The sequence below is a fragment of the Pseudomonas sp. Leaf15 genome (assembly GCF_001421425.1).
GTDB classification, from domain to species: Bacteria; Pseudomonadota; Gammaproteobacteria; order Pseudomonadales; family Pseudomonadaceae; genus Aquipseudomonas; species Aquipseudomonas salomonii.
In genome coordinates this window covers 55911-171253 of the sequence record NZ_LMKI01000004.1, presented here as the reverse complement: position 1 = coordinate 171253, position 115343 = coordinate 55911, and the positions used below count along the sequence as shown (strand labels likewise).

Annotated in this window: 105 protein-coding genes (1 of these 105 only partly in view); 55 read left to right on the top strand and 50 right to left on the bottom strand. The window is 61.0% G+C overall.

Annotated features, from left to right (window positions below):
* A protein-coding gene (locus ASE80_RS05505) for a polyamine ABC transporter substrate-binding protein (RefSeq protein WP_056858012.1) crosses the window boundary here: on the top strand, positions 1 to 599 show its 3' portion. The gene continues 505 nt to the left of window position 1, outside the view; the window shows 599 of its 1104 coding nt (coding positions 506-1104); its start codon lies off the left edge, out of view; its stop codon occupies positions 597 to 599.
* Positions 600 to 645: 46 nt separating this feature from the next.
* Here the strand turns inward: ASE80_RS05505 and ASE80_RS05500 are convergent, their stop codons facing one another.
* Together ASE80_RS05500 and ASE80_RS05495 are read right to left on the bottom strand one after the other, a co-directional pair.
* Entirely contained in the window at positions 646 to 1257 is a 612-nt protein-coding gene (locus ASE80_RS05500) for a TetR/AcrR family transcriptional regulator (protein ID WP_056858011.1), read from the bottom strand.
* Between the two features lie 98 nt (positions 1258 to 1355).
* On the bottom strand, positions 1356 to 3110 hold the full coding sequence (locus ASE80_RS05495) for a sigma-54-dependent Fis family transcriptional regulator (protein ID WP_056858010.1): 1755 nt from the start codon (positions 3108 to 3110) through the stop codon (positions 1356 to 1358).
* Between the two features lie 271 nt (positions 3111 to 3381).
* On the opposite strand from ASE80_RS05495, the gene ASE80_RS05490 reads away from it, so the two are divergent.
* The 3 genes from ASE80_RS05490 (at position 3382) to ASE80_RS05480 (ending at position 6726) form a co-directional block, all read left to right on the top strand.
* A complete protein-coding gene (locus ASE80_RS05490; protein WP_056858009.1) occupies positions 3382 to 4857 on the top strand; it encodes a benzaldehyde dehydrogenase in 1476 nt (491 codons plus the stop codon).
* A 73-nt stretch (positions 4858 to 4930) separates the two neighbouring features.
* A complete protein-coding gene (locus tag ASE80_RS05485; RefSeq protein WP_056858008.1) occupies positions 4931 to 5698 on the top strand; it encodes a coniferyl-alcohol dehydrogenase in 768 nt (255 codons plus the stop codon).
* An 80-nt stretch (positions 5699 to 5778) separates the two neighbouring features.
* A complete protein-coding gene (locus ASE80_RS05480) occupies positions 5779 to 6726 on the top strand; it encodes a SphA family protein (RefSeq protein WP_056858007.1) in 948 nt (315 codons plus the stop codon).
* On the opposite strand, the gene mhpT is transcribed toward ASE80_RS05480, so the two are convergent.
* Complete coding sequence (gene mhpT / locus ASE80_RS05475; protein WP_056858006.1) at positions 6704 to 7912, bottom strand: 3-(3-hydroxy-phenyl)propionate transporter MhpT; 1209 nt, start codon at positions 7910 to 7912, stop codon at positions 6704 to 6706. The two genes, ASE80_RS05480 and mhpT, sit on opposite strands and share 23 nt — an antisense overlap.
* Positions 7913 to 8218: 306 nt before the next feature.
* Here mhpT and ASE80_RS05470 point away from each other — a divergent pair, with 306 nt between their 5' ends.
* The gene (locus ASE80_RS05470; protein WP_056858005.1) at positions 8219 to 9544 is read left to right on the top strand and encodes an OprD family porin; all 1326 of its coding nucleotides are present in this window, start codon (positions 8219 to 8221) and stop codon (positions 9542 to 9544) included.
* A gap of 5 nt (positions 9545 to 9549) precedes the next feature.
* Here the strand turns inward: ASE80_RS05470 and ASE80_RS05465 are convergent, their stop codons facing one another.
* Entirely contained in the window at positions 9550 to 10038 is a 489-nt protein-coding gene (locus tag ASE80_RS05465; protein ID WP_056858004.1) for a MarR family winged helix-turn-helix transcriptional regulator, read from the bottom strand.
* Between the two features lie 213 nt (positions 10039 to 10251).
* Here ASE80_RS05465 and ASE80_RS05460 point away from each other — a divergent pair, with 213 nt between their 5' ends.
* The 6 genes from ASE80_RS05460 to ASE80_RS05435 all read left to right on the top strand — a co-directional run bounded on the left by ASE80_RS05460 (position 10252) and on the right by ASE80_RS05435 (position 18323).
* Positions 10252 to 11082, top strand: a complete 831-nt coding sequence (locus tag ASE80_RS05460; protein ID WP_017139056.1) for a p-hydroxycinnamoyl CoA hydratase/lyase — start codon at positions 10252 to 10254, stop codon at positions 11080 to 11082.
* Between the two features lie 76 nt (positions 11083 to 11158).
* Positions 11159 to 12607, top strand: coding sequence for an aldehyde dehydrogenase (locus ASE80_RS05455; protein WP_056858003.1), 1449 nt, complete (start codon positions 11159 to 11161; stop codon positions 12605 to 12607).
* Positions 12608 to 12669: 62 nt separating this feature from the next.
* The gene (locus ASE80_RS05450) at positions 12670 to 14544 is read left to right on the top strand and encodes a feruloyl-CoA synthase (protein ID WP_056858002.1); all 1875 of its coding nucleotides are present in this window, start codon (positions 12670 to 12672) and stop codon (positions 14542 to 14544) included.
* The gene (locus tag ASE80_RS05445) at positions 14541 to 15776 is read left to right on the top strand and encodes a thiolase family protein (RefSeq protein ID WP_056858001.1); all 1236 of its coding nucleotides are present in this window, start codon (positions 14541 to 14543) and stop codon (positions 15774 to 15776) included. Before ASE80_RS05450 ends, ASE80_RS05445 begins: the two co-directional genes overlap by 4 nt.
* Positions 15777 to 15811: 35 nt before the next feature.
* Entirely contained in the window at positions 15812 to 17554 is a 1743-nt protein-coding gene (locus tag ASE80_RS05440; RefSeq protein ID WP_056858000.1) for an acyl-CoA dehydrogenase, read from the top strand.
* Positions 17555 to 17609: 55 nt separating this feature from the next.
* A complete protein-coding gene (locus ASE80_RS05435; protein ID WP_056857999.1) occupies positions 17610 to 18323 on the top strand; it encodes a GntR family transcriptional regulator in 714 nt (237 codons plus the stop codon).
* Between the two features lie 6 nt (positions 18324 to 18329).
* On the opposite strand, the gene ASE80_RS05430 is transcribed toward ASE80_RS05435, so the two are convergent.
* Both ASE80_RS05430 and ASE80_RS05425 read right to left on the bottom strand, forming a co-directional pair.
* Positions 18330 to 19280 carry a PDR/VanB family oxidoreductase gene (locus tag ASE80_RS05430; RefSeq protein ID WP_056857998.1) on the bottom strand — a complete coding sequence of 317 codons (951 nt, stop codon included), beginning with the start codon at positions 19278 to 19280 and terminating at the stop codon, positions 18330 to 18332.
* Positions 19281 to 19309: 29 nt separating this feature from the next.
* Positions 19310 to 20371, bottom strand: coding sequence for an aromatic ring-hydroxylating oxygenase subunit alpha (locus tag ASE80_RS05425; RefSeq protein WP_056857997.1), 1062 nt, complete (start codon positions 20369 to 20371; stop codon positions 19310 to 19312).
* 434 nt (positions 20372 to 20805) lie between these two features.
* Between ASE80_RS05425 and ASE80_RS05420 the strand changes: the two genes are divergently transcribed.
* The 5 genes from ASE80_RS05420 to ASE80_RS05400 all read left to right on the top strand — a co-directional run bounded on the left by ASE80_RS05420 (position 20806) and on the right by ASE80_RS05400 (position 25565).
* Positions 20806 to 21474 (top strand): GntR family transcriptional regulator, encoded by a 669-nt coding sequence (locus ASE80_RS05420; RefSeq protein WP_056857996.1) that lies wholly within the window; start codon positions 20806 to 20808, stop codon positions 21472 to 21474.
* A 76-nt stretch (positions 21475 to 21550) separates the two neighbouring features.
* A complete protein-coding gene (locus tag ASE80_RS05415; RefSeq protein ID WP_056857995.1) occupies positions 21551 to 22360 on the top strand; it encodes an ABC transporter substrate-binding protein in 810 nt (269 codons plus the stop codon).
* 12 nt (positions 22361 to 22372) lie between these two features.
* Positions 22373 to 23149, top strand: coding sequence for an amino acid ABC transporter permease (locus tag ASE80_RS05410; protein WP_056857994.1), 777 nt, complete (start codon positions 22373 to 22375; stop codon positions 23147 to 23149).
* Between the two features lie 2 nt (positions 23150 to 23151).
* Positions 23152 to 23931: an amino acid ABC transporter ATP-binding protein gene (locus ASE80_RS05405; RefSeq protein WP_056857993.1), complete on the top strand. Its 780-nt coding sequence runs from the start codon at positions 23152 to 23154 to the stop codon at positions 23929 to 23931.
* A 23-nt stretch (positions 23932 to 23954) separates the two neighbouring features.
* The gene (locus tag ASE80_RS05400; RefSeq protein ID WP_056857992.1) at positions 23955 to 25565 is read left to right on the top strand and encodes a gamma-glutamyltransferase family protein; all 1611 of its coding nucleotides are present in this window, start codon (positions 23955 to 23957) and stop codon (positions 25563 to 25565) included.
* Between the two features lie 112 nt (positions 25566 to 25677).
* Here the strand turns inward: ASE80_RS05400 and ASE80_RS05395 are convergent, their stop codons facing one another.
* On the bottom strand, positions 25678 to 26583 hold the full coding sequence (locus ASE80_RS05395) for a LysR family transcriptional regulator (protein ID WP_056857991.1): 906 nt from the start codon (positions 26581 to 26583) through the stop codon (positions 25678 to 25680).
* Positions 26584 to 26679: 96 nt separating this feature from the next.
* Here ASE80_RS05395 and ASE80_RS05390 point away from each other — a divergent pair, with 96 nt between their 5' ends.
* The 6 genes from ASE80_RS05390 (at position 26680) to ASE80_RS29815 (ending at position 37726) form a co-directional block, all read left to right on the top strand.
* Positions 26680 to 27471, top strand: a complete 792-nt coding sequence (locus ASE80_RS05390; RefSeq protein WP_056857990.1) for an SDR family NAD(P)-dependent oxidoreductase — start codon at positions 26680 to 26682, stop codon at positions 27469 to 27471.
* Positions 27472 to 27639: 168 nt separating this feature from the next.
* Complete coding sequence (locus tag ASE80_RS05385) at positions 27640 to 29037, top strand: aspartate aminotransferase family protein (RefSeq protein WP_056857989.1); 1398 nt, start codon at positions 27640 to 27642, stop codon at positions 29035 to 29037.
* A gap of 72 nt (positions 29038 to 29109) precedes the next feature.
* Positions 29110 to 30477 carry a glutamine synthetase family protein gene (locus ASE80_RS05380; RefSeq protein WP_056857988.1) on the top strand — a complete coding sequence of 456 codons (1368 nt, stop codon included), beginning with the start codon at positions 29110 to 29112 and terminating at the stop codon, positions 30475 to 30477.
* A gap of 195 nt (positions 30478 to 30672) precedes the next feature.
* Positions 30673 to 35868: a dermonecrotic toxin domain-containing protein gene (locus tag ASE80_RS05375; RefSeq protein ID WP_056857987.1), complete on the top strand. Its 5196-nt coding sequence runs from the start codon at positions 30673 to 30675 to the stop codon at positions 35866 to 35868.
* 244 nt (positions 35869 to 36112) lie between these two features.
* A complete protein-coding gene (gabP, locus tag ASE80_RS05370) occupies positions 36113 to 37525 on the top strand; it encodes a GABA permease (protein ID WP_371920510.1) in 1413 nt (470 codons plus the stop codon).
* 54 nt (positions 37526 to 37579) lie between these two features.
* Positions 37580 to 37726 (top strand): hypothetical protein, encoded by a 147-nt coding sequence (locus tag ASE80_RS29815; RefSeq protein WP_235593093.1) that lies wholly within the window; start codon positions 37580 to 37582, stop codon positions 37724 to 37726.
* An 85-nt stretch (positions 37727 to 37811) separates the two neighbouring features.
* Here ASE80_RS29815 and ASE80_RS05365 read toward each other — a convergent pair whose 3' ends face one another.
* The 6 genes from ASE80_RS05365 to ASE80_RS05340 form a co-directional block, all read right to left on the bottom strand.
* Positions 37812 to 38831 (bottom strand): alpha/beta hydrolase, encoded by a 1020-nt coding sequence (locus ASE80_RS05365; RefSeq protein ID WP_056857986.1) that lies wholly within the window; start codon positions 38829 to 38831, stop codon positions 37812 to 37814.
* A gap of 15 nt (positions 38832 to 38846) precedes the next feature.
* The gene (locus ASE80_RS05360; protein WP_056857985.1) at positions 38847 to 39302 is read right to left on the bottom strand and encodes a GNAT family N-acetyltransferase; all 456 of its coding nucleotides are present in this window, start codon (positions 39300 to 39302) and stop codon (positions 38847 to 38849) included.
* Between the two features lie 148 nt (positions 39303 to 39450).
* A complete protein-coding gene (locus ASE80_RS05355; RefSeq protein WP_056857984.1) occupies positions 39451 to 40227 on the bottom strand; it encodes a hypothetical protein in 777 nt (258 codons plus the stop codon).
* Positions 40228 to 40397: 170 nt separating this feature from the next.
* Positions 40398 to 42329 carry an FUSC family protein gene (locus ASE80_RS05350; protein WP_056857983.1) on the bottom strand — a complete coding sequence of 644 codons (1932 nt, stop codon included), beginning with the start codon at positions 42327 to 42329 and terminating at the stop codon, positions 40398 to 40400.
* Entirely contained in the window at positions 42329 to 43237 is a 909-nt protein-coding gene (locus ASE80_RS05345; RefSeq protein WP_056857982.1) for an efflux RND transporter periplasmic adaptor subunit, read from the bottom strand. Before ASE80_RS05345 ends, ASE80_RS05350 begins: the two co-directional genes overlap by 1 nt.
* Positions 43238 to 43247: 10 nt before the next feature.
* Positions 43248 to 43436, bottom strand: a complete 189-nt coding sequence (locus ASE80_RS05340) for a DUF1656 domain-containing protein (RefSeq protein ID WP_056857981.1) — start codon at positions 43434 to 43436, stop codon at positions 43248 to 43250.
* Between the two features lie 126 nt (positions 43437 to 43562).
* Here ASE80_RS05340 and ASE80_RS05335 point away from each other — a divergent pair, with 126 nt between their 5' ends.
* Positions 43563 to 44411, top strand: coding sequence for an AraC family transcriptional regulator (locus ASE80_RS05335; RefSeq protein WP_056857980.1), 849 nt, complete (start codon positions 43563 to 43565; stop codon positions 44409 to 44411).
* On the opposite strand, the gene ASE80_RS05330 is transcribed toward ASE80_RS05335, so the two are convergent.
* Positions 44365 to 44616, bottom strand: coding sequence for a hypothetical protein (locus ASE80_RS05330; protein WP_056857979.1), 252 nt, complete (start codon positions 44614 to 44616; stop codon positions 44365 to 44367). The genes ASE80_RS05335 and ASE80_RS05330 overlap by 47 nt on opposite strands.
* A gap of 96 nt (positions 44617 to 44712) precedes the next feature.
* Here ASE80_RS05330 and ASE80_RS05325 point away from each other — a divergent pair, with 96 nt between their 5' ends.
* Both ASE80_RS05325 and ASE80_RS05320 read left to right on the top strand, forming a co-directional pair.
* On the top strand, positions 44713 to 45498 hold the full coding sequence (locus tag ASE80_RS05325) for an AraC family transcriptional regulator (RefSeq protein ID WP_056857978.1): 786 nt from the start codon (positions 44713 to 44715) through the stop codon (positions 45496 to 45498).
* Positions 45499 to 45681: 183 nt separating this feature from the next.
* On the top strand, positions 45682 to 47046 hold the full coding sequence (locus ASE80_RS05320; protein ID WP_082463563.1) for an ArnT family glycosyltransferase: 1365 nt from the start codon (positions 45682 to 45684) through the stop codon (positions 47044 to 47046).
* Positions 47047 to 47186: 140 nt separating this feature from the next.
* Here the strand turns inward: ASE80_RS05320 and ASE80_RS05315 are convergent, their stop codons facing one another.
* Entirely contained in the window at positions 47187 to 47612 is a 426-nt protein-coding gene (locus tag ASE80_RS05315) for a helix-turn-helix domain-containing protein (protein ID WP_056857976.1), read from the bottom strand.
* Between the two features lie 81 nt (positions 47613 to 47693).
* Here ASE80_RS05315 and ASE80_RS05310 point away from each other — a divergent pair, with 81 nt between their 5' ends.
* From ASE80_RS05310 to ASE80_RS05300, 3 genes are all read left to right on the top strand, one after another.
* Entirely contained in the window at positions 47694 to 48185 is a 492-nt protein-coding gene (locus ASE80_RS05310) for a DUF2938 domain-containing protein (protein ID WP_056857975.1), read from the top strand.
* 175 nt (positions 48186 to 48360) lie between these two features.
* Positions 48361 to 49431, top strand: coding sequence for an NAD(P)/FAD-dependent oxidoreductase (locus ASE80_RS05305; RefSeq protein WP_056857974.1), 1071 nt, complete (start codon positions 48361 to 48363; stop codon positions 49429 to 49431).
* Positions 49432 to 49670: 239 nt separating this feature from the next.
* Positions 49671 to 49970 carry a putative quinol monooxygenase gene (locus ASE80_RS05300; RefSeq protein ID WP_056857973.1) on the top strand — a complete coding sequence of 100 codons (300 nt, stop codon included), beginning with the start codon at positions 49671 to 49673 and terminating at the stop codon, positions 49968 to 49970.
* A 208-nt stretch (positions 49971 to 50178) separates the two neighbouring features.
* On the opposite strand, the gene ASE80_RS05295 is transcribed toward ASE80_RS05300, so the two are convergent.
* Positions 50179 to 51075 carry a LysR family transcriptional regulator gene (locus tag ASE80_RS05295; protein ID WP_056857972.1) on the bottom strand — a complete coding sequence of 299 codons (897 nt, stop codon included), beginning with the start codon at positions 51073 to 51075 and terminating at the stop codon, positions 50179 to 50181.
* 308 nt (positions 51076 to 51383) lie between these two features.
* On the opposite strand from ASE80_RS05295, the gene ASE80_RS05290 reads away from it, so the two are divergent.
* From ASE80_RS05290 to ASE80_RS05255, 8 genes are all read left to right on the top strand, one after another.
* The gene (locus tag ASE80_RS05290; RefSeq protein ID WP_056857971.1) at positions 51384 to 52238 is read left to right on the top strand and encodes a DNA/RNA non-specific endonuclease; all 855 of its coding nucleotides are present in this window, start codon (positions 51384 to 51386) and stop codon (positions 52236 to 52238) included.
* 192 nt (positions 52239 to 52430) lie between these two features.
* Positions 52431 to 53366, top strand: a complete 936-nt coding sequence (locus ASE80_RS05285) for an amidohydrolase family protein (RefSeq protein ID WP_056857970.1) — start codon at positions 52431 to 52433, stop codon at positions 53364 to 53366.
* 47 nt (positions 53367 to 53413) lie between these two features.
* Positions 53414 to 54379 (top strand): alpha/beta hydrolase, encoded by a 966-nt coding sequence (locus ASE80_RS05280; RefSeq protein ID WP_235593096.1) that lies wholly within the window; start codon positions 53414 to 53416, stop codon positions 54377 to 54379.
* 129 nt (positions 54380 to 54508) lie between these two features.
* The gene (locus ASE80_RS05275) at positions 54509 to 55504 is read left to right on the top strand and encodes a GlxA family transcriptional regulator (RefSeq protein ID WP_056857968.1); all 996 of its coding nucleotides are present in this window, start codon (positions 54509 to 54511) and stop codon (positions 55502 to 55504) included.
* Positions 55505 to 55646: 142 nt separating this feature from the next.
* A complete protein-coding gene (locus tag ASE80_RS05270; RefSeq protein ID WP_056857967.1) occupies positions 55647 to 56336 on the top strand; it encodes an ABC transporter permease in 690 nt (229 codons plus the stop codon).
* Positions 56333 to 57331 (top strand): ABC transporter ATP-binding protein, encoded by a 999-nt coding sequence (locus ASE80_RS05265; protein WP_056857966.1) that lies wholly within the window; start codon positions 56333 to 56335, stop codon positions 57329 to 57331. Before ASE80_RS05270 ends, ASE80_RS05265 begins: the two co-directional genes overlap by 4 nt.
* 2 nt (positions 57332 to 57333) lie before the next feature.
* Positions 57334 to 58002 (top strand): ABC transporter permease, encoded by a 669-nt coding sequence (locus ASE80_RS05260; RefSeq protein ID WP_056857965.1) that lies wholly within the window; start codon positions 57334 to 57336, stop codon positions 58000 to 58002.
* A 33-nt stretch (positions 58003 to 58035) separates the two neighbouring features.
* Complete coding sequence (locus ASE80_RS05255) at positions 58036 to 58929, top strand: glycine betaine ABC transporter substrate-binding protein (protein WP_056857964.1); 894 nt, start codon at positions 58036 to 58038, stop codon at positions 58927 to 58929.
* On the opposite strand, the gene ASE80_RS05250 is transcribed toward ASE80_RS05255, so the two are convergent.
* The 11 genes from ASE80_RS05250 to flgG form a co-directional block, all read right to left on the bottom strand.
* Positions 58930 to 59235 carry a hypothetical protein gene (locus ASE80_RS05250; RefSeq protein ID WP_056857963.1) on the bottom strand — a complete coding sequence of 102 codons (306 nt, stop codon included), beginning with the start codon at positions 59233 to 59235 and terminating at the stop codon, positions 58930 to 58932.
* A gap of 220 nt (positions 59236 to 59455) precedes the next feature.
* The gene (locus tag ASE80_RS05245; protein ID WP_056857962.1) at positions 59456 to 60517 is read right to left on the bottom strand and encodes an ATP-binding protein; all 1062 of its coding nucleotides are present in this window, start codon (positions 60515 to 60517) and stop codon (positions 59456 to 59458) included.
* Positions 60514 to 61263, bottom strand: a complete 750-nt coding sequence (locus tag ASE80_RS05240) for a response regulator (protein ID WP_056858075.1) — start codon at positions 61261 to 61263, stop codon at positions 60514 to 60516. The genes ASE80_RS05245 and ASE80_RS05240 overlap by 4 nt, the downstream gene beginning before the upstream one ends.
* Positions 61264 to 61502: 239 nt before the next feature.
* Positions 61503 to 62738, bottom strand: a complete 1236-nt coding sequence (locus ASE80_RS05235) for a TIGR02270 family protein (protein WP_056857961.1) — start codon at positions 62736 to 62738, stop codon at positions 61503 to 61505.
* Between the two features lie 42 nt (positions 62739 to 62780).
* Positions 62781 to 63488, bottom strand: coding sequence for a hypothetical protein (locus ASE80_RS05230; protein ID WP_236708803.1), 708 nt, complete (start codon positions 63486 to 63488; stop codon positions 62781 to 62783).
* Positions 63489 to 63730: 242 nt separating this feature from the next.
* A complete protein-coding gene (locus tag ASE80_RS05225; protein WP_056857959.1) occupies positions 63731 to 64921 on the bottom strand; it encodes a PAAR-like domain-containing protein in 1191 nt (396 codons plus the stop codon).
* Positions 64921 to 65958: a 3-oxoacyl-ACP synthase gene (locus ASE80_RS05220; RefSeq protein WP_056857958.1), complete on the bottom strand. Its 1038-nt coding sequence runs from the start codon at positions 65956 to 65958 to the stop codon at positions 64921 to 64923. Before ASE80_RS05220 ends, ASE80_RS05225 begins: the two co-directional genes overlap by 1 nt.
* Positions 65955 to 67070 carry a DUF2169 family type VI secretion system accessory protein gene (locus tag ASE80_RS05215; protein WP_056857957.1) on the bottom strand — a complete coding sequence of 372 codons (1116 nt, stop codon included), beginning with the start codon at positions 67068 to 67070 and terminating at the stop codon, positions 65955 to 65957. The genes ASE80_RS05220 and ASE80_RS05215 overlap by 4 nt, the downstream gene beginning before the upstream one ends.
* 16 nt (positions 67071 to 67086) lie before the next feature.
* Complete coding sequence (locus tag ASE80_RS05210; protein WP_056857956.1) at positions 67087 to 67533, bottom strand: DUF6484 domain-containing protein; 447 nt, start codon at positions 67531 to 67533, stop codon at positions 67087 to 67089.
* Between the two features lie 18 nt (positions 67534 to 67551).
* Positions 67552 to 69729, bottom strand: coding sequence for a type VI secretion system Vgr family protein (locus ASE80_RS05205; protein WP_056857955.1), 2178 nt, complete (start codon positions 69727 to 69729; stop codon positions 67552 to 67554).
* A gap of 260 nt (positions 69730 to 69989) precedes the next feature.
* Positions 69990 to 70760: a flagellar basal-body rod protein FlgG gene (gene flgG, locus ASE80_RS05200; protein WP_082463566.1), complete on the bottom strand. Its 771-nt coding sequence runs from the start codon at positions 70758 to 70760 to the stop codon at positions 69990 to 69992.
* A gap of 309 nt (positions 70761 to 71069) precedes the next feature.
* Between flgG and ASE80_RS05195 the strand changes: the two genes are divergently transcribed.
* A complete protein-coding gene (locus tag ASE80_RS05195) occupies positions 71070 to 71864 on the top strand; it encodes an ABC transporter substrate-binding protein (RefSeq protein ID WP_056857954.1) in 795 nt (264 codons plus the stop codon).
* 170 nt (positions 71865 to 72034) lie between these two features.
* On the opposite strand, the gene ASE80_RS05190 is transcribed toward ASE80_RS05195, so the two are convergent.
* The 12 genes from ASE80_RS05190 to ASE80_RS05135 all read right to left on the bottom strand — a co-directional run bounded on the left by ASE80_RS05190 (position 72035) and on the right by ASE80_RS05135 (position 83260).
* Complete coding sequence (locus ASE80_RS05190) at positions 72035 to 72661, bottom strand: helix-turn-helix transcriptional regulator (protein ID WP_056857953.1); 627 nt, start codon at positions 72659 to 72661, stop codon at positions 72035 to 72037.
* Complete coding sequence (locus ASE80_RS05185; protein ID WP_056857952.1) at positions 72661 to 73794, bottom strand: NAD(P)/FAD-dependent oxidoreductase; 1134 nt, start codon at positions 73792 to 73794, stop codon at positions 72661 to 72663. Before ASE80_RS05185 ends, ASE80_RS05190 begins: the two co-directional genes overlap by 1 nt.
* Before the next feature lie 21 nt (positions 73795 to 73815).
* Positions 73816 to 74763, bottom strand: coding sequence for an ornithine cyclodeaminase family protein (locus tag ASE80_RS05180; RefSeq protein ID WP_056857951.1), 948 nt, complete (start codon positions 74761 to 74763; stop codon positions 73816 to 73818).
* Between the two features lie 83 nt (positions 74764 to 74846).
* Positions 74847 to 76193 carry an ATP-binding protein gene (locus ASE80_RS05175; RefSeq protein WP_056857950.1) on the bottom strand — a complete coding sequence of 449 codons (1347 nt, stop codon included), beginning with the start codon at positions 76191 to 76193 and terminating at the stop codon, positions 74847 to 74849.
* Positions 76169 to 76834: a response regulator transcription factor gene (locus ASE80_RS05170; protein ID WP_056857949.1), complete on the bottom strand. Its 666-nt coding sequence runs from the start codon at positions 76832 to 76834 to the stop codon at positions 76169 to 76171. The genes ASE80_RS05175 and ASE80_RS05170 overlap by 25 nt, the downstream gene beginning before the upstream one ends.
* 82 nt (positions 76835 to 76916) lie before the next feature.
* Positions 76917 to 77339, bottom strand: coding sequence for a hypothetical protein (locus tag ASE80_RS05165; RefSeq protein WP_056857948.1), 423 nt, complete (start codon positions 77337 to 77339; stop codon positions 76917 to 76919).
* Positions 77340 to 77362: 23 nt separating this feature from the next.
* The gene (locus ASE80_RS05160) at positions 77363 to 78127 is read right to left on the bottom strand and encodes a COG4705 family protein (RefSeq protein WP_056857947.1); all 765 of its coding nucleotides are present in this window, start codon (positions 78125 to 78127) and stop codon (positions 77363 to 77365) included.
* Positions 78128 to 78188: 61 nt separating this feature from the next.
* The gene (locus ASE80_RS05155; protein ID WP_056857946.1) at positions 78189 to 79256 is read right to left on the bottom strand and encodes an ABC transporter ATP-binding protein; all 1068 of its coding nucleotides are present in this window, start codon (positions 79254 to 79256) and stop codon (positions 78189 to 78191) included.
* Positions 79253 to 80818 carry an ABC transporter permease gene (locus ASE80_RS05150; protein WP_056858074.1) on the bottom strand — a complete coding sequence of 522 codons (1566 nt, stop codon included), beginning with the start codon at positions 80816 to 80818 and terminating at the stop codon, positions 79253 to 79255. Before ASE80_RS05150 ends, ASE80_RS05155 begins: the two co-directional genes overlap by 4 nt.
* A gap of 27 nt (positions 80819 to 80845) precedes the next feature.
* On the bottom strand, positions 80846 to 81859 hold the full coding sequence (locus ASE80_RS05145; RefSeq protein ID WP_056857945.1) for an iron ABC transporter substrate-binding protein: 1014 nt from the start codon (positions 81857 to 81859) through the stop codon (positions 80846 to 80848).
* Between the two features lie 296 nt (positions 81860 to 82155).
* Positions 82156 to 82458: a DUF6124 family protein gene (locus ASE80_RS05140; protein WP_056857944.1), complete on the bottom strand. Its 303-nt coding sequence runs from the start codon at positions 82456 to 82458 to the stop codon at positions 82156 to 82158.
* Between the two features lie 487 nt (positions 82459 to 82945).
* Positions 82946 to 83260: a DUF6124 family protein gene (locus ASE80_RS05135; protein WP_056857943.1), complete on the bottom strand. Its 315-nt coding sequence runs from the start codon at positions 83258 to 83260 to the stop codon at positions 82946 to 82948.
* 465 nt (positions 83261 to 83725) lie between these two features.
* Between ASE80_RS05135 and ASE80_RS05130 the strand changes: the two genes are divergently transcribed.
* Both ASE80_RS05130 and ASE80_RS05125 read left to right on the top strand, forming a co-directional pair.
* A complete protein-coding gene (locus tag ASE80_RS05130; protein ID WP_056857942.1) occupies positions 83726 to 84715 on the top strand; it encodes a hypothetical protein in 990 nt (329 codons plus the stop codon).
* A gap of 2 nt (positions 84716 to 84717) precedes the next feature.
* The gene (locus ASE80_RS05125) at positions 84718 to 85080 is read left to right on the top strand and encodes a hypothetical protein (RefSeq protein WP_056857941.1); all 363 of its coding nucleotides are present in this window, start codon (positions 84718 to 84720) and stop codon (positions 85078 to 85080) included.
* Between the two features lie 152 nt (positions 85081 to 85232).
* Here the strand turns inward: ASE80_RS05125 and ASE80_RS05120 are convergent, their stop codons facing one another.
* The 3 genes from ASE80_RS05120 to ASE80_RS05110 are packed head-to-tail and all read right to left on the bottom strand — an operon-like array spanning position 85233 to position 89282.
* Entirely contained in the window at positions 85233 to 86570 is a 1338-nt protein-coding gene (locus ASE80_RS05120) for a c-type cytochrome (RefSeq protein ID WP_056857940.1), read from the bottom strand.
* 16 nt (positions 86571 to 86586) lie between these two features.
* On the bottom strand, positions 86587 to 88824 hold the full coding sequence (locus ASE80_RS05115) for a xanthine dehydrogenase family protein molybdopterin-binding subunit (RefSeq protein WP_056857939.1): 2238 nt from the start codon (positions 88822 to 88824) through the stop codon (positions 86587 to 86589).
* Positions 88824 to 89282, bottom strand: a complete 459-nt coding sequence (locus ASE80_RS05110; protein WP_056857938.1) for a (2Fe-2S)-binding protein — start codon at positions 89280 to 89282, stop codon at positions 88824 to 88826. The genes ASE80_RS05115 and ASE80_RS05110 overlap by 1 nt, the downstream gene beginning before the upstream one ends.
* A gap of 959 nt (positions 89283 to 90241) precedes the next feature.
* Between ASE80_RS05110 and ASE80_RS05105 the strand changes: the two genes are divergently transcribed.
* Both ASE80_RS05105 and ASE80_RS05100 read left to right on the top strand, forming a co-directional pair.
* On the top strand, positions 90242 to 90982 hold the full coding sequence (locus ASE80_RS05105; RefSeq protein WP_056857937.1) for a hypothetical protein: 741 nt from the start codon (positions 90242 to 90244) through the stop codon (positions 90980 to 90982).
* Positions 90983 to 91099: 117 nt separating this feature from the next.
* Positions 91100 to 91399, top strand: coding sequence for a hypothetical protein (locus tag ASE80_RS05100; protein WP_056857936.1), 300 nt, complete (start codon positions 91100 to 91102; stop codon positions 91397 to 91399).
* Between the two features lie 240 nt (positions 91400 to 91639).
* On the opposite strand, the gene ASE80_RS31190 is transcribed toward ASE80_RS05100, so the two are convergent.
* The 3 genes from ASE80_RS31190 to ASE80_RS31095 form a co-directional block, all read right to left on the bottom strand.
* A complete protein-coding gene (locus ASE80_RS31190; protein WP_056857935.1) occupies positions 91640 to 92149 on the bottom strand; it encodes a hypothetical protein in 510 nt (169 codons plus the stop codon).
* A gap of 62 nt (positions 92150 to 92211) precedes the next feature.
* Positions 92212 to 92838 carry a helix-turn-helix domain-containing protein gene (locus ASE80_RS05090; RefSeq protein WP_056857934.1) on the bottom strand — a complete coding sequence of 209 codons (627 nt, stop codon included), beginning with the start codon at positions 92836 to 92838 and terminating at the stop codon, positions 92212 to 92214.
* Between the two features lie 5 nt (positions 92839 to 92843).
* Entirely contained in the window at positions 92844 to 93002 is a 159-nt protein-coding gene (locus tag ASE80_RS31095) for a hypothetical protein (protein ID WP_164488392.1), read from the bottom strand.
* Positions 93003 to 93243: 241 nt separating this feature from the next.
* On the opposite strand from ASE80_RS31095, the gene ASE80_RS05085 reads away from it, so the two are divergent.
* From ASE80_RS05085 to ASE80_RS05075, 3 genes are all read left to right on the top strand, one after another.
* Positions 93244 to 95358, top strand: a complete 2115-nt coding sequence (locus tag ASE80_RS05085) for a TonB-dependent receptor family protein (protein WP_056857933.1) — start codon at positions 93244 to 93246, stop codon at positions 95356 to 95358.
* Between the two features lie 251 nt (positions 95359 to 95609).
* Positions 95610 to 96152, top strand: a complete 543-nt coding sequence (locus ASE80_RS05080; RefSeq protein WP_056857932.1) for a sigma-70 family RNA polymerase sigma factor — start codon at positions 95610 to 95612, stop codon at positions 96150 to 96152.
* A complete protein-coding gene (locus ASE80_RS05075; protein ID WP_056857931.1) occupies positions 96149 to 97081 on the top strand; it encodes a FecR family protein in 933 nt (310 codons plus the stop codon). The genes ASE80_RS05080 and ASE80_RS05075 overlap by 4 nt, the downstream gene beginning before the upstream one ends.
* Before the next feature lies 1 nt (position 97082).
* On the opposite strand, the gene ASE80_RS05070 is transcribed toward ASE80_RS05075, so the two are convergent.
* Positions 97083 to 98900: a sigma-54-dependent Fis family transcriptional regulator gene (locus ASE80_RS05070; protein ID WP_056857930.1), complete on the bottom strand. Its 1818-nt coding sequence runs from the start codon at positions 98898 to 98900 to the stop codon at positions 97083 to 97085.
* A gap of 289 nt (positions 98901 to 99189) precedes the next feature.
* On the opposite strand from ASE80_RS05070, the gene ASE80_RS05065 reads away from it, so the two are divergent.
* The 6 genes from ASE80_RS05065 to ASE80_RS05040 are packed head-to-tail and all read left to right on the top strand — an operon-like array spanning position 99190 to position 105130.
* Positions 99190 to 100284 (top strand): ABC transporter ATP-binding protein, encoded by a 1095-nt coding sequence (locus tag ASE80_RS05065; protein WP_056857929.1) that lies wholly within the window; start codon positions 99190 to 99192, stop codon positions 100282 to 100284.
* On the top strand, positions 100284 to 101381 hold the full coding sequence (locus ASE80_RS05060; protein ID WP_056857928.1) for an ABC transporter ATP-binding protein: 1098 nt from the start codon (positions 100284 to 100286) through the stop codon (positions 101379 to 101381). The genes ASE80_RS05065 and ASE80_RS05060 overlap by 1 nt, the downstream gene beginning before the upstream one ends.
* Positions 101378 to 102244, top strand: coding sequence for a carbohydrate ABC transporter permease (locus tag ASE80_RS05055; RefSeq protein ID WP_017137728.1), 867 nt, complete (start codon positions 101378 to 101380; stop codon positions 102242 to 102244). Before ASE80_RS05060 ends, ASE80_RS05055 begins: the two co-directional genes overlap by 4 nt.
* A gap of 10 nt (positions 102245 to 102254) precedes the next feature.
* Positions 102255 to 103055: a carbohydrate ABC transporter permease gene (locus tag ASE80_RS05050; protein ID WP_003232361.1), complete on the top strand. Its 801-nt coding sequence runs from the start codon at positions 102255 to 102257 to the stop codon at positions 103053 to 103055.
* A gap of 11 nt (positions 103056 to 103066) precedes the next feature.
* Positions 103067 to 103339, top strand: a complete 273-nt coding sequence (locus tag ASE80_RS05045; protein WP_026013758.1) for a DUF2160 domain-containing protein — start codon at positions 103067 to 103069, stop codon at positions 103337 to 103339.
* Between the two features lie 48 nt (positions 103340 to 103387).
* Complete coding sequence (locus ASE80_RS05040) at positions 103388 to 105130, top strand: ABC transporter substrate-binding protein (protein ID WP_056857927.1); 1743 nt, start codon at positions 103388 to 103390, stop codon at positions 105128 to 105130.
* Between the two features lie 31 nt (positions 105131 to 105161).
* Here ASE80_RS05040 and ASE80_RS05035 read toward each other — a convergent pair whose 3' ends face one another.
* Positions 105162 to 108392 (bottom strand): DEAD/DEAH box helicase, encoded by a 3231-nt coding sequence (locus tag ASE80_RS05035; protein ID WP_056857926.1) that lies wholly within the window; start codon positions 108390 to 108392, stop codon positions 105162 to 105164.
* A 61-nt stretch (positions 108393 to 108453) separates the two neighbouring features.
* Positions 108454 to 108885 (bottom strand): hypothetical protein, encoded by a 432-nt coding sequence (locus tag ASE80_RS05030; protein ID WP_056857925.1) that lies wholly within the window; start codon positions 108883 to 108885, stop codon positions 108454 to 108456.
* 165 nt (positions 108886 to 109050) lie between these two features.
* Here ASE80_RS05030 and ASE80_RS05025 point away from each other — a divergent pair, with 165 nt between their 5' ends.
* On the top strand, positions 109051 to 110064 hold the full coding sequence (locus ASE80_RS05025; RefSeq protein WP_056857924.1) for an ABC transporter substrate-binding protein: 1014 nt from the start codon (positions 109051 to 109053) through the stop codon (positions 110062 to 110064).
* A gap of 776 nt (positions 110065 to 110840) precedes the next feature.
* Here ASE80_RS05025 and ASE80_RS05020 read toward each other — a convergent pair.
* Positions 110841 to 111629, bottom strand: a complete 789-nt coding sequence (locus ASE80_RS05020) for an AraC family transcriptional regulator (RefSeq protein WP_056857923.1) — start codon at positions 111627 to 111629, stop codon at positions 110841 to 110843.
* 85 nt (positions 111630 to 111714) lie between these two features.
* Here ASE80_RS05020 and ASE80_RS05015 point away from each other — a divergent pair, with 85 nt between their 5' ends.
* From ASE80_RS05015 to ASE80_RS05000, 4 genes are all read left to right on the top strand, one after another.
* Complete coding sequence (locus tag ASE80_RS05015; protein ID WP_056857922.1) at positions 111715 to 112713, top strand: bile acid:sodium symporter family protein; 999 nt, start codon at positions 111715 to 111717, stop codon at positions 112711 to 112713.
* Positions 112714 to 112799: 86 nt separating this feature from the next.
* Entirely contained in the window at positions 112800 to 113162 is a 363-nt protein-coding gene (locus ASE80_RS05010; RefSeq protein ID WP_056857921.1) for a hypothetical protein, read from the top strand.
* Positions 113163 to 113273: 111 nt separating this feature from the next.
* On the top strand, positions 113274 to 114458 hold the full coding sequence (locus tag ASE80_RS05005) for a sugar transporter (RefSeq protein ID WP_056858073.1): 1185 nt from the start codon (positions 113274 to 113276) through the stop codon (positions 114456 to 114458).
* Positions 114459 to 114471: 13 nt separating this feature from the next.
* The gene (locus ASE80_RS05000; protein WP_056857920.1) at positions 114472 to 114828 is read left to right on the top strand and encodes a lysozyme inhibitor LprI family protein; all 357 of its coding nucleotides are present in this window, start codon (positions 114472 to 114474) and stop codon (positions 114826 to 114828) included.
* A gap of 60 nt (positions 114829 to 114888) precedes the next feature.
* Here the strand turns inward: ASE80_RS05000 and ASE80_RS04995 are convergent, their stop codons facing one another.
* The gene (locus ASE80_RS04995) at positions 114889 to 115137 is read right to left on the bottom strand and encodes a hypothetical protein (protein WP_056858072.1); all 249 of its coding nucleotides are present in this window, start codon (positions 115135 to 115137) and stop codon (positions 114889 to 114891) included.
* Positions 115138 to 115343 lie beyond the last annotated feature (206 nt).

Here is a 115343-nt window from a genome sequence, read left to right as displayed (position 1 = left end):
AGCTCGCCAGTTGTGGCGTGGGTTTTCTCGACGCCGGCAACGAGATCCTGCCGATTGCCTTGCACTACAAGGGCCTCGACCCCAATAGCCAGAAGCGTGAGGACTATGTGCAAGCCCAGGCCGTGATGATGAAGATTCGCCCTTACGTCAGTTACTTCAATTCGTCGCGCTACGGCATGGACCTGGCCAACGGTGATATCTGTGTGGGCGTGGGCTGGTCCGGCGGTGTCGCCCTGGCCACACGACTGGCAGATGCCGCCGGCAAGGGCGTCAAGGTCCGGATGGCACTGCCCAGGGAAGGCGCGCCGATGTGGTCCGACGTGATGATGATCCCGGCCAAGGCCCCCGATCCGGCGGAGGCCCATGCGTTCATCAATTACATCCTGCGCCCGGACGTGATTGCGCGCATCAGCAACAAAATCGGCTACCCCAACCCGAACAAGGACGCCACCGCGCTGGTGGACGCCAGCATCCGCAACGACCCCAACATGTATGTGCCGGACGAGGCGCGCAAGACGCTGTTCGCCCTGGAGCCGATCCCGGCTGCCGCGGAGCGCATCCGTACCCGCACCTGGACCGCCATCAAGAGCAATCGCTGATCAGTGTGGCCCGGTGCGTGCGCGCCGGGCTCGACTCGGGAGGCAATCAGGCCTGCATGCCGTAAAACACCAGCTCGGTGATACGCCTGACCTGCAGGGAGTGCGCGTCGATATCCGGGTGTTCCTGGTTCACCAGCCTGAACAGTTGCAGGTGCGAATAGTCATTCAACAGGAACGCGGCCAATTCCACATCGAGTTGCGGGCGCAGCTTGCCGGCCCGTTGCAACTCGCGCAGCAGTTCGCTGATTTCGGCCCTGAGCGCATCGTTCATGGCCCGGTAGCCTTCGGGCAGTCCATTGCTGCCGCCGAACAGAATCAGCGGCAGCAGCTCACGCCACAGGCTGGGGTGCATGACTTCCAGGGCATAGCCCGTGAGCAGGCGTTCCAGGTGGCAGAGCGCTTCGACCGGGTCGTCTATTTGGTGGATCAGGCTGCGGGTGTCGCTGATCGCGCGTTGATCGGCGTGGTGCAGGATCTCCAGGATGATTTCCTGCTTGTTGCCGAAGTACTTGAACACCGTCGGCGGCGACACTCCGGCCTGGCTGGCGATCTGTTCGATGGTGGTGTTCTGGAAACCCTGGCGCTCAAACAGTTCGACCGCGGCTTTACTGATAGCTTGCCGGCGCTCGGCTTTCTGACGTTCACGCAGTCCACTCACAGGAGATCCTTGTCACGAATAAAAAGAGGGGCGCGTGTCGGCCCCATACCCCTGCAAAATACTTAATTGGGTAAAGCTTTTAAAGCACTAATTGCCACTCAAGGGGTTTGCCGCTGGTGCTTCTTCATACGGTAAGCAAATTGAGCACGGCTGAGCCCCACGAGCCTGGCGGCTGCGGCCAGGTTGCCGGCGCTGTGTTGCAACGCTTCAGTGATCAGGCGCGATTCAAGGCCTTGGATGGAAACCCCCTGGTCCAACGGGTCGAGGGTATCCAGTAGCGTGGAGCGCGGCGCCTGCGCGGTATTTGACAGGCCGCCCTGGTCGTCGAGGCCATAGGGCTCGGCGGGCATCGGTTCGTTGCGAAACAGATGCACCAGGTCAATGGCCTGGCCTTCATCGCTGGCGATCAGGCCGCGCTCGATGAGGTTTTGCAGCTCGCGCACATTGCCCGCGAAGTCGTAGCGCAGCAACGTCTTCAGGGCGCGCATGGTCAGGCCTGCCGGGGTCCGGGCGTAGTCCTGGCAAAAGCGCGTCAGGAACGCATTGATCAGCAGCGGGATGTCGTCCCGGCGTTCACGCAGCGGGGGCAGGGCGATGGGGTATACGTTCAGCCGGTAGAACAGGTCTTCGCGAAAACTTCCGTCTGCCACGGCTTTGCGCAGGTCGATATTGGTGGCGGCCACTACGCGCACATCCACCTTGATCCCGCGCACCCCGCCGACCCGTTCGATTTCCCGTTCCTGCAAGGCTCGCAGCAACTTGCTTTGCCCCGGCAGGCTGAGGCTGGTGATTTCATCCAGGAACAAGGTGCCACCCTGGGCCCGTTCGAACCGCCCGGGGCGCGAGTGCGTCGCGCCGGTATAGGCGCCGCGTTCGACACCGAAGAGTTCGGCCTCCACCAGGTTATCCGGGATGGCGGCGCAATTGAGTGCCACAAACGGGCTGTCATGGCGACGACTGAGCTGGTGCAACTGGCGCGCAAACATCTCCTTGCCCACGCCGGACTCACCGCTGATCAGCACCGTCGCGGGCGTCAGTGCCACTCTTTGCAGCGCTTGCATCGCCGCGTTGAACGCGGCACTGGCGCCCACCAACGGTTGCGGCTGGCGGGTTCCGCCACTGCTGGCTACGGGGCCTGCGAGCGCGGGGGTAGCAGGGCCAGTGACGGCCTGGGACACATTCAGGTAGCGCAGGTCCTGCTCGACATCACCCCATTGCTCGGCCGTCTTGCCAATCACGCGGCAACGGCGATGGCCCATGCCACGGCATTCCACTTCGCGGAAAATCACCATTTGCCCGAAGAGACCACTGACGAAGCCGATGGCGTAGCCGGTTTCGGTCCAGCACACCGGGTCCTGACCGATGCCGTAGGTCCCCACATGTTCATCGGCTTCGCACGAGTGGTGCCAGAGAAATTCCCCTTCATAGAACCCCGAGTCGGCATCGAACTTGAAGTGCAGCGGTTCGACCTTGGTCATGCCTTCCAGCGTGTGCAGGTGAGTCCCGGCGCGAAACACTGCGGCGGCATCGGCCTGTGGCCAGCGCTCGCGGATCAAGCGCGCATCCCGTGCGCCGGAGGCATAACCGGTGCGGGTGAACAGGCCTCGGGCCTGGTCCAGTCCCAGGCGCTCGATAACCTCGGCGCGCAGGGCGCCAAACGACGAACTGTGCAGCAACAACATGCGTTGATCGTTGAGCCAGATGCGCCCGTCTTCAGGGGAAAAGAACAGGCAGTCGGCCAGTTCCGCCGTGGTGGGCGAGCTGCTGTCACTGAGTTGGCGACTGTCGCCGCGCGAAGGGTTGGGCGCGGTGGCCACCCGGTCGTCGGGCAGCGCGCTGTGGGGATTAGTCATTGTTATGCCCCTGCAAAGCGAGTGATCGATATGAGCAACTGCTCAGATAGTTATAAAACATAACCTTATCAATTGAACAAGTGGCAGAGCCCGGGTTTTTTGCGGGTGAACACCCCCAGGCGTGTGAACCCTGCGTGGCAGGCCCCGACCCAGAGCCCTCGCCGGTTTATGTACGCGCCGTTGCGTGCAAGCGGCACAGCCTTTGCTCAAGGCTTGATGCGGCGTTTGCACCCTGTGCAGACGATGACAATTACAAGAACCGGAGTTGCCAATGCCAGTGTCTGAAACCACCCCCTTTCTACAGCGGGCCATCGCGTCCGAATGCCTGTTCAACGGCGACTGGATTCCCGTGTCGGGATCTGTGATTGACGTGATTGAACCCGCCACCGGCGAACCCCTGATGCGCTGCGCCATGGCCAACGCGGCCGACATCGCCATCGCCTGCCGCAGCGCGGCCCTGGCGCAGCCAGCCTGGGCGGCGTTGGGCCCACGGGAGCGCGCCGAGGTATTTCGCACAGCGGCGGACCTGGCCCAGCGGTCCTTCGCCGAGCTGGCGCTGTATGTCGCCCGGGAAACCGGGGGCGCGTTGTTCAAGGGCGAGCACGAAGTGCGTGAAGCGATTGTGCTGCTGCATCAGGCGGCGGGGCTGTTGTCCCAACCTCACGGGGTGGTGCTGCCCAGTGCAGCAGGCCGACTGTCCTATGCACGGCGCCAGCCCCACGGCGTGGTCGGGGTGATTTCACCGTTCAACTTCCCGCTGGTGCTGTCACTGCGTTCAGTGGCCCCGGCGCTGGCGGCGGGCAATGCAGTGGTGCTCAAACCCGACCCACAGACCCCGGTCAGCGGGGGCTTTCTCATTGCCCGGTTGTTCGAAGAGGCGGGCTTGCCCAAGGGCCTGCTGCAGGTGCTGCCCGGCGCGGCGCCGGCGGGGGAAGCGCTGTGCCGCGATCCGAATGTGCGGATGATTGCGTTCACCGGGTCCACGGCGGCTGGGCGCAAAGTCGCTGAAGTGGCCGGTCGACACCTGAAAAAGGTTGCACTGGAGCTGGGCGGGAAAAACCCGCTGATCATTCTCGAAGACGCTGACCTCGACCTGGCCGCGAGCAATGCAGCCTGGGGCGCCTGGCTGCATCAGGGGCAAATCTGCATGGCGACCGGGCTGATTCTCGTGCATCAATCCATCGCCGAAAGCCTCACCCGCAAGCTGGTGGACAAGGCCCGGGCGCTGACTGTGGGCAATGCTGCCCAGGGTGAAGCGGCGCTCGGCCCGTTGATCAACCAACGGCAACTGCAGCGCGTGCACGAGATCGTCAGTGACAGCCTGCAGGCCGGCGCACGGCTGGAGGCGGGCGGCGACTATGACCGGTTGTTCTACCAGCCCACCGTGCTCAGTGGCGTACGTCCGGGCATGCGCGCCTTTGAGGAAGAGCTGTTCGGCCCGGTGGCCACGGTGGTCAGTTTCTCCACCGACGAGGAAGCGATCGAACTGGCCAACCGCACGGAGTACGGCCTTTCGGCCGCCATCATCTCGCCGTCGGTGGGGCGCGCCATGGCCATCGGTGAGCGGCTGGACTGCGGCCTGCTGCACATCAACGACCAGACCGTGGCCGACGAATGCATCAACCCGTTCGGCGGACGCGGTGCCTCCGGCAACGGCGGCAGCGTCGGCGGGCCGGCCGACTGGGACGAGTACAGCCAGTGGCAGTGGGTCACGGTGAAAAATACGCCGCCTGTCTATCCATTCTGAGCCGTGGCCGTTCCGGGGCCTGGCGCATCGCTTTGATACACCCATGCCTATACAAAAATAAGAGGGCTTGAACATGAACCTGCACAACAAAACCCTGGTTGTCACTGGCGTCGCTTCCGGCATTGGCGCCGAACTGGCGCGGCTCGCGCGTTTCCAGGGTGCCACGGTGATCGGTGTGGATCGCCATGAACCGCAACTGACCCTGGATGGCTTCTTCCAGGCTGACCTGGGTGACCCTGCCAGCATTGATGCACTGGTGGCGCGCCTGCCCGCACGGGTCCACGGGCTGTGCAACATCGCCGGGGTGCCCGGTACGGCGCCCGTGCAAGCGGTGGCCACGGTCAATTACCTGGGGCTGCGGCACCTGACTCAATCGTTGCTGCCACGCATGCCGGCGGGCGGCAGCATCGTCAATGTCGCCTCGGTGCTTGGCGCGCAATGGCCGCAACGGCTGGAGCTGCACAAGGCGCTGGCCGCGACACACAGCTTCGAGGCCGGGCAGCAGTGGCTGGCGGCCAATCCGGTGGAGCAGGCCAGCTGTTATCAATACTTCAAGGAGGCGCTGATCGTGTGGAGCTTCCAACAATCCCAGGGCTGGTTTCGCGATCACTCGGTGCGTATCAACTGCGTGGCGCCAGGGCCGGTGTTTACCCCGATTCTCGGCGATTTCGTCAGCATGCTCGGGCCGCAGCGGGTGGCCGAGGACAGCCAGCGCATGACCCGTCCAGCCCTGGCCGATGAGGTGGCGGCGGTGATTGCCTTCCTCTGCTCGGATGCTGCGCGCTGGGTCAACGGGGTCAATCTGCCGGTGGATGGCGGTTTGGCCGCCACCTACGTGTAGGGCCTGCCACCGCGATAAATCCCGGTGCGGCCCCTCGTGCCGGGAGTCTTGAACAACAACAAAAATACAGGACATACAAGATGCTCAAGCCTATCTTGCGGACGGTTGCGGCCACGACATTTGTCGCACTGACATCGACTGCACATGCTTACGACCTGCCCGGACTCAACCTCGGCACCACCAGTTTCTACGACGGCTCGCCAGCACCGGCGGGGCCTGGCTGGTACCTGGAGGAATACCTGACGTACTCCCGAGCGAGCCGTTTCAACGATGCCCACGGCAACAAGCTGGCGTTGCCCAGGCAGGATGTGGAAGTGGTGGCGCCCACCACGCAGATCATCTACGTCGGCCAACCCCTGGCCAATGGCGCGATGCCCGGCTTCACCTTGATCAACACCTCCCTGGCCCATGTAAATGTCGACGATGGGTTGAACAATGCGGCGCTGAGCTCCCGTGCCGGCTTCGGTGACCTGACGGTGGGTGCCTTCCTGCAGCTGCCAACCCTGAACCGCGCCGATGGCAGCCCGCTGTTGACCCAGCGTGTGGAGGCTGATGTCTCGATCCCGGTAGGCGCCTATGACCGCAAGCGCTCGATCAACCCCGGCAGCAACTTCTGGTCATTCAACCCGTATTACGCGGCGACGTACTGGTTCAGCCCGAAATGGTCGGCGAGCGGGCGTTTCATGTACCTGTGGAATGGCAAGAATGATGATCCGCAGGCAGGTTTCGGGGATGTTTCCGATACCCAGGCCGGCCAGGCATTGCATGCCAACCTGACGCTGCAATATGCCTTGAGCCAGCAACTGAGCGTGGGGCTGAACGGCTATTGGTTGAAGCAGATCACCGACACCCAGGTCGATGGGCACACCGTGAGCGGGCGCCGGGAAAAGGTCTGGGCCATTGGCCCAGGCCTGGTCTATGCGTTCAGCAAGGAAGAGGTGCTATCGGTAAACGCCTACTTTGAACAGCAGGCGCAGAACCGCACCGAGGGCAACAAACTGGTGCTCAACTGGCTGCATAAGTTCTAGCAGGCGCGGTACGCACCATCACGCTGATGATGGTCAGTGCGGCAATCACCACCCCGGGGGACGTCGCCAGCAGTACCCCCGCGGTGCCGGCGCCGGCCGCGAGGAGTTGCCCGGCCGCCAGCGGCCCGGCCACCGAACCCAGGCGGCCAACGGCCACGGCAGCACCGACGCCGGTGGCACGCACCGAGGTGGGATAGGAGGGCGGTGCCGAGGCGTACAGCACCAATTGCGCAGCCATCACGAACAAGCCGGCGGCAAAACCGGCGATGGCCATGGGCACGATGCCCACCGATAACCCGACCCCGGCCAACGCCGCGAGCAATCCGGCATACACCGACAGCACCACTTTGACGGCATTACAGCGGTCCAGCAGCACGCCGCCGAGCAGTGAACCCAGAGCGCCGCCGATATTGAAGAGCATCTGCACCATGCCCGCCTGGGGTTTGCTGAAACCCTGTTCCAGCAACAGCGACGGCAGCCAGTTAAGCAGCATGTACATCACGGTCAGGGTGAAAAAGTAGCTGAGCCACAAGGCCAGCGTGGTACGTGCGCGACCGTCGCCGAACAGCGCCTGGCCGGTGGAAGGGCGAGCGCCGTGGGTGGTGTCGAACTGTTGGCGAAAGGCACTGGATTCAGGCAGCAGCAGGATCATCAACGGCACGGCCAGCAAGGGCGCCAGGCCGCCGATAATAAACGTGGTCTGCCAGTGCTCACTGGAAAACATCGCCACCAGCGCGGCCAATGCACCGCCCAGTGGCACCCCGCAGTACATCACGCTGATGGCCGTGCCACGGTTGCGTTCGCTCACCGCTTCGGCGCACAGCGCGATCAGGTTGGGCAACGCGGCGCCCAGGCCCAGGCCGGTGAGAAAACGCACCAGCAACAAGCTTGAGTAGCTCTCGACAAATGCGGTGCTCAGGGAAAACAACCCGAACAGCAGCACGGCGCTGACCAGGATTTTTTTGCGCCCGATCCGGTCGGCAACCCAGCCCCCGAAGAACGCCCCCGGCAGCAGGCCGATGATGCCGACGCTGAACACCCAGCCGAGCATCTTCGGATCCAGGGCGAAGGTCTGACGTAACCCGGCGGCGGCGGTGCCGGCGGCTTGCAGATCGAACCCTTCGATCAGCGCAACGATAAAGCACAACGCAATAGTCAGCGTCGAACGACGCGATGGACTGTCCATGGCAAACCTCATTGTTGTTTTTGTTGTGGTGGCGAGCTTGAGTGGCTGCTGAGGATTAAGATAACAAATATAACTAAAAAATGAATCGTGGAATAAGATCAGTAAAAAAACAGAATAAAGACATTAAATTCAATCGATTGAGATGCTTGTTTGTTCGTGTCTGAAAAATAGATAGCTTTATTAATGTTCGATTATCGGTCATTTGCGGTTGACGAGTACCGTCGGCTGTTTCCATTCTTGGCTCGCGAGGCTGACAGGGCCGCGCGTGTGCCAACCCAATAACAACAACAAAAATGGACATCGAACATGCCAGAACTCCCTATGGAGGACGCCGTTGCCGCGGCGTCCGTCGCCTGTGTGTCGAACACCACTCCACGCCGGCTGATGGCATTGCTGGCCTTGAGCGTGCTGCCCGGTTCGCTGTGGGCTGCTGGCTTTATCGACGACAGCCACGGCACCCTGACCTTGCGCAATTACTACCTGGACCGTGACTACAAGGACGACGGTGCGAAGACCGCCGCACGGGAATGGGCCCAGGCGTTTATCCTCAACCTGGAATCGGGTTACACCCCTGGCCTGGTGGGCTTTGGCCTGGATGTACGCGGGTTGATGGGGGTCAAGCTCGACTCTTCGCCGGACCGCAGCGGTACCGAGTTGTTGCCGGTGTCGGCCAGCGACAAGCGCGCCGCCGACGAGTACTCGCGGCTGGCCCCAACCGCCAAACTGCGGTTCGCCCAAACCACGGTCAAGGCCGGCGATGTGTCGATCTTCCTGCCGTTTGCCTTTGCCAGTCCGTCGCGGCTGCTGCCGCAAACCTTTCGCGGCACCACTTTGAGCTCCAAGGACATCGATGGCCTGACCCTCAACACGGGCTATATCGACCGCATCAACAAACGCGACTCCACCGACTACCAGGCCATGACCATCGCCTCGCCCAACCGGCGCTTCAACGCCACCGCCACCACCTCGCACCTGGCTTACGTCGGCGGTGATTACCAGGTCAACAAAGACCTCAGCCTGCGCGCCTATCACTCGCAGATCGCCGACCTCTACCAGCAGGACACCCTGGCGCTGCTGCACAACCTGCCGGTGGGCGAAGGCGTGCTCAGCAGCGACCTGCGCAGTTTTTTCAGCCGTGAGGATGGCAGTGCCAAGGCAGGCAAGGTGGATAACCGCAACCTCTCGGCGTTGTTTGGCTATCGCCTGGGCGGTCATCGCGTCAGCCTTGGCTACATGCACTCAAGCGGGGAGACGGCCACGCCCTATATCTCGGGAACGGAGTTGATGGGCATGAGCGAACTGACCATGAGCTCGGACTTTCTCAACGCCAAGGAGCGCACCTGGCAAGCCATCTACGACTATGACTTCGCAGCATCGGGTGTGCCGGGGCTGAAGACTCGGCTGCGCTATGTGCGTGGCGACCACATCGAACTGGCCGCGTTGAACGCCGAGGATCGCAAGGAGCGCGAGTTCCAGATGGAACTCGGGTATGTGATTCAGAGCGGTCCGCTGAAGAACGTCGGGTTCATGGCGCGCAAGTCGATCTACCGCAATGACTTCCCGAGCGGCGCGGCCTTTCGCGATGAAAACCAGACCCGTTTCCTGGTGCTCTACACCGTGGCGCTCTGGTAGGCCGATCAGTCCTGGTAGACCTTCTTCAGCAAGCGCAGCAGCTCTTCACGTTCCTGGCCGTCGAGGGCGGCCGTGGCGTCGAGGTCACTCTGGGCGGCGATCGCCTTGAGTTCCTTGAGCAGGGTTTCGCCGCTCTTGCTGAGGAAGATCCCGTAGGAGCGCTTGTCCGGTTTGCAGCGTACCCGCACGGCCAGAGCGCGGCTTTCCAGCTTGTTCAGCAACGGCACCACCTGGGGCGGTTCGATGGCCAGGGCGCGAGCCAGGTCGGCCTGCATCAGCCCGGGGTTCTGCTCGATGATCGCCAGGGCCGAGAACTGCGCCGGGCGCAAGTCGTGGTCCGACAACCGGCCGATCAGGTTCTGGAACAGCTTGAGCTGGGCGCGGCGCATGGCGTAACCGATCAGATCGTCCAGGGCTGAATCCAGCGGCGGCCGTACCTCGTCGTTGTCGGGCAGGGCCTGGCTGGCGGTGGCGATGTTGGAAGGCTTGGCCATTGGCAGTGCAATCCTCAAAAGGTGCAGGTTAATAAGGCTATCTAGTTTGCCGGTGTTGGCGCGCTATGGCTATGCCGGGTTTTCATAGCGCCTGCAACGCGTGGGTTTTAAGCAGGAAAAATATTGGTTATTCAGATTAATAGTTAATTGACATAACTATATTCGCGGTTTAATTTCGAATCATCTTCACACCCAGAACAAGAGCGTACCGCCATGAGCAATTACGAAGGCCGTTGGACCACAGTCAAGGTTGAGATCGAAGAAGGCATTGCCTGGGTCATTCTCAATCGTCCGGAAAAACGCAACGCCATGAGCCCGACCCTGAACCGGGAAATGATCGACGTCCTGGAAACCCTTGAGCAGGACCCTGCCGCCGGCGTGCTGGTCCTCACCGGAGCGGGCGAAGCCTGGACGGCGGGCATGGACCTCAAGGAGTACTTCCGTGAAGTGGATGCCGGCCCGGAAATCCTCCAGGAAAAAATCCGCCGCGAAGCCTCGCAATGGCAATGGAAACTGCTGCGCATGTACGCCAAGCCGACCATCGCCATGGTCAATGGCTGGTGCTTCGGCGGTGGCTTCAGCCCGCTGGTGGCGTGCGACCTGGCGATCTGCGCCGACGAAGCGACCTTCGGCCTCTCGGAAATCAACTGGGGCATCCCGCCGGGCAACCTGGTGAGCAAGGCCATGGCCGACACCGTGGGCCATCGTCAATCGCTGTACTACATCATGACCGGCAAGACCTTTGGCGGGCAGAAAGCTGCGCAAATGGGCCTGGTCAACGAAAGCGTGCCCCTGGCTCAACTGCGCGAAGTGACCATCGAACTGGCGCGCAACCTGCTGGAGAAAAACCCGGTGGTGCTGCGTGCCGCCAAGCATGGCTTCAAGCGCTGCCGCGAACTGACCTGGGAGCAGAACGAGGATTACCTCTACGCCAAGCTCGACCAGTCGCGCCTGCTCGACACCGAAGGCGGTCGCGAGCAGGGCATGAAACAGTTCCTTGACGACAAGAGCATCAAGCCTGGCTTGCAGGCCTATAAACGCTGAAGGGCGCGGCCGCCTGGCCGCGCCGTTGTACCCTGCTTGAACGTATTCCCGATAAAGACAATAAAGAGGAATCACCATGCTGGACGTGCCACTGTTGATCGGCGGCCAGTCGTGCCCCGCCCGTGACGGTCGAACCTTCGAACGTCGCAACCCGGTGACCGGTGAAGTGGTCTCGCGGGTGGCTGCGGCGACCCTGGAAGATGCCGACGCCGCGGTCGCCGCCGCCCACGCCGCGTTCCCCGCGTGGGCGGCGCTGGCGCCCAACGAACGCCGCACCCGCTTGCTCAACGCTGCCGAGCAATTGCAGGCGCGCAGCAGCGAATTCATCGCCGCCGCCGGCGAGACCGGCGCCATGGCCAACTGGTATGGCTTCAACGTGCGTCTGGCGGCCAATATGCTGCGCGAAGCGGCGTCGATGACCACCCAGATTACGGGGGAGGTGATCCCCTCCGATGTTCCCGGCAGTTTCGCCATGGCCTTGCGCCAGCCTTGCGGTGTGGTGCTGGGCATCGCGCCGTGGAACGCTCCGGTGATCCTCGCCACGCGCGCCATCGCCATGCCGCTGGCCTGCGGAAACACCGTGGTGCTCAAGGCCTCGGAGCTGAGCCCGGCAGTGCACCGCCTGATCGGCCAGGTATTGCAGGACGCCGGCCTGGGCGATGGCGTGGTCAACGTCATCAGCAATGCCCCGGCGGATGCCGCCGCGATTGTCGAGCGGTTGATCGCCAACCCGGCCGTGCGGCGGGTCAACTTCACCGGCTCGACCCATGTCGGGCGGATTGTCGGCGAGCTCTCGGCGCGTCACCTCAAGCCGGCGTTGCTGGAACTGGGTGGCAAGGCGCCGTTGCTGGTGCTCGACGATGCCGATCTTGACGCGGCTGTGGCGGCGGCGGCCTTTGGCGCCTATTTCAACCAGGGCCAGATTTGCATGTCCACCGAACGCCTGATTGTCGATGCCAGGGTCGCCGATGCGTTCACCGCCAAGCTGGCGGCCAAGGTCGCGACCCTGCGTGCGGGTGACCCCGTGGCGTCGGATTCGGTGCTCGGTTCCCTGGTGGACGCCAGCGCCGGCACACGCATCAAGGCCCTGATCGACGATGCCCTGGCCAAGGGCGCGCGGCTGGTGGTGGGCGGCCAACTGGAGGGCAGCATCCTGCAGCCGACCCTGATCGATGGCGTCACCGAACACATGCGCCTGTACCGCGAAGAGTCCTTCGGCCCGGTGGCCGTCCTGCTGCGTGGTGAGGGTGATGAAGCCTTGTTGCGCCTGGCCAACGATTCCGAGTTCGGCCTGTCGGCGGCGATCTTCAGTCGCGACACCGGGCGTGCATTGGCCCTGGCGCAAAGGGTCGAGTCGGGCATTTGCCATATCAACGGCCCGACCGTGCATGACGAGGCGCAGATGCCGTTTGGTGGGGTCAAGTCCAGTGGGTACGGCAGCTTTGGTGGCAAGGCGTCCATTGAGCACTTCACGCAATTGCGCTGGGTGACCTTGCAGAACGGGCCACGGCATTACCCGATCTGAGCAGTTGCCGCGACATAACAATAACAAGGCGGCTGTGATCCGCCTTGCTGGAGGACATCCTTGTGAGTTCCGAATTCCGACCGCAACCCCAGCCCGCACCGCGATACCGCGAGGTCTCCATCGGCCACGCACCGGTGGCGGTCACTGAAGAACACGGCGTGTTGCACATGCGCTCCCTGGAACCCCTGGCCGAGTTACCGGCGCGCTTGCTCGATCGCCTGGTGCACTGGGCTCGGGTGCGGCCCGAGCAGACGTTTATCGCGGCACGCCAGGCCGGTGGTGATTGGCGTCGTGTCAGCTACCGCGAAATGCTCGACAGCGTGCGCGCGATTGCCCAGAGCCTGATCAGCTACGGGCTGTCGGCGGACAAGCCGCTGGCCTTGCTGTCCGGCAACGACATCGAGCATTTGCAGGTTGCCCTCGGCGCCATGTACGCCGGTATTCCGTACTGCCCGGTCTCGCCGGCGTACGCGTTGTTGTCCCAGGATTTCGCCAAGCTGCGGCATGTCTGTGACTTGCTGCAACCCGGGCTGGTGTTCGTCAGCGATGCGGCGGCCTACCAGCGTGCGATCGAGGCCGTATTGCCGGCCGAAACCCCGTTGATCTGCGTGCGCGGCCAAGTGCCCGGGCGCAGCCAGATAAGCTTCGCCAGCCTGCTGCACACGCCGGGGGGCGCGGAGGCCGAGCAAGCCTTCAACGCTACCGGTCCCGACAGCATCGCCAAGTTTCTCTTCACCTCGGGCTCGACCAAATTGCCCAAGGCCGTGATCACCACCCAGCGCATGCTCTGCGCCAACCAGCAGATGCTGCTGCAGACGTTTCCGGTGTTCGGTGAGGAACCGCCGGTGCTGGTGGACTGGCTGCCGTGGAATCACACCTTTGGCGGCAGCCACAACGTCGGCATTGTGCTCTACAACGGTGGCACCTTTTATCTGGACGACGGCAAGCCCACGGTCCAGGGGGTTGCCCAGACCTTGCGTAACCTCAAGGAAATTTCGCCCACGGCTTACCTGACGGTCCCCAAGGGCTGGGAAGAGCTGGTCAACGCCCTGGAACAGGACGCCGAGTTGCGCGAGCGTTTTTTTGCGCGGATGAAACTGTTCTTCTTCGCCGCCGCCGGCCTGTCCCAAAGTATCTGGGATCGCCTCGATCGCGTAGCCGAACAGCACTGCGGTGAACGCATTCGCATGATGGCCGGGCTGGGCATGACCGAAGCCGCGCCGTCCTGCACCTTCACCACCGGGCCGCTGTCCATGGCCGGCTATATCGGTTTGCCCGCGCCGGGCTGCGAGGTGCGCCTGGTGCCGGTGGACGGCAAGTTCGAAGGGCGCTTTCGCGGGCCGCATATCATGCCGGGTTACTGGCGGGCGCCCCAGCAAACCGCCGAGGTGTTCGATGAGCAGGGGTTCTACTGTTCAGGAGACGCGATCAAGCTCGCCGACCCTCGGCAGCCGCAACTGGGCCTGATGTTCGATGGGCGAATTGCCGAGGATTTCAAGCTCTCTTCCGGGGTGTTTGTCAGCGTGGGTCCGTTGCGCAATCGCGCGGTGCTCGACGGCTCGCCCTATGTGCAGGACCTGGTGATTACCGCGCCCGATCGCGAGTGCCTCGGAGCACTGGTGTTCCCCAGGCTCTACGAATGCCGTCGGCTGGCGGGCCTGGACGCCGCCGCCAGCGACGCCGACGTGCTCGGCAGCGCGCCGGTGCGCCAGTGGTTCGGCGACTGGTTGCAGCGCCTCAATCGCGAGGCCACCGGCAATGCCAGCCGCCTGGAATGGATTGCCCTGCTCGACGAGCCGGCGTCCATCGACCGTGGGGAAATCACCGACAAAGGTTCGATCAACCAGCGCGCCGTGCTGCAATGGCGCGCGGCCAAGGTCGAGGCGTTGTATCGCGGCGAAGAGGCAACGATCCTGCGCGCCGAGCCGAAACCTTGAACGGGCAGTATTCGGCATTTGTCGATGTGGCGATTCTCGAGGCCGTGCGCACCCCCTGGATTGACCTGGGTGGAGCACTGTCTCAGGTTTCACCCATCGACCTGGGGATCAAGGTTGGCCGTGAGGTCATGGCCCGGGCCGGTATTGAACCGCAGGCGGTGGACAGCGTTCTGGCCGGCTCCATGGCCCAGGCCAGTTTCGATGCCTACTTGCTGCCACGGCATATCGGCTTGTACAGCGGGGTGGCGCAAGCGGTCCCGGCACTGGGGGTGCAGCGCATCTGCGCCACCGGTTTCGAACTGTTGCGCCAGGCTGCCGGGCAACTGCGGGACGGCGTGCAACTGGCCTTGTGTGTGGCCAGTGAATCCATGTCGCGCAACCCCATCGCGGCTTACACCCACAGGGGCGGATTTCGTCTTGGCGGCGAGGTCCAGTTCAAGGATTTTCTGTGGGAAGCCTTGTACGACCCGGCACCGGGCCTGGATATGATCGCCACCGCCGACAACCTGGCGCGCCGTTATGGCCTTAGCCGCGAGGCGGTGGACCGCTACGCCTGCGCCAGCCACCAGCGAGCGTTGCAGGCGCAGCGTGACGGCGCTTGGGTTGACGAGGTGGTGGCGGTCGATAACCAGGTATTCGAGCTTGAGGGATACCAGCCCCGAGGCATCAGTCTGGGGCGTCGGGCCGGTGCCGTCAGTGAGGACAGCCACCCTCGGTCCACCGACCTTGCAAGCCTGACACGCTTGCGCGCCGTGCATCTCGGCGGCGTGCAAACCGCCGGCAACAGTTGTGCCGTGGTGGATGGCGCGGCGGCGGCGTTGGTGGGCCGCGCCTCGGCCTGCACGCGGCCCGCCCTGGCGCGGTTGCTGGCCAGCGCAGTGGTCGGCGTGGCCCCAGAGTTCATGGGCATCGGCCCGGCGCCGGCGATTCGTCTGCTGCTGCAACGCAGCGGGTTGAATCTGGAAGACATCGGCCGCTTCGAGATCAACGAAGCCCAGGCCGCCCAAGTGCTGGCGGTGGCCCATGAACTTGAGCTGGACAGCACCCGGCTCAACGTCCAGGGCGGCTCGCTGGCACTCGGGCATCCACTGGCTGCCACTGGCCTGCGCCTGGTCATGTCCCTGGCCCGACAACTGCGTCAGCACAACCTGCGCTACGGGATTGCCGCGGCGTGTGTGGGCGGCGGGCAGGGCATGGCGCTGCTGATCGAGAACCCTGCTTTTCGCGCTTGAGTGCGTGATTCTTTTTTAGTCGATGAGGTGTCCCGATGTGGAGCTATGAGGCGCCCCTGCGCGATATGCAATTTGTCCTCAAACACTGGTTGCAGGCGCCCGACAGCTGGCGGCGCAACCCGGCGTTCGAGGCCCTCGACCTGCCGCTGGCATTACAAGTATTGGAGGAGGCGGCACGCTTCAGCCAGGGCGTGCTGGCGCCGTTGAACAGCCACGGTGATCGCCAGGGCTGCCGCTGGCAGGCGGGTCAGGTCAGCACCCCGGACGGCTTCGTCGAGGCCTATCGTGCTTACGTTGAGGGTGGCTGGCCGGCGCTGGCGTGCTCCCAAGAGCAGGGCGGGCAGGGCTTGCCGCAACTGCTCGACGCGGCGCTGCAAGAGATGCTCTATGCCAGCAACCATGCCTGGGCCATGTACACCGGGATCGCCCACGGCGCCTACCTGTGCCTCAAAACTCACGCCGCGCCTTGGCTGCAGGCACGCTACTTGCCGGAGATTGTCAGTGGCCAGGCGTTGCCCACCATGTGCCTGACTGAGTCCCAGGCTGGCAGCGATGTCGGTTTGCTGCGCTGTCGCGCTGAACCCCAGGCGGATGGCAGCTATCGCTTGAGCGGCAGCAAGCTGTTTATCTCCGGCGGTGAGCACGACCTCACGGCCAATATCCTGCACCTGGTGCTGGCGCGCCTGCCCGATGCGCCGCCGGGCAGCCGCGGCATTTCACTGTTCCTGGTGCCCAGGCAGCTGGACGATGGCCGAGCCAATGGTGTGCATTGCGACGGTATCGAACACAAGATGGGCATCAAGGGCAGCGCCACCTGCTCCCTGGTATTCAACGCCGCCCAAGGCTGGCTGATCGGTGATGCCAATCAGGGCCTGACGGCGATGTTCGTGATGATGAATTCGGCGCGCCTGCATGTCGGCCTGCAAGGCCTGGGGCATGTCGAGGCGGCTTGGCAGAATGCCCGGCAATACGCTGCCGAGCGTGTGCAGATGCGTGCACCGTCAAGGCCCGAAGACGTGGCGGCCCAGGCCGCTGACCCGATCCGTTATCACCCGGCCATGCGCCGCGTATTACTGGAGCTGCGCACCACCAGCGAGGGCATGCGCGCCATCGGCTATTGGGCGGCGCACCTGCTGGATCAGGCCGAGCATGGCCAGGACGCCTCGGCCGCCCGGTTGGCGCCTTTGCTGACGCCCATCATCAAGGCGTTTTTCACCGAACAGGGCTTTCGTCAGGCCAGCAATGCGTTGCAGGTGTTTGGCGGTTACGGCTACGTCACCGAGTTCGCCATCGAGCAAACCCTGCGCGACAGCCGCATCGCGATGATCTACGAGGGCAGTAACGAGATCCAGGCCAATGACCTGTTGCTGCGCAAAGTGCTGGGGGATGAAGGTCGAGCCTTTGGCCTGCTGCTGGCCGAGTTGCGTGCCGAGGCCGGGCAGGGCGTGCAGTCTGTCGAGTGCGCAGGGTTCTCCCGCGCATTGGGCAGCCTGTGCGACGCGCTGGCCAGTGTGGTGAGCGCCGTGCGTGAACGCGCGCAGGAAGACAGTGAATACCCCTATCGGGCCGCGCCGGATTTCCTCCAGCTCTGTGGCGTGGCGTTGCTGGCCTTTGCCTGGGCGCGGGCTGCGCGGGTCTCCAGGGCATTGCCCGAAGACGATCCATTGCGTGCCGCCAAGCTGCAAAGCGCCGGGTTCTTTTTCGATTACCTGCCGTCGCGGCTGGCGCAACACCTGGGTGCCATAGAGGCCGCGCGCGCCGCGCTGGCGTTCGTCTGACGGGATCGGATGCTTGCGGTACTATGGCAGGCCACGTGTTCTGGAAGTTGCCTGGATGAGTAAGCCCGGTCAATTGGTGCTGGTTGCACTGCGCAAGATGATTGCCAACGGTGAGTTGGTGGCGGGGGAGCGCCTGATGGAAACCCCTACGGCGCAACGCTTTGGTGTGTCGCGCATGCCGGTGCGCATGGCGTTTCGTACCCTTGAGCAGGAAGGGCTGCTGGTGCCGTTTGGCGGGCGCGGCTATCAGGTGCGGTCGGTCAGCCCCAGTGACATTGCCGGCGCCGTCGAAGTGCGCGGTGTGCTGGAAGGCCTGGCTGCGCGGCAAGCCGCCGAGCATGGTCTTTCCGATGCGGCGCGTGCGGCGCTGGAGCGCTGCCTGGTGGAAGGCGACCAACTGTTCGACAAAGGCTACGTGACCGAAGATGACCTTGAGGTTTACCACGACCTGAACATGCGCTTTCACCAGGTCATTGTGGAGTGCAGCCACAACCCGGCGATCACCGATGCGCTGGCACGCAATGATCACCTGCCCTTCGCATCGGTGACCGCGCTGGCGGTGGATCGTGAGGACATGGCTCGTGAATATCGGCGCTTCAACTATGCCCACATGCAGCATCACTCGGTGTTCGATGCCCTGGTCAATCGCCAGGGCGCGCGCGCCGAAGCCATCATGCGCGAACACGCCAATGCGACGTTGCGTTATGCCGAGATCTTCAGCTCAGCCACCGCCGACGCGCGCATGAAGGTGATTTTGCCCGCGTCGTGACACAGTTCAGATGTCGAGCACCAACAGTGGGGTTTTCGAGCGTGAGCAGCAGGGCGTGAACTGGTCGTTCAGCGCCTGTTCCTGCTCGGTGAGGAACAGGTCGCGGTGCTCCGGGATGCCGTCCAGTACACGGGTCAGGCAGGTGCCGCAGATCCCTTGTTCGCAGGACACGGCAATCTCGATGCCCTGGCTTTCCAGGACCTGGACTACGGTCTTGTCGGCGGGGATCGTGAAGACCTGGCCGCTGCTGCCGAGCTTCACTGAAAAGCTCCCGTCGAGGCTGTTGTCCACTGGTGCCGCCGAGAAGTACTCGCGATGCAGGCAGTCCTCCTGCCAGCCTTGCGCCCGCGCGCTGTCGAGCACGTGTTGCATGAAGCCGCCGGGGCCGCAGACATACAGGTGCACATCGTTTGCGGGCGCAGCCAACACCTCGGCAGTCTTGAGGGCTGTGTGGGGCTGCTCATCGAAATGCAGGAACACGCGCTCGGCAAACGGTGACGCCTTTAGCCGCTGTACAAACGCCGCACGTTCACTGGCGCGGGCACAATAATGCAGGTCGAAGTCGGCACCTGCATGGGCCAGGCGCTCGGCCATGCACAGGATCGGGGTGATGCCGATGCCGCCGGCGAACAGCAGGCTGCGTCGTGCTTCGTGGGCCAGGGGGAATAGGTTGCGTGGTTCGCTGATCGTCAGGTGGGCGCCCTCGTGTACCTGCTCGTGCAAGCTGCGCGAGCCGCCGCGAGAAGCCGGGTCGTTGAGTACGCCGATCAAATAGCGATGACGCTCCTCGGGGTGATTGCACAGCGAATACTGGCGCACCAGCCCGTCCGGCAGATGCACGTCAATGTGCGCGCCGGCACTGAAGGCGGGCAGCGGCTGGCCATCGACCCTGGCCAGTTCATAGCTGCAAATGTCCTGGGCTTCGTTATTACGGGATACCACCACCACATCGATCATGTTCGGTCCTCGCAGAGTTGTGGCGCCGTTCAGGCGGTGGTGGTCGTGATCAGTTGTGGTTCGAGGGTGCGTTCCTTGGCGATCAGTCGCTCCAGGATTTTGCGCGACTGCACGCCGCCGGCATCGATATTCAACTTGAGCAGGTTGCGTTGCGGATGGGCCAGCAGGTTCTGCTGCTGACGCTCGAGCATTTCCAGGTCCTCGCTGAAAATCTTCCCTTGGCCTTCGCGAATGCTGGCGGTCAGCGCCTCATCCTGAGGGTTGAAGTTGCGCGCCATGCCCCAGAAATACCAGATCGACGTCTCGGTCTGCGGGGTGATGAAGTCGACCACGATACTTGCCGCCTTGTGTTCGGGCGCTGCGTGGTAGCCGCCCTTGCCGGCGTGGGCCACGCCGACTTCGATCAGCACATGGCTGGGCGGGGTGAAGCGACAGATCTGCCAGCGGTCCACCGGCACATCGTCGGCGAGGTTGTTACCGCGCAGGGCCATGCGCCAGAACGGCGGAGCCAGGATGTTTTCCATGTGCCGGGCGGTGACGACTTCGTCGCCTTCAACCGTGGTGACGGGAGGCGCTTCATCGATTTCCTTTTGGCCGATGCTGGAAGCGTGCACGTAGGTTTCGTGGGTCAGGTCCATCAGGTTGTCGATCATCAGGCGGTAATCGCACTGGATATCAAACAGCCCGCCGCCGTACGCCCACTGGTCACTCACTGCCCATTCCAGGTGATGAATCAGCGCCGGATCGGCGAGGGCCTGATCGCCGGGCCATACCCAGATAAAGCCATAGCGTTCAACCGCGGCAAAGGTCTTGTTGCACGGAAAACCACGCACCCGCTGCCCGGGCATTTCGACGGTCTTACCGTCGGCTCCCATGACCAGGCCGTGATAGCCGCACACCAGGTTGCCATTTTCGACATAACCCAGCGAAAGCGGTGCGCCGCGATGGGGGCAGAAGTCCTCGATGGCGACGACGCTGCCTTCAGGGCCACGATAAAACACCATTTTTTCACCGCAGATCTGCCGACCCAGGGGTTTTTGGGCGATTTCATCGGGTGTGCAGGCGACGTACCAAGTGTTTTTGGGATACATGGCAACTCTCTGGCTGGTTAATTATTTTTGTTTAATGGATCCATTAAATTTCTAGAGCAGCTGGGAGTCAATGTATGAATCAGTATTTTTAAGGTTATTTTGGGCGGTTATCGATCAATGCGATTTTACTGGATCCATTGATCGGGAAGCTTTTGGTGCGCTGATGGCAAAGAAAGGCCTGCCAAAAAATACCCTGTGTAGATCATCAGGCGTCACCATGCCCTTCACCGGACATCCGCTACTTTCTTGCGCAGAAATGGGAAGTTGCTGCGTCATTTGGTAGCAAATCGCTTTACCCGCTTTGCGCAATTTTCCCCACCCGAACGGAAGACTTCATTTAAATCAATGAGTAACTTTCTGAGCGAGGTGTTGGCACGCGTTATGCTTTTTTGTATTCGTGGATAATTGGATACAAAAATACAAAGAGGCTGCCAATGCAATTTGCCCCCGCTTACGTTGACCGCCAGCCCCTCACTGCCGAGGAGGAGGCCTACAACTTCCTCCTCGACGCCATCTGCGGCGGTCGTTTCCGCAAGGGCGATCGCCTGATCGCCGAGGATATCGCCAGCGAGATCGGCATGAGCCGCATGCCGGTGCGTGAGGCATTCCGCCGCCTGGACGCTCAGGGCCTGGTGACGCTGCGGCCCAATCGCGGTGCCATCGTCAGCGGCCTGGATATCGCTGAGCTGCACGAGGTGTTCGAGATGCGCAGCGCACTGGAAGGCCTGGCGGTGCGCGTCGCGGTCAGCCGTATCGGTGAGCGCCAGATGGCGGCTCTGGAGCGGCTGCTGGACGAGATGGATGACTACCGCGACGAGAGCGCCGCGTGGGTCCGTTGCCACCGTGCCTTTCACGAATACCTGTGCGGGCTCAGCGGCCGGCCACGCTTGCTCAAGCAGATTTCGGCGTTGTATTCGCTGGTGGAAGCGCCCATGCGCTTGTGGCTGCAGCACAGCGAAAAACCCCTCAGCGCACGCCAGGAACACGCGGTAATCCTCGACGCGATTCGCGCCGGTGACGCCGCCGGTGCCGAAGCTGTGGTACGCGAACACATCGAAAGCACCGTGCCGCTGCTGATTCAATTTCTGCAATTGGAAAAATAAAAGAGGCGGGTCCCAACCCGCCCATGTTTAGACGTTGATTCCTGCCCCGTTATTTAACGAAGTGGAGTGTCTGGTCATGCATAAACAACACCGCGCCTTGCTGGTGGCTGTCACCCTGGGTCTCTGTACACAATGGGCCGGCGCCGCAGTCCAGGTGCCTGAGCGCCTGAAGAGCGTCGACAAACTCACCTATTGCTCGGGGATGGATTCACCGCCCCTGGTGTCCTTCGACGAATCCCAGAAACCGCGTGGGCTCACCGTCGACCTGGGCCTGGAAATCGCCAAGCGCCTGGGCAATAAAACCGTGCAATGGCGGGTCATTCCGTTTTCCGGCCTGGTGCCGGCACTGCTTGCCCAGCAGTGCGACATGATCGTCGACCAGTTGTTCGACAAACCCGAGCGGCGCCAGGTGATCGACATCGTCAACTACATGTATTCCAGCCAGGCGGTGGTGGTGCCCAAGGGCAACCCCAAAGGCATCAAGACCCTGGATGATCTGTCCACGCGCAAGGTGGCGGTGCTCAACGGTTCTACCATCAAGACCCTGCTCGACACCCAGAACGAGAGCCTCGCCAAGGCCGGCAAGCCACCGATGAAACTGGTGGTCTACAACACCGACACCGATGCATTCCAGGCGCTGCGCATCAGCCAGGTCGACGCCTATGGCACCACCGTGGAAACCGCCGGTTACTACGCGGCAATGGCCCCGGAGCTGTTTCAGGAAGGGGTGCCTGCATTCAGCCGCATCCTCACCGGCCTGGGCATGCGCAAGGACGACCCGCAACTGACCGCCGCCGTGCAGCAGATCATCAGCGATATGCGCAGCGACGGCAGCTATGTGCAATTGCTCAACAAATGGCATGTCAGCAGCGACTCACTTGACTGAGGTTCTATCACGATGAATTTCAATTGGGATGTGTTCTGGCAATACCTGCTGCAGCCCAGTGGGGTCTACCTCACCGGGCTGTGGCTGACGTGCCTGATCAGCGTGCTGGCGATGCTGCTCGGCTGTGCGCTGGGCCTGGCGGCGGCGCTGTTGCGCCTGTCGAAGAACCCGCTGCTGCACCTGCCGGTACGCCTTTATGTGTGGCTGATGCGCGGTACGCCGTTGCTGGTGCAGATCGTGTTTTTGTACACCGCACTGGCAGCGGGCGGGATCTTCCGCTTCGAGGACATCGAGCTGTTCGGGCTGATCATCCCCGGCAATATCCAGGCGGCGATCATCGCCCTGGGCCTGAATGAAGGCGCGTACATGGCCGAAATCATCCGCGCCGGCATTGGCGCGGTGGACAAGGGCCAGTACGAAGCCGGGCGTTCCCTGGGCATGGGGTTCGGCAAGCTGATGCGGCGCATCGTGTTGCCCCAGGCATTTCGGGTGATCGTGCCGCCGCTGGGCAATGAGTTCAATGTGATGCTCAAGAACACCACGCTGGTGAGTGTGATCGGCGTGCAGGAGCTGTTGCTCAGCACGCAGATGGTGACCTCGGCGACGTTTCGCGTATTCGAGTTGTACCTGGTCGTCGCGATTTACTTCCTGACCCTGACCACGTTGTGGGGCTTTTTCCAGCGCTGGCTCGAACACCGTTTCGGCCAGTCCGATCGACCTTCGGCGCCACCTCCGGCCGCCAGCCGCATGTTCGGTCGCAGCACCCTTAAACTGCTGAGGGGACGTTAACCATGGCGCACCAAAGTGAAGAGCTGATCATTGACGCACAGGATATCCAGAAGTCGTTCGGCGAGTTGCAGATCCTCAAGGGCATCTCCCTGCAAGTGCGGCGTGGCGAAGTGGTGGTGCTGATCGGCGCCTCCGGCTCCGGCAAGACCACCTTTATCCGCTGCATCAACCTGCTTGAAGACATCCAGGGCGGGCGCATTCGCGTCAACGGCCGCGCCATGGGCTATCGCGAACGCGCCGATGGCAGCCTAGTGCGCGATTCGGAGCGCAACATTGCCCGCCAGCGCCGCGATATCGGCATGGTGTTCCAGCGCTTCAACCTGTTCCCGCACATGACTGCATTGGAAAACATCATCGAAGCGCCAATCCAGGTGCTCGGCGTATCGCGTGCCCAGGCGCTGGAGCAGGCCCGGGGCTTGCTGGCGCGGGTCGGCCTGGCGGACAAGGCCAGCCACTATCCGTCGATGCTCTCCGGCGGCCAGCAGCAGCGGGTGGCGATTGCCCGTGCACTGGCGATGAAACCCCAGGCGATGCTGTTCGACGAACCCACCAGCGCCCTCGACCCGGAAACCGTCGGCGAAGTGCTGCAGGTGATGAAGGAACTGGCCGAGGAGGGCATGACGATGGTGGTGGTCACCCACGAAATGGGCTTTGCCCGTGAAGTGGCCGACCGCGTGGTGGTGCTCGATCAGGGTGAATTGATCGAACAAGGGCCGCCGGAGCAGATTTTCAGCCACCCCAGCCATCCGCGTACCCGGGCGTTTCTCAGCCGCGTGTTATGACCTTTTTTTGAAGAGCCTTTGCCATGTTGAAATTCTCCGCTCACGAATACCCCTATTCCTCGCAACGCCAGAGCGTGTTCGCGCGTCGAGGCATGGTCGCCGCCTCGCAACCGCTGGCATCTCAGGCCGGCATCGAAATCATGCAAAAGGGCGGCAATGCCATTGATGCCGCCATCGCCACCGCCGCTGCGCTGACCGTTGTAGAGCCCACCGGTTGTGGCCTGGGCGGCGATGCCTTTGCGCTGGTGTGGTGCAAGGGGCAGTTGCATGGCCTGAACGGCAATGGCCATGCGCCCGCCGCCTTGAGTATCGAGGCGGTCAAGGCGGCGGGGCATCAACAGATGCCGCTGTACGGCTGGACCTCGGTGACGGTGCCCGGTTGCCCGTCGGCGTGGGCCGAATTGTCCAAACGCTTCGGTAAATTGCCGTTTGCCGATTTGCTGCAGCCGGCCATCAGCCTGGCGCGCGACGGTTTCCCGTTGTCGCCGGTGGTTGCCCATCAATGGCAGATATCCTTGAACGAATTCAGCCCGCACCGCGATGACGTGCTGCAAGCCTGGTTCGACACCTTCCTCATTGACGGGCGCGCGCCTCGGGCAGGCGAGATTTTCCGCAACCCGGCCCAGGCCCGTACCCTGGAAGAACTTGCCGACACCGGCTGCGAAAGCCTGTATCGCGGCGCTCTGGCCGAGCGCCTGGACGCGCATTCGCGCGCCGGCGGTGGTTACCTGCGCGCCAGCGACCTCGAAGGTTATCGAGCGCAGTGGGTGGAGCCGATCCACATCAATTACCGGGGCGTGGATGTTTGGGAAATCCCGCCGAGCGGCCAGGGCCTGGTTGCACTGATGGCGCTGAAGATCCTCGAAGGCTTCAACTTCGATCACCGTGACAGCCAGCAAACCTGGCATCGCCAGCTGGAAGCCATGAAGCTGGCCTACAGCGACGGCCTGCATTACATCACCGACCCTGCGCACATGCGCGTGGCGGTGGCCGACCTGCTGAGTGACGACTACAGCAGCCGTCGCCGTGGCGAGATCGGCGAGCAGGCTCAGCCGCCCAAACCCGGCACCCCCCATGCCAGCGGCACGGTGTACCTGGCGACCGCCGACGCCGAAGGCAATATGGTTTCGTTCATCCAGAGCAACTACCACGGTTTCGGCTCCGGCGTGGTGCTGCCCGACAGCGGCATCGCCTTGCAGAATCGCGGGCAGGAATTCAGCCTCGATGAGTCCCATGCCAATTGCCTGGCACCGGGCAAGAAAACCTTCCACACCATCATTCCGGGTTTTCTCAGCAAGGACGGCGAGGCCCTTGGACCGTTCGGCGTGATGGGCGGTTATATGCAGCCCCAGGGCCATGTGCAGATGGTGATGAACCTGGTGGACTTCGGCCTCAACCCCCAGGCGGCCCTCGACGCACCGCGCTGGCAATGGCTGGGCGACATGAAGGTCGGCATCGAACACGGCGCGTCCCGCGACCTGGTCAATGCGCTGGCGCGACGCGGGCACAAGGTGCAGACCGACAGCGACCTGACCGACTACGGGCGAGGGCAGATCATCCTGCGTGACCCGGCCACCGGCGTGTTGTGCGGCGGCACTGAACCACGGGCGGATTCGCATATCGCGGTTTGGTGAGCGGCTACACAAGCGCTGAGCCAGACGGCTAATAATGACGGAGGGATGAGTTGTTTGATCTTCGCGACGGCGGGTTGGCGCCGCCGCAAGCCTCAATGTGCACGTTGACTCATCAAGTACGACGAGGCTCGCCCTGCGTAATTTCGCGTATCAGGCTCAGGTAACGAAGCGCGCCCAGTCCCAGGGGGCGGTTTTTTATCCAGATGATATCGACCCATAGCCGCATCTGACTCGGCATGTAGTCAAACACCACCTCCGTCAATGCGCCTGAGGTGATGAGAGGGTGTACCAGCGATTTTGGAAGGTAAGCCCAACCCAACCCCTGCTGCACCAGGTCCAGCGTGGCCAGATAATTGTCGCTGTGCCAAATCCGCCGCGACAGCACAACACGTGGGTCAGAGTCTGCAGGCCCTCCTGTGGCAACGATGATCTGCCGAACGTTGACCAGTTGCTCCTCGCTCAAGGGGCTTTTCTTGCCGGCGGCCGCAGGGTGATCTGGAGCAGCAACCGCGACTAACAACTGGCTCCCCGCTTCAAGAAATGTTTCCCGCTCGTCAAGCCCAGGTCGTTCAAATCCAAGTGCCAATTGCACACGCCCTTCATGGAGCATGCGCATTGCCTCCGGATGGGACGCGGAGCGAATCTCGATTTCCAGCGTGGGAAACTCCCTGGCGATAATCGCCAGCGGACGATTCCATACGCCTGTTTGCAACTCCGGCGCCATCGCAAAGACCAGGCGCTCCTCCAACCCCTGATGCAGCTGGAGGGCATGGGCATCCAGCAGGTTTATCTGGCTCGCGACCTGTCGTGCCTGGGGCTCAAGTGCCTTGGCGGCGGCCGTGGGAATAGCTTTGCGAGTTGATCGGTCAAAAAGCAACAAATCCAGCTCTGCTTCAAGCTGCGACACCGCCATGTTAACGGCCGAGGGCACCCGGCCTAATTTTCGCGCCGCCGCCGAAAAGGATCCGCTGTCGATGACCGAGAGGAAAATTTTAAGTGACTCACTGGTAAACGCCATGGGGGTTGTCAGATTTTCTGATGATGATTGTCTTTATGTATCAGATTTATTCGCCTAGTTTCTACTCTCTTTCAAGTTAAATACGTGGGGCACACCATGTTGGGTCAAGAATTGAGAGGGCATGTTGCACTCGTCAGTGGTGCCGGGAGTGAATCCGGGATCGGCATGGCGATTGCCCGCAGGCTGGGTGCATCCGGGGCGAAGTTGATCATCACTGCCAGCAGCAACCGCATTGTGGATCGGGTTAAAGAGCTGCGCCTTGAAGGGTTTGAAGTTGAAGGCAGGCCCACTGATCTTACCGATGAAAGTCAGGTGCGAGACTTCAGCCTCTGGGCAGAGTCAGTCAGGGGGCAGGTCGATATTCTGGTGAACAATGCCGGTATGTCCATGCACGGCAGCCCTGAGATTTTCTCGGAATTGGCGTCGATGGAACTGCATGACTGGAACGTTTCACTGGCCCGAAACCTGACCACTGCCTTTCTGCTGACCCGAGCCGTGTTGCCCGGCATGAAGGCGAGACGTTACGGGCGCATTGTCAATATCAGTTCCACCACGGGCACCCGCGGGAGCAATCCGGGGGAAGCCGCGTATAGCGCCGCCAAGGCCGCGATGGTGGGCATGAACATGGGGCTTGCGCTTGAAGTTGCCAGGCAGGGGATTACCGTCAACAGCGTGGCCCCCGGCTGGATCACCACGGGCTCAACCACCCCCGTTGAGGCCGAGGCAGGGCGCTTCACCCCGATAGGGCGCGCAGGCAGCCCCCGCGAAGTGGCGGCGGCGGTTGCATTTCTGGCATCGCCTGACGCCAGCTACATCACGGGGGAAGTCCTTGTGGTGGATGGCGGGAACTGTCTGGTCGAGAACAAGGCCCCTCACGGCGATTATTAAGTTTGAATACGTTCCAGCGCGCTCAATCCAAGATAGTGGGCGGGGGCTATAACCGAGATTTATAACAGCGCGATGTATCAAGGAACAGTTGAGTTCTTTGAGCCGTATCCGGCTGTCATTGAGCAACGAACTTTTAATTAATTTGATAATTAACATGGGGTATTGATCATGTCGAAAAGTGGAATCAGTGAATCAGCGATTGCTGCTTTTACCGCCTCCGAGCGTGCCCGGTTTATACAAAACAACCCCACTTCACTGGCGCTGGCCGAGCGCGCCAAGGCGAATCTGTTCAACGGTGTGCCCATGCACTGGATGAGCGATTGGTCGATGCCTTCGCCGCTCTTCGTCCAGCGTGCCAAAGGTGCGCGCTTCACCGACGTTGACGGGCATGAATACATCGACTTTTGCCTCGGCGACACCGGCACGATGTTTGGTCATTCACCTGATCCTGTTGCCCGCGCCATAGCCGAACAGGCGAACAATGGCTTGACCACGATGCTGCCGGGCGAAGACGCGGTGGTCTGCGGTGAGTTGCTGGCTGAGCGATTCGAGCTGCCTTACTGGCAAGTGACCGCCAATGCGACCGATGCCAACCGTTATGTGCTGCGCTGGGCGCGCGCTATCACCCGCCGCAAGGTCTTGCTGGTGTTCGATGGCTGCTACCACGGCACCGTGGATGACGTGATGGTGCGCTACCGCGACGGCAAAACAGTGCACCGTTCAGGTCTTGTGGGCCAAGCCTACGACTTGAGCCAATACAGTCGATCCATCCCCTTCAACGATGTCGCCGCACTGGAGGCGGCGTTAGCTCAGGGTGACGTGTGCGCGCTGATGTGCGAGCCGGCAATGACGAACATTGGCATGGTCCTGCCGGATCCGGGGTTCATGCAAACGTGTCGAGAGCTGACCCTTAAATATGGCAGCCTGTTGGTCATTGATGAGACCCACACTATTTCCACCGGCCTCGGTGGATGCACGCGCCAGTGGGATTTGAAACCCGACTTTTTTGTGGTGGGTAAACCCATTGCAGGTGGCGTGCCTTGCGCGGTGTTTGGCGTTAGCGAGCCAATCGCCTCGGCCATGCGCGACGTCCAGAAGGCCATCAGCGAGGAGAGCGGCGGGCATGGCCACAGTGGCATGGGAACGACGCTGTCGGCCAACGCACTGGCGATGCGCTGCATGCGCGTCAGTCTCGAAGAGGTCATGACCGAGTCTGCCTACGAGCACATGCTGGCGCTGGCCTCAAGGTTGGCCCAGGGGTTTCGAGGTTTGTTCAAGCGGCACCAGCTGAACTGGTCGGTAACAGAGTTGGGCGCGCGTTGTGAATTTCAATTCTGTGCCACACCGCCAAGAACAGGCGCGCAAGCCGAGGCGGCTTTTCACGACAGCCTCCAAATGGCGCTGCATCTCTATCTGATCAATCGCGGAATTCTGATCACGCCTTTTCACAACATGACCCTGTGCTGCCCGCAGACACGTGACGCGGATATCGACAGGCTGATCGCTGAGTTGGATAACGCGCTGACCACGCTGCTTGCCCTGCCTGGCGCGCGGGTTATTGCTTGATAACGGCACGTCTGAAAACGCCATTGTTCTTAAATATTGCCAGTCGCTTGAATGAGCGCCAAGAGGTTTGACATGCAATTTGCGGATAAAAAAGAGGCCCTGGATTATCTGGCCGCCCACCCTGAAGTGCTGAGCATCGAGTTGTTCCTTATCGACGCGAATGGCGTTCCACGGGGCAAACTGTTGCATCGCGACGAACTGCTGGCGATCTACGAAAATGGTCGGCCATTGCCCAGTTCCATTCTCGCCTTGACCGTGCAGGGTGAAGACGTAGAAGACACCGGCTTGGTCTGGGAGGTTGCCGACGCCGATTGTTGGACATACCCGTTGGCGGGAAGCCTGACCTTGCAACCCTGGCGCACCAACCCCACCGGTCAAGTGCAGGTGAGCATGCACCCGACCCAAGGTATTCCCGCCGCACCGGCGGACCCGCGCCACGTACTGGTGAACACCATCGAGCGGCTGAAAGCCGATGGATTGCATCCGGTCATGGCGGTTGAGTTGGAGTTTTACCTGCTGGACCGACAACGCGACGTCAACGGTCGGCCGCAGCCGGCGTTGCAGGCCAATGGCGTACGCCCTGTTGCACCACAGGTTTATGGCGTCTACGAGCTGGAGCAGCTGCAACCGTTTCTGGATGACCTCTACGCGGCGTGCGCGCTGCAGGGCTTGCCGGTACGTACGGCGATATCCGAGTACGCGCCAGGCCAGGTCGAGTTGACGCTGGAGCATCGGTTCGACGCACTCCAGGCCATTGATGAAGGCGTACGTTACAAACGCCTGGTCAAGGGTGTGGCCAACAAACATGGGCTGCAAGCGTGCTTTATGGCCAAGCCATTCAGCGATCAGGCCGGCAGCGGTATGCACCTGCACGTCAGCCTTGCCGACGAGCACGGCAATAACCTGTATGCGAGCGAAGACCCACAGGGCACGCCACTGTTGCGGCACTCCATCGGCGGGATGATGGAGACCTTGTTTGACTCGCTGGCGATATTTTGCCCCCACGCCAATTCCTATCGACGCTTCCAGACCGGTAGTTACGCGCCGCTGGCTAAAAGTTGGGGCGTCAACAACCGTACCGTTTCGTTCCGCGTGCCCGGCGGCCCTGCCATCAGTCGGCACATCGAACACCGCATTTGCGGCGCCGATGCCAACCCCTATCTCGCCGCTGCCGCGTTACTGGCGGGCATTCACTACGGCATCACGCATCAAAGCGATCCCGGCGCGGCGATTGTGGGCAATGGCTATGAACAGGCGACCGATTTTCTACCCACCGACTGGCTGACAGCGTTGCAGGCACTGCAACGTTCAACCTGGGCGCGTGAGGCGCTGGGCGCTGAGTTCCTGAAGGTGTTCCTGGCGATCAAGTGGCGCGAGTTCCGTCAATTCAATGCTGAAATCGGAGAACAGGACTGGCGCTGGTACCTCACTCACGCATAAAGGTTGGCACGCCAGGCTTTACTGAGGGCGATACCGGTACGTTATTGAGCGCACTTGCGCGTTTGCGGGGTGCAGGCGAGCGATGCGTCGAGCATTCCACTGGAGCATGACGCACTGGTGCATATGTAGCCCCTCGGCTGAAACTTGAAACGCCAGAGTGATCTTCAGCAGCCAATCCGGCCCGGAGAACACTCAATGAGCACTGACGCCTCACCGTATTTTTTCAGCGAAACCCAAACCGATCGCACGCAGCTAAGCGAGCGCCAACGCGCTCGCAATTTTACCCTCAAGGACCTTGACTGGTTCGACTCGGTCTATCTGGCCACCGATGCTTTGCGGCGGGCACAAAAAGTGCCGATGCACGTGCAAACCCTGAAACTGAAGGTGCTCGGTCAATCGGCGATTGAATTGGCGGGCGCATTCGTCATGAGCCCCGCCCCGGAAGGCGGGGTTGTTCTCTATACACCCGCTCGTGGTCTGGAAAAACTGGAAAGCCATGAAACACTCAAGACGCAACTGAAGTCGTGGCTCAAAGACTCGTCACAGCGCCAGGCGTTGCTTGATTACCTTTCCATCTCCCAGCAAGTAACCCTGACGCCTACTGCTACCCTGACGATTACCGCACAGACCGTGGCTGGCGCTGTCTTCGAAGCACAACATACGACCCTCTCCAATAACCTGCTCGAAAATGCGCGCTTGATGCGCGAGGAGCTGCTCAAGCTGCCCAGTTTCACTGCTCTGCTGGATGAATACATTTCCTCCAAGTTGGCGCAGTCTTTTACGGGTGTGGATCAGCGCCAAATCCAGGTGCAGAGTTATGTCATCGACGCCTCCAGCGAATCAGGCAATGCTGATTCACCCACGTCCCGACACACGACCACCCGCTCCTTGAGCGAAACTGTGCTCAGGTATTTCGTCGCCAATGGCTGGCCTGCGGGTGAAACCCGGCGCTACTACAACCCCCAGCAGCCTGCTCAAGAGGCTGATGATCAGTTGCGTTGGGATGTGTCAGTCCAAGGATTGGCCCGGGGCTTGAAAGCCTATATGAAGCAACAGCCCAAGACTTTTTGGGCGCTGCCGGCTGCCACCGGGGGCTCACGGCTACAACTTTTTACCCATGCCATGGCCAATGCCTTTTCCACGGCGGCGCTGGAGCAACAACAACACACTCAACCTGCGATTACGGTTGAGCAGCGTCTGCAACTGCAGGCCTTGCCGCTCAAGGCTGCGCTGCCCGCGACAACGCTTGCTCCTGCGGTTGATGTTGAAAAGGCATTGCTGAGTGAGCCTGAACAGGCCCCCGCCGAGCTGGCAGGCACGCTGATCATCAGCAGTAACAAAAGCGACGATGGCTCGCCCTGGCTGCTCTATACACCTCAACAAGGCCTGCAATCGTTTACCGAGCTGGGAGCACTCAAAACCCACCTTCTTGATGGTCTCAACTCCCGGCAGCATGCCGATGCCTGGAGAAAGCACCTGGCCAGGCCGGAACGCTATAACGAAGTCGACCTGCTGGCCTGCGACGTCACCAAAGGCCCCATCACCGGGGTTATTTTCCAACGCATCATGGAGGGCATCATTGAGAAACAAGGTCGCAACCTTGAATACGCCCTCGATCAGTATCGCCTGAGCCAGGGCACGATGGACCTCGACGCCCTGGTCGACCATGTGCTGGATGTGCGTGACATGATTGACCCAAAAATACTGACCTTCGAACCCATGGGGCGTTGGAGTACCCAGTTGGCAGAGACCTGGACTGCGACGGCGACTGAACCCAGGGTTCCACCCACGCTTGCTGCAATGCGCACAACGGTGCATTTACTCGAAAACGTCACTGCCGAAATCGAACAACACCTGGCGTTTCGCCCCTCGCTGGAGCGTTCCGTTATCACCTTTCTCAATACCAAACTGCACGCTATCAAGCAGCAACACTTGCAGGCTGCGTGCCTCTCGGTACGCCAATACCGCAACCCGTCGAGTAACACCGGCAAGCCTGAACTGCTGTCATCGAGCAGTATGGTCGACTATTTTCTGGCGCGTTTATGTGGCGAAGCGGGCCCACTTATTGATTCGCTGAACACCCACGTTTACTCAACGGCGCCTGACAAACCTGCCACCAGGATCTCGGGCATCGACGCCGCCACCTTCAATACGCTGATCAACAGTGCAGTCGCTGGGTTTAAACAGTACCTGCGTAGAACCCACGGCGTGTCCCCCAACCTGCAGCCCTTGCTGAGAAAGGCAATGGAGATGGGCTTGACAGGGGAAGTGCAAGTCAGGCTTTGGAACAACGCTTTATTGCCCCTCGACTACGAAGTGCTGTTGACCGTGTTAGGTATTTACGCCAGAGACTTACGCCCTGGCGTCAACGGGTTCCGCCCTGATGCGTTTGCTTTGCAGGTCGTACCGACTGGGCAGAATACGCCGCTGGTACTCAATAACTGTTTCGTGCTGACCGAGCGCGGCGGGCTTGATTCTCGATATTCCGGCCGCACCCTGCTGTGGACGCCCGCGTTGGGCCTGGAAACGTTCTACTCGTTAAATGACTTCAAAGCAGAGATGGATCGACGCCTGGCAATCCCCAACGAGCGACAGGCTTTCCTGGCGAACCTGGCGCCACCGGACTGGGATGCACAACCGAGCTATGCATTCAGCGCCCTTGAACTGATCGAAGACAACCTCGTCGAGCACTTGCAACGAACCTACGCTCAACAAAAAGACCGTGAACTGGCGCACATCCTGTCCATGCAGTTGTCGGCCGAACAGTTGCGTAAGCTCTGGCAGGTTCAAGCCATACAAAGCCTGGCGCCCACCAACGTGCAGCGTGCCAAGGACATGGTCGAAGCCATGATCCTGCGACAGGGTTTGCAATGGTTGGGCAAAGCCTGTGCAGTGGATCAACAGCTCTACGTCGAATTGCTGGAGCAGTACCGAAACACTGTCACCGACAATCAGGATTACCTGCACGGGATCGACTCACTGGCGCAGTTCACGCACAAGAAGCTCAGCGCTTTACTCAAGGACCTTGACGTTCAGGACAGCGTCACACCCGATGAAGTCGAAGTCGGGTTACCGGCGCAGGGCAGTACGCCTGCCCGCAACCAATCCCTGCTGGACTATGCATTGAGTCACCAGTCGTACTGGAAGGATGAGGTGCCCCTCTTCGCCAGCACCGGTACAACGCCGTTGCCATCCACCCTGAAAGCGCAGACGCTGAAAACGCGGATACAGGCGTTGAACATCAACGCGGCTTACCAAACGTACCTGAAATCCTTCCTGGGTCCTGCCAGCCCGGACTTTGAGCAACGTTCTACGCGATTCGCCAAGCAACTGCCGTGGCAATTGATGCAATACGCTCACGGCATGAGGTTGCAAGACCAGCTTTCACCGACGGCCTTCGGGTTCATTCAACAGATCATGGACATGCCCGATGCGATCGCCCGTGCGACAGTGGTGGGTGCCAACGCCATGATCCGCCCTCTGGAACTGTTGGTCGATGACGGGAAGAAAACCATCAAGATTCCCGGGGCTTATTTGATCGGTTCCGCCTCCGGTGACGAGGGGCCTCAAGTCCTGTATGCCCCCTATAGCCCAGGCTACACCCTCAAGGAATATACCGTTGAGGCTGCACTATGTGCGGAGTTGACAGCCTGCGGCGCATTACAGCGTTGGGTTCGGCAGGTGATCCCGGCCGTTGACCTTGCAGCACTGACAATCGCCATGGAGCAACCCCAGGCCAGCACCGCCCTTCAGCTGGCAAGCAACCCCATCAACGCTGCGTTGTTCAAACAGCTGTTCACCGACAATGTCGAGCTGCTGACAACGCTGCTGGGTTGCCAAAAAGCCGCTGATGCAGGCAGTGCCTGGGATACGGCCAAGGCCGTGTTCTCTGAAGGCGTGCAGGCGGCCACTGTATTTTTTGCCGGCAAACTGGCCTACCCCTTGGTGGTCTGGCAGAGCTATAAACTGTTCAAGGCTTCTGCCGAAGAGCTGCAAAGCCACCAATGGCATGAGGCACTGGGTCATTTCATCCATGGTGTTGCCTTGCTGGCCGGTTTGAGCGATTCCATGCTTCCCGTATCAGACGGCGGCATGTCCCCGGCACCCGAGCCGATCCCGCCGCCTTCCACACCTGCGACCTCTGTGGTGTCCTGGCCCGCGCTGGACATTACCGCTGCGTCCCGCACCCGGCTCCAGCGTTTCGAAGTCCTTGAGCCGAGCTTGGCCAACCTGATCAAAGACACCTCACTCAACCTTTACCGATCGACCTCCAACCATTACTACGCGGCGGTGGCAGGGAAAGTGTTCGAAGTCATCAAGCATGGGCTGGGTTGGCGCATCATCGGTGATGGCGAAGTCGGTCCCGAGGTACAGAGAAACCCTCGACAACAGTGGATGCTCAGTAGCGCAGGCCCAGTGCTGACGGGGCGACGGGCAATTGCACGATTAATTAATCGCTTCTACTCCGAGCCCTATGCGCGCTCCAGCATGAATGTATTGGCCAGCGGGATGCGCGAGATACGAGCGCTTTACGCTCGGGAATCCTGGGTTATCACCGATGCACTTGCCTTGGCGACGTTTTATGCAAAGAACGCCCAGGAAAATTTGCGCCTGATCGCACAAACACCCCTTGCCGCACCTGAGCTCGTCAAACAGATCAAAACGTTTTTCAGCTTGCAGACGCTCGAGGTCGAACACCTGGAAAAAATTCAGGAGATCGTCGATAAGGTCTGCAGCGCGTTGATGGAACCCTCACTGACCTCCTGGGACTCAACGCGATTTGTCATTGGCCGTTCGCGGTTGCCGGCTATTCAGGGCGGACACACGTTGATGGCCTTTACGATTGTCCCCGACCCCCTTCAACTGGTGTACTTGACTGAGGTGTTTTTCAATCCAGGTCTGAACTACGGTCATTTGTTGACAAAACCGTTCTATGTCAGCGTCCACGCCCGTGCGACGACGCTCATTCACGAAATCACTCATCATGTATGTGAGACGCTGGACTTGGCTTACGTGCATTCAACCCATCCCTTTGATGACCTGATTGATCCCCAAACGCCTGAGGGCCGTAACACTAAAGTAACCCTGGAAAACCGCCATCTTTCAAGGCTGTCGCTCAATACCCCGACCCATGAGTTGTTCCAGGTTGTCGATATTGCAACCGGCCTTAAAACAGACCCTGCACAGGGCACGTCAACCCAGCATGTGCTCGACAGGCTGCTCGCCGTTACCGGCACCCAAACCCTCGCCGATGCCCGGCGAGTTTTCCGTACCAATGCGCTTAAACGCATCCTTACGGTACTTAACAACGCCGACTCCGTCGCCTACCTGATTGCACAATTGGGGCGTCGAAAAGAGATACCTGTTGGCCTGATCAGCAATTCCCCCTGATTCGCTATGCCCATGACTGCAGCGTCAGGCCTGCTTCTGCACAAGAGGCGGAGCAGAGGTTCGCGCGTGTTGCAGGCATCCCGCCTGACTGGGCGCACTGCATGTCGATATCAGGCGCTTGTGTGCCGCTATGAGGCTATTTTGGCGCTGGGAAGGCCGCGTATTGTGACCCGTCATTGGAAAATGATGATCGCCTGACCCTCTAGTCAGTACGTCTTAACGTCGATCAAAGAGAACAATAAGAATGATCAACAGCCCAAGTTCGAAGGATGCAAGCGGCCAGCTGGCGCAGGGTTTCAAGCCGCGTCACGTCACCATGCTCTCCATTGCAGGGATTATCGGCGCAGGGTTGTTTGTCGGGTCTGGGCACGCCATTGCGGCGGCGGGCCCGGCGGTGATGCTGGCCTACCTGTTTTCCGGCCTGCTGGTGGTGCTGGTAATGCGAATGTTGGGAGAGATGGCGGTCGCCAACCCCGACACAGGCTCCTTCTCCACCTATGCCGATCAAGCCATCGGCCGCTGGGCCGGGTTCACGATCGGCTGGCTTTACTGGTGGTTCTGGGTGCTTGTGATTCCCATCGAAGCATTGGCCGCCGGGCATATTCTCAACCAGTGGTTCCCGCAGATCGACGCTTGGCTGTTTGCCTTGTTGTCGATCTTTTTGTTGGTGGTGACCAACTTGTTCAGTGTGTCCAAGTACGGCGAATTCGAGTTCTGGTTCGCGATGGCCAAGGTGGTGGCGATCATAGGTTTTATCGGCCTGGGGGGCGCGGTGTTGATGGGCTGGATTCCCGAACGGGAGGCCAGCGGTTTGAGTCGACTGATGGATGAGCATGGAGGCTTTGCGCCTAATGGTTTGTCGGCCGTCGTCGGCGCATTCATTACCATCATGTTCAGTTTTATCGGCACTGAAGCCGTCACCATTGCGGCTGCGGAGTCCAGCAACCCGGCGCAGAATATCGCCCGGGCGACACGTTCGGTGATGTGGCGCATCGGCGTGTTTTACGTGTTATCGATCTTCGTGGTTATTTCCGTGGTGCCATGGAATGACCCGTTGCTGGCGTCGGTCGGCTCTTATCAGCGTGCACTGGAGATGATGAACATTCCCCATGCCAAGCTGCTGGTGGATGTCGTCGTGTTGATTGCGGTGGCCAGTTGCATGAACTCCTCCATCTACATTGCTTCGCGCATGTTGTATTCACTGGGCAAGCGTGGGGACGCGCCGGCCTTGATGAAAAAGACCTCGGCACAGAGTGTGCCCAGGGCTGCTGTGATTGCCAGCACCATTCTGGGCGCTGGCGTGACCTTGCTCAGTTACTTCATGCCGGCTGGGCTGTTCCAGTTTTTGCTGGCCAGTTCGGGCGCCATCGCCTTGCTGGTGTACCTGGTGATCGCCGTTTCACAATTGCGCATGCGCAAGGTATTGCAACAGCGCAATATTCTGCTGACGTTCAAAATGTGGCTGTTTCCCTGGCTCACCTGGGCGGTAATTGTATTTATCTGTTGTGCATTGGCGGTGATGCTTTTAACCCCCGAGCATCGCTTCGAGGTGTCTTCGACGATCGGCCTGGCCTTGCTGATTTCACTGATCGGCGTCATCACCGCGCGGGAGCCCCACCCTGTACAAAAAACGATTCCCGCCGTCTCGCGCCCATGAAAGCACGGCCGGCGCACTGTTATTGGCTTATCCAGGGGTGAGTGAGTGGGTGGATTGATCGCAAGTCTCGGGCTGCGTCCGTTGGATGTCGGCAGCCTGCAGATGGCCCAGTCGCTCGAGTGGCTCGGTCTGATGATGATCGGCCTGGCTAAAAACGGCGCCGACACCTGGGACATCGCCATGAATGTCGATATCGGCTGAATCACCTCAGGCTGTCTAACGAGTGGTTTTGTGCCTGCGATTTACGTAATAGACGGTTCGGTGTCTTTTTTCGTTTTCTCGACCGTCACCTGAGTTTTCTACCCAGCAGCCAAGTGCCTATAGCCTCAACCAGTTCCGCCTTGCACTCCACCGGCAACCAATGCCCGCCGGACAAGCTGGTTACGCTGAGGTCTGCGCAAGCCGCACGCATGGGGTCGCCCAACCGGTTGCCCTTGATGGTATTCATCGGGTCGTAGTCGCCGTTCACAAACAGCACGGGCAATGACAGGCGGCCACCATCGGGCGCTCGGTGCGCATAGTCGATATTGGCATCGTCGTTCAGATACCACGCGCAGGGCGCGCGGAAACCATGGGCTTCGAAACTGCGTACCAGTGCAGCGAAGTCCGCCTGCGGCCATAGCGCCCGGTCGGGTTGGGTGGGCGGCGCCCGATGCGCCTCGCCAAACCTCCCACCTTTGCGGGTCACTTCGGCATTTGACGCCACCTTGGTGATGTTCGCCGGGTCGCCGCGCCGATAAATCGAGGCCAGCGATGCGGCTTTATCCGCATCAAGATCAGCGACGGCAGACGCAAAGTGCGTGTTGTAGTAGCGGTAGTAATCCCATTGACCGTCAGGGTACTGGTCTACCGGATAGAGCGTGCGGTCCACCAGCGGGACGAGCGTGGGCAGTGCATTGGTGCTCGGGAAGTACGGCACCGACACCAGCACCACGCCACGGCTGCGCTGCGGTTGATGGGCGGCCAGTTCACCTGCCACCACGCTACCCCAATCATGGCCGACCCAAATGGCGGGTGCGCCACCGAGATGGTCATGCAGCTCTGCCATGTCGGCCACGATGTGTTCAAGGGTGTAGGCGTTGGTGTCTGAGGGCGCAGAGGAGCCACCATAGCCGCGCATGTCGGGTGCGACGCAGTGCCAGCCTTGGGCCGCGAACGCTTCGATTTGCGCGCGCCAGATCAGGCTGAGCTCGGGCCAGCCGTGCAGAAATATCATCAACGGCCCATCGGCCGGGCCCGACTCCAGATAGTGCGTGGTATGGCGGGGCGTGTGGAAAATCCGCGAAGTCAATGTGAATGTGGACAAAGGAAATCCTCCTGATTAGCGCACGAACTTTACATAGACCAACTCAGGGTCATGCTCATCAAGGTTCTCGATTCGCCCGCTCGGTATAAACCCGGCCTTGGCGAGCATGGCTTGGGACGCCAGGTTGGAGGCGTTGGTTGACGCAAACAACTTGGGCGTTTTGCACAACGCTTCTGCGCCCGCCAATAATTGCAGCGCCAGACCCTGGCGTTGATGCGTCGGCGACACGACCACCAGCGCAACAAAGTCGTAGCTGAAAAACTCATCAGTCAACACCAGGTAGCCCGCACATTCACCGGCAGTGACGACGACCAGGCATCGTTGGCCAATCACCGCGTCATGGATAAACACGCGCCGATGAGCGTGGGCTGTGGCGTAGGCGTCCAACTCCACCAGGGCGCGTACGTCATCAGGCGTGGCCTGGCGGATCAGCCGGTTTTCAGGGGCCGGCGGGTGTCGGTCTTGGGCCATTGGAATCACCGTTGGGGCGAATGGGTAAGGTATTAGTGTTGAAGGCGTTTGCAGTGTTCAAAAAAAGAACAGCGGGCACGTGCATCAGCAGCATACAGCCAGCGCTGGCCGTGAGTGCCTCCTTGGCCAGCGCTTTGCTGTCAGCGTGTCAAGCGCCAGGCCTGACGCGGAATGCCAGGAAGACCGGGCCGGCAGGGAAGGTACTGACTTCCAGCTCATCGAGGGGATTGAGTGTTTGTGTTCGCACCCCTGCGTTGCTGTAGAGCGTGTGGCTGCCCGATGCCGCAATGTTGATCTTGCCGGCAGCCGCCTGGATCAGCGTGGCCTTGAACCCTTCAGTCACATCGTCACCCAGGGTGAGTGTGACGTCAGTGTTGCTGATCACAAGGATCGACTTGCCTGAATCGGCCATGGTCAAAGGCCTGCTGGCCGTGATCGAGGCACTGGTGTGCACGTGGCCGCCGGCGTGGTAGCTGACCATCCTGGGGTCGGCGAAGATACGCGCGAAGGCGCCGACATAGTTGACACTGGCGCGCATGTCATCGAACTGTTCCAGCACATAGGTGCCGATGCTGCCGGAGACGTCCGTGCCGGGGTCCAGCGCCCATTTGCGCCCGACCATCAGCCCGATCCGGGTGTTGGCACGTACACCGGCGCGTAGCTCTTCGAGAAACAGTGTGCTGATCTGGCCGCCGCCTTTGCCCTGGGCATAGGTAAACCGGGCAATGGAGTGGCTATCGCCCGTAGGGCTGCCCTGGGAGGTATCGACCTGGTAGTCGATGTAGTCTGCCGAGACGATGGTGCTGGTGGTGTTGGCGTTAGGCGCCCAGGTGAAATCCAGGACCCTGCCGGTTTTGATCTGCTCCTGCGAGACGGTGGCCTGGGTGGTTGTGGTAGAGCCTGACTGCTGCAAGTCGTCATTCATGATACTCATCCTTAAGTAATGTGCGTGCTTGGGTAGGGGCGACATGGCCCGACGCGCATGACCGCCGTCATAGCGCTGTTTTTCTACAGCCTTGGCGTGCGCTTTATGCTGTATGGATAAACAGTAGTTCGGGTTTTGTCGCTTTGCAACTGTGGCAAGGCCGGGTTGTTTTAACTTAATTGCACGCCGCCATCCGCACGGGCGTATTGCGCCAGCAGTTCGGCCGCATCCTGGTAGCAACCCGCCAGTTCGCGTGCGCCCAGACGCTTCAATGCGTGGGCTGTGCGTCGGGCCTGGAGCGCATTGAGCGCAGGGTGAGCGGCAAACCGGGACAAGCGCCGGGCGCCATTTTGTGCGCAGCGTGCGAGGGGTGTGCCGGGTGGCAGATGCCGGGCCTGGGCTTGCAACCGTTGCAGGCTTCGGCTCAGTTGCAGTGACAGATAGCCAGCCGTGTGAACCGCTGGGTCATCCGTACCGGCCAGCGCCTGCAACGACACGATCCGGTGTTGTTGCCTGGCCTGCCACTTGAGCAGGTCCAGGCGTGCGCCATCGCGCAATAATTGTCGGGTGCTGGCGTGAACGGCGCGCTTTATTGCGCGCACGTGGCGCTCGGCGTTTCTTGGCAGTAGCTGGAACGCCAACAGGCAAATCGCCAGTGCCACCAGCCACGCGAGCGCCTGATTGGCAAAGTCGATGAAGTCGTATTGAGCTGTGCCGCCGGTGCTGACCAGCGTGTTAAAGGTGACCAGGTAGGCAATGCCCTGAAACGCGTGTCGCGGCCGGGTGGTGGCCTGAATACCGATGATCCAGAAGGCGCTCAGTACGACGATGAGCAGCGCGACGCCACTGATATGAGGCAGTAATAAAAACTTGCACACCGTCGCCGCCAATACGCCGTAAAGCGTGCCCTTGAAGAACGCCGCGACGCCGCGAGTGGGCGCCGCAGTGGCCGCCAGCAAGGTGCAATAGGGGCCCAAAACCGCCAGCAACGACGGGCCTTGGTCCCAGGCCGTGAGGTACCAGACCGCGGCGGTGGCCAATGTTGCAACCAACGCCCGAATGCCATTGCGCAGTGCATCTGCGTAATGACGGTGGAAACCGACCGCGCGGGCGGGGGCAGGGGCGGAGGCGGCGCGCTCAAGGCAGGCAAAGCACTCCAGGGCGCTGCACAGGTCCGCCAGTGGCTCGCTTAGCTGCGCGGGGTGTTCAGGTTCATCCTCAAGGCGGTCTTGCAGGGCCTTGACCTGCGCGGCGGTCGTGAAAAAGTCCGGGCGGGCTTCGGCCATTTGCTGCAGCGCCTGGCCCGTGTGAATACACGCCGGTAAAGCAGGCGCACAGGTCGGCACGCTGTGCAGGACGGCGGCGTGCAAATACGCCAGCCCGGCTTGAAGGGTCGACAGTCGGGTGCGGATCAGCGGTGACTCACCTCGACCAATGCCGAGCAGGTCATCCACCTTGCCGATGTCGATGCCGAGTTGGCCTTGCTCAGCCGTTGAGGTCTCACGTTCACCGCTATAGTGAGCCGCCAGCAACCGCAGCGTGCGAGCGCAGACATCCCCAAGCACCTGCTTGAGTTGCTGCTCGACCGTCTTGCGTCCGAACAGCGTGGCCACCAGGCTCAAGCTCAACACGCCAAGCGCCACTGCCGATCCCCGTGTGACGATATGATCGAAGGCTTGCGCCGGGGCGATGATCGCCGGGCCGAGGGCCAGGCAAACGGTGTAGCCGGCGACCACGGCCGCAGTGGCGTGGTAGTGCCGCAGCAAGGTCATGGCGGCGACACACAGCCCCAGCCACAGCCCGATTCCGAGAATGAACAGCAACATTTTCTGCGCAAACAAACCCGTCAGAATCACCGCCGCGATCAGCCCCAGCCCGGTGCCCAGCGCCCGATAGAGGCCTTTGCCAACCGCCGCGCCCTGGAGCGGATGAATCAGCAGTAACACGGTCGACGTCGCCGAGAAGGGTGAGTCCAAGTGCATTTGCAAGCCCAGCCATAACGCCAGTGAGGCAGCCGCCAGACTGCGAAGCACGTAACCCGACGAGCCGGGCGTCCACACCCCGGGCAGTACGGCCAACCTGCGCGCCACCGGCCCCGTCATCACAGGTACTCCTGCAACCAGCGAGTCAGTCGCCAATGCGGCTCGTCCCCGGCCTCAGTCACTTCGACGCTGGCGGTCATGCCTGCCGCCAGCTCCACACCCGCTGGCACGCTGTCCAGCTCAATGCGCACCGGCACACGTTGCGCCAGGCGTATCCAGCTGAACGTCGGCGCCACTTGGGGCAAGCCGCTGTCGCTGCGCAACTCGTTACCGTCGGCAATCCCGCGACCGATACTGGCGACATGCCCGGAAAGCAGCGGGGCAAACCCCATCAGCTTGATCGAGGCTGGCGCACCCACCCGAATGCCCGGCAGCTTGGTCTCTTCGAAATACCCGGTAACCCAGAAACTGTGGCTGTCGACCACATAGATATTGGTGCTGCCCGCCACCGCGTAATCCCCCGGCTGCAAGCGCAGTTGGGTCACATAACCATCGACCGGTGAACGAAGGGTGGTGCGCGCCAGGTCCAGCTGCGCCTGGGCCAACTGGCTCTGGGCCGCGTCCACCCGCGCTTTGGCCACGGCCAGGTCTTGGGCGGCATTGTCGGTCTGCTCCCGCGCAATGGCGTCGCCGAGTTGCTGGCGCCGCCTGAACTGCGCGGTGCGCTGCTCGAACACGCTGCGCGCCTGGGCCAGCTCAGCCGTGCGCTGTTGCCGGGCCAGCAGGTAGGCGCGCTGATCGATCTGATACAGCAAGGCACCCTTGGCCACCCACTGGTTGTCGCCCACCTGCAACTGTTCGACCTGGCCGGACACCTCGGGCGCAATGCGTATGACCTGAGCGCTGACGCGCCCGTCGCGTGTCCAGGGCGCCAGCACATAGGCACGCCACAACTGGGTGCAGAAAAATACAGCAAGCAGCCCAAGCCCAAGGGTCACCAGCCTCTTGAGGATTCTATCGAGTGTCATGGCAGGGTTCTCACAGTTTCACTACCAGTATTGAAAGGACGATCACGGACACAAAGAACCGCGTCAGGCTGGGGTGCCAGGTCCAATCCAGCCAGCCCCGCAGGAGGCGTTCGAGCACCGCGTAAATCAGCGCGGCAGCGCCCAGGTAGAGCAGAAAAGGCGGCAGGTAGAGGTTGGCAATCGTGATTTCGCTGAGCATTGCGTGAGTCTCGCCATCGGCCTTCACGCTGAAGGCCCTGCTGACGATGGTAGGGAATGCTCGAACGTGCCGATATTGAGTATCCTGCCAACCTATAATCAAATTCGGACACGCGAGTGGCAGCTAATGGACGAAACCACGCTCTACACGGTTGAACAGTTTGAGTTTGATGCGCTGCATCAGCCCGCAGTCGCGATGATGCTGGGCACCCAGCGCCACAACGCCGAATACGCTGTACACCGCCACCGTAAAGGCCAACTGGTGGTGGCCTATCATGGCGCGATTGTGTGCACCGTCGAGGATGGCGTGTGGATGGTGCCGACAGGGTTCGGCGTATGGATTCCGGCCGAGGTTGCGCACAGCAACCGCATCACCGCCAACGGCAAAGTCGGATTTTTATTCATAGAACCGGGGGCCGCCGCGCTGGCGCAAAAATGCTGCACCCTGGTGTTGTCGCCTTTGATCCTGGAGTTGATCAAGCACCTGGGCAGCCTGGAGCAGGATTATCCTGCGCACAGTGCGACCGCACGCTTGGCCAGCGTCCTGCTTGAACAATTGGAGCAGGCGCCCTCGGAACAGCTGTACCTGCCGCTGCCGGCTTCGGCGCAACTGCGCGCTATTGCGCGCAGCTTGGCGCAGGCCCCGGAAAATCGCCGCACCATGGCCGATTGGGCACATCAAGTGGCGATGAGTGAGCGGTCGCTGGCGCGTTTGATCAAGCGTGAAACCGGGCTGACATTTGGCCAGTGGCGCAAGCAATGGCAAATCATCGTGGCCTTGCAGAGCCTGGCCGAAGGCGAGTCGGTGCAGCGCACCGCCGAGGCGCTGGGGTATGAGTCGGTCAGCTCGTTTATCAGTATGTTTCGCAAGACCCTGGGTTCACCGCCGGCACGTTATATCCGCAGTACTCAGCCCGCCAATCGTGCGCTTAATACTGATCCACCAGGCGCTGCAACTGCGGGTCTCGTAGCGTAAATACCTCGAACAGCCCGAGGGCACGTAATGCAGGCAGCAACGCCAGCAGGTCCTGCTCGGCGACGGTTCGCTGGTGTGCATCGGTGTTTGGATCACACCAGGCCCGGGCATTCACCAGAAAGGCGCCCACACTGCCTTTGCGGATGACAACGCCGTGGCGTTCAGTCTGATTCTGGTCATCGGGCAACAGTTCTTCGGCGCGCATGCTGTGTATTCCTGGGAGTAGAGGCTGCGACTATAGACGCGCCAAAGTGGCCTGGGTACGCTATTAAAGACAATCAATAGTCCATCAAGGCCACTCATGTCCGCTGCGCTGATTCCCTCTTCGGTATTAACGGCTGCCGATGACCCGCTGGTTGTCGCGGTGGTCCGAGTGGACGCTGAACCGCGTATCACCAAACGCCATTGCCATGCGCGTGGGCAGTTGCTGGGCACACGCCAGGGCTTGTTATCGGTGGACGCCGGCGTCAGCCAGTGGGTGGTGCCGGCGACCCATGCAGTGTGGATCCCGCCGAATATCTCCCATGGCGCGCGCTCCCACGGCCCCTTCGCAGGGTGGAGTGTCTACGTGTCGCCGCAGGGCTGTGTCGAACTGCCGGATACGCCTTGCGTCCTGACAATCTCCGGACTTTTGCGCGAGGCGGTGATGCGCGCTGCCGCCTGGCAGAGCCCTGAGCTGGATGCTGCGCAGTTGCGCCTGGCCGGGGTGATGGTGGATGAGATCCGGACCTTGCCACGTGTGACCCTGGGCTTGCCGATGCCCCAGGATGCGCGCCTGCGCAAGATCGCCCAGGCGCTGTCCGATTGCCCGGACGACGAGCGTCACCTGCAGGAGTGGGCGGCCTGGGCGGGCATCGCCCCGCGCACACTGACGCGTCGGTTTGTGCTGGAAACGGGGTTCAGTTTCACCGCGTGGCGCCAGCGCGTGCGTTTGTTGCGCGCGCTGGAGAGGCTGGCGACGGGTGTGTCGGTCACGCGTGTGGCGCTGGAGTTGGGCTATGACAACGTCAGTGCTTTCATCGCACTGTTTCGCCGCACGTTTGGGGTGACGCCTGGGCGTTACTTCACTGCGCAAGAGCGTTTATAAGTAAAAAATCAACAGCTGAAGTTAGCAGTTTGCACTTTTATTGATGGTTATTCAGCTGTTGTTCAGGCCAAATTAAACTGAATAAACAGAGCGTATAGCCTTTACAACTCTTTACCTTTGCAGTCTGGATGATTGAAAAAACAACATGCTAGCCTGCGCGTTTTCAACAGGCAGCAGGCGCGCATGAAAAGGCTAAAGGAACTGGCTGTAAACAAGCCCTGTTCATCAATATTTATAGTGGCGTTTATTGTATTGGCTGCGCTGCAATACAAACCGGCCGTGCTCAACTACACCACACGCTTTGTCGACTTTGCCGAGTATATGCTCGCCCACGGCGTGACCCTGTTTCCCATTGCTGACGACCTGCAGCCATACCCCGATTACACGGTGCTCAATACACTGCTTGTGTACCTGGTTTCCCTGCCGTTCGGGCGTGTATCCATCCTGTCGATGGGCCTGCCTTTTTGCGTGGCGGCCGCCTTGATGCTGGTGTTTATTTACAAGCTGGGCGCCTTGCATGAAAAAAAATGGGGCGCCTTTGCGGTGGTCTTTGCGCTGTTTACCTGGTCATTCCTGGACGGCGTGAATTCCCTGGCGCTGGACATCTATCCGGCGCTGTTTACCGTGATGTGTTTTTACCTGGCCTATGCGGGCCAACTGCACCCGCACCGCTTTCACTTGCTGCCGGTACTCCTGGGCCTGGCGCTGGGCTTTGCCTTTCGTGGCCCTGTTGGCCTGATCGGCCCGGCGGGCGTGGTCGCCTCCTATTATCTGTTAAGTCGACAGTGGCGCCTGTTGCTGGTGTTCTGCCTGCTCGCGGGCCTGGTGCTGGCCGCAGGCATTGCCGTGCTGAGCGGCGCGGCCTACCTGCAAGGTGGGCAGGCTTTCCTGCAAGAGGTGCTGGTCATGCAAGGCTTGGGGCGCTTTGGCGCTGATCATGCCCCGCGTTATTACTTCTACTTCTCCGCCGGTTTGCTCACCTATGGCATCACTGCCTTTATCGCATTGAACGTGATCATCAAGAAGGGCAAACACTTCTTCGAACGCTCGCCGGCTCCGGCCACTCAACTGCTGCTGTACCTGACGGGTTGGTTGTTGGTGGTGATCGTACTGTTCACCCTTCCAAGTTCCAAGAAAGCGCGTTACATCCTTTCGATTACGCCGGCGATTTCATTATTAGCCGCCTATATCTTCGTGGATCGCAGTCAGCGCTTTGCAAGTACCCGCGACAAGTTGCTGAGGTTCTGCCTCAATTTGCCTGTGGTCGGCCTGGGCATGTTGTTACTTGCTTTTATCTATGGCCTGTATGCAGCCATGCCGCTGCGGCCTAACTATCTTGGCGCGTGTGCAGGGTTGATCGGCCTTATTTTCATTCGGCCCTGGATACAGTTACGGTTTCATGCACATCCACAACGGGAGTTCGTGCTGTTGTGTTTTGGTGCTGCGGCCTTCCTGGTCCTGGATATGTTCTTCTTTAATTCGATTACTTACCACCTGGAGTTGGCCGATGAGCCGACCCCCAAGTTTCTGCCCTATTGGTTTTGGTAGGGCATGGTTTTGGTAGGGCATGGTTTTGGTAGCGCGTGGTTTTGGTAGGGCATGTTGCTATCGCAGCCAGACCCGGAATCAAGCCAAACAACAACGTCACGCGCCAACCTCAGTCGAGCATCGGATGGGTCCTGTGAACACTAACGTGTCAGGCTCGCGCCCGCGTGCCTGGCACGCTTGAAGGCCCCTGCGGCGGCAATGTCGAGTAACCGCCGAAAGTTCGGGCATTGCGCGTGGTCGGGAGCAGGGCAGGCCGCAGCGTGGCGCAAGCCGCGGCTCATGGCCTGCAGTTGCTTGACCGTTGCGTCGATCTCATCGGCCTTGGCCAGCAGCACCGCTCTGTCCACCGTGGCCTTGCCAGTGGGGGACAGCATGGCCTGTATCTCGTCCAGCGACAGGCCGCCCGCCTGGCCGAGGGCAATCACCGCCAACTGCTCAATCACCGCCGGGCCAAACTGGCGGCGAGCGCCGGGCGGGCTGATGGAGGTGATGAGCCCTTTCTTCGCATAAAAACGCAAGGTGTGAGCCGGCACGCCCGTGCGTTTGACCACTTCGGTGATATCCATTGGCAGACCCTTGACTTGAAGTTGACTTCAACTTCTATGATGCCTGCGCAGGTTAAATGGGTCCATGAATAAGAGGTCGGTATGGCATCGCTGCACGTGATTGCACAGGTGATTTTATTGGGTGTCGGCGCGACGCTCGTGATGGATGTGTGGATGTTGCTGATGAAGGCGCTCAAGGTGCCCACCCTGAATTTCGCCTTCGTGGGGCGCTGGGTCGGGCATGCGTGCCACGGGCGGTTTGCCCACCGCAGCATTGCCCAAGCGGCGCCCGTGCAGGGCGAGGTGGCCCTGGGCTGGATTGCGCACTACGTCACGGGGGTTGTGTTTGCGCTGTTGCTGGTGGGGATCGAAGGAATCGCCTGGTTGCAGGCGCCCACATTCATGCCGGCATTGGTGCTGGGAATCGCCACCGTGGCTGTCCCGCTGTGTGTGATACAGCCTGCCATGGGCGCGGGGTTTGCCTCCTCCAAGACACCCACGCCGGGCAAAAACTGCCTGCGCAGTCTGATCAGTCATGCGGTGTTCGGCGTGGGGCTTTATCTGGCTGGAGTCTGTTCCAGCCACTGCTGGTAAGTGACGCGGCTGATGTGCGCGACTTCGCCGATGCTTCATACTTGTGCCGCTACTTAAAGCGTCAAACCGGGCTTTCACTTCCCGGCTATCGCAGGCATCAGCATGCGGCAAGCGGGCAGGGCTGATCTGCGGCCCGGGGAAGCAGTAATCAGTGCCAGGCAAGGAAGTCGTTTTAATGAATCAATACGATCTTATTATTGTGGGCGCCGGCATTCATGGTGCGGCTTTGGCCTATTACAGCGCCCGTGCCGGGCAGCGCGTGATGCTTATTGAAGAGGCCCGACCGGCCAGCGGTGCCAGCGGCCACGCCTTCGGTTGGATCAATGCCAGTGCATTGATCCAACCCGTGCAGCATTTGGCGCAAAGCGTGATAGATGATTACCACCACCTTCAGGCTGCGTTGCCGGCGTTTCCGTTGCGTTGGTGTGCAGAGTTGACCTATGGCCTGGGCCTGGAAAAAGTCCAGGCATCAGCAGCGGGCCTGAGCCTTTCTTCCCTTCAACCTCGTACTGTTTCGCAGAGTGAAATCCGCGCACTTGAGCCCAACCTTGCTGCTCCGCCTCTTCAAGCCCGCTATACGCAGGCGGCAGGGGTCATCTCGCCGGTCGAAGCCATTGAGTGCCTGGTTCTGGCCGCTGAGGGTTTTGGCGCACGGGTTGTTCGCGACTGCGCAGTGCGCCAGTTGCTGGTTGAAAATGGCCAGGTTGTCGGCGTCCATACCCAGGCAGGCAATCGGTATGGCAATAAAACGGTACTGGCTGCGGGCCTGGGAGTGCTTGATCTTTTGGCTGATCAAAACCTGCATCTGCCCATCCGACCGTCCCCGGCGATTCTGCTGACGTTTGAAGTGGCGAAGGCGCTGCTCAATGGCATTGTTTCGAACGCCGAAATGGAGGCGCGTCAGGGCGACACGCATACCTTGATTGCGGCCGAAGACTACATCGACGATACGCCGGAAAATGGCCCCGCTGCCATTGGGCTCAGAGCCCTCGACGCGATTCGTGGGCAGTTGAACGGTGCGCAATCCATAGTGCTGAAGTCCGTAGCGGTAGGGTGGCGGCCGCTGTGTGACGACGGCCTGCCTATCGTGGGGCCAGCGGGCGACGATGGCAGGCTGTATATCTTGAGCGCCCATCCAGGCTTGACCCTGGCGCCCACCTTGGCGCGGCTCTTGAGCGAAGAACTGATCACCGGCGTGCCTTCGCCATTGCTGAGCAACGTTAGGCCGCTGCGTTTTCGTGTGTGAGCGTCAGAACCCTGTGCCGTCAGCTGCTGTTTCAGTCACTTTCAATATTCCATTGAAAGTCTATGTGCCCCGTGCGGATGGCTGACGCAACCGGGGTTTCATTACGCTGGGGTTCTCCTTAACCACCTGCGGCGTTTATCAACATGGTCTTTAAAACCCCCATCACTTCGATCGGTGTGACGCTGCTTGCGCTGTTGATTGCAGGTTGTGCGAGCCATTCCCCTGACGGAGCGACCCCCATGCCAAAACCCTTGGTTTCCATCGCCGTACTCAAAGCCAAACCTGGCAAACAGCAGGCCCTCAAACACGGCTTGCTGGCCTTGGTTGCGCCAACGCGCACCGAGTCCGGTAACCTCGACTATGTGCTGTTTGAACTGCGCGACGCGCCCGGCACCTTCTACATGCGTGAAGCGTTCAAGGACCAGGCGGCCCTCAATGCACATTTTGCCACGCCGTATTTCAAGCAATTTGCAGCCACGGCTGACGATTTGCTCAGCGAGCCGTTGCAGCTGATCTTCCTTGAGCAAGTGTCGAACTGAGCCATTCGTTATCTTGCACAGTTATCGACATAACGGTGGTGCGACGCTGAACCTGTGGCGAGCAGGCTTGCCCTGCGTTGGGCTGCGCAGCAGCCCCTTCCCGTTACGACTGACTCACCGAGTCGCCTGAATTGGGGCGGCTTCGCCACCCAGCGCAGGGCAAGCCTGCTCGCCACAGCGGGATGTGTTCGTCCTTTCGTGCTGCAGATCAGTGCGTGCCCTGGGCGGCAAACACCTGTTGGGCGTGCGCGAAACACTTCTCGGCGATGGCCGAGCGCGGTTCGGTCTTGCGCATCACCAAACCCAACGGCGCAAGCACGCTGGCGTCCGGCAGGTTGATAAAGGCGAGGTTCTCGATCGGGTTTTCCATGCCGCTGTCCAGCGGCATGATCGCGCAGCAAAACCCTTCGTGGATCGCCTGGAACAGCTGATAGGTCGAATCGCTTTCGAGAATGGGCTGCGGGTCCAGGCCCCGGCTGCGGAAGCTCAAGTCAATGGATTTTCGATAGTGCATGCCATTGCTGATCATCCCCAGGGGCAACTGCGCGGCGTCTTCCCAACTCATTTCGGTGCCTTCGAACTGGAAGTGGCGCGTGTCGTACAGCAGGCCGACGCGGGTTTCGCCCAGTTCGAAAACCTCCAGGTAATTGGGGTTTACGTGGTCCAGGTAGCACACGCCCAAATCCAGTTGGTTGGTGCCCAGGGCTTCGATGATCTTGTCCGAGCTCATCGACGACAGGCTGAACTTGAGCTCTGGAAACGTCTGGGACAGACCCTGGATGTAGCTGATCGAGTTGAACCCGCTGAGCGGCACCAGCCCCAGGCGCAGGCTGCCCACCAACTGCCCGCGACACGCCGCCGCTTCGGCAAACAAACCGTCATGGGCGGCGAGCAGGGTTCTCGCCCAGGCCAGCACGCGCTCGCCGGCCTGGGTGAAACCTTCGAAGCGCTGGCCACGGGTAACCAGCTCCAGGCCCAGCTCATCCTCCAGATTGCGCAGGCGCATCGACAGGGTCGGCTGGGTGATATGGCAGCGCGCAGCCGCCTGGCCGAAGTGCCGAGTCTGCTCCAGCGCGATCAGGAATTTGAGTTGCTTGATGTCCATTTAAAGCCCCAGCCTGGGAATAAGTGAGCGGTCATGATAAGTGCCCGTGCCTGCACCCGCAGCAGACCCTCTCATTGTAAGGCCTGCGCGTCCAATCACCTGCATTGACGTGATCCCCAGCGGATCAAAAGCACAGCAGCAACCTGATTTTCGGCGGCGTGACCGGCTTTTTTGCGTCCCCTGAAACCTGTACACAATTTGAAATGTTTAAGTGGTTTAATGTTTATGTCGGCTTGCGATGGATCGCAGCCGCCGACAGACCTTTTGTCATTGATTCACCCAAGTTGCCATACCCAAGGAGCTACACCATGCAAGGAAGTATAAAGTCCAAACACTTAGCGTTTCTGTTGATTCCGCTGATTGCCGCCTGTACCACACCGGACAGAACCCGTGAGTCGGCCATCACACCGCAAGCCCAGCCCCAACAGGCCTGGCCGTTCGACAACTGCTCGGTCGGCTGCCCCAGCGGCGGCAGCCCGCTGACGCTTAACCGTCAGGCGTACACCCTGAACAACAACGGTTCGACCAAGTTTGCCAACTGGGTGTCGTACAAAATCACCAAGACTACTCCCGCCAGCGGCCGCGCGCGCGACTGGCAGACCGACCCGGACATCCCGGCCGGCGAAACCCTCGACCCGGTGGATTACAACGGCGCCAATGTCGCGCTCAAAGTCGACCGTGGCCATCAGGCCAACCTCGCCTCGATGGCGGGCGTGGCGGATTGGCAAAGCCTCAATTACCTGTCGAACATCACGCCGCAGAAATCCGACCTCAACCAGGGGCCGTGGGCCCACCTGGAAGACCAGGAGCGCAACCTGAGCAAGCAGGCGGGAGTCGACGCGGTTTATGTCGCCACCGGGCCGCTGTATGAGCATTTTGTCGGCACGCTGCCGGGCACGAACAAGGTGCACACCATTCCCAGTGGCTACTGGAAAATCATCTTCGTCGGCAGCTCGCCTGAAGGTGGCATGTATGCCTCGTTCGTGATGAACCAGGAAACGCCCAAGAACGCCAATTTCTGCGATTACCAGGTGCCCGTGAGTCAAATCGAAGAGCGCTCGGGCCTGACATTCTGGAGTGGTTTGCCGCAGGCCGTGCAGGCTGCGTTGAAGGCCAGGCATGGGCAATTGCCGGGGCGCATTGGTTGCAAGCAAGCGTTGTAATCCGTTAAGGGTCAGTATCACTTCTGTGGCGAGGGAGCTTGCTCCCTCGCCACAGGTTAGCCTTCGCTGCGTCCTATCAAACTTCGGATAAAACGTGCACGGCGAAATTTTGATACGACCCGTCGGGTTGGCGAGAGCGCAAAAACCTGGATGACCATTATTGTTTCCGTACAAAAAACGGAAACACTCATCATGCTGCCGCGCACCGAGCCCTATGCCAGACGACCCTTCGCCAGACGACCCTTGGCAACACGAGTCGACAGCCACGTCCACTTCTACACCGCACACGATCTCCAGCGCGTGGCTGGCCTGCTGCCCTATGGCCTGCCTGAACCACACCCGCTCAAGGCCTACCTGGATAAACTGATTGATGCCGGCATCCCCCCGGCGATCATCAACAACGTGCACCTGAGCATCCTGCCGGATTCGCAAAACGTTTTTGCATCGTTTGATCAACTGCAAGCGTTGCAGGCAGCACACCCTCAGCGGTATGGCGGTATCCAGCTGGCAGGAACGATCCACGCGCAACCGTCCTATGCCACCCAGGCGCGCCTCGGGCACCCGCAGGTCATCGGCGCCCGCATCGTTTTGCACGATGCCCGGCCTGAAACCGTTGCAGAGGGCAGCTTTTGCGATGAGCAATGGCAGGCGTTCTACGCACGGCTACTGCCGCACCAACACCTGCATATCTACGCCAAAGAGGCGCAGACCAACCTGCGCGTATTGCGCCAGATCCCTGACCGGGTGCCTGTGCTTATTGACCATCTCGGCAGCTGCCATTACGAACGGGGCGCTACAGAACCGGCCTACAGCGCACTGCTCGCGGAAGCGGCAAGACGCGGCAACGTGGGGTTCAAAGGCCCGGGCTATCGCACTTCGGTCAACCCTGAGCAAACCGCTCGGTTCGTGACCCGGATCATTCGCGCGGTGGGTGCCGGCAACCTCTTGCTTGAAGCCAGTGACGCGCCTCATGTGGGTGTCGGCAGCAACCGCGTGGCTTATGCCGAGCAGTTTGATGTACCCCGCACCTTTGCTTTTGTCGAGGCCGTGGCACGGCATGTTTCCAAAGCCACCGCAATCCCTGCCAGCCAACTGCTTCGGGGCGCGTGCGGCCAATGGCTGCGTTGACCTGCGCGCACATTCATACCTAGAGAGATCCAGCGATGACCACCATCATGACTAAAGCGATCAGCTTTGCTGTGCAGTACGGCGATGCGAGCCTGTACCTCAAAGGCACGCTGTTTGAACCCGAGCACCTTGATGCTGCAACGCGTCAGTTGCCCCCAATCGTTTTCAACTCAGGTTTCACCGGCGGCGTCAGCATGTACGGTCAGCTGTTCGGCCACGCCCTGGCAGCCCGGGGTTATCGCGTCATGACCTACGACGTGGCGGGTTTTTTTACCAATAAGTCTGTGCGTAATACCCTGCAGTCAGCAGATGGCGAAGTCACCCAGGTCATGCTTGAGGACCAGAAGGACGAAGTCCTCGGCGCGGTTGCATGGGCGCGTGACACCTTCGGTCAAAGCCCGGTAGTGGCCTCCTGGGCGATGGGGGCGGTCGCCAGCCTCGGTGCGGTGGCTGAGCTCGCCGCTGCGGGAGGTGAGCAAGTGCGGTTCTGGGTGCCGATGAGCTACAGCAGCCTGCGTACACTGCAGACGTTGCGTACCGACCCGGCGGCAACCGACGCCGCGATTCACCAACTGCCGGATGATGCGCCGATTCCGCCGTTCGATACCGGTACAGAATCGACCCGCCTGGGTTATTACCCACTGGATCCGCAGACCCAGGCCTACGTTGATCAGCAACTGAGCGGCTATACCGAAGCCGGCGGCGTGGACCGTTGGCCCGGCTGCACTCACGTGACGGCAAAATCCTATAAAGCCTGTGTGGCGTATGACCCGGAGCGGTTCATTGGGGGCGCACAAGGCTTCCCGCCGGCGCTGATTGTGCACGGCGCTGAAAATACCCTGCACATGCCTTCAGAGTCCGTGCGCCTGCATCGGCACTATCCGGGGGATGCGGGGCCCAGTGCGCTGATTATTCCGCACCTGCAACACGGCCAGCAGAATCAGGCCGATAACCCGCTGTTCAAATCAATGATCCAGAGCATCGACGAGGCCATCCGCACGCGAGCCTTGTAATGAAAGCTTGCAATCATTGCAGGCTCGCCGTGACTCAATCTGGCTGAATACAACGTCAGGCCCCTGCGGGGTGTGCTTAACACCCAGCCGTCGGGCTGGCGTTGGACTCACCTTGATAAGGATCCGGCAATGTTAAACCCCAGCACAGCAGCGTCGCCTGCAACGGGTTACATCACCCAGCGAATCGGCCTGCTTATTCTTCCTCAGTTTTCCATGATGGCGCTGGCGGGTGCCAGTGAGCCATTACGCGTGGCGAATCGGCTCAGCGGCAAAACGCTGTATGAGTGGACGCTTCTTACGGAAAGCGGCGGGCCTGTCTGCTCCAGCAGCGGTATTGAGATACACACCGTCGCGATTGATCAAGCGCCCGCGGTCGATCGGGTGTTTGTGTTGGCCAGCCTGGATATCGAGCGTCAGAAGCCGCCGAAAATGCTGCGGTATTTGCAGCGTGCAGCCGCCCGGGGCGTCACCGTGGGCGCACTGAGCACGGGCACCTTCATTCTGGCCCGCGCCGGGCTGCTCGACGGCAAACGGTGCACCTTGCACTGGGAAACCATCGGCCAGTTTTGCGAGGAGTTTCCCACCCTCGAAGTCACCAAAGAGCTATACGTCAACCATGACAACCGCTGGACCTGTGCCGGTGGCACGGCGGCGATCGATCTCATGCTGGCGCAGATCGCACAGGACCACGGCAATCAGCTGGCCGCGAACATCGCCGAACAATTCCTGCACGCCCGGATAAGAGCGCCGCAAGAACATCAACGGATGTCGATCCAGTGGCGGTTCGGCATTCATGACCGGCGGCTCACGGCCGCCATTGCCGCCATGGAAGACAACCTGGAGCACCTGATCGGCATCGAAGAAATTGCCGACAGATGCAACCTGTCACATCGCCAGCTGGAGCGTTTGTGGCACCAGCACTTCGGGATCACACCGAAAAAATTCTACCTGGAACTGCGACTCAACCAGGCGCGGCGACTGCTGCGTGAAAGCACCCAGGCGATTGCCTGCATTGCCCATAGCTGCGGGTTCGTTTCCGCGTCACACCTGGGTGCCGCTTACAGGCGTGTGTGGGGATGCACGCCGGGGGAAGAACGGCGGAAATTTGATGATGCACATTCCTGAGGTGACGGCGGTTTTTTGATAGAAACCGTCGAGCCCAAGGCCCAAATAGCCTTCAAGGGCGCGGTAAGGTTCAAGGCAAGTCCGGTGCCCGCTTCCCGATGCACGGCCAATAACAATAACCAGGGCGTAAGAAGGGTGGACCATGGAAACGTTGAGTTTCATTCTGGAAAACAGCAGCCTCATCAGCCGGTTGCTGGGGCAGCACCTGTTTATCGTCGCGGTCGCGGTGGGGCTGGCGATCCTGACCGGTGTACCTGTCGGCATCTTGATCAGCGAGCATCCCCGGACGCGCCGTGGAGTACTCGCCGTTGCTGCGGTACTGATGACCATCCCTTCGGCCGCGCTGTTCGGCTTGATGATCCCGGTGCTGTCGCTGATTGGCTATGGCATCGGCGTGGTGCCCGCCGTTATTGCGCTGTTTCTTTATTCGCAACTGCCGATTATCCGCAATACCACCACCGCGATCGCCAACATTGACCCGGCCTTGCGCGAGGCGGCGATAGGGATGGGCATGTCCCCCTGGCAGCGGTTGTGCAAGGTCGAACTGCCGATTGCGGTGCCGCTGATCATGGCAGGCGTGAGGATGGCGACTGTGATCAATATTGGTATCGCGGCGATTGCGGCCTACATCGGCGCCGGCGGCCTGGGCAGCCTGATCATTCGCGGTATCGCGCAATCGGACCCGCGGCAGCTGTTGACCGGTGCCCTGGTGATCAGCGCCATTGCCATTGCCGCCGATTATGCGCTGTACGCCCTGCAGAGCAGGTTGACGCCAAAGGGGCTGAGCAGGCACGCAGTGGCTGCCGGCCGAATGAAGGAGGCGACGACGTGATCCAGATCGACAACCTGAACAAACAGTTCGGCTCGATAACGGCCGTCGAGGATGTCTCGCTCACGGTGGAAGAGGGCAAGATCTGCGTACTGCTCGGCCCGTCGGGCTGCGGCAAGACCACGACGTTGAAAATGATCAACCGGCTGGTAACCCCCACCTCGGGCACCATAAAAATTGGTGGGCGTGATACTTCAGAGATGGACAGCGTCAGCCTCAAGCGCTCGATTGGCTACGTGATTCAACAAGTCGGCCTGTTCCCGAACATGACCATCGAGGACAACATCTGCGTAGTTCCAAACCTGCTGGGGTGGGACAAAACCAAAAGCCGCCAGCGCGCCGCCGAGTTGCTGGAGGTCGTTGCGCTGGACCCGTCGCTGTTCCTCAAACGCTACCCTTGCGAGCTTTCAGGCGGCCAACAGCAGCGTGTCGGAGTCGCCCGGGCGCTGGCCGCCGACCCTCCCGTGATGTTGATGGACGAGCCATTTGGCGCGATTGATCCGATCAACCGGGAAGTGATCCAGGACGAGTTCATGCGCATTCAGCGCCAGGTTAACAAGACCGTCCTGTTTGTCAGCCATGACATCGACGAAGCCGTGAAGATGGCCGACTGCATCGCACTGTTCCACAACGGCAAAATCGCACAGTTCGGCTGCTCCGATGATCTTCTGGCCAGGCCCAGCAGTGAGTTCGTGGCCAATTTCATGGGCAGCGACCGCATCATGAAGCGCCTGCGGTTGCTGCGCTCGGTGGATGTCGCCAGCAAGGTTCCGCCTGCTGAGCCGTTGCAATCTGTCGGTGGCAGCAACGAAACGTCTGCGCGAGCGCAGTTGGTGGTCAAACCCCAGGATGACCTGGGCCAGGTGCTCTCACAGCTCTTGGGGCGAGGCCAGAACTGGGCGCTGTGCAACGACGTTGACGGGCGTTTTATCGGCTATGTCCACCAGACCGACATCCTGGCCAGGCTGGTTGAAAACAGCACGCCGGTAGGGCGTTGACGATGCCCGACCTGATGCTCGGATTCTGGGCGGCAATGCAATTGCACTGGGGCGATATCACGTACCTGACGGTTCAGCACCTGCACATCGTCGCCGTCAGCGGCGCCCTGGCGCTGGTCGTGGCGCTGCCCTTGGGCGTGTGGATGAGCCGGCCTTCGAACCAGCGCTATGCCATGGCGTGCATGCAATTGCTGAATGTGGGGCAGGCGATACCCAAGCTCGCGTTGCTGGCGCTGGCCATGAGTGTGTTCGGGGTCGGCGGTGGGGCGGCAATCTTTGGCTTGTGGGTCGCCACCTTGTTGCCGGTGGTGGTCAACACCTACGAGGGCTTGCGGGCAGTGCCGGAGCACTTGCTCGAGGCGGCCGAGGCGATGGGCATGACGCCTGCGCAGCGGTTATGGAAAGTTGAAGTTCCCAACGCGCTGAACGTTATTTTCGCCGGCATACGCACGGCGCTCGCCATCAATGTCGGCACCGCGCCGCTGGCGTTCCTCGTCGGCGGCGGTGGCTTGGGCGAGCTTATTTTCACCGGTATCGACCTTAATGATTTTTCCATGATGTTGGCCGGTGCGACGGCGACGGCTTTTCTAGCCATTGCGGTTGACCTGGGGTGCGGCGTGATCCAGCACGTCACGGTGTCTCGGGGCTTGAGGCTGGCGGCACGTGAATGAATGTGAAGACCAATGACCTACAGGGGGTGCAGGATGATTCATCGAATACTTATCTGTCTGATCGGCGTGCTGGGCCTTGTGCTCGGCAGTATTGGCAGTGTCTCTGCCAACGGCACGGTCGTTGTGGGCGGCAAAAAGTTCACCGAACAGCAACTGGTGGCGGAAATGACTGCGCAACTTTTGCGCGCTAACGGGTACAGCGTGGATAAACGCCCGGACCTGGGCTCATCCATTTTGCGCGCTGCGCTGGAAAACGGTCAGGTCGACGTGTATTGGGAATACACCGGCACTTCCCTGGTGCTGTACAACAAGGTCACCGACACCCTGAATGCCGACGAGACCTACAACCGGGTCAGTGCCCTTGACGCGCAGAAGGGCATCACCTGGTTAAACCGGTCAAACGCCAACACGACCTACGCATTGGCCATGCGCAATGACGCGGCGCAAAAGCACGGTATCGTCACGCTCAGCGACCTGGCGAAGCACATCGGCGCGGGCGGTACCTACCAGTTCGCCAGCAATGCCGAGTTTTACTCGCGCTCCGATGGCTTGCGACCGCTGCAAGAGAAGTACAAGTTCGAATTCGGGCGTAAAAACGTCATTCGCATGGACGGTGGGCTGACCTACCAGGCGCTGCGGGACGGTCAGGTGGATGTGGCGTTGGTGATGTCCACCGATGGGCGGATCCCGGCCTACGATTTTGTGGTACTCAAAGACGACAAGGGTTTTTTCCCCAGCTACGCGTTGACCCCGGTGATTCGTACCGAGGTCTTCAAGCAACACCCTCGGCTGGGGGAATTACTTAATGCACTGTCGTCCAGGCTGGACGACGAAACCATTGCCGGTCTCAACGCCCGGGTCGACGTCGGGCGGGAATCTATCGAGAGTGTGGCCAAGGGGTTCTTGCAGCAAAGTCGCTTGCTCTAGTCAGCACAGGTAGCGGCTGCGTGCCTCCCTGAGCAGGTCGCGCACGCGATCAACGCGCAATAACAGCGTCATTTGCCGCTCATCGACGATAATTTCCGCCACGATCAATGCGCAGATCATCGGGGCGGTCACCAGCCAGTGCTCGTAACACTGGCTGGCCAGCGATATGAAGACGCCTCCAATCCACAGTGCCAGCACCCACTGGGGGGCACGACGTTGCAGGGGCACCCAGAAGCGCTGCAACCTTTTCAAACGGGCCGTGTGCAGCCTTAACGAAGCTTCGAGTCGGGACAGCTCATTGCTCATGTTTAAACTCGCTCAACGGTACGGGCGCAGCCTGGGAGCGTGGTTCCCAGCCAGGACAGGTTGACCCGTTCAACTTCTACCCAATGCTCGCCGGCAGGTTTTGTGCGGCAGCTTTTAAACTCAATACACACCTGCGTCGCGTCCAATAAAGCAAAGTGCCGGTAACGGGGCGGGCGCTTGAACACCGAAAACAACATACGCATCGCCGCGCCTCGCTCAATCAAACGTGCCAACTGAGTTCAAACAGCGTGCCGCCGTTTTCCATGCGGCGGCAGGTCACGGCGCCGCCATGGGCGAGGGCGATGGCGCGTACCACGGCCAGGCCCAGGCCACTGCCGCCCTGGGCGCGTGAGCGGGAGTTTTCACCGCGTTGGAAGGCGTCAAACAGGCGCGCGGCAAAACCTTCATCGATGCCGGGGCCGTCATCGCGCACGCGCAGGTAGTTGAAACCGTCACGGGTGCTCAGGTGCACGATGACATTGCCCGCTGTCGCGTGCCGCCGAATGTTATCCAGCAGGGCCAGCAAGGCCTGGCGGATGCGCGCCGGGTCGCAGCGCATGGTGCGGCGTTGCAGGTCCAGTTGCAGCACAAAGCCTGCGGCCACCAGGCTCGGTTCGAACAACCGCACATCGTCTTCGATACCCGTCGCCAGGTCGGCTTCTTGCAGGTTGAGTTCCAGGTAGCCACTGTCGGCCAGGCCCACCACGCGCATATCCTCGATCAAGCGCGTCAAGCCTTCGACCTGGCCCAGCAAGCTGTAGAACTGCGCGGTGTCGGGTTCGAATACACCCTCGGCCAACCCTTGCAGGCGCCCGCGCAGAATAGTCAGTGGCGTGCGCAGTTCATGCGCAATGGCGGCATTCCAGAACGCTTGCTCCTGCGCCATGCGCTGCAAGCGCTTGGCCATGCTGTTGAAGTCATTGACCAGGATCGCCGCTTCGCCGATCGACTGGTCACCGGCAACGGCCTGCACGTCCAGGTCGCCGTCGGCCAGTTTGCGCAGGTTCTCCGCCACGGAATTGAGCGGCATCAGAATTCGCCGCGACAGTTTCAGCGCCACAATCGAGCCCACCGCCAGGCTCACGCACGTGGTCAGGCCCATCCATACCCATTCAGCCTTGGCTGGCAGCCATGCATCCACTTCGGCGTCGGTGAGCGGCCAGTAGGTCCAAAGCAACGCATAAAAGATATACGAGCCGATCACCGCCAGGGCGATCACGCACAGCACCACGGCGCACATCGACAAGATAATCTGGCGACTCAGGCCATTGAGCCCTTTCACACCACGCTCCCGAACCGGTAGCCGACGCCACGGATACAGGTGGGCACACCCTGCACGCCGAGGTCTTCGAGCTTGCGCCGCAGTTTGCTGATATGGCTGTCGACCGTGCGCTCCAGGCTGTCGCTTTCCGGTGAACACTGGGCCAACAGCTCGGCACGGCTGAACACCCGTTTCGGTGCCTTGGCCAGTTGCGCCAGCAGCCTGAATTCGGTGACGGTCAACGCCAGCGGCACTCGGCGCCCGGCCAGCGCCACCGTGGCTTCGTAGCTCTCAAGGTCGATTTCAAACGCGTCCACCCGCAGTACGGTGGGGCAGGCGCGGTCGTGATAAGCGATGGAGCGGCGCAGTACCGCCTGGGTACGCGCCACCACTTCGGCCGGGTTGAACGGCTTGACGATATAGTCGTTGGCACCGATGCGCAGGCCCATCAGCTTGTCCATGTCCTGGTCTTGCGCGGTCAGCATGATCACCGGCGTATGGCCGCGCTGGCGCACTTGCGCGAGCACCTGCCAGCCATCCACGTTGGGCATCAGCACATCCAGCAACATCAGCTCCGGCTTGAGCGCCAGGTGCATGTCCAGCGCCTGTTGGCCGTCACGTGCGTGGGCGGTGCGAAAGCCACTGCGCTTGAGGTAAGCCACCAGAATGTCAGCGATTTGCGGCTCGTCTTCGGCAATCAGCACCAGGGCCTGGGGTTCTCTGACGCAGTCCGGGCGGGGCATCGATGCAATGGGAAAATCAGTCATGGTCTGCTCGGTGAAGAGGTCGCGCGCCGTCGCATTCCTGTGCTCGCGGTTATCTGCCGTGTCGTGGCTGCCGTCCGTGGCCACGTGTTCAAGCGTTGATCATAGCCTCTGGGTGATGCCATTCGACCGTGGTCGGTGCATTGTGCGCAACAAACGTGCGCTTTTATGGGAGGTTTTGTGGAGGGACGATGGAGACAGCCAATAATTGTTGCAATTAAGGTTTTATCGGCGGGTTAGCCTCACAACAGCCTCTTTTGCCGCCATGCCGGTGCGCTGGTGGGGAACAGCACGTCAGTCGGCCGAAAGCGGGCGAGGCCACAGGCGGCGGCAATACGCTGGCGTTGTTGGCCTCGGGCAAGTGCTTGGTGAAAGCTGATTTCGCTGTGCGCCAGCCCCAGTATATGGCCGACACCCGGCGCAAAATTACGGCCATGGGCCTGCCACCAGGCAGTGATTGCCTGCGGATCGGGCCAGGGCAGGTTCTCATCTGGGTCCATGCGCACATTGGCGTCCTCGGGGTCGTCGTTCGGGCCGGCATCGAAATCCGGCGGGTCTTGCAGTTCCAGGTCGAGCAGCGCCAAGTCAGCGCCGGTGATCAGGCTGAAGGCTTCACCGGCGACGCGGGCATACGGCAGCTCGCTCATCTGCTCGATCAGCCATGGCACGCTGACCGGATCGCCCAGCAGCCCCAAGGCCTGGATGCCGATGCGGCGCTGCTCGGGGGGCTGCACCCATTGGCGGACCCCTGCGAAGCTGAACTCGCGCTTTTGCCAGGCCAGCAGCACACACAGCGCACGGTACTGAAACTCACCCGGCTGCTCGGCGAACTGTCGCAGGGGCTCCAGGGCGTGCTCATCGCCCAGCTGTGCGCTGGCCCAATTGGCCCAGAAGCGCGTGGCTGGATCCTGATGCAGGCAGTGGGCACGAAGGCTCGGCAGCAGGTCGTGCCGGCGCAGTTCGCCGGCAGTCCGGGCAGCCCGTGCCAGCACGCCGGGGTCGGCATGCGCCAGCGCGTTCAGCAAGGCGGGGCCGGGGTCGTGGCGATGCATGCCGCAGGCGGCCAAGCCGAGGCGGCGGAACAGCGGCTCAGGGGTGGCGAGCATACGGTCGATCCAGGGCGCTATGTGCGCCCAGTCGAGCCACCCCAGGGCCATCAGAAAACCTCGCTGCGTTTCCACAGCGCTTCTGACGTGCGCGCCGAGCTGCGATAGCACGGTCGCATTGGCCGCTTCGAACGCCAGCACCGTACTGGCGAACAGCTCGCCAATCGCCTGTGGGTCGAGCTGGGCCACTAATGTGTCCAAGCCGGTGGGTCCGGCGATACGCAAGCCGTCCAGGTGTGCGTCGATGCGGTCGTCGAGTTTGCGCAGGTCGTCCAGGTCGTAATGCGGCGCGTGTAAAGCGTAGCCACGCAGGACCGCGAGAAAACTGGCCTCTTCGACGTGAAGGTCAAGCACCACGGGCAGTGTGTTCATCTGTCTCCGGTCCTTGTACAGGGGCAGGCCGCTGGCGTCGGGTTAGTCAATGCGCAGGCACCGCGTCCAGCTTGAACCGTCGAACTGCATCAGATCCTTGGGCCCGATGGACCACATGATCCCGTCGGCGGCGCTCAGGTGATAGCAGGTCTGTGGAATGTCATCGCCGAAATCCACCGGCGTGAGCTTGCTGTCCTCAAGCCGGTAGACGAAATGGGTGGAAGACACGTACACCTGCCCATCGAAAACTTCCATGCCCCAGAGGTCTTCGCGGGTGCTTTCATGTTCGATTATTTCCCACTGATCGTTGCGGCCCCGAAGCAAGGTGCCGAGCTGGCCGCAGGCGTAGACAAAACCGTCCGGCGCGCAGCGAACTTTGTAAAGTGCCAGGTTGGTCGGGCTGTTGCGCTGGGTGAAGAGGGCGCCGTCGTACTGCCAGATTTCGCCTTCCCAGCCGACGGTATAGATTTCCTGTTCGCTGAAGCCATCGATGGATTCAAAGCTGGTGTCGGTGATCGGCGTGTCACCGACCTGGGCGCTCTGGTCAATGCAACGCCACTGATCTTCGCCTTCGCGAAGGTAGGCTTGCCGGCAGGTGCCTACGGCGTAGGCTCGGCCTTTGGCGATGCCACGGATTTCGCGCAGAGGGCCGCGTTTTTTTGGGTCTACGCCGCAGGTGGCGATGGGGGCCTCTTCCTGTACGGTGCCGCCGCCACTGGATCGTACCGATCCACCAGTTCCCAGCAGCATGTAACGTTCGGCCGGTACATGACAGACCGTTCCCGAGCAAGCAAGCCATGGCACTGTGCTGGTATACCAACTTCCACGATCCAGGCTGAACAGTATCGAGCCCGTGTAACCTTCGCTGATAGAGAGATCATTTGTGGTAATCAAATAGCTGAGGTCTGAGTAGCGAACGACTCCAGTACCAATGCTGAGTCCGCTGAATATTGGGTCTCGAGGGTCCATGGTGGTTTCCTGATATGAGTAAATTAACGGTTAAGATCACCAGGGCGCATCTCATTCCAAGCCTTGTCGCGCTCATGCTGATCACTGGTCATCGACGCGCAGGCGTTGATCGGCCGCTCCTTGCCCGGGTCTTTCGCTTTGTCGTGATACGTGTTCAACTGAGCTTCCAAACACTCCTGTGAACAATCAGAGTCCGGAAAGGTTTTCTTGGCAGCCAGCGCCCCTGTCTCCGTTGCCTTGGCTCTTGGCCATTCACCGTTGGCATCCGCCTCCTGCAACGCCACCACGCCGCGCCGGGTATGCAACTGGCCATGGGTGGCCGTGGTTTGGTTAGGCCCCTCTGCACACATCACCGGGGCTTTGTCGGTCTTGTAATTGCTCCACCCGGCTTTTGTCGGGTGCTTGTTTCTGGATTGGCCCGCAGAGGCCGGCCCGTCTGTAAAGGACGCCGAGTCGATGAGGTGGTCACCGGTTTGTCCCGGGCAACATTTACGGGGCTTGTAGGGGGCGAGAAAACAGCGCATTGCCCGCTGGCAAGGGTCATCGTTGATGGCTTTTGCCAAGGACCCATACTCGCTTTGGACGGCGGCGTGTTTGCGTTGGTAGTCAGGGTCGCCTTTAAACCCGTCGCCTGCTGCACGCTTGGCGGCTTGCCTGGCTTTGCTCGCCGTGCGCAGCGCGCCGATATCCGGGCAGAACTTGTCCTGTGGGGTGTCCTTGCAAGCCGTTTGCGCCTGCTTTTTCTCGCTTTTGCACTGGGCTGTCTCGTTGGCGAGTGCCATCCGGTCCATATAGGGCCAGGGCACGGTATTACCTGGTTGGGAGGCATGGTTGTGGGTGGTCAGGTCCATGTGGCGCACCACGTTCTTGCCTTCGTACTTCACATCCATGGACCACGAGGTGAAATACACCTTGCCCTTGATCTTGCTGGTGACGATGCCTTTTTTGGGCGTATTGCCAGCCTCATCCCCATAGCTGGTCTTGAAGTAGCTCTGGTCCTTGAGCATCACTTCCTTACCACTGATCTTCACGGTTCGACTGCCCTTGGTCGTGTCCTTGGCCAGGCCGGTGTTGGGGTAGGGGATGGGCACGCCCAGCGGCGTGGGCGGGGCCAAGGGTGGGGTAAAGCACACATCCGGAAAGCACGCGATCGACTTGCCGTCGGCCGCCTTGCAGGACACTTCCATATTGTTGGCAAAGACTTGGTTAGCCATCAGGCAGCCCCCACGGTGCGGTAGCTGAGCAGCGCGGCGGCGCGTTGGCCGGCGTCGTTGCCCAGGTGGCAGAAGATGTTCGGCCCTTCGCCGTAGCCCTTGCGGCTGGCGGCCAGTGCCACAGCAAGCATCGCCGGGCCGATGGCGGCGCCGACTTCGCCGATGCAGTCGGCCGGGTGCCAGAGGTGGAAGAACTCCTTGCGTACCCGCAGGCTCCGGCTCAGGGCCAGGGAGGCTTCCTTGAAGTAATACTGTTCGCCGGAAATATCCGTCAGCCGATAATCCATCTGCTCCAACCCGCAGCCGGCTTCGCGCAGGGCGGCGCGGACCGCCTGGGTCAGGCCTTCGGCGCGTAGCGGAATGTCGTCGGCCTCAACTGTGGCGTGCTCCAGGCCGAAACCCAGGCCGATGCAGACCAATTGCGGTGTTTCGCTGGCAACGGGGGCGGCCAGCACCACGGCGGCGGCACCTTCGCCGGGGATAAAACCGTTGGAGTTTTTACCGGTGAGCAGGCGTTCGCGTGCTTCGAAGGCGGTCAGGGTGGCACCGTTCAGGAAAGAATCGACGCCGGCAATCAGTACATGGCGATGGCGGCCCTGGTAGATCAGCGCACGCGCGTTCAGCAGGGCCACGGCGGCGCTGACCCGACCCTGGGCGATGATCTCGGAGGCAGGATGAAAGCGCAGGCCCAGCTCGTCTTCGATGGCGTGCAGCAGCCCCTGGTCCAGCCCGGGCAGGCGACCGGGGCGCTCGGCCTCCGCTACCCCCAGCAGCAGCGGAGTTGCTTGCGGATCGACGTCGGGGCGGCTCTGCAGTGCTTCGGCGATGGCGCGGGCGGCCATCTTGATCAACTTGGTGCGGCCCCGCCAGGGTTGTTCCAACGGTACGCTGGCTGCAACCAGCCATTCGCCGCCACGGGCAATGAAGCGGGTTTCCTGAAAATTGTCGATGGCGCAGCGGATCGCCGCGCAGCTCGCCGGTGCACTGAGGCCAACTGCGCTGACCATGCCGGAGCCGATAATGCACAGCGCGCTCATCCGTGGGCCCCCTCGGGGGAACGTTTGGCTTTTACCAACGCGCCAAGCGAGGGGTAATAGTCCTTGCCCAGTGCTCGGGCGCGCCACCAACCGGTGGGCATGGTGCCGACCAGCACCTGGGCAATCTCGAACACGTTACGTCGTAGCACACGGGACACCCGCCAGGTCAATTGCACCTGGCCGGCGTCCGTGTCGATCAGCAACGTGTCGATCACCGCCGACACCGTCTGATGGCCGCCTTTTTTCAGGAAGAAGGTCACCGGCACCTCCATTTCAGGGATACGAAAGCCTGCGTGCTCTTGAGCAGTGAGGTTTAGCAGCAGCACATCTTCACCGCCGCGCAGGTGATCAATCTGCTGGTCCTCAGGGGCCGCCTGAAAGTAGCGCGGGTCGAAATCCCCGGGTAGAAACGGAAAGCAGTCGGCCAGCCAGGCATCGTCGTAAGTACCGGCGAAGCGGGCGCGTTGTGGCCAGCTACGGCCGATGGGGCCCAAGGCCATAGGGCGGAAGGTGCCGCTGTGACTGTCGATCGGCTTGCCCACTTCCTCGGTGTTGGGCATTGGCCTGCCGACGATATGCGCGCTGTCCATGCCACGCGGGTACCAGCCGCAACCGCTGGGGTTGTCCAGGTAGCAATCACGCAGGTGGGGGGCATTCACCGTTGGATGGGAACCACCGTAGGCCTGGTCGTAGGTGATGCGCTGTTCGGTAAAAGGCTGCGGTGAGCTTGGCGAAACACCCAATAACCCCGGTTGCCAGTGCCTCGGGCCCAGGACCGAAAAGGCCTTGCTCATTCGCCCCACCCGAATGCCCGCCGTCAACTGCGTCACTGGCCGCCCGCCGGGTGCATAGGCCTTGCCACACACCAGCACATCGCAGAATCGCTTGGTCGGGGCGAAGTCCATTTCCTGGCGCGGCGCGCTGAGCCCGGGTTCGCCGAGGAAGGTGTCGGCCATCAGTAGCGGTTGCTGGGTGTCCGCCAGGGTCGCGGCGCGGCCGTCCATCGGCAGGTTGAACGTGCCCTTGGCCACCACGACCAGGGATTCGCGGCCGTCGCGCTCCATCCCCAGGGTATAGGCCGCAATCAGTTGGCTGGCGTTGAGCAGTTCCATAGGGCCGAATACCTGTCTAGTTGATCTGCACCGAGCCGCCCTTGATGCGGTTGACCCCGCTGGAACGGCTGGAAAGGTAGGCGCCTTGGATAATCACTTTGCCCGCGCGGGTCAGGGTGATGCTGGCTTTGCCGCAACGCAGCACGATCTCGCGTTCGGCGCTTAATGCAAGGCACTGGTCATCCAACCGTACGCTGGCGACGGGCGCCGTTGAGGCCTGCGCGCTGAGCAGATGACCGATCACCAGCGGGTAAGCCGGGTCGCCGCCTTCGAACATCAGCGCCACTTGGCTGCCGATATCCGCCGGGCTCAGCCGTGCGGTGCAACGCGCGACGATGCCGCTGCGGCTCGGGCAACCCGGATAGGTGACCAAGGGCGCACCGGCGTGCGGAAGATCGAGCAGGGTGCCGATCACCACAGCGTCGATACGGGCCTGGGTGGGTAGCGGGTGCTGAACGGTCATATACATACCTCCACTGTCCTAGTTCTGCAGGATCTTCTGCCCTTTGATCACCACGTTCTTGATGGCCTTGAGGCTGATGGCACCGGAACCGTTAAGGGTGATGTTCTTGCCGCGAATCATGATGGTCCCGTCCTTCTTCAGGGTGATGCTGGCCGCGCCCGTGGTCAGGCTGATGGAATCGCCGGCGGTGAGTACGAAGTGCTTGCCAACGTTCAGGCTGTCGTTCTGCTTGATGCCAGTGGTGCGGTTCTGGGCGACGTCGCGGAATTCGTTCTGGCCGATCAGGGTGCCTTGGTTGCCGTTGATGCCGATACCCTCGTTGCCGATGACCGTTTCGCCACGGTTGCCCGTGACGTGCAGGATCTCGTTGCCGCCCACGTCTTCGGTGCGGTTGCCGACGATGGTGATTTTTTCGTTGGCGCCGACCGTTTCCGTGCGGTCCGCGCCTATGGTGATGGTCTCGTTGCTACCCACCTGCTCGGTGCGATTGACGCCAATGGTGATGGTCTCGTTGCTGCCCACTTCTTCGGTACGGTTCACCCCGATGGTAATGGTTTCGTTGTTGCCCACGGTTTCAGTACGGTCGTGTTTGACGTGCACGGTCTCGTCGTTGTCGACGGTCTTGCTGCGGTCATGGCCGACCCAGTGGGTTTCGTCGTTCTCGACCTCGATGTCCTGGTTCTTCTCGGCGTGAATGAACAGTTGCTCCGCGCCTTTCTTGTCTTCCATGCGGATTTCATTGAAGTTGGCCGGTGAGCCATCCTTGCTTGAACGGCTTTTCACCCCGCTTTGGGTGGCATTGGCCGGCAGCGCGTAGGGCACTGTCTGTTCGGCGTTGTAGACACGCCCGGTAATGATCGGGCGATCCGGATCACCTTCGAGAAAGCTGACGATCACTTCCTGTCCGATACGCGGGATGTGCATGGCCCCCCAGTTTTTGCCGGCCCACGCCTGGGACACGCGAATCCAGCAGGAGCTGTTTTCGTTGGAGTGGTCGTGGCGATCCCAGTGGAAATGCACTTTGACCCGGCCGTATTGGTCGGTCCAGATCTCCTCGCCACCGGGGCCGACCACCACGGCGGTCTGCGGCCCGCGCACGATGGGTTTGGGGGTGAGCGGGAGAGGGCGAAAGACTTGGCTGGCGTCCATGCAGTCCAGCTCACTGATGAACTGTTCGGCCAAGGTTGCCTGCCCGCTTTCATAGGGGTCCTGGCGGATTTGATAACGTGCGAGCACCGCCAGGTATTCGCGGTTCTGGTCTGTACGGTCGTAGCCGGTCAGGTTGAACAGATGGCCGCAGCCCAGGCCGCGGGCACAGCCGCGTAACTGCACACGCTCGAACTGGCTGTGTATGGCTTCAATACGCGTTCGTGCATATTGCTCACCGTCGTTGCACTGGACGTATTCGCCCGGGTAGTCGTAGAGCGCATGATCGGCGTTGCTGTGGCTGCGCGGCACAATGGAGCGCACTTCCAGGCTGGCGCGCGGGCGTTGAAAGTCATAGTCGTTCAGCGCCAGCGAACCGGGTTGTACTTCTTGCGCCATTTGCCAATCGTAGAAGTGATCGCGCTCGCGCATTTGCTGGTCGGCAGGGTAGAAGGGCACCGAGGCGTAGTCCGGCGCCGTGGAGTGGGCACCATAAGCGTCGGCTAACACCAGTACATGGCGGGTCTTTTCATGGCGAAAGTAATAATAGATGCCTTCCTGCTCCATCAGCCGGCTGACGAAGTCGAAGCTGGTTTCGCGGTACTGCACGCAATACTCCCACTCGCGGTAGGTGCCGCTCAGGCCGTCTTCAAAATCGGAGAACCCGAGGTCGCGAAAGACCTCCTTGATGATGTCCGGCACCGTTTTGTTCTGGAAAATCCGGCAGTCCGAGGTGCGCGTGAGTAGCCAGAACCAAGGCCGCAGGCTGACGCGGTAACCCGCAAACTGGCCGTGACCGGTTTTTTGCCGGCAACTGCTGGCAATGCCGTGGAAGTAGCGTTGGGCGCCGCCGTACAGTTCCAGGGTCAGGCCGATGGGCTTGCCCAGTATCTGATCGAACTGGATAGCTCGGTCTTCGCAGGTCAGTTCCAACTCATAGTGGAATAGGCGCCCCAGCTCTTCGCTGCCTGTCATGCTCTGCAGCAGCAGGACATCGTTGCCCAGAGGGCTGTCGACCTGTGCCAGCCGGGTGTTTTGCGTGATTGCCATGAACGCCTTCCTTTGGCTCGTGTTCGGGCTTTAAAAATTGCAGCGCCTTGTCCCGCTGGCGGGAATGCATGCCGGGCAGCGACTCACCTTGGGCATGCAGAAGATCCTGTTCATCCAGTAAAGGTGGAGTATTAGAAACAGCCGATTCATGTTTGTCATGTCGGACGCTGCCGACGCGTTGCGTAGGACTTTAGCTGAAAAAAACGGTGTTGCTGGGGGTTCTTTCTCTGTGCCGTCCATGGCCACATTTCAAGGGGTGATCAAAGCTTCTGCGTGAGGGCGCCCAGCATCTGGTTGGCCGTGGAAATCACTTTTGAGTTCATTTCATAGGCGCGTTGTGTGGTGATCATATTCACCATCTCTTCGACGGTGCTCACGTTCGACGTTTCCAGCGTGCATTGCAGGGCGGTGCCGAAGCCGTTGAGCCCCGGCGTACCGACCTGGGGCGCGCCGCTGGCAGCGGTTTCCAGGAACAGGTTATTGCCGATCGCTTGCAGGCCGGCCGGGTTGATGAAATCGGCGGTTTGCAGGTTGCCGATCACTTGCGCAGCAGGGTTGCCCGCCACGGTAATGGAGACTGTGCCATCCTGGCCCACGGTAAAGGTCTTGGCGTTGTCCGGCACCACGATGGCCGGCTCCAGCGTGAACCCGCTGGCCGTCACGACCTGGCCGATGGCGTTCAAGTGAAAGGTGCCGTCGCGGGTATAGCCGGTGGTGCCATCCGCTTGCAATATCTGGAAAAAGCCCCGGCCGTTGACCGCCAGGTCCAGGGGGTGCCCGGTGGTCTGCAAGCTGCCGGCACTGAAGTTTTTCTGGGTGCCGACGATGTGCATCACCGCCGTTGCGGTGAAGGACTTACCCACCGAGCCGGACTGCAGCACGCTGTCTGCGCTCATCGGCACATTGAGCTCGACGTTCGCCAGGCCATAGCCCTTGGCGAGCACGACGCGGCCGTTTCGATAAATCCCCAAGGCCAGCCCCGGCAAGCCCTGCCGGGTCATTTCGGCGGCGACATAGCGGTCAACGGCCATGCTTTGTTCGCGGCTGAGGGCTGCTGCATCCACCGCCGCAGCCAATGAAGAGGACATCATCAGGATGCTCGCCGTTAGGGTTCGAAACATACAAACCTCAAGCCTTTATCGCCGTCTCTGGACGCTCAGTGTACCCAATGGGTATGGAGCTTCATGGGAGATTTCATGGAGCCGGCGTGGATGAAACAGGCGGATTGACGATCAATACACAAAAGTCCAATATGGAATTATAAGTACAGAATATGTTCTTCCGGCCACCTTCGTTCTTCACTTCTTGCCAAACCAACAACAACTTGCGAGACAACGATCATGAAGAAACGCACGCTTATCACCGCATTGCCCCTGACACTGGCCCTGAGCCTGAGCCTGATTGCGTCCAGCCACGTGCTGGCGGCCGACAAACCCCTGCGCATCGGCATCGAGGCGGCGTACCCGCCGTTCGCGTCCAAGACGCAAGAGGGTAAGATCACGGGCTTCGACTACGATATCGGTAACGCCCTGTGCGCGCAGATGAAGGTCAAGTGCGTGTGGGTAGAAGGTGAGTTCGACGGCCTGATTCCTTCGCTTAAAGTGAAGAAAATCGACATGGCCCTGTCGTCCATGACCATCAACGAAGATCGCAAGAAGTCGGTGGATTTCACCCACAAGTATTACTTCACCTCTTCGCGCCTGGTGATGAAGGACGGCGCGGTGGTGGATGACCAGTACGCCAGCCTCAAGGGCAAGACCATTGGCGTGCAGCGCGCCACCACCACCGACCGCTATGCCACCGAGGTGTTCGAGCCCAAGGGCATCAACGTCAAGCGTTACAGCAATAACGAAGAGATCTACATGGATTTGGCCTCGGGGCGCCTGGATGCGATCTTTGCCGACACCATCCCGTTGAGTGACTTCCTGTCGATGCCGCGTGGCAAGGGCTACGCCTTCGTCGGCCCGGAACTCAAAGACCCTAAATACGTGGGCGAGGGCGCCGGAATCGCGGTGCGCAAGGGCAACACCGAACTGGTTAGCGCGTTGAATACGGCAATCGACGGCATCCGCGCAAATGGCGAATATCAGAAGATTTCACAGCAGTATTTCAAGTCCGATATCTACGGCGACTGAGCGTGAAACAGCAACAGTAGAGCCATACTCGGTCAACTGTGGGAGCTGGCTTGCCTGCGATAGCATCACCTCGGTGCAATGGATGGACCGAGTTGTCTGCATCGCAGGCAAGCCAGCTCCCACACAAGCCAGCTCCCACATTTGATCAGCAGTGCGCCAAGACGGCTTGCTCAGCCCTTCAATTCCTTAAGGTGCTTGTACACCGTCGCCCGCCCCATCCCCAGCACATTCGCCACATAGTTCGACGCGCTCTTGCCCTTGAACGCGCCCTCGGCATGCAACGCCAGCACCAGTTCACGCTTATGGTCGCGGGTCAGCAGGTTCAGGCTCAGCTGACGCTCACGCATCCAGGCATGCAAAAAGGTATTAATGCGCTCCTGCCAGTCATCACGAAACAGTGAATCCGGCTGCGGGATCAGCTTGCTCGGCGACAGGAACAGGTCCAGCGCCGCCTTGGCGTTTTCGAACAACGAGATATTCAGGTTGATGCACAGCACCGCCAGCCGACGACCTTTGTGATCATGCAGCACCGTGCTCAGGCTGCGGATTTTCTGACCGTCCCAGTTGAGCTTTTCGTACGGGCCGATATTCACTTCGCTGATGTCATCGCTGAGCATGTCCTCCAGCGACGAGTCGTCACCAATGGCCCGTTTCGACAGGTTGTTGGCGATGTAATCGACCTTTTGCGTGCGCAAGTCATGCAGCACCACTTCGGCGTGGGGAAAGAACAGTGTGGCGATCGCATCGGCGATCGCCCGGAAGTTCTGCACAACGTTTTCTTGTTCGGCAATGCTCATCAATGCGGCTCCAGGCGGACGGGCGAGAGCATACCAGCGTCCAGGCCAAACCGTGTCAGTGGCTCCGGCAAAGGCGCGCCACGCACCAGCGCCGCGCTGGCCTGGCCCATGGCCGGTGAGGTCTGGATGCCATAACCGCCTTGCGCCGCCACCCAGAACAGCCCCGGCACCTGCGGATCGAAGCCCGCGAGCAAATCACCATCAGGCACAAAACTGCGCAGCCCGGCCCAGGTGCGGGTCGGGCGGCGGATGGTCAACGTGGTGGCTTCTTCGATCTGGTAGATGCCCATGGCAATGTCCAGCTCTTCGGGCTGTACATCCTGGGGTTCGACCGGGTCAGCGTTGGCCGGCGAGCCGAGGAACATGCCTGCATCGGGCTTCATGTAGAAGGCTTCGTCCAGCGCCACCAGCATCGGCCACGCATGCGTGTCGAGGCCCTCTGGCCCGGCGAAGATAAACGCCGAGCGCCGCTTGGGCTGCAGGCCGATGGACGCCGCGCCGGCGAGCCCGCCGATATGATCGGCCCAGGCGCCGGCGGCGTTGATGATGATCGGCGCGGTGTAGGTCGCATCCTGGGTGCGCACCTGCCACAGGCCGTCGGCGTCACGGCTCAGGGCCAGCACATGGCTGTCGGTACGCACTTCACCGTGGTGGCGGCGGATACCGCGCAAATAGCCCTGGTGCAACGCATCGGTGTCGATGTCGCTGGCGGTCGGGTCGAAGATGGCCCCGTGGACTTTTTCGCGACGCAAAATCGGCAGCCGTGCACAGGCCTCATCGACACTCAGCCGTTCCACCTGCGCCACTGTGGCCTTGGCGCTCTGGTATTGGCGTTCCAGTTCTGCCGGGTCGCCGCTGAAGTCCACGGTGATCTCCCCGCGTGGCGTCAGCAACGGGTGCTCACAGAAGCCTGCCGGCGGGTTATCAAAAAATGCACGGCTGGCCAGGGTCAACGCACGCACCTGCGGCGTGCCATAGGCCGCGGTGTAGAGCGCCGCCGAGCGCCCGGTGGAGTGATAGGCCGGGTGGTTTTCGCGCTCCAGCACCAACACTTTGCCATGCTGCGACAACCAGAACCCCGTGGATGCACCGGCAATGCCGCCGCCGATGATGATGAAGTCTGCATGGCTCATAAACATCTCCTTAAACAATGATTAGCGCTGGGTTAGGTACAGGGCATTGGCCAGTGCGACATCTTCCAGGCCGAGGCCGATCGAGCGGAAAAACACGTGGCGGTCATACTCCGGGCGCTGCGCCATGTCACAGAGCAACTCCGGCAGGTCGCCGACCATGGCGCGCTTGTCCCAACCGTGTTGCTCGGCGGCGATCAGCATTTCCCCGGCCGCGCCCGGCGTGGTCTGGCGATAGTCGCAGAACACGTGCATACCGTGCAGGCTGGCGGGTGGCACTTCATGGGCGCGTGGCGCATTGGTGCTGAGGGAGGTAATCAGCGCGGGCTTGCGCAAACGCGCCGGGTCGAGCACCGGGCCGGCCGAAGAGGTACACAGCAGGATCACATCGGCGTCTTCTACGGCGCTGTCACAGCTGTCGGCCAGGGTCAGGCGCGGGTCCAGGCCTTTGAGGTGGGCGAGGGTGTCGACGCTGGCGTGGCCCAGGCTCGGTGAATACAGGCGAATCTGCTGCCAGTCGCGCAGGTTGCGCACGTAGTGCAGGTGCGCCTGGGCCACCTTGCCACTGCCGATTATCGCCAGGCGCCGCGCGGCAGCAGGCGCCAGCACGTCCACCGCCAATGCGGTGGTGGCAGCGGTGCGTGCGGTGGTCAGCTCGGCCGCATCGCACAACAACAGCGGCTGGCCGGTGTGCATCGACATCAACAACGTCCAGGCCGTCACCAGCGGGCCTTGCTCGCGCACGATGTAGGGCGACGTCTTGACCCCATACACGCCCTCGTCGGCCAGCACGCCCAGGTAGTTGATAAAGTCGCCGGCCCCGTGCGGGAACTCCACCAGCTGCTGCGCCGGCTGCACCGCCAGCCCGGCCGCCAGGTCGCGGAACAGCTTGTGCAGGATGTGGGGCACATCGACCTGGGCAAGCCATTCACGGGCCTGGGCCTGATTCATGACAAGGGGCGTGCTGGACATGGCAATCTCCGCAGATAAACTAATTTGTCCATTATGGACTTTTAGTTCTGTTGGGCAATATCTACGTCAGAAAAAACTGCGCGTTACTTCGCCAGCCACACCGTGACACACAAGCCCTGTTGCGCAAGGGCGTCAGTAAACGCGAGTTGCACCCGTGCGCCTGTGCGATCGGCAATCGCCTTGACGATCGAGAGTCCAAGCCCGGAGCCGGCCTCGTCGGTGCCCAGGCTGCGATAGAACGGATCGAACACGCGCGCCTGTTCCTCCAGCGTAATGCCGGGGCCGGAGTCCTTGATTTGCAGTTGAGCGCCGTCGGCGGTCAGCGCCACCGACAGGTCGATTCGCCCCCCCGGCGGGGTATAGCGAATGGCGTTATCCACCAGGTTTTTCACCAGCGTAAACAGGTCCAATTCGTTGAACGTCACCTGCACATCCTGGGTGCTTTCAACGCCGATATCGATCTGTTTGCTCTCGGCCAACGGCAGCAAATCTTCCAGTATCTGGCGGTACACGGTATGCACCGACAGTGTGGTTTGCGCCCGCTCAGACGCCGACTGCGCCGCCGCCAGGCTCAGCAATTGATCAATCAATGTGCGCCCGCGTTGAATGCCGCGTGACAGCGGCTCAAACCGCTCGCGGCTGACGGGCGACAGCTCGGTGGCGGCCAGCCGGTCGGCTTGCAGCGCCAGGGCGGTCATCGGTGAACGCAGTTCATGGGCGGCATCGGCGACAAAGCGCCGCTGGCTGTCCATCGACTGCCCGACGCGCGCCAGCAGGCGATTGATCGCGACCACAAACGGGCGCACTTCGCTGGGCAGGTGCTGCTCTTCAATCGGGTGCAATTCCTGCTCGGCCCGTTGGTCGATCTCTGCGGCAAGCACGCCAATGGGGCGAAACAACTTGCGCACCAGATCGCCAACCACCAGTAACAACACCGGAAACAGAATCAGGAATGGCAACAAACTGCGCCATGCGCTTTCGCGGGCGTCCTTGTCGCGGGCATCGGATTCCTGGGCCACGGCGATGCGTTCACCACGGGCGGTGGTGTGCACCAGCACACGAAAATTTTCGCCGGCCACCGCAACGGTAGACAGGCCATCGGCGATGCTGGCCGGAAACGGCAAAGGCAGGGCTTCATCCGTGGTGCCCGTGGCCGGTGGGCTGTCACTCAGGTGCTGGATGATCACCCGGGTTTCTTCGTCATCGCCTTTTAGCGCCGGGCCTTGTGGGTATTGCAGGGTCATGTGCTGGCGGTCATACAGCATCGCCACCTGGCGCAAGGTGGCGTCCTGCTGTTCGTGGGTTTCTTCAAACGCCGAGACAAAAGCGAACACGCTGGCCACCAAGGCCACCAGCAAAATAGCGAGGGACAGCGCCACCGACAGGCGCAGTTGCACCGATTCACTCAGACGCTTTTTGAAACCATCCATCCCATGCCCCTGACGTTCTTGATCACGTGAGTGCCCAATTTGCGCCGCAGGGCGTGAATCAGGAATTCAATGGCGTTGCTTTCCACCTCATTGCCCCAGCCATACAAGCGGTCTTCCAGCTCGCTGCGCGAAAGGATGGCGCCGGGGCGAATCAGCAGCGCCTGCAGCAGCGCAAATTCGCGACTGGAAAGGGCGATTTCACTCTGGTCTTGCACACTCGCCTGCTTGGTCAGCAGGTTCAGCGTCACCACGCCATTGCCCAGCAACGACTGGGCGCTGCCGCCTTTACGCCGCAGTACGGCGCGGATGCGTGCGAGCAGTTCCGGTATATCGAAGGGCTTGAGCAAGTAATCATCGGCGCCGCCGTCAAGGCCCCGCAGGCGGTCGTCGAGGCTGTCGCGGGCGGTGATAATCAGCAAGGGCACGGGGTTGTTGCGTGCGCGAATCGTGTCCAGCACGTCGAGGCCATCCTTGCCGGGCAGGCCAAGGTCGAGCAGCACCAGGTCGTAGGGATGGGTGTCGACTGCGGCGAGGGCGGTGAGGCCATTCTTGACCCAGTCGGCGGCATAGCTCGCGTCGCTGAGCGCACGCTGGATCGCATCGCCAATCATCGGGTCGTCCTCGACTAGCAGTATTCGCATAAGTCTCTCCGCACAAAAAGCACACGCGGCGAGATGATCGCCGCGTGTGTATTGAAGCACCTGGGCAGGTATTTGTCCGATATCAGCCTTTCATCAGGTCGAAGGTCTTGAGCAGGTCGTCCATCGAGGCTTTGCACTCTGCCTGGTTCGGGTTGCCGTCACGCAGGGCCGAGAGGGCGCGGTCGATGGCTTTGTCGAGCACGTGCCAGTCGTTGGCGGCACGTGGCTTGATCCCGGCCTCAGCGCTGTCCCAGCTGCTTTCCAGGTCTTTGATGCGAGCTTTGGCGCCTGCCAGGTCGTTCTTGGCGACAAGACCGGAAACGTCTACCGCGATGTTACGAAACGCCGACAGATCACCCAGTTGCGACGCATGGCGCTGGCTGCTGGTGGGGTTGGCCGCGCTGGCAGGTTTGTCAGCCGGCTTGGAACAACCGGTGGCGATGCCCAGCATGAAAATCGCTGAAACAATGGCGGCGTGGCGGATCACATTGCGAACTTTGCTCATGGCAGTTTCCTTGGAGTGAGAATTTATTGAGTCAGGGTTTTACGGTTGCCGACGCTGATTTGCGCCACGGCCACCAGCAACACGATCACGCACAAGAACAACGCGCTGGTCCAACTGGCGCCCATGCCCAGGCCGCCGTACGTCTTGGCTTGGGTGAGCAGGTCGCCGAGGGAGGCGCCGAACGGGCGAGTGAGGATGTAAGCGATCCAGAAGGTCAGCACGCTGTTGACGCCCAGGCGCCAGGCCAGCAGTGTCACGCCGATTAAACCGGCGAAAATCACCGCGCCCAGGGTAAAGCCCAGGCCCAGGGCTTCGGTGGCCAGGTCACCGGCGGCGGTGCCTAAAGCGAAGGTGCACAGCACGGTGGTCCAGTAGAACCACTCGCGCCGTGGGGTCACGATGTCGCGGATCGACAGGCTGCGCTCGGTGCGATACCAGGCCATGAAGTTAAGTGCGAGCAACACCGAAAAAATCGCCGTGCTGGTGTACAGGCTGACGTCGAGCTTATCGGTGAGGATATCGGTGATCTGTGTGCCGACAATGCTCACCAGCACCACCGTCAGCCAGTAGATCCACGGCGTGTAGGCCTTGGTGCGCAGTTGGCAGAACAACGCGAGCCCCAGCAAAGCGGCCATGCCGAAGCTGGTCCAGCCGGCGCCGAAGCCTGCATCCACGGCGAGGTAATCCGCGCCGGTTTCGCCCACGGTGGTGGACAGTATCTTGATCACCCAGAATGACAGCGTCACCTCGGGTACTTTGTTCAGCCAACGGGCTGCTGTGGCATTCATCGGGGTTACCTCTCCTTGACTGCGCAGTGGTTGGCGCAGGGGAGAAGGTAAGCCCCGACACTTAGCTGAGACTGAGGGCCTGGGGTTTTTTCAATACATGCGCCGTGCCGAGTGTCGTGAGGTGCACCACACTGCCGGTGGGCGGGGCTTGCAGGCCGGAACTGCGCACCAGAATCGCCTGGCCCGGTTCATCCTCGGCAGGCTGCAACACCACGGTCAACGTGCAGGTATTGCCGCCAAATTCGCGCTCGGTCACGACACCACGGCAGCCCGACAGGTCGGTGGTACTCAGCTGCAATTGCTCCGGGCGCAGCATGATCCGTGTTGCTGCGTGGTCGGCCTTGCTGTCCACCGGCACCCGGCCGAGCCCGCAATGCGCCCAGCCGGCTTCGATGCGGGCGGGCATCACCACGGCTTCGCCGAGGAACAACGCGGTCTGCTCATCGACCGGGTATTGATACAGGTCCATCGGGTGGCCCGACTGCACCAGGAGCCCCTGGCGCATCACCGCCAACTGATCGGCAAACGACAGCGCTTCACTTTGATCATGGGTGACCAGGATCGTGGTGATGCCCGCGTCGCTCAGCAGCCGCGCGACCATTTTGCGCATGGCCGAGCGCAGGCCGGTGTCCAGCGCGGAAAACGGCTCATCCAGCAACATCAGCCTTGGCTGCTGGGCCAAAGCCCGGGCCAGTGCCACACGTTGCTGCTGGCCGCCAGACAGTTCATGGGGCCAGCGCCGGGCCATGTTGGCGTCGAGGGCCACGCTGTCCATCAGTTCGGCGATGCGCGTGTGCCGGGCTTCACCTTGGGTGGCGAGGCCAAAGCCGATATTGTCGGCCACCGTCATGTGCGGGAACAGCGCGCCATCCTGCGGCACATAGCCGATCTGGCGCTGGTGGGCCGGCACCGCGTGGGTGGCGTCGACCAATACCTGACCGTTGAGCGTGAGGCTGCCGGTGTCGGGGAATTCAAAGCCGGCGATCATGCGCAGCAAGGTGGTCTTGCCCGAGCCCGAAGGGCCGACGATCACCGTGCGGCTGCCCGTGGGCACTGCCAGGGAGACGTCTGCCAGGGCGCGCTGGTTGCCGAAGGTCTTGCAGAGGGCGTGGAGTTCGAGGGCGTTCATCGGCCTGCCGTGCGTTTGGATTGATGGTAGAGAAGGCCGGTTAACGGCAGTGACAGCAGAATCATGATCAGCGCGTAAGGTGCGGCAGCGGCGTAGTCGATTTCGCTGGTCAGTGCCCAGAAACCGGTGGCCAGGGTGCGCGTGCCGTTAGGCGCCAGCAACAAGGTGGCGGTCAGCTCGTTGGTGATCGCCAGGAACACCAGCGCCGCCCCCGCAGCTGCAGCGGGCGCGGCCAGCCGCAACGTGATCAGCCACAGGGCGCGGCCCGGCGAACGGCCGAGGCTGCGCGCCATGTTTTCCAGTTCTACCGGCGCCTGGGCGATACCCGCGCGCAGGCTCACCAGCGCCCGTGGCAGGAACATCAGCAAATAGGCGAGCAGCACGGTGATGGTGGTCTGGTAGATCGGCCGGGCGAAATGAATGGTCACTGTGACCAAGGCCAGCGCCACCACAATGCCGGGCAACGAGCTGGTGATGTAGTTGCAGCTTTCCAGGATGCGCTGCAAACGCCCTGGCGCCCGAATCGACAGCCAGGCGATTGGCACCGCCGCGCAGGTGGTGAGCACGGCGCCGGCCACCCCGAGCAGCACGGTCTGCTCCAGCGCGGGCAGCAGTTCGTTGAACTGCCAGACCTCGCGGCCCCCGGCGATCAGCCACTTGCCCAGGGTGATCAGCGGCACACCCAGGGCCAGCGCGCAGGTCAGCCCTTGCAGGCCAAGGGCGAGCAGCGTGGTGCGCGTGCGCAGGCTGACAATACGTTGCTCGCGGGCGCTGCCGGAGCCGACCCGCGCATAACGCGCATGCCCGCGAGCGGCGGATTCCGCCGTGAGCATCGCCAAACAACACAACGCCAGCACCGCCGCGAGCATGTTGGCGGCGGGGCCGTTAAAGGTGGATTTGAACTGATCGAAAATCGCGGTGGTGAACGTATCGAAACGAATCATCGCGTACAAGCCGTATTCGGCGAGTAAATGCAGGCCCACCAGCAGTGCGCCGCCGCAGATCGCCAGGCGCAACTGCGGCAGCACCACGCGAAAAAAAACCGCCCAGGGCTTGAGGCCCAGGGACTCGGCCACGTCTTCAATGGCAGGGTCGAGCCGGCGCAAGGTCGCCGCTACCGGCAAGTACAAAAACGGGAAATAGGCAATCACCGAGACCAGCACGCCGGCGGGCAAACCATGCATCGACGGCACCAGGCTGACCCAGGCGTAACTGTGCACAAACGCCGGCACCGCCAGCGGCGCAACCGCCAGCAGCGACCACACACGGCGCCCTGGCAGGTTGGTGCGCTCGGTCAGCCACGCCAGCGCAATGCCCAGCACCACGCATAAGGGCAGGGTGAACACCACCAGCAACACGGTGTTGACCAGCAGTTCACCCACACGCGGACGCCACACCAGCGCTTCAATCTGCGCCCAGCCGATTTGCCAGGACACGCCGATCACAAACGCAATGGGCAGCAGCGCCAGCAGCGACACCACTACTGACAAACTGGTGACCCAGGTGCCCCCACGGCTTTTAAACAAACCGTGGGCGCGTTTACGCGGTTGCGCCTGCGTCAAGGCGGGAGCTAAAGGTTCAGGCAGCAATCAGAGCAGTCCGGCTTGGGTCATCAGCTCGACCGCTTTTTTGCTGTTGAGCTTGGAGGCGTCCACTTTCGGCGCGTCCAGCTGGGCCAGCGGTGTCAGCTTGGGGTTGGACTGTGCGCCCTGGCCCACGGCATATTCGAACGAGTTGCCGTCCTTGAGGATCGCCTGACCATCTTTGCCGGTGATCCACTTCAAGAACGCCTGGGCTTCTTCTTTATGCTTGCTGGAGGCCAATACACCGGCGCCGGAGATGCTCACAAAGGCGCCTGGATCCTGGTGTTTGAAGTAGTGCAACTGGGTGTTCTTGCTGTTTTCGCCGGTCTTGGATTGGTCGACAAAGCTGTAGTAGTGGTAGATCACGCCGCTGTCGACCTGGCCGGCGTTGACGGCTTTAAGCACCGCGCTGTTGCCCCGGTAGATGCTCGCGTTGGCTTTCATCGCCTTGAGCCAGTCGAGGGTGGCGGCTTCGCCTTTGAGTTCCAACACGGCGGCGACGATGGCCTGGAAGTCGGCACCGGCCGGTGAGGCAGCCCAGCGGCCTTTCCAGCTTGGCGAGGCCAGGTCCAGCAGGGACTTTGGCAGCTCGGCTTCTTTGAGTTTGCTCGGGTTGTATACGAACACCGTCGAACGTGCGGCGATGCCCAGCCACTTGCCGTGGGCGGGGCGGTAGGCGGCGTCCACTTGTTCCAACGTGCTCGGCGCTACTGGTGCGAACAGCCCGGCATTGTCCACCAGCACCATGGCCGGGGAGTTTTCGGTGAGGAACACGTCGGCCGGCGAGGCTGCACCTTCCTGCACGAGCTGGTTGCCCATCTCGGTGTCGTCGCCATTACGGATCGTCACCGGAATCCCGGTTTCCTGGGTGAAGCCTTCAACCCAGGCCTTGGTCAGGCTTTCGTGCTGGGCGTTGTACACCACGATGCCCGCCGTGTCGGCGGCATACACCTGCCCGGCGCCAACCAATGCAGTGGCGAGCAGGGCTTTAGTGAGGAACGAGGGTAGACGGGAAGCCATACGTTGAATGCTCCGGTTTTTATGTAGGCACGGGAAGCCCGTGAGGGGTCGATTGAGACTAGACCAATAGGAATCATTTGCATGTTGGGGCGCGGCGAATGTAGAGGCGCAGATGAGAAAAAAACGTCAAATAAACGGTTAACAAATGTGATGAGGCCTATTAAATGACGCAGGTCAAATGTGGGAGCGGGCTTGCTCGCGAATGTAGTGGTTCAGTCAGCATCTCGGGGGCTGACCCACCGCATTCGCGAGCAAGTCGAATCGTCGCACCGCCGCTCCCACCGTTTTTATTGCGTTCAGGCAGGCGGGGCTGTGGGTTTAAGGCACTCGATGGAGCGATCCACGGTGGTCTTGGCCATCTCCAGCAAATGCCACACCGCCAGAATCTTCGCTCGCTGGGGACTGGCCAGCAAATCACCGCAGTTGAGTGCAGTAGCTGAAGCACTGTCGAGCAAGCTGGCGGTGTGGAGCAGGGCGTCTTCGAAGCTCAGGTCTTCGATTTGAACACCGTTGGAGGGCAGGTAATGGTCGATGGCGCGGTTGAAGGCGGCGCGATCTTTGGTGGTGTTGCGGGGTGGGTCGGGGACGACTTTTTTCATTGTTTAGCTACCTTTTGGATTCAAGGAGCCGAACCGTTCGCGACTAAACGTAGGGTGGCGGCTGTACGCAGGTTAGTCGACCGGACCAAAAGGTAAAAACCGGCGCACCCGAGGGCGCCCTGCGCACAGCCACCATAAAACCTCATGGAGGGCCATGCACCTTTTGGAATACCGAGCGACTAAACCCGATCACTGATAAGCAGTGACGGATCGCAGACTAGCCATCGATTCCAACAGGCACAAGGCGGCAAGGATTGTCTAGGAAACGTCCTGCAATTTAAAGAGACGCGCCCTGCTGGCCCTTTAAAAACCATGACCAAATGCCACTAACCCCACCACAGGTCGTTCCCACGCTCTGCGTGGGAATGCATCCTGGGACGCTCCGCGTCCCGCCCCCAGTATTCAAGTTCTGCGCAGGTGTGACGCGGAGCGTCACGGGCTGCATTCCCACGCGGGAGCGTGGGAACGATCTAACTGACAGAGCCGATCAACTGTGGGAGCGGGCAGGCGGGGCTGTGGGTTTAAGGCACTCGATGGAGCGGTCCACCGTGGTCTTTGCCACCTCCAGCAAATGCCACACCGCCAGAATCTTCGCGCGCTGCGGGCTGGCCAGCAAATCACCGCAATTGAGTGCGGTAGCGGAAGCACTGTCGAGCAAGCTGGCGGTGTAGAGCAGGGCGTCTTCGAAGCTTAAATCTTCGATTTGAACCCCGTTGGAGGGTAGGTAATGGTCGATGGCGCGGTTGAAGGCGGCGCGGTCTTTGGCGGTGTTGCGGGGTGGGTCGGGGACGACTTTTTTCATGGTGTTGCTCCTGGATGATCAAGGAGCCGACACACTTCGCGACTAAACGTAGGGTGGCAGCTGTACGCAGGTTAGTCGACCGGTCAGGAGCATCCGGCGCGCCCAAAGGCGCCCTGCGCACAGCCACCATAAAACGTTGATGGGACGATGCGCCTACTCCTAAATCCGGGCGACTAAACCCGATCACTGATAAGCAGTGACGGGCCGCAGACTAGCCATCGATTCGAGCAGGCACAAGGCGGCAAGGATTGTCTAGGAAACGTCCTGCAATTTAAAGAGACGTGCCCTGCTGGCCCTTTAAAAACCGTGACCAAATGCCACTAGCCTCGCCATTTTTGTAGGTGTCTATTCCTGGCGATGTAGGCAACTTCCCAAATATCACTCAGCCATCCCGACCTTGTGTCTGAGGCCTGTTCGCTTGCTTATATTCCGATGCCATCTTCATTGCATTCAGGGATACGAAGCATGGCGCAGGGCTATATCAACGACCGCCTCACGGACTACCTCAGCTTGAAAACCCAGTTGATGGGCCATTCCCCGGGCCGGCAGCGTGCTGATCATTTCGATGTGCTGAACCGGCACCTGCGTCATGGGCTGGTGAGGCCGGGGCAGTTGGTGATTATTCCCGATCCGTACAGCGTGACCTGCTCGCTGGAAGAAGCCTGGCTTGTGCGCCATGCCGAGGCAATCAGTCGGGAGCTGGACACGCGCGTTGCAACCCAGATGGTCAACAACTATGACTTGCTGCAAAGCCTTCTGGGGTACGGCTCGTTGGGAGTGGGCAGCGCAACCTCGGCGTGGGCGCGGCATCTGGACGAAGTGGCGCAGACGCTGGAAGAGATTGAGCGGCTGCACCAGCGCCTGAAAACCGCAGGCTTGGAGCGTGAGGCTTTTTTGCGCCAGCGCCAGGCGTTGTTTGGGCTGCTGGACACCCAGTTGCAAGGCGCGGCGCGATTTGGCACGGGGTTGCGAGGTAATCAGGCGCTGAAAAAGATATTGGGGGTTTCAACCAAAAGCTATCTGCACAAGGGTGAGATTGCCGGGTATGCGCAGCGGATGCGGAGCATTGCGCAGACCTCGAAGTGGTTGGGGAAGGGCACCTATGTGGGCTTGGCACTGGACGTGGGCGTGGCAGGGTTGGAGATTAAGGAGGCGTGTGTGGAGGGGCGCGAGGCGCAGTGTCGGCGGGCGAAGTATGTGGAGACGGGGAAGTTGGGGGGCGGCGTGGTGGGGGCTTATGTGGGAGGGACGGTAGGCGCGAAAATAGCCCGACTCGGCTGTAAGGTGTTTTTGGGGGTAGTGGTTAAAGGAAACGGGGACCTGGCCTGCGCAGTGATTGGCGGCGCTGCGGTAGGGTATACAGGAGGCACCTTATTCGGCGCTGGCGGCGCCTTTCTAGGCGGGCAAATCGAAGAGATCGATGGTGATTTGATCTTCCAACCAGAAGGTACTTAAGCATGGATTTTCAACTCACCCTGGCAATTTCTTTATGCGTAGGGGGGCTAATTTTCGCAGGGCTGACTTTATACGCTGAGTACACAAAGCTCGAAGCGCTGGAAAGCTACTTCAGTGAAAACAAGGTGGTCTGCGACAACAAACGTTTTTGGGGTAGAAACAAGCATATCGACAGGTTTCATCGCATGCTCCTGATCACAGAGCTGTTGGGAATGCCTAAATTTCACATCAAAAGAGGCGAGGTGACTGAGGCTGAACTGGCTTCCGTTCCCGTTTCCCTCAAGCGTTGGGCGTTATGGCCGTATCATTTTGGGATGGTATTGGTCGCTGGCGCTGTTCTCTGGGCCTACTTGTATGGCTGGTAGCCTGCGGCCATCAGATCGTTCCCACGCGCAACAAAGGAATGACGCCTGTGACGCTCCGCGTCCCGCCCCCCAGCACAACATTCAAGTTCTGCGCAGGTGCGACGCGCAGCGTCACGGGCTGCATTCCCACGCGGGAGCGTGGGAACGATCTGTTAGCGCATGTGCAGGATAATCGGGCTACTACTGGCCGGGTCCGTATGCCCCCGCAGCTTGTTCACCGCCGCAGCGTCCACCGCGCCGCCGTTGTTGCCCCATGTGCCGCGCACGTAGCTCAACACCTGGGCGATTTCCTGGTCGGATAATTGCTCGCGGAACGCCGGCATGCGGTACGCGTCCGGCATACCGGCGGTCACGATGCGTTGCGAGCCGTTGAGGGTGATGTTGATCGCCGAGGCGCTTTCCTTGGCCAGGGCTGAGGTGGCACCGGCCAAAGGCGGCATCCACTCCGGCTGGCCTTTGCCGTCCAGGCCATGGCAGGAGGCGCAGCGGGTCGCGTAGGTGTGGGCACCCGGTGCGCTCGTATCGACCGCTGCCGTCTGGTATTGCCACGGCGAACCGTCACGCTGCGGGTCGCCCGGCAGTGATTTGAGGTAACGCGCAATGGCCGCCAGGTCGTCGTCCTGCATGAACTGCGTGGAGTTGTTAAACGCCTCGGTCATCGAGCCATACACCACTGCGTGTTTATTACGCCCGGTCTTGAGGAACTGCACAATCTCCGGCTCGCTCCAACGGCCCAGGCCGGTGTTGTGGTCCTGGCGCAGGCTCGGTGCGTACCAGCCGTCGAGCAAGGCACCGGCGAGGAACGGTGCGCCGGACTCGTCCAATGCCTTCTCGTTAAAGGCCAGCCCACGCGGCGTGTGGCAACTGCCGCAATGGCCGGGGCCTTGGACGATATAGGCGCCACGGTTCCACAACGCGTCCTGCTCGGGTTTGGCGGCATAGGTGTTAGTCGGCGCGAACACGCCGTTCCACAGTGCGATGGGCCAGCGCATGTTCAGTGGCCACGGGATGCTGCTGGGGATGTTCGGCTCGCTGGCCGGTTGCACGCCTTGCATAAAAAACGCATACAGCGCACGTATGTCATCGTCGCTGAGTTTTACGTAGGACGGGTAGGGCATGGCCGGGTAGAGCCGTCGCCCGCCCGGTGCCACACCGTGGCGCACGGCGCGGTCGAAGTCCGCCAGGCTGTAGGTGCCGATGCCGACGTTCTTGTCCGGCGTGATGTTGGTGGCATGAATGGCGCCCAGCGGCGTGGCCATTTCCAGGCCGCCGGCAAAGGGAGCCTTGCCCGGCAGGCTGTGGCAGGCCACGCAGTCACTGACGCGGGCGACGTATTCGCCACGGCTGACCAGTGTCGGGTCGGCGGTGGCATTGGCCTGTTCAAACGGCGAAGCCGGTTGACGGGTGACGTACCAGGCCAGCAGGCCGGCGGCGACTGCGCCGGCCAGTACCAGCCAGCCAGCGGTTCTAGCCAATCGTTGGTTGTTCATAGGCGTTCCTTGTCGGTCAGGCGAAGGTGTAGCGGCTCAAAGGCAGGCTGCGGATGCGCTGGCCGGTCAAGTGCGCCACCGCATTGGCCACGGCAGGCGCCACTGCGGGTAGCGGCGGCTCGCCGATACCGCCCATCTTTTCGCCGCTCTCGACGATCTTTACGTGCACCTTGGCCATCCGCGAGGGTGGCAGGATCGGGTAAAGGTCGTAGTTGCGCGCCCGTGGTTTACCGTCCACGTACACCGCTTCTTCCACCAACGTTTGTGACAAGCCCAACGCTACGGCGCCATTGACCTGGGCCTCGATGATCGCCGGATTGACGATGCTGCCAGGGTCAATTGCTTCCCAGATGTGATGCACCTTGACCTGGCCGTTTTCGATCGACACTTCGGCAACCACCGCCGCGTGCGAGCCAAAGGGCGAGGCCATGGCCACGCCGCGGGCGCGGCGGCTGCCGTCTTCTGCGGTATACGGGCCACGTTTCCAGCCACCGGACAACTCGCCCACCGCTTGCAGCAAGGTGGTCAGGCGTTTGTTGTCGCGCAGCAGGTGCAGGCGCAACTCATACGGGTCATGGCCGCCTTTGTCGGCCAGTTCATCGAGGAAGGCTTCGTAGAAAAAGTCATTCAGCGAGTTGCCCACCGAACGCCAGTAGCCGAGCATGGTCGGGCCTTTGACGTAGATCTGGGCGATGCGTTTGTTAGGAATCGCATAGGACTTGCCCGACAACCCTTCAAGGGCCGTCGGGTCGATTTTGTCGCCCTGTTTGCCGGCGATGGCCTCGGATGGGCCTTCGGTGGCGCTCACGGCTTCAATGGCCACCGGCAAGCCTTTGTCATCCAGCGCCGCGCGGAACTTGACCACCGCGACCGGGCGCAATACATCGCGCAGGAACTCTTCTTCACGGCTCCAGATCAGCTTGACCGGGCGGCCCACGGCTTTGGCCAGCGCGACGGCCTGCGGGTACGGGTTGGCCGAGTCATACAGGAAATGCCGACCGAAAAAGCCGCCCAGCAACGGCGAATGCAAGGTGATCTTTGACACATCCAGCCCGGTGCGCTTGGCGATGTCGGCGCGGAACATGTCTGGCGCCTGGTTCGGCAGCCAGACTTCCAGCGTGCCGTCCGGGTTATAGCGCGCCAGGGCCGATGGCGGCTCCAGTTGGGCATGGTTGACGTACTGGTTGTGGTAGGTGGCTTCGACCTTGGTCTTGGCGTTTGCCAGTGTGGCGTTGACGTCGCCTTCGTTTTCTTCGTCGCGGGCCGGGCCTTGCTGGGCGGCGAGGAAGTCACGGTATTTGTCGCTGGAAAAGTCTGCCGGCATGGCGCGCACTGTAGAGTCGGCGGCGGCTTCCAGCCATTCGACCTGAATAGCTTCTACTGCACGCTTGGCGTGCCACCAGCGCTCGGCCACCACGGCTACGGCGCCAGGCAGTTGATGCACCGAGTGCACGCCTTTCATGGCTTCGACCTGGGACTGATTGCGCAGGCTGCCCACGGTCATGCCCAGGCGCGGCGCATGCTGGACGGCGGCGTGGAGCATGCCGTCGACCTTGAGGTCGATGCTGTATTGCGCCTTGCCAGTGGATTTGTCGTAGGCATCCAGGCGTTTGACCGGCTTGCCGATCCAGCGGAACTGGCTTGGGTCGCGCAGGGTGATAGTGGATGGGTCAGGCACCGGCATGTCGAGGGCGCGGCTGGCCAGTTCGCCGTAGCCCAGCGAGCGGCCCGAGGCGGCGTGTACTACGCGGCCGGGGGTGGTGGTCAGTTGTGCGACCGGCACGCCCAGTTGCTCGGCACCTGCTTGTAACAGCATGGCGCGGGCGAGGGCGCCCAGGCGGCGCATGGTCGGGTAACTCATGCGCACCGACATGCTGCCGCCGGTGATGCGCATGCCGTTTTCCATCACCACATAGGCATCGCCCGGTGGCGCGGCTTCGACGACAAAGGTGGCAGGGTCGGCGTCCAGTTCTTCACCGACAATTTGCGCCATGGCGGTGTGGGTGCCTTGGCCGCCTTCCATAAACGGGCTGAGCAGGCGCACCGTGCCGTCCGGGCGAATCTCCAGAAACGCCGGCACCTGCGTGCCGCGTTCCGTAGGGTTGGCGGTGGCCGCGAAGGCGCGGCCGCCACCCAGCGGCAGGCCGAAACCAATCACCAGTGCGCCCACGGCGGTGCTGGCCAGAAAACGTCGGCGCGACAGGTTGACCGGGTCGCCCAGGGCTACATCCAGCAGTTCATTGCGCGTGTTCATCAGGCGCGCTCCTTCTGCTTGGCCAAATCCAGCATGGCGGTGTGGATGGCGTTATAGGTGCCGCAGCGGCACAGGTTGACCATCGCTGCATCAATTTGCGCGACCGTCGGCGCGGCGGTGTGCTTGAGCAGCGCCGTGGCCGCCATCACTTGCCCGGACTGGCAATAACCGCATTGCGCCACCTGATGTTCGACCCAGGCGGCGACCACCTGCTTGCCCACCGCATCGTCCTCAATAGCCTCGATGGTCGTGACCTCGCGGCCAACCACGCCCGCCACCGGGGTAACGCAGGAGCGCACCACATTGCCGTCCACCAGCACCGAACACGCACCGCACTGGGCCAGGCCACAGCCGTACTTGGTGCCGGTCATGCCGAGGTCGTCGCGGATCACCCACAGCAGCGGCGTGTCGGCGTCGGCATCGACCTGGTAGGTCTTTTGGTTGATACGTAATTCCATGGCGGGTTTACCTGCTGATCATCGGTTGGTGGTGCTGAGCCCTTTTGAGCTCTTATAAGAATGTTGGACTCGTGGCCCATCGTTGCACTCTAGACCACGGCGCAAAAGCTATCTATCCACCAGTCGATAAGTCGGAGGATCAGGCAAGTATTTCGCAGGAATGCACTACTGGCAGCTTGATCGTTCCTACGCTGCGCGTGGTAACGCATCCTCTGACGCTCTGCGTCACGGCGTCAGAAGCGGGACGCGGAGCGTCCAGGGCGGCATTCCCACGCAGAGCATGGGAACGATCCTGTAGGCACTCCTTTGAGCGTAGGCAACTTCTGATCCGACCCGGCTCGCCGCACTTTTTTTGATTCTCCTGATCTACCCCTGTCACGGTGGGAACGATCCTGTAGGCACTCCTTTGAGCGTAGGCAACTTCTGATCCGACCCGGCTCGCCGCACTTTTTTTGATTCTCCTGATCTACCCCTGTCACGACCCCACTCATTCAGAGTGTGGGCAGTACAATCAGACCCGGTGCCGATGGATCGAACGTCACATACTTGTATCTCCCGCTGGCCGTTGTTGTTTGATCGTTCCCACGCTCCGCGTGGTAACGCATCCTGTGACGCTCCGCGTCACGGCGTCAGAAGCGGGACGCGGAGCGTCCAGGGCGGCATTCCTTTGCGGCGCGTGGGAACGATCCTGATGCACTGCCGGCRGYTTGATCGTTCCYACGCTSMGCGTGGTAACGCATCCTCTGACGCTCTGCGTCACGGCGTCAGAAGCGGGACGCGGAGCGTCCAGGGCGGTATTCCTTTGCGGCGCGTGGGAACGATCCTGTAGGCACTCCTTTGTGTGCGTAGGCAACTTCTGATCCGRCCCGGCTCGCCGCACTTTTTTTGATTCTCCTGATCTACCCCTGTCATGACCCCACTCATTCAGAGTGTGGGCAGCACAATCAGACCCGGTGCCGATGGATCGAACGTCACATACTTGTATCTCCCGCTGGCCGTTGTTTTTGGCGGTTCTTTTGGCACTGTTTGCCAGCGGTTGCAGCCAGCAGCAGGGCCGCGATATCGCCAGCCAGTTCAGCAATGGCAGGCCCGATGAGTTCTTTCAGACCAGCGTCGACCGCATGGCAACCTTGAGCATGCGCGACAACCTGCAAAGCCTGTATCTGTTGATGAGCAAGCTTTACCTGCGCAACCCCAGCCAGTGGCGCCAATCCGGTTACCCGGATGCAGTGAGCGCCGCGCGGGAAATCCGCCAGGCCATCGAGCAGCAAAAACCGCTGCCGGCCCTGGGCGAGCGGCGCGATCTCGCGGCCTTGAGCTACTCGTTAAGCCCCGACTTCAAAGGCGACCGGGTCGGCGCGTTTATCTACGCGATCGGCAGCATGCTGGTGACCGCCCATGGCGGCCGCACCCAGTTTTATATGACCGACTCGATCAACCCGCAGTTTGTCAGCAACGCTGCACGCAATATCGAAAAAGCCACCTGGCTGCTCAGCCAGCGCCAGGACGCCAACGGGGTATTGCTGCTGTTTTCCAACGAGATATCGGAGGAGGGCAGCAACCTCAGCTTTGCCGTCGAGTTCGGCAAAGTGGTTGCGCGCCTGGACCTGCTCGCCCAGATGCTCGATGAACGCTACCGACGTGTGGCGCTCAACTATGCGCAGAGTTTGCTGTTGATGAATTTCTTGCCGGTGCAGTGATGTAGGTACGGTATTTCCCTTTCAAATGTAGGAAAGGGCCTATCTTAAGTCCCCATGCTTGAAACACCCTTCGGTGGGCAATAGCCTCGGGCTTTTCTCAACGGATGAGTGCCTACCTTGGGTAAGCGAAAAACGGTTTGGCCTACGGATCGCGAAGTTCGCCTGCGATTTATTCTCTTTGCGGTAATCGATGTGGCAAGCGCCCAAGGCGTTCCTGCCGAGGTGTTATTGACCGCACATAAACTGCTGCGTGACTCGCCGGCGGAGTCTCAGTTACGCAAAGCCCTGGCCGAGATCCTGGCATGCGATGAAATGGCGGGGTTCAGTTTCCCCAGGGGGTCTGAGGCGGATGACTTCATGCGCACGATCGAACCGCTGACGGACGAGTCCGATTACCGGGTTTTGCCCTCGGGTTAGATCGTTTATTTCCTTAAGTGAGGTCGCAAGGCTTTAATCGCATATCCATGCTGACGTTTATGCGGTGCCAGTAGCAGGTTTAAACGTCTTTGCAGCGATTCGTCTGTTATCACGTAAAGCGTCGCTGTCTTGGTCACCCAAGCAAGCTCCCGAACAGCCGTTTGTGCTGCTCTGCCGTCGTCTTGCGCCGTCGCTCGGTGGCTCTAGAATCGGCGCCAGAACTTAGCCATTTCCTGTCGATTACGGAGTTTCGAACATGATGAACGCAATGCAGATGCCGATGAACACGTCCATGCCAATGATGCCGATGATGGGCATGCCGATGATGATGGCGACCATGAAGTGCGAAATGGCGGGCGATGCCATGATGTGCACCATGAAGCCGGCGGCCGGTATGGACATGGCGCAGTTCAAGACCAACGCCGAGATGATGGCGATGATGATGAACTGCGGCATGCCGATGATGATGCAGTGCGCAAACATGTCGATGCTGTGCATGTCGGCCGATGCCATGAAGATGATGGCTGACATGAACATGCCGATGATGACCATGGGCATGTCGATGCCGATGATCAAGTGCATGATGGAATGCACCCTGATGGGCGACAGCATGATGTGCAAAATGATGCCGATGCCAGGCATGAGCATGGCCATGATGGAAAACTGCTGCATGCTCATGAACAAGCTGATGAACGACTGCGCCATGCCAATGATGATGAGCTGCAACGGCATGCCGATGATGTGCTGCACCTGCTGACCGCTGCTGTGTAAAACAGGTGCAAAAAGCCCCGACTTGTCGGGGCTTTTTGCATTCAGTCCAGGCGTTCCGGGTAGGTGATCACCAAAAATGCCACCGCCTCGCTGTCCGCCGGGTTGCGGTAGCGGTGGGGCTGGTCGGCGTAGAACAGGATCGAGTCGCCGGTGGAGAGCAAATAGCGCTCATCGTTGACGCTGACTTCCAGTACGCCCTGGGCCACCACCAGGTTTTCCTGAATGCCGGGGCCGTGACCGGCTGAAACTTCCTCGCCGAGTGCCCGCAGGCGGATTTCATAAAATTCCGATTGGCGTGCGGTATCAAAGGGAAACAACGCACGGCTGACGAATGCCCCGTCGGCACTCACCAGGCGTTTGCTCTGTTGCGCCGGCAACACCTCGACGCCTTCAAAGGCACGGTCTTCCAGAAAGGCCGCGACCGACACCTTCAAGCCCTTGGCGATTTTGCACAGCACCTTGATCGACGGCACGCTGCGCCCGGACTCGATCTGCGCCAGCATCGCACGGCTCACGCCGCACGCGCGTGCCAGCCCATCCAGCGAAAGGTGGCGTTTACTGCGCAACCGTTGCAGGTTCTGCGCCACGCACAGGCTGGTGTCGTCATCCTCAATCGCGGGTTTTGGCAGTGGTTCGGCTGATTCGGGCAGTACCTGTAAAAAATTCATCGGCGTTACGCCCGGCGCGTATCACTGGCGGTTGCGGTGTGGGCGGTGAACACCGCAAGTCCCGCACGTGCCGCGTACATGGCCCACATCAGCTCGGCCGCTGCACGCGCCTGGCGGCGTTTACGGTGGAGGGTGAAGTCAATAACGCTGGCGGATGTTTGCATGGGGAAATCTCGTGGGCGACTCAATGGCTCCACAGTAATGCGTGCTGGTTATTTCTTTAAATACTGAGTTTGCATGTGTTAATGCGATTTTGGACTTAGAAAATAATCCCGGTCCGAAGCTGTTGTGGGAAGGGTCTGGTCCGTTAATTAAGCGTGACCTGGTGAGCCTGCCTGGCTTCCCATCACTGTTCGCGTGATGGCCAAGGCTTTGTCACGCCCCCGAATGCCAAGGATTTAACCCATGCTGTTGCGCCAACCCCCATTGCTGTTTGCCGCCCTGACCCTCAGTTCACTGGCGCACGCCGACACCCTGCAACTGGCCCCGGTCGAGGTCTCCAGCAGCGAAGCCAGCGCCGCTGAAGTGGCCCAGGCGCAGCTCAAGAGCGTGCCCGGTGGCACCAACTTTATCGATATGAGCAGCGTGCAGCAGGGGCGCGTCAGCACCAACGAAGACGTGTTCAAGTACCAGGCCGGCGTCTACGCCAAGGCGGCGAATAATGAAGGGGTGAAGCTGTCGATCCGCGGTTCGGGCCTGAACCGCAGCCCCGGCTCCCACGCCTCGGGCCTGTATGAAATGCTTGACGGTTTACCGCTCACCGGCCCCGGCGGCACGCCCTATGAACTCAAGGACCCGCTGTGGCAAAGCCGCGTCGAGGTGCTGCGCGGCGCCAACGGTTTTGACCAGGGCGCCCTGGCCCTGGGTGGTTCGGTCAACTATGTCACGCACACCGGCTATGACGCGCCGAAGTTGCAGGTACGCTACGAAGTGGGCAGTCGCGGTTATGCCCAGCGCGAAATCAGCTCCGGCCAGGTGCTGGGCGACGCCGACTACTACATCAGCCTCACCGACTCCGAATCCGACGGCTACCAGCACCAGAGCGCCGGCACCGGCAAGGGCATTGCGGCCAACTTCGGCTACCGCTTCAACCCGGACCTGGAGACGCGCTTCTATTTTCGCTACCGCGAGACCACCAACGACAGCCCCGGCAAGCTGACGCGCTATCAGATCAGCCATGACCCCAGCGCCGCCAACCGCCTCAACGCCGCCCGTGACTCGAAACGCCTGCAGCCGGGCTCGACCTGGATCGCCAACAAGACCACCTTGCAGCTCGATGACACTTCCCGTGTCGAAGTGGGGCTGGCCTACCACGACTACCCGATGGATTTGCGCGAAGGGCTCAACCGCCTGAAAGTCGCCTACACGGATGTCAGCGGCACCCTGAACTACATCCGCCAGGACAGTTGGTTCGGCCACGCCAGTAAAACCACCGTTGGCCTGCGCACCACCCAGGCGATGCCCAACAACGGCGCCTCGGAATATGTGCGCGTGCCGTCGAGCAACCCGGCCACCTATTACGCCCCCGGCACCAAAACCCGCGACTACAGCTACCTGGGTTCCGACACGGTGCTGCATATCGGCAACGAGCTGGAACTGGCGCAAGACCTGTGGCTGACCACCGGCCTGGCGGCGATCTACACGCGCCGCGAAACCCAGGTCAGCTACCCCGAAGGGCAGGCACCGCTCAGTCAGCATGATTGGGACTACGCGCCGCGCATTGGCCTGCGCTATGACTTCACCCCGCAGTTGCAGGTGTACGGCAACCTCAGCCATTCGGTCGAGCCGCCGCACGCGTGGTCGATGATCTGGGGTTCCAACAAGTACTTTTCGGGCGGCCCCGCTAACGGACTGGCGCGCGAAGGCGTGAGCTTGCGCAATCAGACCGCCACCACCCTGGAGATAGGCGGGCGCGGTGAGCAATGGTTCGGCCAGTGGGACCTGGCGCTGTACCGCTCCGAAGTGCGTCACGAACTGCTCACCGTGGAAACCCAGGCGCAGACACAGACCAGCAGCGCCGTCGTCGCCGAAGCCAACGCCAGCCCCACCGTGCACCAGGGCGTGGAGCTGAGCCTGCTCAGCCCGTTGTGGGACGGCGGTCGCAATGGCCAGGTGGCCTTGCGCCAGGCCTACACCTACAGCGATTTCCACTACCGCGACGACGACCGCTTCGGCGCCAACACTTTGCCGGGCATCCCTAAGCATTACTACCAGGCACAAGTGCGCTACAGCCACCCGACCGGTTTCTACACCAGCCTCAACACCGAGCACGCTTCACGGGTGGCGGTGGATTACGCCAACTCTTACTACGCGGCGGCTTACACAACCCTGGGCGCCACTTTCGGCTATGACGCGCCGAAACAGGACTGGCAAGCCTGGGTTGATCTGCGCAACCTCACCAATCGGCGTTATGCCAATACCGTCACGCCGGGGTATGACGACAAGGGGGTGGATGTCGCGCGGTCTACACCGGCCGATGGGCGCGGTATCTATACCGGTGTTTCCTGGAGTTGGCGTTAAGCCAATTTAACTGTCACCGGGGTCTAACTGTGGGAGCGGGCTTGCTCGCGAATGCGGTGTATCAGTCGCCAAATGTATCAACTGACACACCGCATTCGCGAGCAAGCCCGCTCCCACATTGGCCGTGCACAACTTCCACAAACTCGCAGCTGCCACAACACCGCGCCACCCAAGTGGCCCTTGCCCCGCCACAGTTTTACTGGCATTGTTTGCGCAATTGGTAATATTTCCCATTTGAGAAGTTTTTGCGCATGCATGACATTCCGGCCGCGCCGGGCGATTGCGCCCGTCAGCAGACCCTTACGGCGATGTACCGCGAGCACCATGCCTGGTTGCACGGCTGGCTGCGCAAAAAACTTGGCTGTTCCCACTACGCCGCCGACCTGGCCCACGATGCGTTTGTCCGCGTGTTGATGCTGGCCGATCCGCAGGCCATCAAGGAACCTCGCGCCTTTCTCGCCACCACCGCCGGGCGCCTGTTGATCGATGGCGCGCGCCGCCGCCGGATCGAAAAGGCCTACCTGCAAGCCCTGCTGGTGCAGTGTGAAGACGCCGGCATGCCCGACCCGGCCGCCATCCACGTGGCGCTGCAAGCCCTGGAGCGCATCGCCGAGATGCTCGCCGGCCTGCCGGCGAAAACCCGTGAAGCCTTCCTGTTAAGCCGCCTGGACGGGCTCACCTACAGTGAAATCGCCGCACGCCTTGAGGTGTCATCCAGCACGGTCAAAAACTACCTGTCCACCGCGCTGGTGCATTGCTACCACAGCCTGTACGGGGCGGACCCGTTGCCGTGAACTCCGAACACATCATTCAACAAGCGGCGAATTGGCTGACGCGGCTGCACGACGAAGACGTCAGCGATGCCGAGCGTCACGCCTTCAACACCTGGTGCCAGGCCGACCCGCGCCATGCCGTGGCCATCGAGCGTATGCGCTCGCTCTGGGGTGACTTCGATACGTTGCCCGCGCAACCGGCACGCATTGCCCTGAATCGCGCCTTTGCGCCCCAACGTTCGCGCAGGGTGCAGGCCTTGTGTGTGCTTGGCGTAGTGCTGTGCGGCTGGTTCGGTGTGCAGCACATGCCGGTGTGGATGGCCGACCAGCGCACCGGCGTCGGCGAGCGCCGCCAGTTCGCCCTTGAAGACGGCAGCCAGTTGCAGCTCAACAGCAATTCGGCGGTGGACGTGAAATTCGACGGCCACCAGCGCGTGATCGAACTGCTGCAAGGCGAGCTGTGGGTTGACGTGGCCAAGGACGTGCAACGGCCGTTCGTGGTACGCACCGATCAAGGCACGGCCACGGCCTTGGGCACGCGTTATCTGGTCAAGCGCGCGGCGGACGGCAGCACCGTGGTCACGGTGATCGAGTCCACCGTGGCGGTCCAAGGGGACACGGGCGAGGGCGTCAAGGTCACGGCCGGGCAGCGCGCGATTCTTGATCATGGCCACGCGGGGCCTGCACAGGCGAGCGCCAGCGCCGACCCGGATGCCTGGACCCGTGGCCTGCTCAAGGTCAACGACCAACCGCTGAGTGAGGTGCTGCAAACCCTGGCCAGCTACCGCCACGGCTTGGTGCGCTTCGATGCCCAGGCGTTGAAAAACCTGCGGGTGTCCGGGGTGTTCAAACTCGACGACACGGCCGCGGCGCTCTCGGCGCTGGCCGACAACCTGCCGATTCGGGTGGAGTACTTCACCGACCTGATGGTGGTGGTCAAACCGCGCTAGCTCAACCTTCGTGCTGGCGCAGGCGCTTGTACAGGGTGTTGCGGCTCACGCCCAGTTCCCGCGCCAGATGGGAGATGTTGCCGCCCGCCGCTTTCAGGCGCTGGCTCAGGTCGCTGCTGTCCTCCAGGCTTTGCCGGGTGGGCAAAGGCGCCGCCACATTCAAATCGACGAAGAAATCATCCGGCAGATGCTCCGGTCGTACCGGCTGCTCCTCGGCCATTGCCAGCGCCACCTGCAACACGCTGCTGACCTGGCGCAGGTTGCCCGGCCACGGGTGCTGCTCGAACAAGGCCAGCACCTCGGCACTCAGCCCGGCCCATTGGGTCGGCTCACGGTGCTGTTGCCACAACTGCTGGAACAGCGCCTGTTTGTCGGTACGCTCGCGCAAGGGCGGCAGTTCCAGGGTCAGGCCGCCGATGCGGTAGTACAAATCCTCACGAAAGCGCCCGGCCTGCACCCAGTCGCGCAGCGCGCGGTTGGTGGCCGAGATGATGCGCAAGTCCACCGGGAACAGCTCGCTGCTGCCCACCGGCTGCACGCAGCGCTCCTGCAGCACGCGCAACAAGCGGGCCTGGGTCGGCAGGGGCATATCGCCAATTTCATCCAGAAACAGCGTGCCCTTGTCCGCCTTGCGGATCAGGCCGATGCTGCCTTTCTGGTTGGCACCGGTGAAGGCGCCTTTTTCATAGCCAAACAGCTCGGACTCCACCAGTTCGGCGGGGATCGCTGCACAGTTCACCGCAATGAACGCCTGTTTGCTGCGCGAGCTGGCCTGGTGCAGGGCTTTGACGAACACCTCTTTACCAACGCCGGTCTCGCCGTGAATCAATAACGGAATGTCTTTTTCCAGCAATCGCTCGGCCTGGCGCACGGCCTTTTCCACGCGCACATCGCCAAAATGCAGGGTCTGGATGCTCATCGGCGCAGGTTTTGTGGGCTTGGGCTCAGCAAAGACCCGCGCGTGCACCGGCATCTTCTGCGGCCGCTTCAATAAACACTGGAACCGATTGCGGCCGGCCGCCTGCAACGAGAACGGCAAGCCCTCGGGTTGATTCAGCAACTCCAACAACGAGACCTTGAACAAGCTGTCGATCAGCACCCGCGACAGGCTGATGCCCAGCAAGTTATCGGCGCGGCGGTTGGCCGACAGCACCTGGCCACTGTCATCAAAAATGATCAAGCCCGCCCACTGGCTGTCGAGGTTGTTCAGGCCGGTGTTGAAGGTCAGTTGAAAATGCTCGCCGCGAAACAAGTTAAGGATCAGCCGGTTCTCGACGGTCTGGCTCATCATCTTGACCATGCCCAAGGTGTGGGAGGGCGGCAGGTAGCTGTCGCTGGACACATCCAGCACCGCAATGATTTCGCGCTGGGCATCGAAGATCGGCGCCGCGGAACCGGTCATGAACCGGTTGGCCTTGAGGAAGTGTTCATCGTGCTCGATATGCACCGCCTGGGCACAGGCCAGCGCGGTGCCGATGGCATTGGTGCCGCTGGCGCGCTCCATCCAGCTGGCGCCGGCACTGAAACCGCGCGCCAGCTTCGGCTCGATAAAACGCTGGGTGCCCCACGAGGTCAGCACCTGGCCCTGGTTGTCGGCCAGCATGATCAGGCAGTTGGAATTGCTGAGGATGTTTTCGTAGTAGGGCAGTACTTCCTGATGGGTGGTCTGCACCAGCGAATGCTGGCTTTCGAGCAACCGGCTGATGCCTTCGGCTGGCAGTTGATCAAAGCTGGGCGTGCTCTGGTGGTCCAGGCCGAAGGCGCGGCAACGGCGCCAGGATTCCTGGATAAGGGTGTCGTGTGCGAGGGGTTCGGCCATGGGGGCGACCTTCTTTTATTTTTATTGTTATCAAGCCTTACGCCGTCCAACTGTGGGAGCTGGCTTGCCTGCTCCCACATTAAATCTGTGGCGCCCATCGATTGTTGTTCAGAACTGTTCAATGTCAACCCGTCCGCTGTTCAGATGTTCAGCGCTGGTTGTTCATTTTTGTTCATGCCTGAACATCCTGTTCAACCCATTTCCTTACAGATCAACCACCTGCCAGTTCTGGCACGAAACTCGCTGCTACGAAGGGCCAGAATCATTCCAATAATAAAAAGGGCGTGTCATGTCATTGACCCTGGAACATGTCTCCCGCGTTGTCGAAGGCCAAACCTGGATCGACGACGCCAACCTGCGTTTCGAAGCCGGTTCCTTCAACGTCTTGCTCGGCCGCACGCTGGCCGGCAAGACCAGCCTGATGCGCCTGATGGCCGGGCTGGACAAGCCAGACAGCGGCCGCATCCTGATGAACGGCGTCGATGTCACCCACAAGCCGGTGCGTCTGCGCAACGTGTCGATGGTCTACCAGCAGTTCATCAACTACCCGACCATGACCGTGTTCGAAAACATCGCCTCGCCGTTGCGCCAGGCCGGTGTGTCCAACGAACTGATCCACAGCAAAGTGCTGGAAACCGCGCAGATGCTGCGCATCGAGAAGTTCCTGCAGCGCCACCCGCTGGAGCTGTCCGGTGGCCAACAGCAACGCACGGCCATGGCCCGCGCCTTGATCAAAGACGCCGAGCTGATCCTGTTCGATGAGCCGTTGGTGAACCTGGACTACAAACTACGCGAAGAGCTGCGTCAGGAAATGCGCGAACTGTTCAAGGCGCGCCACACCATTGCCATCTACGCCACCACCGAACCCAATGAAGCCCTGGCCCTCGGTGGCACCACCACCATCCTGCACGAAGGCCGGGTGATCCAGAGCGGCAAGGCTGCCGAGGTGTATCACCAGCCCCAGACGGTACTGGCCGCCGAGCTGTTCTCCGAACCGCCGATCAACCTGATGCCGGGACGTATCAGTGGCAACGAAGTCAGTTTTGCCAATGTCGTGCACTTCCCGTTGAACGTGGATCTGCGTCCCATCGGCGAAGGCGAGTTCCGGTTTGGCGTGCGCCCCAGCCATATCAGCCTGGTGCCGAGCAACGACGATGACCTGGAACTGGCGGTGACCGTGGAAGTGGCCGAGATCAGCGGCTCGGAAACTTTCCTGCATGTGCGCAGCGAGCACTTTTTGTTGGTGCTGCACTTACTGGGCGTCCATGAGTACGACGTCGACGCGCCGATCCGCGTGTATATCCCCACCCATAAACTCTTTGTGTTCGATGGCCAGGGCCGTTTGGTCCAGGCCCCCGGGCGCCGCGTCGCGAGGGTTGCCTGATGGCCGAGATCCATTTGCAGAACCTCGCGCACAGCTACAGCCCTACGCCCAATGGCCCCGAGGACTACGCCATTCGGGCCATGAACCATGTGTGGGAGCAGGGCGGAGCCTACGCCTTGCTCGGGCCGTCGGGCTGCGGCAAGTCGACATTGCTCAACATCATCTCCGGCTTGCTCAGCCCGTCCGAAGGCCAGGTGTTGTTTGATGCCAAAGTGGTCAACGATCTTACCCCGGAGAAACGCAATATTGCCCAGGTGTTCCAGTTTCCGGTGGTGTACGACACCATGACGGTGTTCGACAACCTGGCGTTTCCCCTGCGAAACCAGGGCATGGCTGAAGCGAAAATTCACAGCAAGGTGCAGGAAATTGCCGAAGTCCTCGACCTGCAAGCCCTGCTGAGCAAAAAAGCCCGCAACCTCACCGCCGATGAAAAGCAAAAAGTTTCCATGGGCCGTGGCCTGGTGCGTGATGACGTGTCGGCGATCCTGTTCGACGAACCGCTGACGGTGATCGACCCGCACCTCAAATGGAAACTGCGCCGCAAGCTCAAGCAGATTCATGAGCAATTCAATATCACCATGGTCTACGTCACCCACGACCAGCTTGAGGCGTCGACCTTCGCTGACAAAATCGCGGTGATGTATGGCGGGCAGATCGTGCAGTTCGGCACGCCGCGTGAGCTGTTTGAGCGGCCCAGCCACACCTTTGTCGGCTATTTCATCGGCAGCCCCGGGATGAACCTGATCGAGGTGCAGGCCGAAGCCGGCGGCGTGCGCTTTGCCAGCACCTTGCTGCCGTTATCCGAGGCCTTGCAACAGCGCCTGCGCGAGACGGGCTACAAAAAACTGCAGGTGGGTATCCGCCCGGAATTTATCCATGTGTGGGACGAGTACAACCCTGACGCGCTGCAGGCCGATGTCGTGCATGTGGAAGACCTCGGCACCTACAAGATCATGACCCTCAACCTCGACGGCGCGCCGTTGAAAGTGCGCCTGGCCGAAGACAAACCGGTGCCCGAAGGCCAAGCCTCCATCAGTTTTCCGGCGCAATGGTTGATGGTGTACGCCGATGATTACCTGCTGGAGGTGCAGCCATGAACAAGGTGCAGAACAACAAGGCCTGGTGGCTGGTGTTGCCGGTGTTCCTGCTGGTGGCGTTCAGCGCGGTGATCCCGATGATGACCGTGGTCAACTATTCGGTGCAGGACATTTTCGACCAGTCCAGCCGCTACTTTGTCGGTGCCGACTGGTACAAACAGGTGCTGCTCGACCCACGCCTGCATGACTCCTTGCTGCGCCAGTTCATCTACTCGGCCTGCGTGCTGCTGATCGAAATCCCGCTGGGCATCGCCATCGCCCTGACCATGCCGACCAAGGGTCGCTGGTCGTCATTGGTGTTGATCATCCTGGCGATTCCGCTGCTGATCCCGTGGAACGTGGTCGGCACCATCTGGCAGATTTTTGGCCGCGCCGACATTGGCCTGTTGGGTTCGACGCTCAACGCCATGGGCATCAACTACAACTACGCGGCCAACACCATGGACGCCTGGGTGACGGTGCTGGTGATGGACGTGTGGCACTGGACCTCACTGGTGGCGTTGCTGTGTTACTCGGGGCTGCGTGCGATTCCGGACGTGTACTACCAGGCCGCGCGGATTGATCGCGCATCCGCTTGGGCGGTGTTCCGACATATCCAGTTGCCAAAGATGAAAAGCGTGCTGCTGATCGCGGTGATGCTGCGCTTTATGGACAGCTTCATGATCTACACCGAGCCCTTCGTGCTGACGGGCGGCGGGCCGGGTAACGCCACCACCTTCCTCAGTCAGACCTTGACCCAAATGGCCGTAGGCCAATTCGACCTGGGCCCGGCGGCAGCGTTTTCCCTGGTGTATTTCCTGATCATCCTGTTGGTGTCCTGGCTGTTCTACACCGCCATGACCCACTCCGACGCCAACCGCTGAGGCCGCCAACATGAGCAAGCGCAAGCTTATCCCGCTGCTGATCTACATCCTGTTTCTGCTGGTGCCGATCTACTGGCTGCTGAACATGTCCTTCAAGAGCAACACCGAAATCCTCGGCGGGCTGACCCTGTTTCCGCAGGACTTTACCCTGGCCAACTACAAGGTGATCTTCACCGACCCGAGCTGGTACACCGGCTACCTCAACTCGCTGTACTACGTGAGCCTGAACACGGTGATCTCCCTGAGCGTGGCGCTGCCGGCCGCCTATGCGTTTTCGCGTTATCGCTTCCTGGGCGACAAGCACCTGTTCTTCTGGCTGCTGACCAACCGCATGGCGCCGCCGGCGGTGTTTTTGCTGCCGTTTTTCCAGCTGTATTCGTCCATTGGGCTGTTCGATACGCACATCGCCGTGGCGCTCGCGCATTGCCTGTTCAACGTGCCGTTGGCGGTGTGGATCCTGGAAGGCTTCATGTCCGGTGTGCCCAAGGAAATTGACGAAACCGCCTACATCGACGGCTACAGTTTTCCCAAGTTTTTCGTGAAGATTTTTATCCCGTTGATTGGCTCCGGTATCGGCGTGACGGCATTTTTCTGCTTCATGTTTTCCTGGGTCGAACTGCTGCTGGCGCGCACCTTGACCTCGGTTAACGCCAAGCCCATCGCGGCGGTGATGACGCGTACGGTCTCGGCCTCCGGCATTGATTGGGGCGTGCTGGCAGCGGCGGGGGTGTTGACCATCCTGCCGGGCATGCTGGTGATCTGGTTTGTTCGCAACCACGTGGCCAAGGGCTTTGCCCTGGGCCGGGTCTAGAGGGTTCGATGATGGAATGGATGGCCTGGACCACCCCGACCGCACTGTTCTTTGTGACGATTGGCCTGCTGCTGGCAGGCATGACCACCTGGGAACTGCGTTCGCCGAGTATTCCTCGGCGCGGTTTGTTGCCGATCAGCACCACCCGTGGTGATCGTTTGTTTATCGGTCTTCTCGGCAGCGCCTACCTGCATTTGCTGGTGATCGGCGTTACCGACTGGAGCATCTGGGTGGCGTCTGCGCTATCCCTGGTATGGCTGTTGAGTGTGATGCGTTGGGGCTAGTGCCCTTATGAACTAGTGCCCTTATGAATAAACCACCAGGAGGTCTCTATGTTGAATAAAAACAATAAGCTGCGACATAGCATTTCATTGGCCGCCGTACTGGCCTTGAGCGGTTTGAGCGCCACGGCCTGGGCCGATGCGTACGAAGATGCCGCGAAAAAATGGATCGGCAGCGAGTTCAAACCGTCCACCCTTACCGAAGCCCAGCAGCTCGAAGAGTTGAAGTGGTTTATCAAGGCGTCGGAACCGTTCCGTGGGATGAAGATCAACGTGGTGTCGGAAACCCTCACCACCCACGAGTACGAATCCAAGGTGCTGGCCAAGGCCTTCAGCGAAATCACCGGCATCAAGCTGACCCACGACCTGCTGCAGGAAGGCGACGTGGTGGAGAAGCTGCAAACCCAGATGCAGTCCGACAAGAATATCTATGACGGCTGGGTGAACGATTCCGACTTGATCGGTACGCACTTTCGCTATGGCAAGACCGAATCCATCACCGACCTGATGGCCAACGAAGGCAAGGACTTCACCTCGCCGACCCTGGATATCAAGGATTTTATCGGCATCTCGTTCACCACTGCGCCGGACGGCAAGATCTACCAGCTGCCCGACCAGCAGTTCGCCAACCTCTACTGGTTCCGCGCCGACTGGTTCGAGCGTGCGGACCTCAAAGCCAAGTTCAAGGAAAAATACGGCTACGAGCTGGGTGTGCCGGTGAACTGGTCGGCCTATGAAGACATTGCCAAATTCTTCAGCGAAGACGTCAAGGAAATCGACGGCAAACGCATCTATGGGCACATGGACTACGGCAAAAAAGACCCGTCCCTGGGCTGGCGCTTCACCGATGCCTGGTTCTCCATGGCCGGCGGCGGCGACAAGGGCCTGCCCAACGGCTTGCCGGTGGACGAGTGGGGCATTCGCGTGGAGGACTGCCACCCGGTGGGTTCCAGCGTGACCCGTGGCGGCGACACCAATGGCCCGGCCGCCGTGTTTGCCACGCAAAAGTACGTGGACTGGATGAAAGCCTACGCGCCTCCGGAAGCGGCGGGCATGACCTTCTCCGAATCCGGCCCGGTACCGTCCCAGGGCAATATCGCTCAGCAGATATTCTGGTACACCGCGTTTACGGCCGACATGACCAAGCCGGGCCTACCGGTGGTGAATGCCGATGGCACGCCGAAATGGCGCATGGCGCCGTCGCCGGTCGGGCCGTATTGGGAAAAGGGCATGAAAAAGGGCTATCAGGACGTGGGTTCCTGGACCTTCCTCAAGTCCACGCCCGAGAAGCAAAAGCTTGCGGCCTGGCTGTACGCGCAGTTCGTGACCTCAAAAACCGTGTCACTGAAGAAAACCATTGTTGGCCTGACGCCGATTCGTGAGTCTGATATCAACTCCCAGGCCATGACCGACATGGCGCCGAAACTCGGCGGCCTGGTGGAGTTCTACCGCAGCCCGGCGCGGGTGGAATGGACCCCGACCGGTACCAACGTGCCCGACTACCCGCGCCTGGCGCAGCTGTGGTGGAGCAACATCGCCGCAGCGGCCAGCGGCGAGAAAACCCCGCAACAGGCGCTCGACAACCTGGCCAAGGAACAGGACGCGATCATGACGCGCCTGGAACGCTCCAAGGTGCAGCCGGTGTGCGGCCCGAAAATGAACCCGGAGCGGGATGCGCAATACTGGTTTGACCAGCCGGGTGCGCCGAAGCCCAAGCTGGCAAATGAGAAGCCTAAAGGCGAGACCGTGGCCTACAGCGATCTGCTCAAGTCGTGGGAGGCGGCGCGTAAGTAATAGCGCTGAGCAGGGAGGGGCAAAACGGCACTCAGGTGCCGTTTTGTTTTTCAGTAGATGCGAGCAGTTGCTGCGGCAGCAAAGACATCACGTCGCAGAACAATGAGCGCTGGTGCCAGTCGCGGCGATCGCCGATGACGTAAAAACGTCGCTTGGCTCGTGTGGCGGCGACGTTCAGCAGGTTTGGTTCGCTGACCACCCAGTCACGTGCCCCCGGGTTTTCAGTGCTGCCGCCCAGCACCATGATCACCACAGGCGCCTCTTTGCCTTGCATCGTGTGGATGGTGCCGTAGACCATCTTGCGCGGTAGCAGGTCTTTAAGGTGGTCGCGTACTGCCTGGAAGGGCGTGATAACCGCAATGTCGGCGATGCCCACGCCATCGTTACGCAGTATTGCCAGCAAACGCTTGAGCGCTTCGCCTTCGGCCGCCACCCAGTTGCCGGAGGAGGGGCCGCTGGCCTGGATCCAGCCCGAAGCCAGGCGGGCGGGTGTCTCCTTGTCTGGACGTGGGGTGAGGGTGCCGAAGACCATGACGCCGTCGTAAGCGATACGGTTCGCCAACGCGTACATCGGCCGGTCGCAGCGGCGGTGTACCACCAGAGGTAAACCGACCCAGCGCTTGTCATCCGCCGGGCCCATCATCCGGCCCCAGTGGGTGGCTTGGTCGGCCAGGGTTTGCGCGGATTGACGGGTCGGTACCCAGTGTTCGTCCACCCCATAACGAGTGCGCATATGTTCCAGCACTGCGTCCGATACCGTGACGATGGGTTTGAGTTGCAGCGGATCACCCACCAGCACCGCACGTCGCGCCCGCCACAATGCGCCGACGGCCGCCTGCGGCGTTGCCTGGCCGGCTTCATCCACCAACAGCCAGCCGATTTCGCCGACGCCCAGCGACCCGAATGAACGTGCAAATGAAGCGAAAGTGCTGCTCAAGACCGGAACGAGCATGAACAATGACGCCCAACTCGAGCGGATGGCCTCGCGAGAAACCCCCTGGAAACGCCCACCTTGTAGCACACTGTTGATGAAAAACAGGTTGGCACGAATGCGCTTGGCTTCCAGTTCGAAAAAGCACCGATGCAACTTGAGCGCCTCGATGAACACGCGTGCGCGGGCTTGTCGCCAACCTTTTATCGTCCAGGGCTCAACCAGCTCGATGGCTTCACCACGGCCGATAATGCCGTGGCGTAGCCATGCCAGCAGGTGATCTGCCTTGCACGCTTGCGCCAAGGCAGTGATTTGCGCGATGTGCTGGCTCTGGCGCTCGCGTAGGCCTTGCAGGATCTGTTGCTGTTCGGTGCTCAGGTCGTCGAGCACCTTGCGCTCATCGGCTAGGCGCGCTGCCGTGCGCCGAACCCGTTCGAAACCCTCCTCGGCCGCCCCACGCCTGGCATCGATGAGTCGGTTTAGCGTTTTCCAGCGACGCTGCGCGCCCCACAGACTGAACAGGTTGGTGAAGAAGCCGGGCTCGTTCGCCAAGTGGTCTTGCAGCTCGTTGAGACAGTGTTGCAGCGCGTCGTGTGCGGGTTTGAATTCACGCTCGTCGAGTTGTGCGATTCGAGCATCCGCCTCTCTGACCTTCTGGCTCAACTGCTTGAGCGTATCGATTTGTTCCGCGATCTGCTGGCGCATTGTATTCAAGGCTTGAAGCTGGTCGTTGATGTGCTGGGTGTCAGCACTCAAGTGCTCGGCATGCGCCTTGGCTGCCTGATAGGCTGCGACGGCCTGTTGCCACGTGCTCTGGCGTTGTGCGGTGGTGCGGGTAACATCGGCCTGGATTCCCAGCCATTCCAAGAAGCCGCGCGGACCTTGCTCTTTGGTCTCGTCAGACACCTCGTCTTCCGCTTCTTCGTCATCGTCGAGCTCTTCGGCGTCCAGTGCCGACATCCAATCGTTCTCATCGTCTTCGAGGCTGCCGGCCTTGGGCTTACGCGGCTGCTCGCCGTAGAAGTAACGGCTGATAAACGTTCTGCGCCGGGCCTTACTGCCCAAGGCTGCCGAGATCAGCCCCCAAGCGGGTTTGCCACTGACCAATTGACCAAGCTCGCTAAAGTAGTCCGCATCCGGCAACCAGCTTGGGTCGATCTTGTCGAGCTGCGGCAGCTCCAGGGTGACGTTTTCAACGGCGCCATTGTTGGATGACGCGATCACCATTTCAAAGCCGAACAAGGCCGGGTTGAGCGTGTGGATGTTCTGGAAGCCGTTGCCGTCGACCACACGCTCCGGTGTGCCCTCCACAAATGCCTGGGAAGCACGAGGCAGGCAGGCCAAGGCGTCGGCGCGCTGGGTCACAACGGCAGCCAGCAGGTCGCGCAGCAGTGTTGTCTTGCCGGTGCCTGGCGGCCCGTTGATGCCGAGCATACCTTCGCTGTCGCTCAACGTGTGCACGAGGGTGTTCACCGCCAGTTGCTGTGAATGCACCAGGCCAAGGTGATGTTCGGACGGCCAGCAGCCCGAGGGGTAATACTTGGGCGCCAATCGTTCGATGAGGGGCAAGGAGGCGTCATCATCGTCGACATGCAGGCGTTTGTGCTCGACATGGCGCGCCAGATACTGTGCCAGCGGCTTGCTCGCGATACCTCGATGCAGGTTGTCAGCTACATCGGCCAGGTCGGCCAGCAGGAAGCTGTTCAGCGGGTCGTCTTCCTGTTCGGGGTTCTTTTCCTTGATCGGCGTGGAACGCCAGCGATGGCTGAACAGCGTCGGTTCGCAAAAAAAATCATCCAGGCCAAGGAAGGCGCGAATCTTGCTCGTCAGCGTTACCATGACAGCCGCGTCAACCTTGCCGCCCATCAAGGACTTGATGTCCTCGCGCAGGGATTTCTGATCGTCGTCGAAGCCCCGAGTCCAGTCCCTGCCAGCCAAAGCATTGCCCAGGAACCAGGCTTCGCTGGAGAGCACCAGGCTGTCTTGTACCATTAGCCCCTGGGCGGTGAACTTCAGGGCGAAGAGTGCGGACTCGCGGCTTTTTGTCGATTCCTTGTACCCAAGGTCAGCGCCGTAGAGGTGCTTGAGTGCCTCGGCTACCGTCCGGCTGTCATACATATGTGCGAACAGCGTATGGCTCCAGACCCGGCCTTTGGGCTTCTGTTGCCGGTTCACTGGACTGTCTTCAGACCACGGCATCGTCGGTTGGGCAGCATTGCAGTCGTACAGGAACGAGGAAGACAGGCTGTCGCGCTTTTCGATTTTCGGCGCCGATTGAGGTTGTAGCAACTCGACGGCATGCCAGTAGCGGGTGATGCGTTCTTGATTCATCAATCTCAATCCTTTGTGTGTGACGCCGGATCATCCCTGTTCGGCGCGGATACCTATACGTTCAAGCAGCTGCCTGTGGCAACAGACGCAAACTACCCTCTACCTCTATGACCAGGCCGCTGGACAGCAACAGCGGTAATAGACGTTTGTGCAGTTGCGGTTCAACAAAGTCCTTCACGGTATCCAGTGCCAGGTCGCCTGCAGCGTTCAGCTCGGCCTTGTTGTAGGACAACCACGCCTTCTTCAACACCATCAACACATCACTGCCTGCCGTTGAGGCGAAGCGGCGGTGCGTGGGTTTACCGTCGAAGTTGAAGGTGTGCTGGAACGCGTAGCCGGTTTCGTCACCGTTGGCGGCGGTGCAGCGCACGCAGGTGCACGGGCCATCGCCGAACGCGCTGCGCAGGTAAGCGTTGAAGTCCACCACGGGCTTGAGTGACAGGCGCTTATCGACCTCGAACAGATCCCCAGTCATTTTATCGTCAGTGTTCAACGTCCATTTCCTCGCAGGTTGGCAGGTGTATTTCAAAGCGCGGCACAATAACAGCCACACGGCATTTTGGGGATGATTAGCATAACAATAGATCCCGATATTCTTTTCCAGTCTTAAAATTCGTCGCTAGGCTCTATCACCTTCTCGAAAACGCGGCAGATTCCCATGACTTTCAAGCGTTCCTCCCTGACCCTGTTGGCCGCGTCCCTGGCGGCCGCGAGCGCCTTGCTCAGCCCCGGCGCCCAGGCCGAGGGCAAGATCAGCATTGCCCAGCAATTCGGTATCGGCTACCTGATCCTCGACGTGGTGCGCGACCAGCACCTGATCGAAAAACATGGCAAGGAGCAGGGCCTGGACATCAAGGTGGAATGGAACAGCATTTCCGGCGCCACCGCCATGAATGAATCGCTGCTGGCCGGCGCCCTGGATGTGGTCTCGGCGGGTGTGCCGCCGATGCTCACCCTGTGGGACCGCACCAAGGGCAAGCAGAACGTCAAGGCCATCGCTTCCCTGGGGTCGATGCCCAATTACCTGCTGACCAATAACCCCAACGTGAAGACCTTGCAGGACTTCACCGAAAAAGACCGCATCGCTGTGCCGGCCGCCGGCGTGGGTTTCCAGTCGCGGACCTTGCAGATCGAGACCGCCAAGCTGTTCGGCGATGCCAATTTCAAGAAGTTCGACGACATCTCCATCAGCCTGGCCCATCCGGATGCCACGGCGGCGTTGATTGCCGGTGGTTCGGAGATCAACTCACACTTCTCCAGCCCGCCGTTTCAGTACCAGGAGTTGTTGAACCCCAACGTGCATAAGGTGCTCAGTTCCTACGACATTCTTGGCGGGCAGGCTTCGTTTAACGTGCTCTATACCACGCAGAAATTTCACGATGAGAACCCGAAGACCTACAAGGCGTTTTATGACGCGCTGGCGGAGGCTGAGCGGATTATCAAGGCTGACAAGCCTGCGGCTGCCAAGACGTATATTCGCGTAGAGGAATCCAAGCTGCCTTTGGACCTGGTGGAGAAAATCGTTCAGGACCCGGAAATCGACTTCACCATCGTGCCGCAGCGTACGTTTATCTATGCGCAGAAGTTGCAGGAATTGGGCGTGTTGAAGAACAAGGCGGGGAGCTGGAAGGATTACTTCTTTGAGGAAGCCCATGGGGGTGATGGCAGCTGATTTGCGTGCTGTGGGAGGTGGTTTGTCGGTGTATATATCCGTTGCTGCGGTGATGGCGGCTTAGGGTTCCGCCCTGACGGCGGGTCACTTTTGGCAAACGCCCGGAATGCCGGCCCAGCCAAAAGTAACCAAAAGGTCTTCGCCCCACCACTCGGTGCCAGATCAAAAGCGAAAAGCGGATTTGCATACACCTGGGATCTGCTTTTCTGTGGGAGCTGGCTTGCCTGCGATGCAGACACCTCGGTACATCAGGCACACCGAGTTGATGCCATCGCAGGCAAGCCAGCTCCCACCTTTGACCGAGTATGGCTCTGCTGTTGCTGTTGCTGTTGCTGTTGCTGTTGCTGTTGCTGTTGCTGTTGCTCCGGCCCTTACATCCTTTTCGATGACGAAGTCAGCGGTCTTTTGATCTGCGCTTGTGATCGTGATCTTGATCTGAAATCGCCCCGTCAAACACGATGGCCGGAATTCGACAGTGATTTGGGGGGTAAACCGGCAGGGATGCCGGTTTAGCCGCCCCGCGCCATGGATGGCGCGTGGCGGCGGCCCCCCAAATCACTGGCGGATTGCGGGCATGCCGAGCCACAGCGAGGCACCGAGTGTTGGGGCGAAGACCTTTTGCTTACTTTTGGGTCTTTCCAAAAGTGAGCCGCCGTCAGGGCGGAACCCTAAGCCGCCATCATCCACATAACGGATATGTACTCCGACCAAGCACCCCCGCCAAACCGCCATCACAGGCAACCCAACCCCCACAGTTGATCGCTGTCATCTGAGCGTCAGCGGAAAAACTCGCCCGGCGTAGCCTCAAACTGCTGCCGAAACGCATTGATAAACGCCGACGTCGACTCATACCCACACCCCAGCGCCACATCCGTCACCCGTTCGCCTTGCTCCAGCGCGGGCAGGGCGCTGAGCAAGCGCAGGCGCTGACGCCAGGCGCGAAAGGTCAGCCCGGTATCCCTCAAAAACAACCGGCTCAGGGTCTTTTCACTGACCCCAAGCTTCTGGCTCCAGTCACCCAGGGTGGTCTGCTGCTCCGGGCGCAGGTTCAGGCTGCGGTAAATCTGCCGCAGCCGTGGGTCATGGGGCAACGGCAGCATCAAGTCTACCTGAGGCGCGGCCGCAAGCTGGTCGAGCACCACTTGGGCCAGCCGCCCGTCCGGCCCGTCTACGGCATATTCCACCGGCAACTCGCTGAAACTGCGGATCAACTCGCGCAACAAACTGCTCACCTCCAGCACCTGGCAATGCTCGGCCGCCCAGGCGGTGACGCTGCAATCGAGGTACAGGCTGCGCATTTCCGTGTGCGGTGAACTGAACACCCGGTGTGGCACGCCCGCCGGAATCCACACGGCACGCTGGGGTGGGGCGACGAAACGGCCGACACTGGTCTGGATCTCCAGCACACCCGAAATCGCATACGACAACTGCACCCACGGGTGGCTGTGCCGGCGGGTCAGCGCGCGGTTGGGCAGCGATTCGGTGCGCCCATACACCGGGCGCGGCAGGCTGGAAAGCCCGGGCACACTGCGTCGAACCGTCTTGTCATGTCCTTTAGGCGGCATTTACTGGCTCATTGGCGTTAGTCGGTAACAAGCCGTTACGTTAGAGTCGCAGCGATGCTCTTGGCAACCCCTGGAAGATTTGCTTATGACCCGCCCGCGTTTTCTACCTGACAACTTCACCCTGACTCTGATCGCCACGGTGATCCTCGCCTCACTGCTGCCCGCCAGCGGCCAGACCGCCGTGGCCTTCGGCTGGGTGACGAACCTGGCCATTGCGCTGCTGTTTTTCCTGCACGGCGCCAAGCTGTCACGCCAGGCCATCGTTGCCGGTGCCGGGCACTGGCGCCTGCATTTGCTGGTGTTCAGCCTGACCTTTGTGCTGTTCCCGTTGCTGGGCCTGGCGCTCAAGCCGCTGCTGTCGCCGCTGATCGGCAACGACCTGTACATGGGCATGCTGTATCTGTGCGCGCTGCCGGCCACGGTGCAATCGGCGATTGCCTTCACCTCGCTGGCGCGCGGCAACATCCCGGCAGCCATCTGCAGCGCGGCGGCTTCCAGCCTGTTCGGCATCTTCCTGACGCCGTTGCTGGTGACCTTGCTGCTTAACGTGCACGGCGATGGCGGCTCCACGGTCGACGCCATCCTGAAAATCAGCGTGCAACTGTTGCTGCCTTTTGTGGCGGGCCAAATCGCCCGGCGCTGGATTGGCGAGTGGGTGGGCCGTAACAAGTCCTGGCTGAAGTTCGTCGACCAGGGCTCGATTCTGCTGGTGGTCTATGGCGCCTTCAGCGAAGCGGTCAACGAAGGCATCTGGCACCAGATCCCGCTGTGGGAGCTGGGCGGTCTGGTCGTCGCCTGCTGCGTGTTGCTGGCTTTGGTGCTGGTGGCGTCCACCGTGCTGGGCAAGGCGTTCGGCTTTAGCCAGGAAGACCGCATCACCATCCTGTTCTGCGGCTCGAAGAAAAGCCTGGCCACCGGCGTGCCGATGGCCCAGGTGCTGTTCGCCGGGGCGACCATGGGCGTGCTGATCTTGCCGTTGATGCTGTTTCACCAGATCCAGTTGATGGTCTGCGCGGCGTTGGCGCAGCGCTACGCCAGGCGCCCGGAAAGCATCCCCGAGATGATGGGCCAGGTCGATCCGTGATCCAGCGCACACCTTGGCGCGATTGACCTCAAGTTAACGCCCGAGCGGACGACTTCCTTATTGAGAGCCCAATAAGGAGTGTCGGCATGAACGTTAAAGGTATTTCGCTGTTTACCGGCCTGTTTTGCCTATGGGCGGGCGCCTGTGGTGCCGCGCAGACCATCGGGCAGGGCACCATTCAGTTTCGCGGCGCCATCGTCGAACCTGGCTGTGCGACAAATGCGCGCAGTGGCGCGGTGATGGAGTTAACCGGGTGCGCCAGTTCCAATCGCGGCAGCCGCTTCGAGGTGCGCAATATGGCGCCAGTGGCCAGCGTCAACGCCGCCCATGTAAAGCTGGTGGCAGACAGCGGCGACGGGCGTTATTACAACCAGCGTTACCTGCTGGTGGACGCCTTTGGGAAGCCGATCCAGTCGGGCAACTACGTGATTACCATGACCTCGCCCTAAGCCGTCGGGCGACGATCCGCGTCAACAGCGGGCCAAGAAACCTATAGAATGCTCGGCGGCGGCGCTGTTCTGCGCGGCCGTTGGATCATCGCCAGAGTATCTCGCCCGCCAATGAGCATTTCAGCCGCCACCCCCCAAGCCAATTGGCAACCGGTCATCGCCTTGGCGCTGGCCGCCTTTGTGTTCAATACCACCGAATTCGTGCCCGTGGGCCTGCTCAGCGCCATCGGTGCGAGCTTCGACATGCCCATCGCCAACGTCGGCCTGATGCTCACCATCTATGCCTGGATCGTCTCGCTGACCTCGCTGCCGGTGATGCTGCTGACGCGCAACGTCGAGCGGCGCAAATTGCTGATCGTGCTGTTCGGCCTGTTTATCGCCAGCCATATCCTCTCCAGCGTCGCCAACAGTTTCGGCCTGCTGATGGTCAGTCGCATCGGCATCGCCTTGTCCCATGCGTTGTTCTGGTCGATTACCGCGTCCCTGGCCGTGCGCCTGGCGCCGGAAGGCAAGCAGGTGCAAGCCCTTGGGTTGCTGGCCACCGGCACATCCCTTGCGATGGTGTTGGGCATTCCTCTGGGCCGCCTGCTCGGTGAGGCCATGGGCTGGCGCACCACCTTCCTGGTGATCGCCGCGTTCGCTGCCGCCCTGGTGTTCTGGCTGGCGCGCACCTTGCCGCCGCTGCCAAGCCAGAACTCCGGCTCGCTGCGCAGCCTGCCGTTGCTGTTCAAACGCCCGGCACTGGTGGCGCTGTACGTGCTCACCGCCATGACCGTCACCGCGCAATTCACCGCCTACAGCTACATCGAACCCTTCGTTGAAGGCGTAGCCGGTTTGGGCGGCGGTGCCGTGACCCTGATTTTGCTGGTGTTCGGCGGCGCGGGCATCATCGGTTCGCTGCTGTTCAGCCTGGTGCACCGCTTCAACCCACATATCTTCGTGGTCAGCGCAGTGTTCCTGCTCGCGGCCTGCTTGACCCTGATGCTGCCCTTGAGCGGCGCCGAGTCATACCTGGTGGTACTGAGCATTTTCTGGGGCATGGCCATCATGGGCTTCGGCCTGGCGATGCAATCGAAGGTGCTGGTGCTGGCACCGGACGCCACCGACGTGGCCATGGCAATGTTCTCCGGCATCTACAACATCGGCATCGGCGGCGGCGCCCTGATGGGCAGTTGGGTCGGCAGCCACTTCGGCTTCGCCTGGATCGGCGTGGCGGGCGGGGCGTTGGCGGCAGTGGCGTTGATTGGTTATTGCCTGGCGATTCGCAAGTTCGGGACGGGTGTGGTGCGTAACTGAGGAGTAACGATTGATGATCAAACCTGCTGTTTTCGCGATGCTTGCCAGCGTGTCTGCGCTGTTGCTCAGCCCTTCGAGCGTTGCCGCCAGTTTCGACTGCGCCAAGGCTCGGGCACCTGACGAAATCACCATCTGCAAAAACGTCAGCCTCAACGACCAGGACGTGACCATGGCGTTGCTCTACGACCTGAACAAGCACTTCATGGCCATGGGCGGGCGCGGTTCGTTGATGGACGGGCAGGCCGAGTGGCTCAAGCAGCGGCATGCCTGCGGGGCAAAAGTCAGTTGCCTGAGCGCTGCTTATACGCAGCGGATCGGCATGTTGCGCGGGTTTATTGATGAGCGGGTGATGACGAAAGGGCCGTTTTGAGTCATTCCCGATGCGGCAGTTAGAGGGCGACCAAGAGGTCGCCCATTTTTCTTTACAGCCCTACGCTCGCAATCTTCGCCCAATCACATCGAGTAAATCGCAACCGTCACGCAGTGGAATACTCAACAGCAACGCGAAGTCCTGCAGCACGACTGCGTCGCTGCTGAGCCCATCGCGAAGCGCCAGGTTCTCCAGAAATTGAGTGACTGCCCGTATGCGAAACACCGCGGCATCATGCAGTGCGTCCAGTGGTGCCTGAGTGTCGATAAGCAGGGTAGGGATAGTGCAATCGGGGCCTGTGATGGGCATATACCGATCTTGTGCGGTCATGGATCTTGCTCCTATATCTGAATGAGCCGTCACCTTCTGCCGCCAAGCAGAATTAGGGTGGCGGATTACGCAAGGTTGGCGGACCGGGGATATAGGACCCGGCACTTCCGAAGAAGTCCCTGCGCAACCCGCCATTGCACGAAATCACAGGCGCAAAAAAAGCGCCTGCAATCGTGTTGGGGGCG

Coding starts and splice junctions, on each gene's coding strand:
- ASE80_RS05140 (WP_056857944.1), bottom strand. CDS start 82,458: ATGAAAAAAGTCGTCCCCGACCCACCCCGCAACACCACCAAAGATCGC.
- ASE80_RS05315 (WP_056857976.1), bottom strand. CDS start 47,612: ATGGATATCACCGAAGTGGTCAAACGCACGGGCGTGCCGGCTCACACC.
- ASE80_RS05360 (WP_056857985.1), bottom strand. CDS start 39,302: ATGGCCCAAGACCGACACCCGCCGGCCCCTGAAAACCGGCTGATCCGC.
- ASE80_RS05255 (WP_056857964.1), top strand. CDS start 58,036: ATGATTCATCGAATACTTATCTGTCTGATCGGCGTGCTGGGCCTTGTG.
- ASE80_RS05310 (WP_056857975.1), top strand. CDS start 47,694: ATGGCATCGCTGCACGTGATTGCACAGGTGATTTTATTGGGTGTCGGC.
- ASE80_RS05065 (WP_056857929.1), top strand. CDS start 99,190: ATGTCATTGACCCTGGAACATGTCTCCCGCGTTGTCGAAGGCCAAACC.
- ASE80_RS05300 (WP_056857973.1), top strand. CDS start 49,671: ATGCCAAAACCCTTGGTTTCCATCGCCGTACTCAAAGCCAAACCTGGC.
- ASE80_RS31095 (WP_164488392.1), bottom strand. CDS start 93,002: ATGCAAACATCCGCCAGCGTTATTGACTTCACCCTCCACCGTAAACGC.
- ASE80_RS05295 (WP_056857972.1), bottom strand. CDS start 51,075: ATGGACATCAAGCAACTCAAATTCCTGATCGCGCTGGAGCAGACTCGG.
- ASE80_RS05040 (WP_056857927.1), top strand. CDS start 103,388: ATGTTGAATAAAAACAATAAGCTGCGACATAGCATTTCATTGGCCGCC.
- ASE80_RS05185 (WP_056857952.1), bottom strand. CDS start 73,794: ATGAGCCATGCAGACTTCATCATCATCGGCGGCGGCATTGCCGGTGCA.
- ASE80_RS05380 (WP_056857988.1), top strand. CDS start 29,110: ATGCAATTTGCGGATAAAAAAGAGGCCCTGGATTATCTGGCCGCCCAC.
- ASE80_RS05220 (WP_056857958.1), bottom strand. CDS start 65,958: ATGAGCGCGCTGTGCATTATCGGCTCCGGCATGGTCAGCGCAGTTGGC.
- ASE80_RS05230 (WP_236708803.1), bottom strand. CDS start 63,488: ATGCTGCTGGGAACTGGTGGATCGGTACGATCCAGTGGCGGCGGCACC.
- ASE80_RS05290 (WP_056857971.1), top strand. CDS start 51,384: ATGCAAGGAAGTATAAAGTCCAAACACTTAGCGTTTCTGTTGATTCCG.
- ASE80_RS05055 (WP_017137728.1), top strand. CDS start 101,378: ATGAACAAGGTGCAGAACAACAAGGCCTGGTGGCTGGTGTTGCCGGTG.
- ASE80_RS05160 (WP_056857947.1), bottom strand. CDS start 78,127: ATGAATGCCACAGCAGCCCGTTGGCTGAACAAAGTACCCGAGGTGACG.
- ASE80_RS05260 (WP_056857965.1), top strand. CDS start 57,334: ATGCCCGACCTGATGCTCGGATTCTGGGCGGCAATGCAATTGCACTGG.
- ASE80_RS05425 (WP_056857997.1), bottom strand. CDS start 20,371: ATGTATCCCAAAAACACTTGGTACGTCGCCTGCACACCCGATGAAATC.
- ASE80_RS05210 (WP_056857956.1), bottom strand. CDS start 67,533: ATGACCGTTCAGCACCCGCTACCCACCCAGGCCCGTATCGACGCTGTG.
- ASE80_RS05480 (WP_056858007.1), top strand. CDS start 5,779: ATGCTCAAGCCTATCTTGCGGACGGTTGCGGCCACGACATTTGTCGCA.
- ASE80_RS05175 (WP_056857950.1), bottom strand. CDS start 76,193: ATGGATGGTTTCAAAAAGCGTCTGAGTGAATCGGTGCAACTGCGCCTG.
- flgG (WP_082463566.1), bottom strand. CDS start 70,760: ATGGCCGTTGACCGCTATGTCGCCGCCGAAATGACCCGGCAGGGCTTG.
- ASE80_RS05180 (WP_056857951.1), bottom strand. CDS start 74,763: ATGTCCAGCACGCCCCTTGTCATGAATCAGGCCCAGGCCCGTGAATGG.
- ASE80_RS05170 (WP_056857949.1), bottom strand. CDS start 76,834: ATGCGAATACTGCTAGTCGAGGACGACCCGATGATTGGCGATGCGATC.
- ASE80_RS05440 (WP_056858000.1), top strand. CDS start 15,812: ATGTGGAGCTATGAGGCGCCCCTGCGCGATATGCAATTTGTCCTCAAA.
- ASE80_RS05355 (WP_056857984.1), bottom strand. CDS start 40,227: ATGAATGACGACTTGCAGCAGTCAGGCTCTACCACAACCACCCAGGCC.
- ASE80_RS05050 (WP_003232361.1), top strand. CDS start 102,255: ATGAGCAAGCGCAAGCTTATCCCGCTGCTGATCTACATCCTGTTTCTG.
- ASE80_RS05070 (WP_056857930.1), bottom strand. CDS start 98,900: ATGGCCGAACCCCTCGCACACGACACCCTTATCCAGGAATCCTGGCGC.
- ASE80_RS05375 (WP_056857987.1), top strand. CDS start 30,673: ATGAGCACTGACGCCTCACCGTATTTTTTCAGCGAAACCCAAACCGAT.
- ASE80_RS05305 (WP_056857974.1), top strand. CDS start 48,361: ATGAATCAATACGATCTTATTATTGTGGGCGCCGGCATTCATGGTGCG.
- ASE80_RS05035 (WP_056857926.1), bottom strand. CDS start 108,392: ATGAATCAAGAACGCATCACCCGCTACTGGCATGCCGTCGAGTTGCTA.
- ASE80_RS05145 (WP_056857945.1), bottom strand. CDS start 81,859: ATGGCTTCCCGTCTACCCTCGTTCCTCACTAAAGCCCTGCTCGCCACT.
- ASE80_RS05120 (WP_056857940.1), bottom strand. CDS start 86,570: ATGAACAACCAACGATTGGCTAGAACCGCTGGCTGGCTGGTACTGGCC.
- ASE80_RS05275 (WP_056857968.1), top strand. CDS start 54,509: ATGTTAAACCCCAGCACAGCAGCGTCGCCTGCAACGGGTTACATCACC.
- ASE80_RS05045 (WP_026013758.1), top strand. CDS start 103,067: ATGGAATGGATGGCCTGGACCACCCCGACCGCACTGTTCTTTGTGACG.
- ASE80_RS05235 (WP_056857961.1), bottom strand. CDS start 62,738: ATGAACACACTGCCCGTGGTGCTTGACCTTCACGTCGAAGAGGCCAGT.
- ASE80_RS05410 (WP_056857994.1), top strand. CDS start 22,373: ATGAATTTCAATTGGGATGTGTTCTGGCAATACCTGCTGCAGCCCAGT.
- ASE80_RS05215 (WP_056857957.1), bottom strand. CDS start 67,070: ATGGAACTGCTCAACGCCAGCCAACTGATTGCGGCCTATACCCTGGGG.
- ASE80_RS05240 (WP_056858075.1), bottom strand. CDS start 61,263: ATGACTGATTTTCCCATTGCATCGATGCCCCGCCCGGACTGCGTCAGA.
- ASE80_RS05430 (WP_056857998.1), bottom strand. CDS start 19,280: ATGATCGATGTGGTGGTGGTATCCCGTAATAACGAAGCCCAGGACATT.
- ASE80_RS05110 (WP_056857938.1), bottom strand. CDS start 89,282: ATGGAATTACGTATCAACCAAAAGACCTACCAGGTCGATGCCGACGCC.
- ASE80_RS05435 (WP_056857999.1), top strand. CDS start 17,610: ATGAGTAAGCCCGGTCAATTGGTGCTGGTTGCACTGCGCAAGATGATT.
- ASE80_RS05015 (WP_056857922.1), top strand. CDS start 111,715: ATGACCCGCCCGCGTTTTCTACCTGACAACTTCACCCTGACTCTGATC.
- ASE80_RS05155 (WP_056857946.1), bottom strand. CDS start 79,256: ATGAACGCCCTCGAACTCCACGCCCTCTGCAAGACCTTCGGCAACCAG.
- ASE80_RS05405 (WP_056857993.1), top strand. CDS start 23,152: ATGGCGCACCAAAGTGAAGAGCTGATCATTGACGCACAGGATATCCAG.
- ASE80_RS05325 (WP_056857978.1), top strand. CDS start 44,713: ATGTCCGCTGCGCTGATTCCCTCTTCGGTATTAACGGCTGCCGATGAC.
- ASE80_RS05455 (WP_056858003.1), top strand. CDS start 11,159: ATGCTGGACGTGCCACTGTTGATCGGCGGCCAGTCGTGCCCCGCCCGT.
- ASE80_RS05460 (WP_017139056.1), top strand. CDS start 10,252: ATGAGCAATTACGAAGGCCGTTGGACCACAGTCAAGGTTGAGATCGAA.
- ASE80_RS05195 (WP_056857954.1), top strand. CDS start 71,070: ATGAAGAAACGCACGCTTATCACCGCATTGCCCCTGACACTGGCCCTG.
- ASE80_RS05390 (WP_056857990.1), top strand. CDS start 26,680: ATGTTGGGTCAAGAATTGAGAGGGCATGTTGCACTCGTCAGTGGTGCC.
- ASE80_RS05250 (WP_056857963.1), bottom strand. CDS start 59,235: ATGAGCAATGAGCTGTCCCGACTCGAAGCTTCGTTAAGGCTGCACACG.
- ASE80_RS05285 (WP_056857970.1), top strand. CDS start 52,431: ATGCTGCCGCGCACCGAGCCCTATGCCAGACGACCCTTCGCCAGACGA.
- ASE80_RS05335 (WP_056857980.1), top strand. CDS start 43,563: ATGGACGAAACCACGCTCTACACGGTTGAACAGTTTGAGTTTGATGCG.
- ASE80_RS05395 (WP_056857991.1), bottom strand. CDS start 26,583: ATGGCGTTTACCAGTGAGTCACTTAAAATTTTCCTCTCGGTCATCGAC.
- ASE80_RS05350 (WP_056857983.1), bottom strand. CDS start 42,329: ATGACGGGGCCGGTGGCGCGCAGGTTGGCCGTACTGCCCGGGGTGTGG.
- ASE80_RS05400 (WP_056857992.1), top strand. CDS start 23,955: ATGTTGAAATTCTCCGCTCACGAATACCCCTATTCCTCGCAACGCCAG.
- ASE80_RS05270 (WP_056857967.1), top strand. CDS start 55,647: ATGGAAACGTTGAGTTTCATTCTGGAAAACAGCAGCCTCATCAGCCGG.
- ASE80_RS05105 (WP_056857937.1), top strand. CDS start 90,242: ATGGATCGAACGTCACATACTTGTATCTCCCGCTGGCCGTTGTTTTTG.
- ASE80_RS05060 (WP_056857928.1), top strand. CDS start 100,284: ATGGCCGAGATCCATTTGCAGAACCTCGCGCACAGCTACAGCCCTACG.
- ASE80_RS04995 (WP_056858072.1), bottom strand. CDS start 115,137: ATGCCCATCACAGGCCCCGATTGCACTATCCCTACCCTGCTTATCGAC.
- ASE80_RS05280 (WP_235593096.1), top strand. CDS start 53,414: ATGACTAAAGCGATCAGCTTTGCTGTGCAGTACGGCGATGCGAGCCTG.
- ASE80_RS05135 (WP_056857943.1), bottom strand. CDS start 83,260: ATGAAAAAAGTCGTCCCCGACCCACCCCGCAACACCGCCAAAGACCGC.
- ASE80_RS05000 (WP_056857920.1), top strand. CDS start 114,472: ATGATCAAACCTGCTGTTTTCGCGATGCTTGCCAGCGTGTCTGCGCTG.
- ASE80_RS05340 (WP_056857981.1), bottom strand. CDS start 43,436: ATGCTCAGCGAAATCACGATTGCCAACCTCTACCTGCCGCCTTTTCTG.
- ASE80_RS05130 (WP_056857942.1), top strand. CDS start 83,726: ATGGCGCAGGGCTATATCAACGACCGCCTCACGGACTACCTCAGCTTG.
- ASE80_RS05495 (WP_056858010.1), bottom strand. CDS start 3,110: ATGACTAATCCCCACAGCGCGCTGCCCGACGACCGGGTGGCCACCGCG.
- ASE80_RS05385 (WP_056857989.1), top strand. CDS start 27,640: ATGTCGAAAAGTGGAATCAGTGAATCAGCGATTGCTGCTTTTACCGCC.
- ASE80_RS05490 (WP_056858009.1), top strand. CDS start 3,382: ATGCCAGTGTCTGAAACCACCCCCTTTCTACAGCGGGCCATCGCGTCC.
- ASE80_RS05080 (WP_056857932.1), top strand. CDS start 95,610: ATGCATGACATTCCGGCCGCGCCGGGCGATTGCGCCCGTCAGCAGACC.
- ASE80_RS05415 (WP_056857995.1), top strand. CDS start 21,551: ATGCATAAACAACACCGCGCCTTGCTGGTGGCTGTCACCCTGGGTCTC.
- mhpT (WP_056858006.1), bottom strand. CDS start 7,912: ATGGACAGTCCATCGCGTCGTTCGACGCTGACTATTGCGTTGTGCTTT.
- gabP (WP_371920510.1), top strand. CDS start 36,113: ATGATCAACAGCCCAAGTTCGAAGGATGCAAGCGGCCAGCTGGCGCAG.
- ASE80_RS05190 (WP_056857953.1), bottom strand. CDS start 72,661: ATGAGCATTGCCGAACAAGAAAACGTTGTGCAGAACTTCCGGGCGATC.
- ASE80_RS05165 (WP_056857948.1), bottom strand. CDS start 77,339: ATGAGCAAAGTTCGCAATGTGATCCGCCACGCCGCCATTGTTTCAGCG.
- ASE80_RS05020 (WP_056857923.1), bottom strand. CDS start 111,629: ATGCCGCCTAAAGGACATGACAAGACGGTTCGACGCAGTGTGCCCGGG.
- ASE80_RS05085 (WP_056857933.1), top strand. CDS start 93,244: ATGCTGTTGCGCCAACCCCCATTGCTGTTTGCCGCCCTGACCCTCAGT.
- ASE80_RS05115 (WP_056857939.1), bottom strand. CDS start 88,824: ATGAACACGCGCAATGAACTGCTGGATGTAGCCCTGGGCGACCCGGTC.
- ASE80_RS05320 (WP_082463563.1), top strand. CDS start 45,682: ATGAAAAGGCTAAAGGAACTGGCTGTAAACAAGCCCTGTTCATCAATA.
- ASE80_RS05010 (WP_056857921.1), top strand. CDS start 112,800: ATGAACGTTAAAGGTATTTCGCTGTTTACCGGCCTGTTTTGCCTATGG.
- ASE80_RS05330 (WP_056857979.1), bottom strand. CDS start 44,616: ATGCGCGCCGAAGAACTGTTGCCCGATGACCAGAATCAGACTGAACGC.
- ASE80_RS05205 (WP_056857955.1), bottom strand. CDS start 69,729: ATGGCAATCACGCAAAACACCCGGCTGGCACAGGTCGACAGCCCTCTG.
- ASE80_RS05465 (WP_056858004.1), bottom strand. CDS start 10,038: ATGGCCAAGCCTTCCAACATCGCCACCGCCAGCCAGGCCCTGCCCGAC.
- ASE80_RS05025 (WP_056857924.1), top strand. CDS start 109,051: ATGACTTTCAAGCGTTCCTCCCTGACCCTGTTGGCCGCGTCCCTGGCG.
- ASE80_RS05090 (WP_056857934.1), bottom strand. CDS start 92,838: ATGAATTTTTTACAGGTACTGCCCGAATCAGCCGAACCACTGCCAAAA.
- ASE80_RS05125 (WP_056857941.1), top strand. CDS start 84,718: ATGGATTTTCAACTCACCCTGGCAATTTCTTTATGCGTAGGGGGGCTA.
- ASE80_RS05225 (WP_056857959.1), bottom strand. CDS start 64,921: ATGGCTAACCAAGTCTTTGCCAACAATATGGAAGTGTCCTGCAAGGCG.
- ASE80_RS05345 (WP_056857982.1), bottom strand. CDS start 43,237: ATGACACTCGATAGAATCCTCAAGAGGCTGGTGACCCTTGGGCTTGGG.
- ASE80_RS05005 (WP_056858073.1), top strand. CDS start 113,274: ATGAGCATTTCAGCCGCCACCCCCCAAGCCAATTGGCAACCGGTCATC.
- ASE80_RS05485 (WP_056858008.1), top strand. CDS start 4,931: ATGAACCTGCACAACAAAACCCTGGTTGTCACTGGCGTCGCTTCCGGC.
- ASE80_RS05470 (WP_056858005.1), top strand. CDS start 8,219: ATGCCAGAACTCCCTATGGAGGACGCCGTTGCCGCGGCGTCCGTCGCC.
- ASE80_RS05420 (WP_056857996.1), top strand. CDS start 20,806: ATGCAATTTGCCCCCGCTTACGTTGACCGCCAGCCCCTCACTGCCGAG.